Origin of the sequence: Micromonospora sp. NPDC047134 (assembly GCF_040643455.1) — a bacterium.
Lineage (GTDB): Bacteria > Actinomycetota > Actinomycetes > Mycobacteriales > Micromonosporaceae > Micromonospora.
In genome coordinates, this window is record NZ_JBEYUI010000006.1 from 169,552 (window position 1) to 250,326 (window position 80,775).

Here is an 80,775-nt window from a genome sequence, read left to right on the forward strand (position 1 = left end):
CGGGCCGCACCGACCAGCTCCGGGCCGACCTCTGTCATCGGGTGGCCGTGTCGGCCCGCATCGCCCGGGACTTCGACCTGGCTCGGGAGTCGCTGGTCGAGGCCCGGGACCGGTACGCCGCCCTGGGCCGCCGGGTCGGGGCGGCAAACGCCGAACGCGAGCTGGGCGCGGTACTGGACCAGGTGGGTGACACCACGGGCGCCCGCCAGGCGTACGAGCGGGCGTTCGTCCAGTACCTGCGGGCCGGCCGGCCCCTGGGCGCGGCGCACGCCGCTCGTCGGCTGGGGCAGATGCGGCTGCTCGACGTGCCGGAGGACCCCGACGCGGCCGGCTACGCCCGCCGCCGGTTCGAGCAGGCGCTCCGGCTCGGCGACGGGGAGCCGGGCAACCGCCTGGGCTGCGAGTTCTTCCTGGCCCGGCTGGACCGGTTGACCGGCGACCTCGACGCGGCCGAGGCCCGGCTGGCGGCGCTGCCCTACGACGACTTCCCTAATCCCCGGGACCTGTCTCAGGTCGCCCTGGAGTGGGCCATGGTGTCCCTCGACCGTGGTGACCGGGCATCGGCCATCGACCTGCTCAACCAGGCGGTGCTGCCGCTGGATGCCGACCGGGACCCGAGTGCGGCCTCGATCGCGCACTACCACCTCGCGTACCAGCTCATCCTCGACGACCAGGTGGAGGCTGCCCGGGACCACTCGGTCATCGCGTTCACCCTCGCCGAGAAGGCCGGCCGTCGGCTGGCCGCCCCGGACGACCGGGAGAGCTTCTACCAGGATCAGCGGCAGACCTACATCCTGGCCATGCACTGCGCCGCCCGTGCCGGCGACGGCCCGACGGCCTTCGCGGTGGCGACTGCGGCCCGCGCCGAGGCGGTGTCCGCCTTCGTGCAGACCGGCGCCCGTTTCAGCGAGGACCTGCGGGAACTCGTCGACGCCATCGTGCTGGCCGGGGACTCCCCCGAGCTGCCCGAGCTGTACCGGCGGCTGGATCGGGCAGCCACCGCGGAGCTTCGGCGGGCGGTCACCCCACAACCGGCCGGCCTGGCGGAGACCGTGGCCGCGCTGCCGCCCGGCGGACACGCCCTCATCCTCGACGTGCTGGAGGACGAGACCACCATCTGCAGCCGGATCTGGCTGCCACCCGACGGCACCCCCCAGGTGGACGAGGTACGCCTCAGCGACGAGCTGCGGGCCTGGCTGGACCGCTACCACGCGGCCGAGCCCGGCACGGCCGCCGTCGCCCAGGAGGCCGAGCTGGCCGCGCTGGGAGAGGCGATCGTCCCGCCCGGACTGGCGCAGGTGCTGGCCGCGGGCGGGCAACCACCGCTGGTCGTGTCGACCGGTGGGCTCCTGGGCCCGGTGCCGGTGGCCGCGGTCCGGGTGGGCTCGCGCTACCTGGCGGAACTGGCCCGCATCGTCGTGGTTCCGGCCATCACCCTGTGGACCTCCCTGCGGGCCCGGCCCAACCGGACCGGCGTGGGTTTCCGCGCCTACCTGGACCCGGATCTGCCCGGCACCCAGCGGGAGGAGAAGCTGCTGAAGGAGGCCTTCCCGCAGGCGAAACTCCTGTGCCGCAGAGACGTACGTCCGACCCTGGCCGAGGCGGACGGCCTGGGCGGCCTGCTGCTCAGTGTGCACGGAACCGCCACCAGCGGCCTCGGTCAGGCGCTGATGCTGGCACCGGATGACCAACTGACGGCGGCGGAGTTGCTCACCTGTCGACTGCCGGAGGCGGTGCTGATGCCGGCCTGCTGGGCCGCCCGGCTCGATCTGCGTGGGGCCCAGGAACCCTTCGGCCTGCCCATCGCGGCGCTGCTGGCCGGTGCCCGCTGGGTGCTGGCCGGCACGGTGGAGGTCTCCGGAACGAGGACGGCCACCCTGCTGGGCGCGGTCTACCGGCGGCTGGCGGCCGGACTGGCCCCGGTGGACGCCCTGCGTGGGGCGCAACTGGACTACCTTCGCCGCTACCCCAACGCACCGGTGGCGCTGTGGGCGGGCCTGACCATCGTCGGTGACGGCTTCACCCCGGCGACCTTAGAGGCGGCGGAGCCGCTCGATGCGGGGCCCGGATGCTCGGGCTCCTAGGATGCGCGTGCTCGCTCACCGTGCTCAGTCCTCGACTCCCAATGGGGCGGCTGTGCCCGGGGGTCAAAAGTCCTGGAACCGCTCCGGGTTCAGCCAATCCGTGCCCTCGGTCTGGACGGCGTAGCCGAGACGTCGCAGCAGTTGGGCCACCTGGTGATGGCCCCGGCTGCTGGTGCCGTCCAGGTGAACGGAGTACCGGCCGTGGAGTTCCGCCGGTAGGTCCGCCTGGCCGAGCCGCACCAGGATCGTGCGGTCGGGCTGCAACGCGAGGGCCATGCCGGCGAGCACGTCCGGCGACCCGCCCGGACCGGGGGTGAACAGCACCAGGGCGGCGGTGTCGTCAGCGAAGGCCTGCCGGAGCACGGTGCTGCGTTCGGGGGCTAGGCTGCCGGTCCGCTCGACCAGATCGCCCCACTCCAGCGGACGCAAGCCGAGAGCGCCGAGAAACTCGAAGACCTTGCCGGCGGTTTCGGTGTCGCCGTGGATGACCAGCAGGTCCCGTTTCGGCTCCTCCCCCGGTGTCTGCGGTAGTTCCGGGGGAGTCCGCCGCGCCGGGGGTGGCACCGAGCCGCCGAGCCACAACCAGGCCGGTTTGTCGTACGACTTGACCCGTACCCGTTGTGGGATGAAGTGAGCGGCGTTCAGGCCGGGATGACCCTCACCGACGACATCGGCGTGCAGACGGTCCGAGATCAGGGCCAACAGGTCCGCGTCGGGATGGTCCGTGACGGCCTGACGCAGGACCTCGCTGTCGAGCAGCCGACCGGTCTCGATGATGGTGGCGCCGATGAACCCGACGGCCCCGGTCGAGAAGGGCCCGACGGCCGCCGACAGCCGCAGCCGGATCCGATCCTCCGGATGCGCGGCGTTGTCGGCCGCCACCCGCCCGTGCCAGCCGTAGAGCAGCTTCGGCAAGGCCAGATGGGGCTGGACGTACGCGGGAAGCACGACCATCATCCCGTCACCGGCGTCCTGATGATCCGTGTCGTGCAGGTCCAGATCGAGGTCCTTCAGGACCCGCTCCACGATCCCGGCCAACCGCCGCTGCACCTCGTCCTGTCGTGGCCAGCTGCGGCCGGAGTACGAGACCACGTCGACCCCGAAACTCATCCGCTGTTGCACCGTGGCCGGCGGCGTGGGCCGTGCGGTCGCGGGCGGTGCTGTCGCGGGTGGTTCGGGTGCGGGTGGTTCGACGACGGCCGAGCGGACGGGTGCCGACCTGGTCACGGGTGGCAGCAGTTGCCGGGTCCGCTGCGCCCGTACCCGGATCTGCTCCAGGAAGTAGATGTCGTCGGCCAGCCACTGCGCCAACGCCGGCGCCAGGGCCCGATCAGTGGGCAGTGGCTCCGGCAGGGCCGTGGTCATGTTCGCGCGGGCGATGTCGACACTGCGCTGCATGCTGTTCAGGGCCTGCAGGGCGCCGATCACCGCGGCCTCGTCGGCGGCCAGTCCGTCCGCCTCGTCGCCGAGGGAGCCGCCGCCGGCCAGCAGTTCGGTGATCCGGTCCAGCCGGGCGGCGGTGCGGTCCCGGAGCCGGGTCAGTTGGCTGCCGTCCCCCCGGACCCGGGCCGCGTACCGCAGCTTGGCGGCATGCATCAGATAGCGGCCCAGCGGCGGCAGGAGCACGTCCCCGGAGCTCCAGGTGAACCGGCTGAGCCGGTCGTCCTCGTCGGGCCGGCCGAGCACGACCAGCCGTCGCAGCGGGTGGCCGCCGCCCGGGGTCACCTCCCAGAGGGTGAAGTGGTCGAGGGTCGTCTCCCTGGTCCACCACCGCTCACCGTCGTCGTCCTGCTCCGGCACCGCCGCCCGGACCTCGGCCTGCGCCGGGTCGGCCGACTTGGCCTGGTAGATGGTGGCGCCGCCGAGCAGGGCGCTGAGACCGCCTGCGGTCAGCGCGGACCACCACCGGCTGTACTCGATCCACCCGGGCGCGACGGCGGCGCCGAGCCGATTCCGCCGCACCGGTGGGGCCAACGGGGTGGTTATCACCAGCGAGATGTTCAGCACGTCGTGCTCCCGGCGCGCGATCACCTGGAAGTCGACGGCCGGGTCCTGAAGCCCGGCCAGGGCCCCCTCCGGCAGGTCCGCGTCGGCCGGCAGGTGCGCGGGCAGCGAGGTGCCCTCGATCGTACGAGTCATGCCCAGTTCGGTGCGGCACGCTTGCCACAGCAACGCCACCTGGTGCCGCGCCAGCTCGGCGTCCGGCCCGGTGAGTGGCGCGAACAGGTGCGCGACGAACTCCTGCTCAACGATCGGGTCGGTCACCACGGCCGGCTTCCGTTCGCGACCCGTCCTGCTGCTTGCCGCTCTGGCGGTCCTGTTCCGCCGTCAGCCTGTGCACGAGGGTGTTGCGGCGTTCGAGCAGCGGCTCCGGGATGCCTTTCGTCTCGGTCTGTCCGATCCGATTCGCCCGTACCGGCCCGCTCAGCTCCAGCTCGATCAGGGCCTCCCGGGCCTGGTCGACCTCACCGGTGTCCAGGGTCGCGCTCAGCCGACTGAGCAGGGATCCGATGTGTTCCCACCGCTCAGGTATCAGCTCCCACAGGACGATGTCCTGCAACACGTGCAGCGCGTCGTCGACGGTTTCGGCGTCCCAACGCTCGCGGGGTCCCATGGCCATTCACCATAGCCACTTCGCGTGCTGCGCGAGTGACCCGATCCGCTGACATCTTCGCGTCTCATGATCGGAATCTGGCAGCACCCGGCATGGGATACATGCCGGGTTGCGAGGGATGCCTTATCGCTGCTTTCCACCACGCGGCTTCCTACCACGGGTACCGCGCCAGGTCGCGAACAGCGAGGTTCCAACAGCAGTGACCGCGGCGAGCGCGGCCGGCCCGGCAGCGAGATAGATGGCGCCGCAGGCGAGCAGGATGACGACAAGTGCGAACAGTTCAATCAGCTTGGTGTTCATACGAGTACTACAGCCGGTTTCCCAGCCGTTTCCTGCATCCGGCGAACGGTCCCGGCGGGACTCGAAATCGGCTCACGTACTCATCGTTCGGCGTCTTTCGCCTACCTTCGACCTCGTACAATGGGGACGCTGTCGAAGAATCTCGGAGGGCTGCCGATGGCACGGGACGAGCCCGCCGAAGAGTCGAGCGGTCAGACATACGAAGGGGAGCTTGCCCGCTTCGCCGCCGACCTCACGGCGCTGCGCATCGAGCAGGGCAAGCCGTCGCTGCGGGAGATTGCCCGCCACGCCCCCGCCGGTCGGGCCCTGTCGGAATCGGGCGTGAGCGAGGCGCTGAGCGGTCGGCGGTTGCCCAGCATCGATTTTCTGATAGCGCTGGTCAAGACGCTGCTGACGCTGGGCAATCCCCAACGCCGGCCCCCGGCCGACGACGATCCGCGTCTCGAGCACTGGCGGCAGCGCTGGACCGCGCTCCAGCGGCTCCAGGTGAACGAGCGGCGCCACCGTCTGACGACCAGCGCGACGGCGGTCGAGGAGCGCCCTCCCGTACGACGGGGCACCACGGCGGGGGCACCCGGGAAGCCCTTGCGCTGCTTCGTGGCGATGCCTGGTGAGACCATGGGTGCTTCGACGGCGTGGAGCGATGTCACCGAGATCCGCGAACAACTGCTGGAGCCGGTTGCCCGGCTCATCGGTGAACAGACCGGCCGCGAGGTCACCCTCGTCATCGAGAAGGAGAAGACGACCTCCGGGGTCATCCATCGGTCGATGTTCGGCGAGGCACGCGATGCGGAGATCTACATCGCCGACCTGACCGGCGCGAATCCCAATGTGTATCTGGAGCTGGGGGTCCGCTGGGCGACCCGCGACAACGTGACGATCGTCATCTGCCAGGATCTTGCCGAGGTCCGGTTCAATCCCCTCATCGTGCGGATCATCGAGTACGGCAGGAATCGCATCGCCGAATCCGTACGCCGGATCACTCAGGCCGCCCTCGACGGCCTTGAGCACACGGAGTTCGTCGACAGTCCCGTGCGCGACATGGCGCCTGCGGTCGTGATGTCACTCGAGGACCTGAACGCGATGCGGCAGGAGCATGCCGACATGGCCGCCGCGCTGGAACATCTGCGCCGGCAGTTGGGGGAAGATCTCGTTCTCGCGGCCCGCAACGCCTCCGATTCCCGGCGTAGGGTGCTGCTGCTGGAGAAGGCTGTCGAACAGAATCCGGCGAGCTGGCAGGCCCATTTCGAGCTGGGCTTGATCTTCCGCCGGGAAGGGAAGAACGCGGAGGCGGTCCAGACCCTGCGGATCGCCACCGAACTGCGTCCGGACCATGCCCCGGCCTGGCGCGAGCTGGGCACCGCTCTCGGCAAGATGTCCGGCTCGATGATCGAGGCGACAGCGGCGTTCGAGCGGGCGCTGGCCCTCGACGACAGCGATGCCGAGACCTGGGCCACCCAGGGCGGCCTGCTCCGCCGTCTGGCGCGGACCACCACACCGGGCGCCCTGGACGAATCCCTGCTCGACCGGGCTCTCACCTGTTACCGGCGCGCCGCTGAGCTGGCACCGAATCAGCTGTACCCCCTCATGAATGCGGCTCGTATCGAGCTGCTGCTGGCCGGATGCCGACGGACGAACACCGCGCCCGTGCGTGCCAAGATCGAAAATATCGAGTACCTGGCTCGCTTCGCTGTGAACAGCAGTGGCCAGGAGCCATGGGCAGCGTTCGACCTCGCAGACATCCTGCTGCTGACCGGCCGTACGGAGGAAGGGCTGAAGATGCTGCGCGTCGCGGCCGACCTCTGTCCCCCGGAGCAGCGCACCGCCATCCTCATAACGGCAGCCGAGCCGATGAACGACCTGTTGACGGTCGCTGCCGCCCTTGAGCCCGGGGTCTCGGCCGCCCTCCGAGAGGCGATCGAACTCTGCAAGACCCTTGCGTTCCGGCACTGAGTCACCCCGCTGCCAGCGCGGTGGCGACAACCCGGCCGCCACCGGCACGGGTGCGACGGACCGACCCGGCCGCCGGCCTCGATTTCGAAAGAAGACCTGATGACTGACGTGTTCGACCTCGCCGCCCTGGTGACCGCCCGGCTGGACGCCGTCAACGGCCGCAGCCGCGAGGAGATCGGCCTGCGCATTCTCAAGGTCACGGAAGAGGCCGGCGAGGTCGCCTCGGCGTGGATCGGCACCATCGGCCAGAACCCCCGCAAAGGCATCACCCACACCACCGACGAGGTGGCCGCCGAACTGGCCGACGTGGTGCTCACCGCCCTGGTCGCCATCACCAGCCTCGGCCACGACCCACGCCAGATCGTCACCACCTGCATCGACAAGGCCACCGCTCGCCTCGACACCTACCGGACGCAGCCGCCCGAGTGAGTACCCGCCGCGCTACCGCCGGGCGACGCGTACCGGGCGACCCGGAAGCGTCCGTGCAGCTTTCGGGCGGACCGGCACTGTTCTTCGCGGCGGTCCCGGAGCCAGAGCCGAAGGTGGGCAGGAATCGGCTGCACATCTGCCTTGAGCCCTCGGTGCGAGGATGAGGTCGGACGCATCCTCGCGCTCGGCGCGACCGGGGTGCACGACCGCCGCAAGCCCGACGGCCGCGGCTGGGCCGTGCTGGCCGACCCGGACGGCAACGAGTTCCGTGTGCTGCGCAGGCGCCGCGGAGCGTGCCGCCGGCCAGAACGACCAGCAGGCAGCTCCAGATCCTGCCTGAGCTCGCCACCCAGGATTCACGGCATCAGCGGGATAGCGGGCGGGGTCCCGCGCGTCTGTGGTGGGGAATGAGGCGTACCGGACGGAGCACAGCTGTTGGACGACGAGGCGAGAGCCAGGTTCGGCGAGTTCGCGCAGAACCGGACCACCGCCCTGATCAGGGCGGCCTACCTGCTGACCGGCGACCAGCATGCCGCCGAGGATCTGGTGCAGTCGGCGTTGGCCAAGACGTACGCAAAATGGCCGACGATCCGGCACGAGGATCCCGAGGGGTACGTGCGCGCGGTGATGTACCGCGAGCGGGTCAGCTGGTGGCGACGCCGGGGACGGCTACGGGAGACGCTGGTCGGCTCGCCGGTCGAGCGGGAACAACCGGACGACAGCGGTCATGCCGACCTGCGGTTGACCATGCGGGCAGCCCTGCTGCGTCTTCCCGTGGCGCAGCGCGCGGTGCTGGTCCTGCGGTACTACGAGGACCTGCCCGAGCAACAGGTGGCCGAGGTGCTCGGCTGCTCGGTCGGGACGGTCCGCAGCCGGACCCACCGGGCGGTCGGTCGGCTGCGTGAGGTACTGCCCGGTACCGAACTCATGCTGGAGCTGAAGCGATGAACACCCCGTTCGACGACCTCATCCGATCCACCCTTACCGATCTTGCCGAGGAGGCAGTCCCGATGAATCTGACAGACTCCGCCGTCGCTCGGGCGCGTAGGCGTCGTACCCTCACCGTCTCGGTGGGGGTGGCGGGCGCCGTCGCCGCCCTCATGGTCGGCACGCCGCTGGCCTTGGCGGTGACCCGGGACGGCCCGCCGCCGTCCGCGCCCGCCGACCGGTCGCCGGCGGACCTCCCCAGCCCAGTCCCGATCAGCCCGGACCCGTCCCCACCGGTCGACCTCCCCAGCCCTGTCCCGTCCCCGCCGCCGGACCTGGCCAGCCCGGTCCCGATCAGCCCTTTCCCCTTCCCGCCAACGAATCCGCCGGGTCCCGGCATGGGATCCTGACTCCGTCTGGCAGCTACGCGGATGGGGTCCAGGTCTGATAGGGCCAGGAGCCATTGGTGACGGCCCGGTGCACCATGCCCGGTGCCTGGGCGGTGACCTCGCGGACGAGCCTTGCGGCAAGCCCGAGCATCTCTTCCGGGCGCTGCGGCATGGCCATCAGCAGCGGCCCCACGATGGCCAGGTGTTCGACGGCGATCTGCCAGTTCTGCCGCTCGACTGCCAGACGGGCGGTGAGCAGCAGCGTGTTCGCGTACTCCCAGACCGCGTGCTGGTCGCCTGACCTGGCCAGTTCACGGCGGATGGCGCAGGCGCGTTCGGCCAAGGGTGTCGCGCTCGCGGGCTCTCGGCGTTCGAGGAGCGCGGCGGCGAGGTTGTGCAGGGCCACGCCGAGCAGGCGGCGCAGCCGTGGGTTGTCCGCGTCCGCGCAGCGGTCGACGGCCTCGGACCACAGCATGACGGCGTCCTGAGGGCGCCCGGCGGCATCCGCGACCGTGGCGGCGTCGATCATGTGGGTGATCGCGTCGATCAGGGTGTCCTGCGCCGGCAGGCTCTCGTGTCGTCGGACGGCGACGACTACGGACAGCCAGGCGAGGTCCCAGGCGTCGTCGCTGTGACCGATCTGGTGTCGGAGCATCGCGCGCTGGTAGAGGGCTGCGGCCCAGAGACGTCGGGCGTCACTGCGGGTCGGCTCCGATGTCGTCCCGTCGTACAGGCTCAACTCGTCGGCGAGTTCGGCCAGGACGTGGTCGGCTTCGGCTGGTCGTTCCTCATAGGACAGCGAGATTCCGTGGTCGAGTCTGGCGGCGTAGTCGGTGATCGCCGACGGGTCGGCGGGCGGATGGTTGCCGGTTGCGGGGTGGGTCACCCGCGACTCCGCTGCCAGCCGGGCCGCGAATCCGCCGGCGATGATGTCGGTAGGTGGGGGTTGGGCCAGCAGATCCAGGTAGGAGCCGCGCAGCCGCCATGCGCCGGGGCCGGGGATCACCAGCATTTCCGGTACGGCTTGGGGCAGCTGCGCCAGCGACGCCTCAATCTGCGTGAGTCGCTTCTGCGCTCCCGAGCCCTGAAACATCTGCACCAGGGAGTACTGCTCGGTCAGTGCCACCCGCATCAGGTCCGGCCGCCCCAGGGTGTCGGCTACCCGCGCGAAGATTTCGAGGGCGTCCATCAGGTCGATCAGGGCGGCCGCGTCCCCGGTGTCGCGGGCCAGGCCACGCTGGAGGTCGACCAGCTCGGCAGCCAACGGTCCCAGGACGCCGGGGTCCGCCTCACCTCGCATGGTGACCAGCCCGGTCAGTGCCGCAGTCCGGGCACGGCGCGCGTCGAGGCTGTCGGTGGGCCGGGGGTCGACCAGCCGCCATACTCCTTCGATGATGTCGCGCCCGCGATCGGCCAGCCCGGTGGCGGCCAGGATCTGACCCGCCTGCACGGTACGGATCACGGAGTCGGCATGGTGCTCCGGATCGGCGAGCAGATCACCGGCGAGGGCTAGGAGTTCCTCGGCCTGCTCCCGAAGTTCGGCGACGTCACCGCCGTCGGCGAGCCGTTCCAGCGAGAGGTTGAGAGTCGCGCGGCCGAGGGCGTGCAGCAGACGCCCCGGATCGCCGAGACGACGGGCTGCGGCAACAGCCCGCTCGACGGCCGTCCGGGTGTCCGGGCCGAGACCGACTCGCGCGGTCATCTCGTCGGCGGCGGTGAGCAGACGATCGACCTCGGCGGGGGTACTCATCACGGTCGGAATCTGCACTCGTGCGCCAGTGAGGTAGCACCTAGTGGGGGCATGTCGCACTTCTACCAGGAGCATGCGACAAGATGAACAAGACCGATGCGGTCTCGCGGATGCCATGAAGTTCCGCGAATACGTCGCCATAGCCATATTCGGCGCGAAGGCAGACTGATCCGGTCCTTGCAGGGCACCGGGAGTGGAGCGCGGCGGTGGCATGATGCCCGTCATGGACTGGGGACCTGCCAAGCGGCGACGACTCAGAGGCCTCACCCTGGTTTCGCTGTCCATAGCGATCATGCTCTATGCGGTCGGGCTACTGCTGAAGGCGTTTGCCAGCGGCGATGATGACGAGGTGGCACGCCTGGCCGGGTACGCCAACATAGTCGCGCTCGTACTGGCTCCGCCTGATGGGAGAGGGCCGGGAGTTCGTGTGGTGGAAACTCCACTCGGCGGTGTCGGTGCTTGAACCAGGGTGCCTGTTGGCCATTTCAGGAGGACTGTTCGGAGGCTGGATCGGCTCGATGGTGACGCTGCCGCCTGATGCGGGGTGGCGCAGGATCATCGTGGTGGCTGCGTTCGCCTTCGTCGGTCTGGCCGGAGCCGGTGGTGTCAGCGCCGTGCTGTTGGCGGCTCTGTACCGCTGGCTCAGCGCTCCGGCGCCCGTCGAACGGTTCATGGCGCTCACCTCGAATCGGGCGAACCCGACCGGCCAGTCGTAGCGTAGCGAGTCCGGGGAGACGTGCGCGCCGCAGCAGGTCACCGAGACCTTCGTGCCGGCGAGCCCTGCACCGTGCTCCTCGATCAGGTCGTGGAACCATTCCACGTCGAGGTCGCCGTCGCAGTTCGAGCAGGAGATCCGGGTGGTGTTCCCACCGGCGTCGATCAGGGTCACCTGGTCGTAGAACTCGTGCTCGACTGCCTCGACGTCGTCCTCGGGGCCGGAGAAGAGCCGAGCCACGTACGCTGTCGCTGCCGCGGCGCACTCGGGCGTGGGCTGCCACTGCCGGTCGGTCGGGATCAAACGGATGTACCCGTCGCTCACGGTCCCCAGCATCCCCGACCCGCGTCACGCTTGATCAATCATTGCTCCGGCGGTCCGCTGGGCTGCTGAGCCGACGCGGCATGCGTCAAAGGCGAAGTGTTGCGTACAGTTCCTGGTCGGACTTGGGGTGGGCCGGGGTGGATCCGGCGCAGGAACGGATGAGACAGCGGCAGCATGACAGCAGACATCACTACCGAAAACGGTCACAGCGGCATCGACCGCAGTCAGCTGGAGACCTGTCTCAGCGTCTTTGCGGCCTTGGAGGAGCTGCCTCCGGATCATCCCGATGTGGTGCGGGTGCAACGTGCCACCGCGAAGCTCTACAAAATGATCAAGCAGCGGCGCCGTACGGAACGGCGGGACGCCATCCTTGCGGCCGACCAGGCGGTGACGGCCGCCACTGCCACCGGCGCTCCGGGGCGGATCGACGACGAGACGCAGGGCATCCCGCTGGCCTCCCCCACCACCGGCACCACGGCCGGTGTCCTGCACAACCCGCGTGGTTGCTACATCTGCAAGCAGCGCTACCGCGAGGTGGATGCCTTCTACCACCAGCTCTGCCCGTCCTGCGCCGCGTTCAACCGGGAGCGCCGTAACGCGCGTACCGACCTGACCGGCCGGCGGGCGCTGCTCACCGGCGGCCGGGCGAAGATCGGCATGTACATCGCGCTGCGGCTGTTGCGTGACGGCGCGCACACCACGGTGACCACCCGGTTTCCGCACGACGCGGTCCGCCGATTCGCCGCGATGCCCGACAGCGCGGACTGGCTGCACCGCCTCCGGGTCGTCGGGATCGACCTGCGCGACCCGGCGCAGGTGATCGCCCTCGCCGACTCGGTCAGTGACCAGGGGCCACTCGACATTCTGATCAACAACGCGGCGCAGACCGTCCGCCGCTCTCCCGAGGCGTACGCGCAACTGGTCGCCGCGGAGGCCGCCGCCCTGCCGGAGGGCCCGCTGCCGGAGATGATCTCGTTCGCCAAGCCGGTCGGTCAGCGCGGGTCGGCGGGCGGTCTGACCGCCGGACCGCAGGCGATGCTCACCCCGCACGCGCTGACCGCCCTCGCACTGACCAGCGGCTCCGCGTCACCGGAGCGGATCGCGGCGGCCACCGCCATCGACGCCGGCGGCCTGGTGCCGGACCTCGCCCCGGTCAACAGTTGGGTGCAGCGGGTGCACGAGGTGGACCCGGTGGAACTGCTCGAAGTGCAGCTGTGCAACGTGACCGCGCCATTCGTGCTGGTCAGCCGGCTGCGACCGGCGATGGCCGCCGCGACGGCCCGCCGCAAGTACGTGGTGAACGTGTCGGCGATGGAGGGTCAGTTCGCCCGCGGCTACAAGGGGCCGGGACACCCGCACACCAACATGGCCAAGGCCGCGCTGAACATGCTGACCCGCACCAGCGCCCAGGAGATGCTGACCGACGGCATCCTGATGACCAGTGTCGACACCGGCTGGATCACCGACGAGCGGCCCCATCCGACGAAGATGCGGCTCGCGGATGCCGGCTTCCACGCCCCGCTGGATCTGGTCGACGGCGCGGCCCGGGTCTACGACCCGATCGTCCGGGGCGAACAGGGCGAAGACCTGTACGGCTGCTTCCTCAAGGACTACGCACCCAGCCCCTGGTGATCAGCCCACCCACCCGCCGTGTCTTCCAGGTGGCCGCAGCCGGCGCTCCGGACTCTTTAACGCGCAACAATTTTGAATAGCTGCTTGTTACATTTTTACATCAGTGGCCGTTGATGGATGGTCCGAACTCATCGGCTAGCATATGCCCGTGATGGTCGCCCCTTTTCCCATTTCGGACGCGTGTCGCCGTCATGTTCCCAGTTGAGCTGCCCAGCGTCTGGGCCGGCCGGGAGAAGGAACTGGCGGCACTGCACACGGCCGTCGAGGCCACCCGTCAGGGCCGGGGGTCGGTGCTCTGGGTGGAGGGTGAGGCCGGCATCGGCAAGTCCACCCTGGTGGCCACCGGGCTCACCAGCGGCGGGCTGCGGCCCAACGAACTGCTGTGGGGCACCGCAGACCAGTTGTCCCACCGCTTTCCGCTGCGGGTGATGCTGGACTGCCTCCAGGTGCGACCGCGCTCGCCGGACCCCCGCCGGGCGCGGATCGCCGAATTCCTCCAGGACCACCGACCGGGGCTGTTCGCCGCGGACGACATCGCCTACACCGCCACAGAGATGCTCGTGTCACTGGTCGACGAGCTCTCCACCGACACTCCCACCGTGCTGGTCCTCGACGATCTGCAATGGGCGGACGAGGCGTCGCTGATGCTGTGGCACCGGCTCGCCCTGGCCGCCGAGGAACTTCCACTCCTACTGGTCAGCGCTACCCGTCCGGTGCCGGCCCGTCAGGACGTGCAGACCTTGCGGGCGGCGACGCTACGCCGGGGCGGCACCCTGCTTCCGGTCGGCGCGCTCGACGCGGACGACGTCCGTACGCTGGTCACCGGAATGCTCGGGGTGCCGCCGGGACCCGCGCTCGACCGCCTGCTCGGGCGGGCCATGGGTAATCCGCTGTACCTGCGTGAACTGCTCGACGCCCTGGCCCGGGAGCAGCCGGTCGGCGCCGCGCTGGCCGACGGCGAACTCTCCGACGACGCCTTCAAACGGGTTCCGGCCTCCTTCACGGCCGCGCTGAGCGACCGGCTCAGTGTGGTCTCGGTGCCGACCGCCCAGATGCTGCGCACGGCGTCACTGCTCGGCGGTGAGTTCGCGGTCACCGACCTTGCGGCGCTGCTGCGCCGTACGGCCAGCGACCTGGCAGAGGGCTTGCAGGACGCGGTCGCCGCCGGCATCGTCGTCGGGGTCGGCGACCAGCTCGCCTTCCGGCATCCGTTGATCCGTCAGGCCCTGTACGACAGTGTGCCGGCCGCGCTGCGGGCGGCGCTGCACTGCGAGGCGGCGAAGGCCCTGGTGTCCGCAGGCGCCGAACCGCTGCGGGTGGCCCAACAACTACTGGCGGCCGGCCGGCCGGGAGACGAGTGGACCCGTACCTGGCTGGTCGAGGCGGCGCCGGCACTGGCCGCGAGGGCTCCAGACATCGCGCTGGAACTCCTGCAGCGGGAACTGGAGGCGAGCCAACTCGACCGGACCGACCGGGTCGCGCTGACTGTCGAACTCGCCCGGGTACTGCTCGGCGTCGGGCGCTATCCGGAGGCCGCCGACCGGGCCCGGCAGGCGCTCGCCCTGGCGACCCAGCCGGAACACCAGGTCGAGATGTCCTCGATACTGGCCCGCACACTGTTCCACCAGGGCCGCAACGAGGAGGCCGTGGACGTGCTCCGAAGCGCGCTCGGCCGCCCGGACGTGCCGGCGGTGTGGCGGGCCCGCCTGCTGGCCTCACTGTCGATGTTCGAGCGGGCCAGCACCGGCGAGTTGGACACCGCCGACGGCACCGCGCGTCAGGCGCTGCGGGTGGGAGAGGAGGCCGGGGACGCGTTCGCCATCGCCTACGCGTTGACCGACCTGTGGCTGACGCACTCGATCCGGCGTGACCACGACGCCGCCCTCGGCTACGTCGACCGGGCGCTGATGGTGCTGGGCGACGCACCGGAACACACCGACCTGCGCACCTTCGCCTTCGACGGTCGGATCTTCAGCCTGCAGAACCTCGACCGGTGGCCGGAGGCCGAGGTGACGCTGCGCCGCGCCCGCGACCTCGGTCAGCGGGCCGCCGGATCCGGTCAGGGCGTCTCGCCGCTCACTGCGGCCGTGTTGCTGTACTGGCTCGGTCGGTGGGACGACGCCCTGGCCGAACTCGACACCGTCGACGGCGACACCACCGGCCTCACCTACTCCGGGCTCCGTGAGCGAGGACCGGCGTTGCTCTGGCACGGTGTCGCCGCGTTCATCGCCGGGCGCCGTGGCGACAACGGCACCGCGGCCGAGCACCTCCGGGCGGGTCTCGCGCTGCCCGTCCGGACCGTCGCCGACCGGGAGAACCGTGACTTCCTGCTCGCTGCCCGCGCGCTCGCGGCCGAGCAGGAGGGGGAGCCGGCGCGGGCGCTGTCGCTGCTGTCGGCACTCCTGGAACGCGCACCCGGCGAAATGACCCTGCTCCACCAGTGGATGCCCGAGCTGGTGCGACTCGGGATGGCGGTGGACGACCGGGCGGCGGCGCGGGCGGCGTTGCAGGCCTGCCAGGCGGAGGCGGCGGCGGAGTCCCCGTCGGGTCGGGCCGCCGCGGCGGTGCGCCGGTGTCAGGGCCTGCTCGACGAGGATCCGGCGCCGCTGCGTGAGGCGGTCGCGTACTACCGATCGGTCGGGTCACCGGTGGAGTTGACCGGGACGCTGGAGGACCTGGCCGCGGTGCTCGCCGGGGGCGGCCAGCAGGCGGAGGCGAGGACGCTGCTGGGTGAGGCGGTCGATCGGTACGACGCCCTCGGTGCGCTCTGGGACATCCGTCGGGCCGAGGGACGACTACGGCGGGCCGGCGTCCGTCGGGGTGTCCGTGGCCCCCGACCGGCCCGCGCCCAGCGCGGCTGGGAGGCGCTCACCCCGACCGAGACCCGGGTGGCCGTCCTGGTCGCCGAAGGAAGGTCCACGCCAGACATCGCCCGAAAGCTGTATCTCTCCCGGCGTACCGTGCAGACCCACATCTCGCATGTGCTGAGCAAGCTCGGCGTACGGAGTCGGGTGGAGATCGCCCGTGAGGCGTTGCACCGGAGGCCGCCTCCGGTCCTGGAGCCGGACGACCGGACACCACCGGCCGCTCGGGGGCCACGACGCACGGCTCCGCCGGGGACATCCGTCATCTGACGTGGAGTCGGTGCGCCGGACCTGCGGTCCCGGCCGGTCTCCTCAGGCCAGGGCGCACTGCCGGGGGTCGGGATCCGGCTACCGCCGGGGCCGTAGCGGCTCACGTCAACTAGCCGATGTCCGTGGCGGTCCGCTGAGACAGGCTGGGTCTACGCGAGAGCGACCGACGCCAGGACGGAGGATTCCGAGGATGGGGTATTCAATCCACCAGACGATCCGGAGCCGGGCGGCCGAACGGCCGGAGGTCGGGCCGCTGTCCGGGTACCCCGGTCCGTCGCTAGTGGTGCGCTGTTTCGGCGGGTTCCAGTTGACGATCCCCGGGCGGCAGTTGGACTGGACGAGGGTACGGCCGAAGGCCCGGGCCCTGCTGCGCTTTCTGGCCGCCCACGGGGGGAGGCCGGTGCACCGCGAGGTCATCCTGTCCGCGCTCTGGCCGGAGCTACCGGTGCGGTCCGGCATCCGCAGTCTGCACGTCGGGGTCTCCACGCTTCGGGCCTTCCTCGAACCCGGCGTGCGGCGCGGTGAGTCCACCTTCCTCCGGCGTGACGGCGAGTCCTACTGGCTGGCGCTGCCACCCGCGGCGCTCTGCGACGTACGTTCCTTCGAGGAGGCGGTCGCGGCCTGGCGCCGGAGGGTCGGTACGGGGCAGCGGTCCGCCGAGGCGGCTGCCCTGCGGGCGGCCCTCGCCCAGTACGCGGGCGACCTGCTGCCGGAGGACGGACCGGCCGAGTGGGTGGTGGCCGAACGCGACCGTTACCGCACGTCGGCGGCGGAGGCGGCGGCGACCCTCGCCGCGCTCGAACTGGAGGCGGGGCACCTAGCGACGGCGGTCGCGGCGGCACGGCGCGGACTGGAGATCGACGGATTCCGTGACGACGCCTGGCGGGTGCTGGCCGAGGCGCACCAGCGTGCCGGCGATGCGGCGGCGGCCGCGCGGACCCGCAGCGCGTACGGCCAGGTGTTGCGGACGCTCGGGGTGTCCGGACCGGCCTGGGCGGCGTGAGAACCGCCCTCATCGTCAGGAGGACCGGCGGAATATCTCCACCTCGGCGATCGCGGTACGACGGTCGGCGGCAGCGCCGTAGCTGTGGCGGACGGTCAACCGGATCCGCATCACGTCCGGGAAGACCCGGCGGAAGGTCTGCGGACCTGCCTGGTCGGCAAGCCGCAACGTGGTGGTCTCCGACCCGCCCTGACCGTTCCAGACGGTCAGTTCCAGCTCCGCCGGTCGGGCCTGTCGAAGGAACACGTCGCGCTGGGCCGACACACCGGAATGGATGATCAGGTCGAGCAGCCGGAACGGCGTGTTGAAGGTCAGTTCCACGTACTCGCCGCTGCCCGGGCCGTTTGCCGCCGGTGCCCAGTAACTGTTGCTGAGTCCGTCCACGACCAACTCCGCGGGGTGGCTCCGCGCCTGGCTCGAACCCCGCACCGACACCGGACTCACCGGTTCCGGATCGGCGATCCGGTCACGTACCGCGTCGCTGGCCCGGGTGCCGAGCTGGACCACGCCGTAGCCGAGACCGGCCAGCAGGGCGGAGATGAGCAGCAGGGTGCCGATCCGGTGGACCACCCCCCAGCCGCCCGAGCGGGGCCGGACCAACCACCGCACCCCACGGATCAGGGCCCGCCAGAGCCGACGCCACCACGAGACCGAGGCCGCCGGTCCGGGCCGGACGGAGTCGAGGGCCGCACCGCACCGCCGGCAGAACCTCCGGCCCCGTGGGTTACCGGTCGCGCAGACCGGGCAGACGACATCGCCGGAACCCTCGTCCGGTTCGGGCGGACGTTGTCGCACCACGGGTCGGCGGGCCTGCGGCCGAGCCGGCTGGACCGCCTCCACGACCGAGCCGGCCAGCCGGTCCGGCGCGCTCCCGGTCTCCGGTGCGGTTCCCGGGTCCGCCGTGATTCCCGGGTCCGTCGTGGTTCCCGTGTCCGCCGTGGTTCTCGCGTCCGTCGCCGGAGGCGGCGTGCCCCCCGCCTGAGGTGGCGCATTCCCGGCCTGTTCCCATTCCAGGAATGATCCGCAGACCGCGCAGAACGCGCCGCCGGGTTCGGCCGGCGCGCACCGGTCACAGCGTTCCATCGTCATCACCCCCGGCCACCGGGCCGTCCTCGATGACCACCCGGACGTCGCACGGTACGTGCGCGGGCCGGTTGGCCTCCACCAGAGCCCGCAGCCGGGCCAGCGGAACCAGGTCGGGGTCGGCCACCCGCACGGTCACCGTCAGGGCGCACACCGGCGAACCCGGCAACGGCCCGCCCGGAGTCGAGGACCAGACCGTACCGCCGTTCTCGGTCACCTCCGGCAGCACCCCGAAGACCGTCCGTACCTGCTCGGCCAGGCCCCGAGCCGTGCCGCGTACCCGGTGCAGCGCCACCGCGCTGTCGACCGCCTCGCGACGCTGCCGCAGCGTCCACCCCGGCGCCGTCTCGGCCGCCACCCAGCCGGCGAGCCAGTCGACGAAGTCGGCCGGAGCCAGTTGGGGATCCAGATAGGCGGCGAGGTTGTCCAGCGTCGAGTGCACCGGGGCCAGCACCTCGTCGAAGGCGGCGAGCAGTCGTCCGGCCAGCTCGTCGCTGCCGTAGATCGCCGGCAGTCGGCTGCCGAACGGATGTGGTGTGCCGAGGCCCGGCACCGCGCCACGCATCGCCACGCTCCTCTCTCCGGCCGGGGCCGGTCTCAGCGTTCCTCCACCCGGACCTGGTGCTCGTAGGAGAAGACCAACGCGTGCCGGTCGAGGGCCACCCGGGAGGTCGCCGTACCACGCCGGCCGGTGACCGGGTCGGCGGTGAAGAGCAGCACCTCCTCCACCAACGCGACGCCGGGCAGATGCTGGAGCACTCCGAAGAGTTCGCCGGACTGCACCGGCCGGCCGAACGGCCAGCCCGACCCGTCCGGCCCGCCACGCAGCGGGTTGAGATAGCCGTAGAGCGCGTCGAGCGCGGCGGTCCGGAGCCGCTCGCCGGCCGTCCCGGGCCGGGCGGTCAACCGGGCCGCCACGGTGACGCCCTGGTAGAACGGTGGCTCCACGGCCAGGCGTACCCCGATGGGTCGGCGGGCGTCCAGATGCTCGGCGACGGTCGCCAGCATGTCGTCGGGCGGGATCAACTGCTCGAAGCGCAGTCGGTCACCCGCGTCCGCGACCGCCTCGGGCACGACGAGGACGCGTACCCCGCCGGCTTCGGCGCCGTCCCCGGCGGCCAGGCAGCGGATCCGGGCCGCAGCCGGCATCGCCTGTCCGGCGATCAGCTCGTAGTCGCGCGCGGTGACCGCCCGGTCCTGGGCCCGCAGCTGCACCGGACCCCGCTGTCGGGCGCTCTGCACCGACTCGCCGTCCACCCCACCGGCGGCGGCCTCCCGGTTCTCCACCCGGCTCACGTACGGCACCGAGCTGCGCAGCATCGAGATCGCGCCCCGGGCCACGTTGCCGCGTCGCCCGCCGCCGGTGCGGTACCGGCGGACCCGCAACCGGGCGCCGTTGCGTGGCACCGCGCCGTACCGGCGGAGGGTTCCGTCGGGTTCGCGGACGGCCGGGCCGAAGGCCACCTCGCCGGTGGTCCGGTCCACCGTCACGCACCGTTCGTCCGGACCGGTGCCGCCGAAGGCGTCCACCTCGACCCACTCCTGCCAGCCGGTGCCGTCGGAGACCTCGACCACGAACGGCTTGTCGTCCGGAATCACCGGCGGACGGAGCACCCGGAAGCGTTGCCCCGGCACCCCCTCGGACTCGCCTAGGGACTCGCCGACCACGGTCTCGGCGTGCACCCCGGCGACCGTGCCGCCGATGGTGAAGGCCGAGGCGGCCCGGATCGTCGGCGACGCCGAGTAGAACGGCTGGCCGGGCTCGGCCGCTACCAGCCGGCACCGCAGCCAGCCGGCCCGCTGGCCGCCGACCGTGGAGGTGGTGTGTCCGGCCGGCACGTGCAGCACCACATCGCCGGGCCGGTTGAGCCCGCCCGTGGAGTCGCTGTCCACCTCGCACTCCACCCAGCCGGCACCGTCCCACGCCTCCCAGCGCAGCGGCGGCTGCCGGGGGTCTACACCGATGCCCTGGACCCGGCTCTCCAGGCGCAGTACCACCGCGCAGGACGGGACCGCCGAGTCCAGGCCGAGCAGCAGGGCGTCGCCGACTGCGGGCGGGTCGGCGAAACAGGAGACGTCCCGGCCGTCCCACACCTGGTCGGTACGGTCGGCCGCCGGCCCGTCCGCGGGGTGTACCCGCAGGTGGACCAGCTCGCACGGCACGATCGCCAGGTCGGCGGCGGTAGTGAAGACGATGGCCTCCTCCGTCTCGGTACGGACCGTGCTGGCCTCGGTACCGGCCCGCAGCAGCACCGCCTCGGCCTGCGGGGCGGCGAGCCAGAAGGTCAGGTCGGCCCGGGCGGCGGTCGGCGGGAAGAGCCGGACGCCGATCAGATCCAGGAAGGCCAGGTAGTTCTTCTCCGGCACCCGGTTCAACCGGTACAGCAGCTCGTCCGTCATCTGGGCGAACGCCTCGATCAGGGTGACGCCCGGGTCGGAGACGTTGTGGTCCGTCCACTCCGGACAGCGCTGCTGGATGAATCGCTTGGCGTCGTCGACCAGGTGCTGGAAGCGACGGTCGTCGAGGTTCGGCGCGGGCAGGGCCATCAGTTCCTCGCCTCCGTCTCGGGCCCGTCGTGCGACGGGATCACGTAGAACGGGAAAACCAGGTTGCGGGGATCGTTGGTGCCCCGCACCAGGTACCGGATGTCGATGTAGAGGGTGCCCGCCTGCACCTCGTCGAAGCCCACGAGCACGTCGGTGACCTCGATCCGGGGCTCCCAACGGTCCAGCGCGGCCCGCACCTCGAAGGCGATCTGCCCGGCGGTGTTCTCGTCCGCCGGAGCGAAGACGTAGTCGTGCACCCCGCAGCCGAACTCGGGACGCATCGGCCGCTCGCCGGGGGCGGTACCGAGGATCAGCCGGATCGCCTCGATGATCTCCCGCTCCCGGTTGACCAGGGCGATGCCGCCGCCGGCGTCCAACCGGAGCGGGAACGCCCAACCTGCGCCGATGAACTGCTCCGCCACCTCGCTCAGCCCCCGATGAGAACGCTGGCGGCGCCGGTCAGGATCGTCGCCGAGCAGGTGGTCCGGTCCCCCATCCGGGCGGCGGGGAAGCCACCGATCAGCACCTGTCCGCGTACCGACGGCGGGCCGGGCAGCACGACGTTGCCCGGCCCGAGGGCCAGGTGCGGCGGCGGCACCGGACAGGTGCACAGCGTGCCGACCACCGCGGCCGGCAGGCCGCCGATCAGCACGCTGGAGACGCCGAGCGTGGGTCCGGCGGTCGGCACCGGCGCGCCGGCGCCGGGCGGACCGACGGTACCGGTGGGCGCGCCGTGGCCGATCCGGTCCCCGATCCGGGCTGCTGGTGGCATCGCGTCTCTCCTTGCTCTGGCGCTGGGGCGGTGGTCTCAGTTGATCCGTACGATCCGGCCGCTGACGGCGACGCTGGCCCCGGTGAGTTTCAGTTCGCCGGCTCCGGCGTCCACCGACACGCCCCGGCCCTTGACCGAGACCGGTCCGCCCGACTCGACCGACACCCCCCGGCTCCCCTCGACGGTGACCTCCGTCTTGGCCTCGATCACCACGCTGCCGTCGCTGCGGACCACCACCGAGGTACCGGCCCGGTCCAGGTGCAGCAGCAGGTTGTCGGTGCCGCTGTGGGTGCGTATCCGCACCCCCTGCGGGGTGTTGGCGGTGGGCCCGTCGAGCAGTTCCACCCAGTTGCCGGTGCTCCGGCGGCCGGCGGCCCGGCCCTGGCGGGAGGCGAACGAGAGCCGGTTCACCGCCCCGCTCGTCGGGTCGACCAGCGGTACGTCGTGCGGCGAGGGCTGGTCGACGCCGTTGTAAAGCCCACCGACCACGTACGGCCGGTCGAGCAGTCCCTGTTCGAACCCGACCAGCACCTCATCGCCGACCTCGGGGCAGTAGACCCCGCCACCGCCGACCCCGCCGAGTTGCACCGTGCGGACCCAGTCGGTCTCGTACTTGTCGTTCAGCCACGGGAACCGCAGCTTGACCCAGCCCCGGTCCCGGCGTTCCGGGTGGTTGCGGTCCATCGCGGCGTTGACGTCGGTGACCACACCGATGGCCAGTCCCGGCATCCGGGCCGACCGGGCCGGGGACCGGTCGCCGCCGGCCAGCCCGGACAGCGACCGGTCCCGGCCGCCGCTTACCGTCAGCCAGGTCTGGTAGAACCGCGCCGGGCCGAAGACGTGCCGGCTGGTGGTCACGGTGTACTTTCCGGCGAACGGCTGCCCCACCCCGGTCAGCGCGAACGGCACCCCGGCCCGCAGCCGCGGGTTGCCCCGGACGGTCACCTCGAGTTCGGCGAGGCCGGCCGCCACCCGGGCGGCCAGGGCGCGGGACACCGTACCGACCTCGGCCAGGGTTTCGTACGGCACGTCGGCGACCAGCATCTCCGCCGTACCGAACCGGGCCGCCACCTCCCCGGCGGTCACCGGGAGGCTCAGCTCGTCGCTGTCGCGTACCGGGCTGCGCCCGATCACCGGCTGGCGGGTCCGGCGATCCCAGCCCCGCACCTCCACGTCGGTGAACTGGCCGACCGAGGTGACGGTGGCGCGCATGGTGAGTACGTTCCCGTCCACCTCCGCGACGAAGTCACTGCGCTCGGCGGTCGTCTGCGGGCCCGGGGCGGAGGCGGCGCGGACGGGTCGACGGAACTCGAACTCGCCGTCGACCACCGCCACCTCGGCGTCGTTGTCGGCCGCCAGCATGGTGAGGAACTCCCAGTCGCTGACGTTCGGTTGCGACACCACCTCGTAGACCACGGTGGTGGGATCGATCCGGCCGATCGGCAGACCGGCGGACCGGGCCAGGTCCCGGGCGATGTCGGAGGCCTTCTGGTTGCGGTAGCTGGCGACCCGTCGACCGCGCATCAGCCGGTGCGACAGATCCATGGCCCGGATGGTGGTGTAGGTGCCGGTGCCGTCGAACTCCGTCTCGACGGTCACCACCTCCCCGGTGAACAGCGCCGTCTCGCCGGTGCCATCCCCGGTGCGCACCGCCACGGTCAGCTTGCGGCCGATCTCGATCCCGGTCTTCTCCAGCAGCAGGGATCCCGGGTCGCGGTAGCGCAGGGTCGCCGCCGCCGGTACCCCGGAGCCGTCGTCGACGGATCCGTACACCAAGTCGTCCGCCCACGGATCGGGAAGCTCGTCCACCGGCAGGCCGACCTTGAGCAGATTGGTGAGGTTCCCCTCGGACACGCGATCTACCTACCTTCGCCAGCGAGGGCGACCGTCCCGGCCGGCGTGCCCAGGTCGCGGGACGGCACGGGCCGGAACTCGTCGGCGGCGGGCAGCAGCAGCTCGGTGCCGGGGCGGAGCCGGGTCGGGTCGTCGAGGTCGTTCGCCTCCGCGATGACCCGCCACACCGTCGGGTCGCCGTACTCCCGGTGGGCGAGCAGCGGCAGCGAGTCGCCGTCGACCACCCGGTGCATTCGTCGGGCGGAGCGACCGCCGGAGGTGGGGTTCTGGCCGGGCTTGCTGCCGCTGATCTCGGTCAGGGTCAGGTCGCAGGTCGCCCGCAGCGGGGTACCGGAGCTGTTGAACAGGGTGTACGTCGCGGTGACCTGGCTGACGTACGAGTAGAACGAGACGGTCTGGAACTGGCCCCAGGTGAACTTCACCCACGGTGGCGACGGCGCCTTGGCCGCGATGCTGGCCATGGTCGGCGTGCAGCAGGACAGCAGGGTCTCGACCCGTTGCTGCACGGTACGGCCGTGTGTGTCGGTCACGTCGAGGAACACCGTCAGGGAGAGGGTGCGCGGCTCCGAGCCGCTGAACTCCGCAATCCCGACCTGCTCCGCGCCGCGGACCACGTGCGGGATCCAGGCCGCCGACTTGGTCAGGGTCAACTGGTTCGGGTTGAACATGAAGACGATCGGGCCGTCGAGCCGGCCGCCGGGCCGGTTGCCGCCGCCCTGTGGCGGCTGGTAACGCTGGAGGAACGCGGAGACCTTGCCGGTCGGTCTGGTCATGACGCCACCGCCGTACCGGTCCGGCACCCTGGGCGTGGCACCTAGCCCACCTCCAGGAAACCGTTGTACGCGAGTTCGATGCTCTCCGTCGCCGCCTCGGAGCGACTGGGCCCGAAGGACGGGCCGGTCCAGCGCACGAGTACGACGTCGGCCAGGCCCCACTGCACCAGCAGGGCCCGGTCGGGCCGCAGTGCCGCGATCTGGGCGGTGCCCCGGGTGATTCCCTGAGGCAGGGTGGAGAGCAGGCGGGCCACCTTGGCCGTGTCCGGAATCAGCGGCCGGGTGAGGGTGACGTTGGTGTAGCGCACCCGGGACGGCAGTTGCCAGACGAAGCCGTTGTTTCCGCCCTCCTGGTGCTGCTCCACCTCGACCTCGCAGCCGAGCCCGTCGCACGAGTTCCAGTCGCCGAGGTCGATCCCGTCGATGCGGAGTCGGAAGTGGACACTGGTGCCCGGATCGGTACCGGTCATCGGGCACCGTCCAACCATCGGCCGGTACGCTCCCGGCCCAGCCGGAGTTCGGCCCGCAGCAGCCGGGAGATCGGTTCGACGAGGCGGTGGGCCAGTTCGTCCAGCGCCCGGCGGTCCAGATGGTGGAACCGTTCGGCGCTCTCCCGCTCCTCACGTCCCGGGCCCGAGGAGCCGCGCGGGCGACCGCCCGTGGGGTCCGAACCCGCCGTCGTACCGGTGCTGCCGGTGCTCCTCACCCGGCCGGCGGTCGGTGGGTCGGCCGTAGCCGACCGCTTCTGAACAGCCGGTCCGGACCGGGGCGGCGTCGGCGTCGGAGTGCTGCCGGCGGTGCAGGCGTGCGAGGCCCGCTGCACCGGCAACGCGGCGTCAGCCGTTCGGAAGGAGGCCGCACTCCGAGGAGCTGTTCCGACTCCGGCCCCGGCGGCACCGCCCGCCGCCGGCCGGACTCCGGCAGCCGGAACCGGACCGGGCGTCGACGGCGACGGCACGGCGACGGCGGACGCCGGTCGCGGACCGGCGACCTGCCGGCGGAGTGGTCGCGTGGGCGTCGGCCGAGGGAGCAGGGCCGGGGTGGTCCGGGTCTGGACGCCGGAGGAAACTGCTGCGGGACCCGTCATGGCGGGGACCTCCCTGCTGGTTGGCGGAGTCCGGCCGGTCGTCGTGGCGGTGCCGGCCGACGGGTCCGACCCGACGCCGGAGGGGCGGCTCCAGCGGATCGGCACCGCCCGTCCGGCCGGGCCGGCGGGCAGCGTCGTCACGGAGGCCGCGCGGTGTCCCGGCGGGGTCGCGGTGGTGCGACGCAGGATCGGCAGCCCGGGCCGTCCGCCGAGCAACGGAACCAGGTCCGGCCGCCCGCCGGCCGGTCCGCTCCCGGCGGCACCCCGGGCCGGGGCCGCTCGACCTGCCCGCCTCGCGGTCGGCCCGGCATCCGCCGCCGGCGCGGTGGTGACCGAGGCCGGTGAGGTGCTGTGCGGAGGCGGTAGGGCAAGGTCCGGACGCGGCGGGGCGGTGACCGACGCCGGCAGGGTGAGGTCCGGACGCGGCGGGTCGGTGATCGGAGCCGAGGACTGCGGTCGGAGGGCCGGCACCCGGGTGCGGGATTGCCCGGCGGACCCCTCGGGGTGCGGCCGTTCGACCGGCAGCCGGGAATGCGGTTCGCCGGACCGTTGCACCGACCGGGCCGCTCGGCCCGCAGCGTCGGCCCCGGCCGGGACCGCGCCGCCACTCGGGGCAGCACCCCCACTCCGGGCCGCGCCGCCACTCCGGGCCGGGCCGTCTCTCCTGGTCGGGCGCGGCTCCGGCGGCGTGCGCGGCGTCGACGGACCGGACGAGCCGGGTGCGGCGGCGGAAGGGGCGGCCGGGTTGGCGGAAGGTCGGGGCAGGTCGGTCGGGGCGGAGCCGGCCGGCGGTCGGGACCTGGTCACGAGTCGGGGCCGGACCTCCGGGTCGAGCGGGGCCCCGAGGCCGACTGGCGGTCCAGACGGCGGGCCTGGCCGGTGGACCGGTGGACCGCTCGGACCCGCTGGAACGCCCCGAGACGGTCCGTCGCCGGAGCCGGAGAGGCCTGCCCCGGCGGTCGGGCCAGGAGCGGTCGGGCTGGGGCGTGGCGTCGCAGCGTCGGGGCCGGACGGGCCGAGTCGGACCAGCGGGATCGGGCTGTTAGCGGGGACGGTGGGAGCAGCGGGCACCGCAGAGGTGCCGGGACGGTCGTGCGGCGCGGTCCCGCTCCGCCCAGATGCGCCGGACGGACCGGCAGGTCGACCTCGGTCCGGCTCAGCTGCTCCGGCCGTACGCCGTGCCGATGGGGTGCGGTGGCCGTCCACACTCGACCGTTGCAGCGGAGTCCCGGTGCTGGCGTCCGCACCGGACCTTCCGGCACCGGACTCCGGAGGCGTCGACCGGGGCAGGGGCGAAGCCGGCCGGAGCACCGTGGCCGGAGCGGACGGGTCGGGCGCCGGCAACACGATGGGTTCACCGAGACCGAGGCGGGGCCCCGAGGCACCGGTGCGGCGGACCCCTGACATCGGCGCGTCCGGTGCCTCGGACGCCGGGCCACGCCCGGTCGGCGCCGCGACGACCGGAGGCGGGGTGGCCGCGCCGGGCCCGAGCGGGGAGGGATCCGTGGCGGCGGAGACCGGGGCGACCGGCGCCGGGGTGCTCCGCGACGGCCTGGGGGAAGGCGCCGAGGCGGCGGCGCCGGAACTGGCGGCGTTGCCGGGGGAACCGCCGGGATCCGCACCGGTCCGGGCGGCGGGGGCCGGTGGCCGGGCGGACTGACCGGTGCGGTCGGGCAGGGTGCTGGGAAGTCGTCGAGGCGCGGCGGCGACCCGGGCGACCGTCAAGGGCGTACCGGTCCGGCGAGCCGGGGACGGGCGTACCGGCGTCGCTTTCGCGGGGGGCGGGGTCGTGGCGGAACGGGTCGGCGGCGCACCTGCGGCCTCGGTCGCCGGAGAGGTGTCGGGTCCAGGCGGTTCAGCGAGGGTCGGGGAGGGTGGGCCACTGTCGGGTCGACGCAGTACCGGTAGGACCCACCGGGGCGGTGCCGCCGACGCCGGTGCCGGTGGGAGCGGACGGAGCAGGTCGTGCGCCAACCCGCTGGGGGCGTCGGGGCTGACCAGGTGCGCCGGTGGGCTCCGGAAGGCGGGGTTCTGCCAGGTGGCCAGCCGGTTGCGGAACCCGACCGGGTCGCTGAGCGACACCTCGGCGCCGCCGACCAGACCGGTCATCGGCGGCACGTCCCGCCAGCCCGGATCGGCGATGCCCCGGGTCGGTCCGGGGGCCGGAACCGGGGCCGGGGCCGCGGTGGTTCGGGCTCGCTCCCCCCGCCGCCGGAACAGGTCTCGTAGGCCCATGGTCGGTCACCGCCCCTCGTTGACGCGGTTGTTGATGGCGGCGATCTCCTTGACGTAGCGCCGTCGCTCGTCGTGACGCAGGTCGAGGATCTCGTCCCGGGACCAGTGGAAGTGGTAGGCGACGTACGCGACCTCCTCGTAGAGCCGGTCGGCCGCGTACGTCACGATTCCCCCGGGCGACCACCGGCGAGGTCCACCTCGAAGCCCGAGGCGCAGTGCGGGCAGGTGACCGCCGCGCGACTGTGTCCCTCCGCGTTGATCCGCCGGTAGAAGTCCTGCAGGAAGGCCAGGTCCGAGGCGAACAACTGCTCCACCTGCTCGGCCCGTACATCGGTGATCGTGCCCAGCCGGGTGATGACCATGCTGAGCAGCACCACCGACAGGTACGCGGGATTGTCCTTGACCCTCAGGTCGACCAGCGGGGAGAGTTCGTCCCGGGCGGTGGCCAGCCGCATGCTGCCGTCCCGGTGCACGGTTCCCGTCTCGTCGACGTACCCCCGGGGCAGTTCGAAGGAGAACTCGGTCTGCAGCCGGGGCGGGGCGGACGGGGTGGTGGGAACGGCCGCCGGGGCCAGGTCCTCGCCGTCCGGCGGCTCGTCCAGGGCGGTGCGCGAAACGGTACGTCGCCTCATCGACCTCGCGGCGTGCCACCCCGGCCGTCCGGGCCGGATGGCAACGCCGCTGCCTCCCTTCACAGGATCGGTGCAGATGCACGGGGGAAGGTCACGGATCGCCGTGGACCTCAGGAACTGGTGATCCCCTCGAAGACGATCGTGATCTTCTCGGTGGCCGGGGAGGTGTCGCCGGCCCGCAGGCTGGGCCCCTCCCACCGGCTGACCCAGGCGTTGGTCAGGTCCCACCGGCGCTGCTCCGCGTTCTCCGCGTCCACGATGATCACGCTGATGTTCTGCCGGGCCGTGTTGATCGCGCCCTTCTCATAGGTGTCCTTGATCCATTCGGTGAAGGCGCTGCTCTTGTCCAGGCCGCGGGTGATGGTCACCTCGCCGCCCTTCCGGGCCCCCGGGATCTTGCGGATGATGTACTCCCCGGTCGGGGTGACCTGGGTGACCTCGATCGCGTCGAGTTCCACGGTGAGGCCGCTGACCTCCTGGACCGATTCGACCCGTGCCTTGCCCAGTTCCACCTGGAACCGGTGGGTAACGAAGGTGTCGCCCGTCTCCGCCATCGCTGGCTACCGTCCTTTCCTAGCCGTCACATCGAGGTCTGTGGTGCGTACGCGTCGGGTCATTCGGAGACGAGGCTGGTGCTGTCGGAGTACTGCGACATCCGGAAGACGACGAACTCGGCGGGCCGCACCGGGGAGACGCCGACCTCGCAGACCACCCGGCCGAGATTCACCGACTCCGGCGGGTTGGTCTCCCGGTCGCACTTGACGTAGAACGCCTCGCTGGCCGTGCTGCCGAACAGCGCCCCGGCACGCCACTCCTCGGTGAGGAAGGCGGCGATGTTGCGCCGGATCGTCCCCCAGAGCCGCTCGTCGTTCGGCTCGAAGACCGCCCACTGGGTGCCGAGCAGGATCGACTCCTCGATGTAGTTGAACAGCCGGCGCACGTTGATGTAGCGCCAGGCGGGGTCCGAGGAGAGGGTCCGGGCACCCCACACCCGGATGCCGCGACCGGCGAAGGTGCGGATGCAGTTCACCCCGACCGGGTTGAGCAGATCCTGCTCGCCCTTCGTCACCGTGTTCTGCACCTCGATCACGCCGCGCAGCACGTCGTTCGCCGGGGCCTTGTGGACCCCGCGTTCCGCGTCGGTCCGCGACCACAGGCCGGCGACGTGTCCGCTCGGCGGCAGGAACCGGTGCTGCCCGCTGGCCGGGTCGAACACCTTGATCCAGGGGTAGTAGAGGGCGGCGAACCGGGAGTCGTACCCCGCCTCGTCCTGTCGCCAGGTCAGCACCTGCCGGGCGGTCAGCTCCGGCGGCGGGTCGAGGACCGCCATCCGGTCGCCCATCTGCTCGCAGTGCGAGATGACCCCCAGTTGCACCGCCTTGACGTCGTCGAGGCTGATCCGGCCCTGCTGGTACGCGCACATCAGGTCGGGCACCGCGACCATGGTGATCTCGTCGACCGCCTCCAGCCCGCCGAAGCCGGTCCGGGCGTCCGCGTCACCCACGTAGTCGTCGGCGGAGATCCGGGCGGGCAGGCCGGCCTCCTCGGTCGGCACCGGCGGTACGCTCACCGACTGCTTCGAGGGCCGGGCCAGCGAACTCGCCGGTGCCGCCTCCTCGACCGCGATCAGCTTGGACCGTTCCCGTACCTGGTTGACCACGTACGCCTTGGTGTTGCGCTTAGCGGAGACGTCGAACGCCTCCCGTTCCGTGCCGCCCTGCCGGACGACCAGCCGGAACCGGTCCTCCGGCACGGACTCCCCCTCGACGTCGGCCACCTCCACGGTGAGCTCACCGGCGTCACCGGAGCCGGGCAGGGCGGTGACGGTGAAGGTGCCGAGCGCCACCGGCGGCCCGACGGCCGGACGGCCCGTCCCGGTCGTCGCCTCCGCGGCACCGACCCGCACCACGTAGCAGAGGCCGCCACCGTTGGCGAAGTAGCCGTACACCGCGTGCGCGAGATAGGCGTCGTCGACCGCCCCGCCGAAGGTCTGGACGAACTGGCTCCAGTTGGTCACCAGGGTCGGGGTGTGGAACGGTCCCCTGGCGGCGAAGCCCACGAAGGCGGCGACGGCGGTGCCCACACCCTCGATCGGGCGCGAGCCGCTCGGCACCTCCTCCACGTACACCCCGGGTGACAGGTACGACGGCATGACACGCTCCCTCGGGCACGACGGCTATCCGTGAGGAGAAGTCTGGTCACGCTCGGCACCGGCGACCATGACTCGACGGGCGGGCGGCGGGGAAGCGGCCACTACCCGAAGGGGCAGTCCGTCCGGAGTGCCGTCAGATGGCGGATGTCTCTCCGGACGGGGGCCGGAGAGGCTCCGCGTACCCGGGGTACACCTCGGAATGTCTCCGCCGCGTGCGCGGCCCGGATTTCCGGAGTGCTCGGATGCCCATCCCCAGGCGAGACGATCCCGCCGGGATCGTGCTGGAACCCGCCGCCCGCCAGTTCGCCGAGGCGACCGCGCGACCGCCGTACCTGCACGAGCTCGGGCCGGATCGGGGCCGGCAGATCCTGGAGGACCTCCAGTCCGGGAATCTGCCCAGGCCGGAGGCCGACCTGGACGAGCGGGTGGTGCCCTGTGGACCCGGCGGTGGGATCGTGGTGCGGGTGGTCCGGCCCTCCGGTGCCATCGGCCGGCTGCCGGTGATCCTCTATCTGCACGGCACCGGCTGGGTGCTCGGCAGTCGCCGCACCCACGACCGGCTGGTCCGGGAACTGGCCGCCGGAACCGGGGCCGCGGTCGTCTTCCCGTACTACAGCCTGGCGCCGGAGGCGTGCTACCCGGTGGCGGTCGAGGAGTGTCACGCCGTGCTGCGCTGGCTCGCCGACCCGGGCGCGACCGACCTGGACGGTGAGCGGATCGCCGTGGCCGGCGACTCGGTGGGCGGCACCCTGGCGACGGCGGTGACGTTGCTGGCGAAGCGACGCGGTACGCCGAGACCGGCCGGGCAGGTGCTGTTCTACCCGGTCACCGACGCCCGCTTCGACACCGGGTCGTACCGGATGTTCGCCGAGGGCTTCCACCTGCGCCGGGACACGATGCGCTGGTTCTGGGACCAGTACGCGCCGGACGAGGCGTCCCGGGCCGAGATGGCCGCCTCGCCGCTGCGGGCGACTCCGGAACATCTCGCCGGGCTGCCGCCGGCGCTGGTCATCACGGCCGAGGCCGACGTGCTGCGGGACGAGGGCGAGGCGTACGCCCACCGGCTGCGGTCGGCCGGCGTCCAGGTCTCGGCGACCCGCTACCAGGGCATCATCCACGACTTCGTGATGCTCGACGCGTTGCGCAGCACCGAGGCGGCCGAGGCGGCCATCAACCAGGCGGTCACCTTTCTCAAGCGGGCGCTGCGGCTGGCCTGACGGCCTGCTGCCCAGAGTTGTGCGGGTCCGGCCGGTGCCCACCCGCACCGCCGACGGTTCCCGATGCGTCCCGGGCGCCCTACCCGGGAAGGTGCCCTCGCGGCCCCCGCGAACTGCCCGGCGGACCGCGCAGACTGGCGAACAGCAGGCGATCCGGCGGCCTCGAAAGGAGCGCGATGCGGTCAGGACAGTGGCGTCAGCAGGACCAGGGCGAGCGCGGCACGGTGGGCCCGGGCCCTCGTGGCGGCGCCACACCCGGCGCCCGACCCGAACACCCGATCATGGCGCTTCAGCAGACCGCCGGTAACGCGGCCGTCGCCGCGGCCCTCTCCGGTGACCGCAGCACCGGCCCGGCCCTCCCGGTGCAGCGGTCACCCGGCGGCGCCCAGTCGACCGCGACCGAGCAGGCGGCACCGGACTACACCTCGCGCCTGTCCCGGGGACCGCTGCTCAGCGCCGCCGAGCAGGCGGAGATCGAGCGGGCCGGTCCGGGCAGCGCGGTGCAGGCCGAGACCGGGTCGTTCGAGGAGGCACAGGCGTACCTGGACGCCAGCAAGTACTACGACTGGCTGCAACTGCCGCCGGGGAAGCGACTGTACGTCGCCACTCTGGCCTGGGGCAGGCGGGCGGATGCCGGAGGCATCCGCGACACCCCCGCGTACGTGCTGGCCCGGGGCATCATGATGCGGTCCGCGCCGGAGGGCGACCCGCTGCGCGAGGAACTGGAAGCGGAACTGACCACCGACGTGCGCGACACGTTCGCGGCCACCCTCGCCGCCCAGGACCTCCAGGCCGGCCAGGAGGGCACCGAGGCACTCAGTGCGCACCAGATCGAGGAGTTCAACCGGAAGAACCAGCAGGCCAACACGCTGCTCCGGCGGCTCTTCGTGATCATCCAACAGGGTCTGGAGGTGGCCGGGGCCGAGGGGAAGAAATCGGCGGACCGGCAGTGGCGACGCCACACCGGAGCCGTGGCGCGGGCCCTCGCGCACGGCGGGCGGGTCAACGTCCGGGTGGAGATCCCCCGGGAGGAGACCGCGGAACCGATCGGTGGCAGGTCACTGCCGGAGTGGTTGGGGATGCGGAACCTGCCGAAGCGGGCGTTCAGCACGCACGACATGACCGGCGGCAGCGAGGAGACGCTACGCGAGGTCGGCGGTGTGAAGGCGACGGCCGGCAAACTCGTGAAGTATCCCCAGCGCGACGAGCGTGGCGCGGACATCGCGGCCGGTGGGATCGGCAGCCGTGACTTCAACGGTGACGTGGTGCTACCCAACGGCCTGCACGGTCACATCCTGCTCGTCTACAAACCGCCCACCACCAGCGACATCGGCTGGCTCCAGATCGGCCTGGAGACCACCGCCCCCGAATCGGTGCGAGACACCCTGCTGCACGCGATCGGGCTGTCCAAACCTGATCCGAACGCCCCGAGGAATCCGGTCGGATACCGCCACACCGCCAAGTCCACCGAGGCGACCGCCAACCCGGCGTCCAGCGTCGGTGGGCTCAAGCAGGACAAGATCGGGGTAGGCAAGCTGGACACCATGCGGGTCACTCTCGGCGGCGACTGGTTGCGCAAGCTCAAGGCGGAGGACGCCAAACTGACCGAGCAGATCAACCGGGCGGACAGGGACGAACGCAGACTGCGGGAGATCTTCCACGCGCTGGTCGGCACCAACGACGACTACGCGCAGCTCATGGCCGATGAGCTGCCGGCCGCCGCCGGGCCCGAGTCCGACGACCCGGACCGGATCGAGGCCGGCCCCCGGTGAGGCCGGCCTCGACCGTGGTCGGACTGACACCCGACCCGTGCTCTCTCGACTCACCGCGGCTCCGGCGGGACGGGGCGCAGGATCTTGCCGTCGTCGGAGTCGTCTTCGAGCCGTACGGCGGGGACGTCGAGCAACTCGTTGATGCCGGGAAACCGGTCGGGCAGGGCCACGTCGCCCGCGATCGCCGGGGTCGATTGGGCATTTACGTGGGTACGGGCGTGCGACTCGCCGGCCTGCATCAGGTACTTGCCCGGTTGGCCGCCCGAGGCGACGGTCTGCGCCCGGTCCCGCCGGACCACCTGTTCACCATAGGTGTTCAGCAGAACGGCGCGGCTGTGGATGTTCGTGCCGACGCGGCGCGCGGGCCGACCGCCGGTGCCCTTTACCCGCATACCCGTGCTTCGCGCCTTGGCCAAGAACCCGGCGAGGTCGACGGCGAACCTCGCCCGGTAGCTGTCGCAGAAGTTGCTCAGCTCCCGGCTCATCTCGCCGCCGGCGAGGTACGCGTCGACCAGGCGCTGGTGCACGTCCTCCCGGAGCGACTCCAGATACATCGTCTGCACCCCGTTGTTGTGCAGCCGCTCCATGTGTTCGACCGCCCAGGCGAAGAACGGTTCCTCATGATGCGCTCCGCCGATGACCAGACCGTCGTTGACGGTCAGGAGCATGTCCGTCGCGTCGGCCGCCGGCATCGGGACCCCCCGCAGCATGGCGGCCGTGACGTCCCGCCGGGCCTGCGCGTTCTCGTCGCCGGACTCGTTCGCGTACTGCGTGGCCCGGTCCACCGCATCGGTGGCGAGCTGCTGGTCCCGCGCGTCCTGGGCCTGCCAGTACGGCAGGGACGCCGGGTCCCGGCGACCCAGTTGCTCCATCATCTCGGCGTTGCTGCGGGCACCGGTGGCACCGCCGGTCATCGAGACACCCGCCTGTAGGGCCACGTTGGTCAACGCGGTGCCGAGGTCATATCCCGTTCCCAGTGGACTCATCTCACTCTGCGAGGTCAGGTCCGTGTCGAGGGTGATGCGCTGCTTGTGCGGGGTCCGCCCGGTAGCCGCATGGTAGGCGGCCTCCAGCTCGGTCCAGGTGGTCGGGTCTTCCACCTGGGTGGCGGGGCGCCGTCTCGAGTGCGACCGGCGTGGCCCCCGGACCTGGACCGACGGGCCGGCCGGTTCCCGGTGCAGTTCGTCGGCGGTGACCCGCTGGACGGACGGTGTGCCCGTCGCCGACTCCGTGGGTGCGGACCCGGCCGCCTGCGACACCGGATGGACCTCATGTACGGGCGGCGGTGTGCTCAGGGCACGATGGGCGTTGGCCTCCGCCGCCCGCTCGAAGGCGTCGCCCGGGTCGGAGACCCGTCGGCCGTGACCGTCGTCGGTGCCGGCTACCGGACCGGAGCGTTGCTGGATGACGTGCGTGAGTTCGTGGGCGAGGGTGTGCCGGTCCTTGCCACCCGGGCCGAGCACCACGTGCGATCCCGACGTGAAGGCGCGGGCGTCCACCTCCGCCGCCGAGCGTTCGGCGAGCGGCCCGGTGTGCACCCGTACGTCGGAGAAGTCCGCCCCCAGCCGGGCCTCCATGTCCCGCCGTACCGGCTCGGCCAGCGGGCTGCCCGACGAGCGCAGCACCTGGTTCACCGCCGACCGCTGCACCGGCTCCGACTCGTGGCCTTGGTCCTGGTCGGCGCAGCGCAGCCGTTGGACCGCCCGGGTGGCCGCGGCGTTACCCGCCCGGTGTTGCAGGTCCAGGATCCTGGCCGCCGCACCGCCCGGCCCGACGCCGGCAGGCCCGACGGGCACCGCACCCGTCTCCGGCCGGGCCTGCTCGGCGCCGGTGGTCTCCGACCGGGCCGGGGTGACGGGGCGGGCCGAGACGTCACGGCCAGCCGGATCGTGTGCTCGCATCGCTGCCCTCTCGTCAGTGGATCCGCGCGGGTTCCCCGCGTGGTTGATGCGCGCCGAACTCGCTCTCCAGCAGCAGTCGGCCGAGCTTGCGGTACTCCCGCTGCACCGCGCCGACCAGGTCCGCCATCCGCACCGGTCGGCCGGCCTGCGCCGCCAGGTACGCGGCGGTCACCACGCAGGCCCGGATGCTGCCGCCGGCCAACTCGAAGCGGCGGGCGCAGAAGTCCAGATCCAGGTCGGGGTCGCGGGGCAGTTCGGTGCCGAGACAGCGGTCCCAGAGCGCCCGCCGCTGCGCCACGTCCGGCATGGCGAAGTCGACGATCAGGTCGAGTCGTCGGGTGAACGCCTCGTCCAGGTTGGCGCGCAGGTTCGTGGTGAGCACCGCGACGCCGTCGAAGGACTCCATCCGTTGCAGCAGGTAGGCGCTCTCCAGGTTGGCGTACCGGTCGCGAGCGTCCTTGACCTCCGACCGTTTGCCGAAGATGGCGTCCGCCTCGTCGAAGAGCAGCAGGCCGTTGACCTCGGCCGCCTCGGTGAAGATCCGTTCCAGGTTCTTCTCCGTCTGGCCGACGTACTTGTCCACCACGGTGGACAGGTCCACGACGTACAGGTCCAGGCCGAGGTCGGCGGCGACCACCTCCGCCGACATGGTCTTGCCGGTGCCGGAGTCACCGGCGAACAACGCCAGCACCCCCCGCCCTCGCCCGCCGCCGGGGCGCATCCGCCACCGGCCCAGCACCCGGTCTCGGTACCGCACCCGCAGCGCCAGCTCGCGCAACTGGTCCTCGACCGGACCGGGAAGCACCAGGTCGGTCCAGTCGACGCCGGGTTCGATCCGCCGGGCCAGCCGGGCCAGGCCGCCGGCGTTCTGCCCGCGTACCCCGGCGCGCAGGTGGTCGGCGTCGACCCGGTCGGCGCCGGCGAAGAGGGCCAACTGGTCGGCGGCCTGCGCGGCCCGCCGCACCTGGTCCGGGCCCAGCAGGTACGGCGCCAACTCGCGCGCCGGGTCCACGCCGTCGAGCCAACCGGCGGGCCGGTCCGCGTCGTGTGCCCCACCGGCGGTCCGCCACAGCCGGGCCCGCCCCCGCTCGTCCAGCGGCGGGGCGGTGACCAGCAGCGGTGCTCGGCGAGTCCAGTGTGGATCCCACTCGGTCGACCCGGTGAGCAGCACCGGCACCGGCTGGTCGGTGACCCGGCGTAGCAGCCGGGCGTGCTCCGGCCGCCCGACCGGGTCGAGGGCCTGCACCGGGCCGACCACCAGGCCGGCGCCACGCAGTCGGGCCTCCCGCACCGTCGCGGCCAGCGCCTCGGCGGGGGCGGGATCGGCGGCCAACGCGTCCAGATCGAGCCGGATCACCGATCGACCGGCCCGGACCAGCGCCGCGACGGCCATGTCGTCGGCGGCGCAGCCGGGACGCTCCTGCAGGTAGCCCAGGTCCACCCCGCAGCGCAGCGCCGCGCCGAGCCGCGCGACGGTTCCGGTCCACTCCGACCCGTTCGAGGCCTCGGTGTACGCGGCGGTGGCCTGGTCGGCCGTCGGCCAGGCCACCTCGGCCAGCCGGGCGTCCGGCATGTCGTCGCCGAGCAGGTGCGCGGCCACCCGGTCGGGCACCCGCAGCGCACGGGACAGGTACGGCTGGTCCGGTTGCTCGACCAGCAGCAGCCCGCCGGCGATCAGCGGCGCCCAGCCGGCGAACCGGGCCCGGTCGGCGGCCTCCCCCGGCGACCTTCCGCACAGTTCCAGGGCCAGCCCCACGGTCGCCCGGCGTCGGCTGACGTCGTCGTTCAGATAGCCGTAGAGCCGCTCATACCGGGCGTCGACGTCGGGTAGCAGCGCCACGAGCAGCACCTCGACGTCCAGTCCGGTGAGACCGAAGGCGGCTGCCAGCCGCCGGAGGCGGGATTCGGCCCCGTCCGCCCACTCCCCCGCCGGATCCACCGGCTCGGGTGCGCAGGACCGGGCCATCAGCCGGTCGATGTCGTCAGGCGCCAGGTACAGGCCCCGGAAGGGGTCGTCCGGTTGGGGGTCGTCCCGGCGGCGATCGGCGACCAGTCGGGCCACCCGCGCCGCGACCAGTCCGAGCCGCTCCCACAGGTACGCCGTGTCGTCCGCGCCGCTCACCGCCGGTCGTCCCGTTGGCTCGGTCGCCGATCGTCGGGACCGGTCGCGGCCCGCTCCGCACCGCCGTCTGTCCGTTGTCGGGCCGGGCCGGTGCGGGTACGCAGGCCCGCCGGCCGCCCGGAGGTGTCGCCGACCAGCACCGTGCGCTCCTGTACCGGTGGCGCGGCCGGGATCCGGCGGGTGGACACCGGCGCGATGATCACCAGGTCCAGCGAGGGTTTCAGTTCTCCACCGAGCGCGCTCCACACGTCGGCCAGCGCCCGCCCCTCACCGGGGGGTGCGGCGACCGACATCGGCACCGACAGGCTCAGCGTCGCCAGTGAACCGGTCAGCCGGGCGGCCGGCAGTTCGTCGTACCGGACCAGACCGGCCAGCAGGGTGGCGAGCAGCCGGTGCTCGTCGGTGGGCCGGTTGGTCCACGCGGTCAGCAGGTAGGACAGCGCGTAGAAGTGCGGCGAGTCGTGCCAGGCCACCGTCCGGCCGGTGGCGTCCCGCTCGGCGACCCGACCCTGGAAGTGCCGTGACCGGTCCTCCCGGATGTCGTAGAGGAACAGATTCACCGTCGGCGCGTTGCGTCGGGCCGCCCACTCCCGGGTCGGCGGGTCGAACGACACCTCCGCACCGGTACCCGCCATCATCTCCTCCAGGACCAGCCCGCGCAGTCCCTCGTCGACCTCGTGTATCACGCGTCCACTCCCATCGTCGTCACCAGCGCCGGTGCAGCAGTCCGGGTGGCTGCTGGGCCGGCAGCACCACCAGGAACGGGGTACGCACGGGGCTGAACCCGGTGCCGGTGGCCACCGCCTGTCGGCCACCCAGCCGGTCCTTCGGCAGCACCAGCAACTGGGCGGTGAAGCTGCCGTCGGCGGCCGGGCGCACCGGCGGGGCGGCGGCGGTGATCCCCAGGTCCCAGGAGAGCCGCAGCGGCCGCCCGGGTGGGAAGTCCTCGCCCCGGATCGAGGCGACGAACCCGGGCGGTCCGATCGACGGCACCGCCACGATCCGCGGGGCGAGCACCCGCAACGGCCTACTGGCGGTGTCGTTGTCCGGGTCGGCGTTGCCGCCGGTGGTGCGCACGGTGCCCCGGACGGTCGTCTGCAGCGCAGCCTCCGGGGAGAGGGTCCCGGTGACGGTGGCGGCGGTGCCCGGGGCCAGGTCCGGCACCGGGCAGCCCTCGGCCGGGCAGTTGGCCAGTGCCCCGCCGACCGGTACCCCGCCGGGCAGGGCCGGTTGGACCCGCAGACCGGTCGCGGTCGTCCCACCGGCGTTGCGCACCGTGTACCGGACGGTGACGGTGCCGCCGACGTACCCCGGCTGCGGGTCTACCGAGACGGTCAACGCCGGATCGGCCGGGCTGCCCGGCGGTGCGGGAACGACGCGTACCGTGGTCGTCGCACGGTTGTCCGACGGGTCGGTGTCGATCGGGTCGGCCTCGACCGACCAGGTCAGCTCGAAGTCGCCCGGGGCGGTGCCCACCAACTCGACCCCGATCTCGACGGTACGGCCCACGCCGAGACGGCCCAAATCGCAGCTCAGGGTGGCGAGTGCACACTCGCCGACCGGGGTGTCGAGGCCGGTCACGGAGAGCCCCGGTGGAACCTCGAGACTGCCCCGGATGTCGTCGGCGGCGGCCGGTCCCTGGTCGGTGACAGCGAGCCGCAGGGTGGTCCGGCCCCCGACGGTGGTGCCGGGTGCGGGTGCGGACACGGCGGTGGCGACGTCGAAGCGGCGTTGCCAGGTCGGCTCCTTCTGCCGTCCGGGCAGGTGCCCGGTCAGCGGCCGGACGCTGCCGTCACCGAGGTCATAGCTCCACAGCGCCTCGGGCGAGTTGTTGTCCTCGGCCCGACGTGCCGAGAAGGCGAGCCGCTCCCCGTCCGGCGACCAGGCGACGTCCCGCGGCTGGTGCGGACCCTCCTCGCGGTCCGGCACCGCAAGGGCGCAGGATCCGCCGGCGGGCAGCAGCAGCCGGCACCGGTTGTCGGCCAGGTCGACCAGGATCAGGCCGTCGGCTTCCCGGTTGAAGACCAGCCGGGTACCGTCCGGCGAGAAGGCGGCGCTGTCGTCGGCGACCGGGCAGTCGCTGCCGCAGATCTCCGCGGTCACGTCCGTCTGGTCAAGTCCGTCCGCGGCGTTGGCGGTCCAGATGTGCGTCAGCCTGTCACCCCGGTAGGTGCCGCGGGTGAAGGCGAGCCGACTGCCGTCCGGCGACCAGGCCGGCTGGGCGTCCTCGAGTACGGCCAGGTCGTCCCGGACCGGCAGCTCCAGCAGGCGCCGCCCGGTGTCGGCGTCGACCACCTCGATCCGGGACGGGGTGCGCGGCGCCTCGGGGCCGTTCCCGGGCGAGTTGCGGACCAGGGCTAGCCGGGTGCCGTCCGGCGACCAGGCCGGGTCCGTCTCCCGGTCACCGCGCCCCCGCCCGACGATCGGCAGCAACCGGGGCCGGCCGCCGTCGGCGTCCACGATCCAGATCCGTTGGGTCCGGACGCCGTCGACCGTCTCGAACCGGCTGACCGCGATCCGCTGCCCGTCCGGCGAGTACGCCTGCCGCTCCAGCCACGGATCGCCGTCGACCGGATACCAGAGCAGTCGGGAATCGATGATCGCCCCGGGATCCTCGCGCAGCACCGGCACGCGCAGGTCGCGGGGATCCACCCCGTCCGGACGGATGTCCTGCAGGGTGGCGGTGGTCCGTTCCAGGGCGCTGGTCCGGGCGACCAGCAGCGATTCGGTGTCGGCGCCCGGGGCGGCGTACCAGGTGGGGTGGCTGACGTCGCGGTCCTCGGCGAGCCGTGGCACCACCACGCACAGGCACGGATCGTCGCGGACCAGCACCGAGTAGATCCGATCGACGGTCCCGGTCGTTCCACCGTCCGGCAGGGTACGGCTCACGAACGCCACGGTCGACCCGTCGGCCGTCCACGCGGGCTGCCGGGCCTGCCAGGCGGGCAGCAGCATCCGCGTCCGGTCGGTGCCGTCCGGCGCGATCAGCCACACCTCGGGGTGCGGGCCGGCCGGACCGACGGTGTAGGCGATGCGGTCGTGCGTCGGGTTCGGGTCCCAGGACGGCTCGGTGGCCCCGGTGGATTCGGCGGTGATCCGGGTGACCGGGCCGCCGTCGACGGCGACCCGGTAGATCTGCGGGAGGGTGTCCGTACCGCGTAGCCCCGCGAAGGCCAGCGCACGGCCATCCGGCGACCAGGTCGGCCAGATGTTGTCGCCGGTTCCGTCGGTCACCCGCCGGGTGTTGCCGCCTTCGACGTCGACCACGTAGATGTCCTGCCCGCCGCCGTCCCGGCCGGCCGGCGAGCTGTAGGCGATCCGGGTGCCGTCCGGGGAGAGCACCGGCCGGTGCTCGTCGGTGGAGTTCCGGGTGACCCGGCGGACCGGGCCCTCGCCTCGGCGCAGGTACACCTCGGTGGTGCGCTCGTCGCGTCGACTCACCCAGGTCGTCGCCGACCCGCGGGCCGAGATCTCGTCGTCGAAATGGTCGGGTCCGGACTCGTTGAGCGGGGCCGCGGTCGCTGCCGGTCCCTCGCCCCGGACGATCCCCAGGCTGCGGTGCCCGGTGCCGGCGTACGCGATCCGCTGGCTCACCTCAGGGTTCGGCGGCGGGCCGGGCGCCGCCGTCGGAGCCGGCGCGGGCGCGGCCCGGCCCTGGCTGACGAACCCGGCGGTGGGCGGCAGCGCACCGACGAGCAACACGGCCAGTACGGCGGAGATTCCGATTGAACGTCGCAAGTGGACCTCGACGGGCGTGCGATGGATGAAGGTGACCGGCGGCCGGCCACCATCGTCCGGCGGTTCCCGGTCGGCCGGTGCGGACCGGGAGGCACCGTCGGGGGCAACGGTGCTGGCCCGTTCAGGCAACCCGTCGCCCCGGTGCTCAGATCAACCCGTTGCGCAGGGCGTACGCCACGGCGTGCGCCCGGTTGCGAAGCTGCAACCGGCTGGTGACCCCGTGCAGGATGTTCTTCACGGTCCGCTCGGAATAGGAGAGCTTGCTGGCGATCTCCCCGGTGTCGAACCCGTCCGCGACCAGCCGCAACACGTCCACCTCGCGGCTGCTCAACCCGAGCAGGGTCAGGCCGCGCGGTTCGAGTACCTGCCGCTGAAGTCGGCCCACCTGGGCCATGAGCCGACCGAGCAGGTCGGCGGGGAGGGCACCCTCGCCACGGGCGACGGCCAGGACGATGTGGCTGAGCCGCTCAGCGCTCGCCTCGGATCGCCGGACCACTCCCACCACGCCGTGCTCCACCGCGAGAGACAACCCGGCATCGTCGATCCGGGCCGGCACCAGCACCAGTTTGGCCCGGCCGGCCCGGTGCAGTCGGCGTAGCAGCCGGGCAGCCGACTCGTCGAGGGCGTCGATGACGACCAGCGCGACACTCTCGGGTGTCTCCTGGCCCGGCTCGACCACCCACAGGTCCGGCCGGGAACGGAGCTGACTCTCCACTCCCAGCCGCGAGATCGGGTCCTCCGCGTGAACGCTTACCGTGACACGGTGCACAACAACTCCCAGCACAGCTCGATGCCCCTGTCCAGGGCTTCCCTTCCGGACGGTGCCGCCGCGCCGGTGTCGCACGGCGATACGGCAGAGGGTGCCGGACGAGACTTCGCGGGCACCTAACGCGGACCTAACGGGCAGCGGTTCTGCCCGCATCGGTACCCCGGCGGCCGGTTCCGGCCGCTCCCGCCACGCCTACGGTCGGGGCCATGAGCATCTCGTTGGGCCTGGTGGACACTCCGGTGGTGGTCGTGCCGGGCGAGAGCGTCGACATCCCGGTGACGGTCCGGAACTCGGGTGACGTCGTCGAGGGGTACGACCTCGACGTGGTCGGCATGCCGAGCACCTGGGCGACGTTCGACCCACCGAGAGTCTCCCTCTATCCCGGCGCGAGCCAGACCGTCACCCTCACCGTCCGACCGCCCCGGTCCTCCGAGGTCCGCGCCGGAGAGCTGCCGTACGGCGTCCGGGTGGTGCCGTCCGAGGCACCGCAAACGGCCACGGTCGAGGAAGCCGTGCTGACCATCGCGCCCTTCTCCGAGGTGACCGGAGAGCTACGGCCGCAGGTACGCCGGGCGCGACTCGGCGCCCGCTACCGCCTCGCCGGCGTCAACGGCGGCAATCTCGAGGAGACGCTGACCGTCACCGCCGTCGACAGTGCTGAACAGCTGAACTTCGCGCCCCGACCGAGACCGACGACCCTGGCGGCGGGCGAACAGTACACGACCGTCCTCGGCGTACGGGCCCGGCGACTGCTCTGGCGAGGCACCCCGAGACACCTGCCGTTCCGGGCCGTGCTGAGCGACACGACGGGCCGGGCCGTCACCCTGGACGGCACCCTGGTGCAGCAGCCCGTTCTCTCCGCCTGGCTGCTCAAACTGCTCGCCCTGCTGCTGGCTTTGCTGCTGCTCCTGCTCGCCCTCTGGTTCGGGCTGCTGCGTCCGGCGGTGACCTCCGCAGCTCGGGAGGCCGTCGACGAGGGCATGGCGCAGGTCGCGACCGAGGCGGAGGTGGCGGCGAGCGAGGCTGCCGGCGTGGCGGCGCGAGACGCCATCGAACAGGAACGCGCAGCGGCTCCCCCCGCACCTCCGGCGCCGCCGCCGGCGACCCCCGAGGGTAATGACCGCGCCAGCGGGGACGGACAGTTCGCCACCGCGCTGGTGCTGCGGACCAACCCCGGGGGGTCGGCGTCGAGCAGCTACACCGTGCCCCGCAACCGGGTACTGCTGATCACGGATTTCCTGGTGGACAACCCGCAGGGAGACACCGGGACCCTGACCGTGACCGCCGACGACGTCCGGGTGGTCACCTACGCGCTGGAGAACTTCCGTAACCAGGACTACCACTCGGTCACCCCGATCAGGGTGCCGGCCGGGTCCCGGGTGACCCTCACCGTCGTCTGCCGGCAACCGGGCACCCCGGTCGGTGCTCCCACGTCGAGGACCTGCCAGGAAGGGCTCTACCTCAACGGCATCCTCGCCCGGTCCACCCGCACGGGCTCCTGAACCTCCGGAAGGTCGCCGCGATCCTCGCCAACCCTCGTACACCGGCGCATCGATTACTCTCACAGACCGCTTGGCAGATCGCGCTCAACGCCCGCGCCGGTACGAACGGGTGACCTGCCCGTCGGATAGCTTGCCCTATGCCCGTCATCGATCTGAGTGCGCCGGCCCGCCCTCCGTCGCCTCGCAGGACGACAAAGCCGCGGCTCGTGGCAGCGCTGGCAGTCATCGGGCTCGGGTCCCTCAGCGGCGAGCCGGTGAATCCGCCACAGCTTGCCCCTGAGGTACGGTGCGAGTCATGGCAGGCATCCATCGCGCGTGAGGTACGTCCGGCCACCGCTTCGACAGGGAGTGCCCCATCCGGCGCAACTACGGAAGCGCGCGTGGTGGCCATCATGGATGGTCGAAGCGGCTGCGTCGTGGCGATGCACCGATGGGGTGAATCGCCGTTGGTGTTCCAGTCCGGGGATCGCGATCTGGTCGCCATCGTCAAGATGGACGGCGACCGACAGCGCTGGACGGTGCTGGTGTCGGGCAAGCCGCTGGGCGAGGAACTCGTGCGGTGGGAGGGCGACGACCTGGACGCCGGACTGTCGCGGGTGAGGGCCACGCTTCGGGAGCGGGTTCCGGGACTGCTCGACTGACGGTTGTCTCGGCAATGGCGTTTCCGGCGATCGTGGTGAGCCGGTTTCCGCGGCGACCGTGGCCCTGACGTCGGCGGAGAAGTGAGATCGGTGCGGTACCGGGATGCTCCGATGATGACGTGGAGGTCCGTGCCGGGGCAGAAGGTGCGGCGCACGGCCGCGATGAAGCAGGCGACGGACCACGGCACGCCGACAGCCTTGGCCAAATCACCTTAGTCATTAAGATAATGGCATGAAAACATCAACCGGCTTCTCCGTGGCGATCTCCGGTGCCGGCCTCTCCGGCCTCTGCCTGGCCCAGCACCTGGTGCGCAACGGCATCGACGTGCACGTCTACGAACGCGACCCGGGCCCCTTCGTCCGGCAGCAGGGCTACCGGATCATCCTCGACCGGTACGGGCTGGAGGCGCTGCGCACCAGCCTGCCCCGCCCGCTGTACCGCCTGGCGTTGGCCACCGGCGACGAGCCCGGCGGGCAGCTGCGCTTCACCGACCGGCGGCTGCGGGACGCCTTCACCATCACCTTCAAGGACAAGACCCACGCCACCCGCCAGGTCGACCGGCAGACCCTGCGGTCGATCCTGCAGTCCGGGCTGGACGGCCGCATCCACTACGGCAAGGCCGCCGCCGCAGTGGACAACACCGACCCGGCGAGGCTGCGGCTACTGTTCTCCGACGGCGCAGCCGCCCCGGCCACCGTCGTCGTGGGCGCCGATGGCGTCGGCTCCCCGCTACGCACGCAACTCATTCCGGACGCCGACCCGGTGCCCACTGCGATGGCGGGCATCTACGGCCGGACACCGCTGCGACTGAACGGTGCCAGCATCATCCCGGAGGCGCTGCGTACCAGCGGGGTTCTGGCCATCGCCGACCGACCGGGCCGCGCCTTCTTCTTCACCTCGATGCGCTTCGGCGAGAGCCCACGAAAGGCCTTCGCGCGCCTGGCCCCGGGCAGCTACGCACCCACCGGTGAGGACTACGTCATGTGGGGACTGCTGCTGCGGCAGGAGGAGGTGCCCGAGGGCACCCGCCGGGACCTGCTGACACTGTGGAACCTGGCCACCCGGATGGGTACGGACTTCCATCCGCTGATCCGCCGACTGATCGAAGCGGCCGAACTGGACACCATGGTGCTCAACTCCTTCGCCACCGGCCGACGGCCGACCCGGTGGGCGGTGCCCCGGGCCACCATGATGGGCGACGCCGTACACGTCATGCCGCCGTTCGGTGCCCACGGCGGCAACACCGCGCTCCGGGACGCCGCCCTGCTGGGCCGCAGGCTGGTCGAGGCCCGCGCGGGCGGCATGCCGGTGGAGAAGGCGATCGCCCGCTACCAGGAGGAAATGGTGCCGTACGCCTTCCGCGCCGTCGACACCGCCGCCGGGCTGATGCGCCGTCTCACCGGGGGCGCGGCCGCACCACACTGGGTGCTGACCCGTGTGTTACCTCGGCTGCACCGGGTCACCGTACCGGAGGCATGATTGCCGGCATGTCCGACGAGTTGGCCCGTAAGTCCGCGATCGCCGACCTGATGCGTGCGGGACGGGAGATGTCCCGGCTGTCCATGGTGTTCCGCAACGCCATCGCGGAGCAGTTGGGTCTCACCGTCAGCGACCTGGAGTGCCTGGACCACCTGGCCGAGGTCGGTTCCGCCACCGCGGGACAGATCGCCGAGCGGACCAACCTCACCACCGGGGCGGTGACCAGCATGCTCCGCCGGCTCCAGCAGGCCGGCTACGTGACCACCGAACGCGACCCGGCGGACCGGCGGCGGGTGATCGTCACCCTGCGGCCGGAGCGGGTAGCCGACCTGGAGCGACCGTACGAGCGGTTCGCCGAACAGACGGGACGCCTGATCGCGGGTTACAGCGTCGAGGAGATCATGCTGCTGGTCCGACACTACGGCCGCATGCAGGAGATGTACCTGGCCGAGTTGGACCGCCTGCGCAGCGGTACGCCGGAGACAAGCGGCTCGCGCCACCGATCTCCTGCGCTCGACAGACCGAGGGGTGAGCCGCCCGTGCGGCAACTCGCCCCTCACGACCAGCAAACTACGGATGGAGCATGACCGCCGGCTAGTCCTGCCAGACGTTCAAAGCCCAGGCGAGGACGTACCAGACGCAGACGTACTCCCGCCCGGAGGCGATTCCGGCGATGTGGCAGGTGACCGGGTCGGGGAAGATGCCTTGGAGCCCCCAGCCACCCGCTGCCAGCGTGACCGGTGCCGCGCTCACCGCCGAGTTGACGGCGGAGACCGGGGCGGCCTGGGCTGCCCCGGCTGTCGTACCCAGGCCACCGGCCACCAGGGTGGCGACCATGACTGTCCCGGCCAGCCGCTGCCGCAACGATCTTTTACCCATCGTGCCTCCTCTTACGAGCCCAGACCGGGCTGTCCGGCCGGCGATTGACGATGCGGAAATGCTAAGCCCGGAAAGGGAGCTGACCGGCGGTCCACAATCCGACTACCACACCGGCGAGAAAGGCAGTTTCGATCATCGGTTTCGGATCGCGGAGCGGCGAGTGAGCCGCTGAACCGGCGTTTGCTGCCGCCATGATCAAAGGACCCCGGATACGTCGACTTACGGTGCTAGTCATCATTCCGATAAACGGATCAGGCCCAGGTATCGTCCGGTCAGACCAGAGTACAGATCTTGGGCCGGGCGCGATCACGGGAAGTCATCGGGTGTGATGCCGGGCAACGTGGCCAGTAGTTGACCGGCCAGTCGCCGTACGGTGTCGTCGTCGTGCTGGCGACCGAGCCGGATGAGCAACTCCCGGGTCCGGGTGTCGCGGTAGTGGTGTCGGGTCAGCGCGAGCAACGCGGTACGTCGGACCTCCCAGTCGTCGTCGGTGGCCAGCCGGAGCAGCAGTTCGGGTACTCCGGCGCGGTCCGCCAGGGTTGCGCCGATTTGTTCCACCGCCCGGCGCCGGACCTCGAGGGCCGGGTCATCGCGGACCAGTCCGACGAGCAGCACCTGAACTTCGGGGTCGGCGCCGAAGTGCTCGCCGAGCGCGGCGGCGATGCGGGCACGAATCGCCGGGTCCTGGTCGGAGAGGCGGCGCATCAGTCGCAGTGTCACCGCCATGGAGGCGCTTCCCTGCTCGGTCAGGCAGCAGACCGCGGCGTCGAACACGGTCGAGTCGGTGTCCGACTCGACGCATTCCAGCAGCACGTCGGTCACCACGTCGGGGCTGCCGTACCGGCAGAGCGTCCGCACGGCGGCCAACCGGATGCCGACGTAGCTGTCACGGCGGGCCCGCCGGCACAGTGTCTCCACCAGGCCCTCGACCTCGCCATGCTCGGCGAGGGCGTCGGCGGCCGCGCGCAGTACGTTCGGGTCGGGATCTCGGCTGACCTGTTCGGCCAGGCACTCCCGCACGGCGGGGTCGGGCGGTTCGGCGAGACGGGCCAGGCTGCGGGTGACCCGCAGCCGCACGAGGGCGTCCCGTTCTTCGAAGGCTCGGTTGATGAGCAGGTCGCGGGTGGTGTGCCCGAACAGTTGTCGGCCGGTGAGCAGATCAACGGCGGTGAGCCGGACGCTCGCGGTAGGGTCGCGTCGGGCGCTGTCCAGCAGTAGTTCTCCGGTGCGGGGGTCCGAGTGGGCCTCGGCCAGGGCGCGTACCGCGGCCAGGCGGACCGTGGCGTCCTCGTCGGTGCGAGCCGCGTGCGCCACCACCGTCCAGCAGGTGTCGTCGGTGCAGTCCCGGTCGATCAGCGCGGTCACGGCGGCAGCCCGCACGGAGGCGTCCTTGTCCTGTTCGATCCGGTCGATCAGCCGGGTTCGACAGCGTCCGTCCGGGTCCGGCACGAGCGTCAGCCGCTGTACTGCGGTGGCGCGGAGCCGAGCGGACTCGTCCGAGTTGGCCAGCTTGAGCAGCAGATCGGTTTCCTCCGGGCCAGCCCGCCCGGACAGCAGTCTGATCACCAGGCAGCGCCGTACCTCGTCCGGGGACTTGCCGGTGATGCGCTGAAGCGCGCGGCTTCGCGCGGTGTCGGCGTGCTCGGGCAGGCCCAGCAGGGCTGTCAGCGCTTCCTGTACGACTGCGGGATCGGGGTCGGTGGCAAGTAGTCGCTGGAGGGTGCCGGGTGCGTCCGGCAGGTCGGTGCAGCGCGCGGTGAGCACGGCCACGGCGGCTCGTCGTACCGTGGTGGCGCTGTCCTCGGTGGCGTGGAACAGGACGTGGCGGAGGTCGTCGCTGAGTTCCGGGCGACCGTCGAGGGACTGTACGGCCAGTGCGCGGACCGCGGGATCGGGCGAGTCGGCGAGGTCGCACAGCTCGCCGGTGAGGTCGGGATCGGCGCCGAAGTGAGTGATCAGGGCCCGTACGGCGGCCTGCCGGACGGCGGTGGAGACCTTCGCTCGGGCCTGGGTGATCAGGATGTCCCGGTAGCGACGACGGTCCCCGGCGGTGACGTCCAGCCGGCCGGCGGCTTCGGCTAGCCCGGCGACCAGGGTGAGGTGGGCTAGCCGCTCGCGGCCCTGCTGGAGTTCCCGGACCAGCAGTTCCTCCAGGTGTTCCTCCGTGCGGGACAGCGCTGCGGCGATCCGGGTGGCGAAGGTGGAGCCGGAGCGCCAGCTGGTGCGTACTCCGCGGCGGCGGTACCAGTTCAGAAAGGTGTGCCGGCCGGGCCAGCTCGGCCCGAGGGCCCGGATCGAGGAGAGCAGTTCCTGTTCGGTGAGTTCCACCAGGTTGGGGTCGTCGGCGGAGATGCCGTGTTCGACCAGCAGCACCATCTGACGCAGCACGGCGTCGCCCGCAGCGGTCAGTTCGGCGGGCTGTGGAGTTTCGGCCACGCACTGCGCGGCCAGCACGAGGTTCCAGGGCGGGGCGGTCAGGTTCAGCGGCGGCCAGGGTTGGGTGGTCTCGGTGGCGAGTCGGGTGATCAGGTCGTTGGCGATCCGGGCGGGTAGGGCACCGGCGACGAGGCGGAGCACCTCTCGCCAGGACGGGTCGGCCCAGCGTTCGCGAAAGAGCGCACGGAGCCGGTCGAGGTCCCAGGCATCGGGGTCGTTGTCGATCCTGTCCACGATCTCCTCGGCGCAGAAGAATTCCAGGAACGCGCGGTGCACGAACCCGAACAGCCGCAGTCCGTATCGTTCCAGGATGAAGCTTCGGTGGCGCAGTTTGTCGATCATCGAGTAGGCCATACCGAGCGCCCGCTCGTTCTCGAAACCGTAGAACGCAACGAGATGGTCGCGGAAGATGCGTGCCAGCTCGTCGGAGTCGATGTAGTTGCCGGCCGGCCCCGATTCCCGGAATTGCATGCGGAACGCCAGGTGGCGCAGTAGTCGGCGCTTCGCATCCAGGTCCAGCGAGGGCACGTCGCCGTGGCTCTCCCGCAGTTGTTTGGTCACGTCCCACTCGGAGATGAGGACGTCGGTGACGTGCGCGTACAGTCGGCGTCGGTTGCGGGGCAGGGGGTGGCTGCGACCGACGATGGTCATGAGCATCAGCAGCAGTGGGTTTCCGGCGATCTCGTGCATCGCTCGGGAGTCGCCCAGCATGTCGAGGAGCTGTCGTCGTTGCCGTTGTGCCTCGACAGCCGGAGTGGGCATCACGTAGCGGTACCAGTTGTCGATGAACTGGGTGATCTGTTCGTCGTCGAGGTCTTCGAGGGTGAAGTGGTCGAAGCCGGCGTTGGCGAAGGTCTGCCGCTGGTAGCCGGCCGTCCGTGAGGTGACCACGGACAGCACTCCGGGGTACTCGTTGGCGAAGGTGGCGATCTGCGCGGCCACCTCTTCGCGTTGGACCGGGTCGAACACCTCGTCGAGGCCGTCGAAGAGAAAGAGGGCCTGGCCGCCCTGGCGTAGATATGACCCCAGCACCTCCTGGTTGATTCCGGTCAGTCCCTGTTGGTGGCGATGGCCGATGTAGTCGAGCAAGCCGTCGCAGCGCCCGTCTCCGCGGTGCACGGCGTAGGACCGCAGTTCGATCAGCACGGGCAGGTGCTGGTTCAGCGCCGCGAGTCGGGGTTCGTCGCAGGCTCCGGCCAGTGCCAGTGCCAGGTACCGTGCGGCCGCGGACTTGCCGGAGCCGGGGTCTCCGAGCAGGACGATCGTCCGGCGGCTGGAATCGCAGACCACGTCGAACAGCGAGAGCGCATCCTTGGCCGCGTACTCCTCCCAGAGTCGTTCGAGTTCCTCCGGGTTCACCGCGCCGGGCAGTCCACTGGTGTCACCGTCCGATGTGGCGCCTGCCCACCGCCACCAGGCCAGTGGCATTTCCGGACGAGCCTCCTCGTGTACCCGAGGCTCGACGAACAGTTTCGGCAGCCCGACGGTGAGGTATCCGATGGTGGGACGTGGCGAGACAGCGTCGACCGAGACAACGCGGTATCTGTGCGCCAGTTGCTCGTGGTAGCGGTTGCGTACGGCTTCGGGTAAGTGGGTGTCCGGATCGGCGGGTCCGCGTGCCGGAAACCGTCCACTGCGTACGTCGGCCAGCGCTGCGGTGACCTTGGCGGTGAGGTCGTCGACGCTGGTGAAGAAGGCGCACAGGTGTCGTTCCTTGAGTTCCCGGCGAAGTTCGATGATCCGATCTCCGTCGTCGCCTCGGGCGACCCGGTCGACCGGCCAGGGAGCCTCATCGGCGAGGAGGAAGATCAGGCAGGGTTTTCCGGCCGCGAGTGCCTCGCGATACTCCAGCTCGGTGATGGAGGAATCCTGACCGGGCGGGCGAAATCCGTATCGCCAGGCGAACAGTCCGATGTAGAGGTCGCAACGGCGCACGTCAGCCAGGCAGCGGTCGAGCGGTGGTCGGACGTCGGCGTTGTACGCTTCCATGGCGACGTCCTCGATCTCCAGACGACGTGCCACTGCGTGTACGGCAGCGCGATATTCCCACAGGTCTTCTTGAGTGGCCGAAATGTAGACCTTCATAAACGGCAACTCCAGGGGTAGCTGGCGTCCGCACTATCGAAAATATCATTCGTTGTCACCTTCGTGCGGCCGGCGGCGCTTCACCGCCATGGGATTCCCGCCGATGTCGGGCCTATGATGCCCCCAGGGCAGATGCCGCCCCAGTGGGTCGATTCCCGTTGTCTCGGGGATCCGTGGCCTCACCAGGGTCGGTATCGGCGCGGGTGATTCAGCGGGGGTCGCATTCCGCAGGATGATTGCGGGCGGGCGGCGATGCGGAGGAAGCAATGATCACGTTCGGCGAGGTGCACACCAACCTGCTGCAACACAGCACGGCGCTGGCACAGGAGCAGAGTTCGGAGGTGCTCAGCCTGGTCGAAGGCGAGGCGGTGCTGACCTCCCGCCGTCCGTCGCTCTATGCGGTCTCGCCCGATGTGCGCACCGGCGTGGACTGCTGGCTGCCCAGCGCCAAACGGAAGAGGTTACGGGCAGTGGGCGCGGTGGTCAGCCGGGCCATCATCACCGGTGGCCGAATCGTGCAGGCGTCGTCGGTCATCCAGGTCGTCAGCGGTGACCGTCGTCAACCCTGGTCGCACTACCTGGCCCAGCCGGGCATCCTGGAGACGGTCGGCAAGCTGAACAGCGCCGACCTGACCGCCGGTTTTCTGCACAGCAACGATGCGGACGTACTGAACCTGGAGGCGATCACCGGACGGGTGCTCGACGGGGTACAGATGTCCGACCTGCTGGACCGGCGTCCGCCGCTGCGGGCGGCGCGTACCCGGCTGCGTTGGGCAGCGCAGGTGGGTCCGCAGTCGGACCGGGAGGTCTCGGCCGTCGTCACCGTGGACTCCCCCACCCTGCGTACGGTCGAACTGGTTCTTCCCCCGCAGGACGTGCCGGCCGCCGTGGCCGGTCTCTGCGAGGATCTCGCGTTGCACGACTGGCTGCTGACCATGCTCTCCTCACTGATGGAGGCCGTCGTCACCCGGTCCGGCACCGGGCAGGAACATGTCGAGCGCTTGCGTCCCGTCTTGGAGCACCTGCTGCACCTCTGGTTGCCGGGCGCGCGTGTCGACCCACGGCTGCGGCCGATCTGGGACCGGTTGGAGCAGGTGCCCGGATTCAGCCGGCAGTGGAACTCGTCGGTGACCTGGATCCGGGATCAGGTCAGTGTGGGCAACCTGGCGCTGCTGCGTGACCTGGCGGGGCGGATGTCGATCGACCAACCGTGCGGGCGCAAGCACACTCATCCGCCGATGAACACGTAACTCAGCCGGTCGATGAGCTCGCTGGGCAGATGTAGGCCTTCACCACCCGCGCGCCGGGCGACCTGCTGCGCGACCGCCGTCGGTACCGCCACCTGACCGAGAATGGTCCGTACCGCCAGCTCGACCGGCAGGTACTGGGTGTCCATGAGGGTCAGGGTGCGGTACGCGCAGAACGGCGCGGCGGTCGGGTTGAGCTGGACTACCGCCGGCAGCTCGTCCCAGTCGGCCGGTAGCTCACCGGTTATGCGGGTCGGTTGCATCAGGGTCTGCCCGCGGTGTCGCAACACTCCCAGCCGGGCCATCTGCCAGACCGACGCGAGCAGTGCGCACGCCCACACCCGGGTCTTCGGTTCGTCGGACCACAGCTCTATATCGACGAAAATGGAGTGCCGGGGATCGCCGGACTGCACCGGCGGAGACCAGGGGCGAGGCAGAGTCATCGCCGGCGCGTCCACGTACCCGGGCGAGCGCATGCCGTTGGACAGCCACCCGGATGCATTGAGCGGGGGCCGACTTCCGGTGGTGTTCCGGGGTGGTTCCATCACGAGGGTGTCGACCACCATCTGGGCGAGTTCGACGCCACCGTGACGGGCGAAGCTGGATTCCCGAGCCACGTAGTCCAGCACCAGGCCCAGCTCTGCTGCGGCACTCTGCACCTGCGGGATCACCTCGCGGGGTGAGCCGAATCGGTGGAAGTAGTCGTCCACCATGAAGCAGGTGCTGATCCGCGGCTGACGGAGGGCCGGCAGCCCGTGGCGGGCCAGGGCCGGAATCGCCGTCGACCAGTCGGCGATCCGCGCGAACTTGCGGCGCAGATCCTGGCAGCCGACGCCGAAGTCCTCCGCGTAGAAGTGCCCCAACTCGACCGACAGATGGGAGTACGCCACGCTCTCTGTCCGACGCACCGCAGCTGCCTCCTGGAACCTGACATCCACGTCGATCACACGGTTTCCCATGCGGTCTCGTCGAAGAGCTTTTCGGTAAGCGTCACGATGGCATCCACCGTCTTCACATTCGCGATTTTGGCTTGTACGTCATGATCGGAGATGAGCTGTTCCCGCCACTGCAACAGCGGGTCCAGCGGCACCACGCCGAGGCGCGTCGTACGCCCGACTCCTCGGCGGCGGGCCAGTTCCGACAGTTCTGTGTCGCACTTGCGCAGGAATGCCTGCTGCGCGAGGTCGAGGTGGCCGACCTCGGGGCCGCGGGAGTCGATCACCGCCGTGCGGATGAAGCGCAGCGACTCCCGCAGCCGCTCCGGCTCGTGACCGTACTCCTTGCCTATGGCGAGGATGCCGCCCGCCTCGAAGGCGAGATCCGCCGCCGCGGTGACGTGCTGGGGAGTCCAGCGATGAAAGACCAACCAGCGCGCGACCACCTTGCGTAGCGCGGGGGTGGCCGTGGCGGCCAGCGCGATATGACTGGCGTACGACCGACCGGCGCTGAGGTCCACGAGAATCAGGTCGAACTCCTCCTCCAGCCGGAGAAAGAGCTCGGCGCAGCGTTTGGCGATGTCGTTGGTGAAAGGGAACTCGCTGCCGTTGCGCTGGCCGGGTAACAGCACCAGCGGACCTGAGCCGATGGGTCGCTGGCGCAGGCTGGCCCGTTCCGAGGTGCCCCACACATCCAACTGCTTGGGAAATGGGATCTCTCCGCGTAGGTAGCGGTGCAGACCACCCTCGTTTGGCCCTTCGCCCTCCACCCCGTTGACGGCGTCCGGAATCTGGAACGTGATGCCAGCGGTCGGCGAGCCGAAGTCGTAGTCCAGGTAGCAGGTGGAGCGGCCGGCCAGGGCGCTGCGGTAGGCGATGTTCGCGGCGGTCACCGAACGACCGGTGCCACCCTTGTGCGACGTGACGAAGACCAGCATCAGATCCCCTCGCTGGCCTTCTGTTGCCCGGTGGTGATGTCGTTGAGCAGGAGCAGCAGCGTGTCCGCCAAGGCTGCCGCCGTGCCCGGCCGTTCGTCCACCAGCAGTTGCGCCCGGCGCAGGCTTACCCGGATGCTGCGCATGCTGCGTTGCATCGCCTCTCCGGCGAACGTGCCGCGCATCAGCTCACGGTCGAACAGGTATTCCGCTTCGTCGATGAGGTCCTGCGCATAGGCGACGAGCCGGCCGGCGCGTGGGAAGGGCCGATCCCAGAGCAGCTGACCGGCGTTGACCAGCGCATGCACCACACGCTCGGTGAGGTACCAGCTGGGCGCGTCCGGTTTGGGGGCAAGCCCGGGGAAGGCACCGCCGGCATGGTCCCACAATCCTCGGTGCCGGCCGTCGGAAATCCGGCGCAGCAGCAGGTGATCCCACACCTCGTCGGCCAACTCGAGCAGTTCGCTGCGCCGCCGGGCGTTGCTCAGCAGACCGGCGACGTGAATCGCCCGCTGCAGCAGCACCGTGGAGAACTCGTTCACGACCCAGGTCATCATCGGCGTGGAATCGGCGTCGTTGAGAGTGACCCGCTTGCCGGGGGTGTGCACGAGCAGCGCCGACTCCCCGGGCGTTGCGCGTCGGGTGACGCGGCCCCGCTGTGCCAGTTCCACCAGCACCGCGGCGATGCGGCCGAGTTCCTCGTCGCCGCCGCGTCCGACCGCGAGCAGTCCCTTGACTGCCAGCGACGTCGCTTGGAGGGTGTAGTAGTCGGTGCGGTCGCCATCGGTCGTGCGCCACGGGATGTCCTCGATGGGCCATCGCCGCCGGTTACCGAAGGTCGCCACCGTGGCCCAGTAGGTCCGGGTCAGCTCCCAGCGCAGCTGCAGAGCCCGGGACAGCCGCTGTTGTTCCTCGTTGAGCAGGCCGAGCAGGCGGGTACGTTCCGAGTTCAGGTCTTCGATGGCGTCCATCGCGATGACCGTGAAGTAGAGGTAGGGGGCGTTCTCGGCCGAGCCTTCGCGTTGCCGGCCGATCGGCTCGCTGGTGGAGACTTCCTCGGCGCCGGCGATGATGCCCCACGACCAGCCGCATTCGAAAAGCATGTCGCTGTTGTCGAGGTCTTCGGTGACCCGGCCGGACCCGAGGACCACGCTGCGCAGACTGGCCATGGTTTCCCGCAACTGCTCGCGCAGCGCCGCGACGAGTTCCCGGCGCGGTAGCTCGTCCTGGTTGACCATCTCACACAGCCGTTGACCGTTGGAGCTGGTGGAGGTGAAAACAAAGGTGCTGAAGCTGCGCAGCAGGCCCACCATGGCGGCGGTGAGTCGAATGCCGGCCATCGCCTCCAGTTCGTCCAGTTGCACGAGCAGTTCTCGTCGCTGGGTGGCACTGCGGTAGACCTTGACGAAACCGATCGTCGCCAACGTGAGGGTGATGGAGACGGCGAACGAGTCGACGATGTCGAAGGACCGTTGCTCCTCGGTCAGCTCCGGGCCGCCATCGACCGGGGTGAGGTAGCCGCCGCCGCCGAAGATGGGTGTGCCGTCCTCGGCGGTGTACCGCCTGAAGTAGTCGATCATGACGCTGACCAACCGTCGGGGAATCTCGATCGCACCGCCGAGCGAACTGAGGGCCTCGACCACCTCGTCGTCGGCGCGGTCAGGGTCGTCGAGCGACAGCACGGGGATCTTCGCCGCAGGAAGAAGCAGGATCAGCAGCTGCTCGGCATCACTGACGGAATTGCTGCCGCTTCGGCCGCCCCAGCTCCATTCACCTTTTTCCCAACAGCTCCGCACCGTGGCACGCCAGATGTCGAGGATCTCCTGGCGCGGCTGTATCCGCATGATCCACCGCCGTCTGCATGTAGTCGCCGACTCGGAACCGCTGGTGTTGCCGTGCGCACGATGATCCACGATGACCGGCACCGATGTGCAGTGTCATCGTAACGGGCTGGTCGAGTGCCATCGGAACCGCTCTGCTCGCGCGAGTCGGCGAGCCGCAGAACGTGAAGCAGGGTGCCCGCCCACCAGGCGGCGTGCCCATTCGGTGGCACCCCTGATCCGCCTCGGCACTATCCGCGAGCACGGCCGGTGACCAGCAGCATGCTCAGATATCCGTCACGCAACCGTGGCCGGGGACGCTCCTCGTAGACGGTCACTTCATACGCGCCGGCGGCGATGCCAGCCACCACCTCGGCACGGTGCAGCGCCACGGCCGGGAAGAAGCGCGGGCCGACGCGGTAGCCGGCGGACCCGAGCATGACGGCCACCGCGAAGGGTGCGCCAGGGCGCAGTGCCCCCAGAAACCGGGCGACGGCGTGATCGGCTTCCGCCCGGTCGGCCGAGATGGAGCAGGCGACGAAGAACATCGTGCCCGCGTCCCAGGTGTGCTGCGGCAGATCGAAGACGCTGGTCCGGCTGACTCTGCCGACCTGCGCCAGGCGCTGTCGTGGATCCGACAGCGCCGCATACGCCGGATGCTCGAGGCAGACCTGCCAGTACGGATCCCAGAGCTTGTCGTAACCGTCGACCTGGGTACGCAGCCAGCGCAGATTCGAGGTGGACCACTCGCACAGCTCGATGGCGCGCGCGAACGGCAGGAGCGTCAGCGCCGGATAGAGGTTGGCACCCGATCCGACGTCGACGCAGCGCGCCTCGGCCAGCCTCGCTCCGGCGAAGAAGTCTCGGGTTCGGCGGAGCAGCTCTCGGTCGTCGGAGCGCAGGTCCGCGTAGTTGTGCGAGACATAGGCGTGCGGGTCGAACCCGTCCCACTCGACCTCGGTGTTCACCGGCCTCGCAGACTCGATCGGCACGGATGACGCGGGTAAATCACCACAACCGCCGGCCTCCGGGGTCAACGCCATGGACGTTCCTCCATCGGTCTCAGCGGATCACACTCAGTTGTCGCTCCGGGGCGCTCAGTGCGCCGACCATTGTGTATCGAACTGGTAGCTTGCCCGCAAGTGACAGCACGTCACTCCAGACAAGGAAGTGCCAACCCGACGGCGACCCTGTTCTCCCTATTGGATGGTCCAGACCAGCGATAGTGGCCCTCTGCTTTGTGCGCGAATCACATGTGCTTCGAGCTGATCTACTTGAGTACGGGCTGCGGACCTACCGCAGTGATCAGTGCCGGCTCTCCTGGCTCAGAAAACCCGACAACAGGTGCCTGAACTCGTGCGGGTGTTCGATCGCCGGCACGTGCCCGCATCGGCTGAACACCTGCAGCCGGACATCGGCGAGGTGTTCGAGCAGGGGCTGAGTTGCCGCCGTTAGCGGGACGACTCGGTCCTCGGCGCCGTGCACGAGCAGCACCGGCGCGCGGATCGCTGCCAGGGTCTGCGGCGAGAGGGTGAGGTCCTCGACCCATCGGGCCCTGGGTGGCGGGAACAGCGAGGCGTACGCGGCCGCCCCCGCTCGCATCGCAGCCGCCCGGGCCGCGACGGCCGCATCGGTCACGAGCCTCTGGTCGTAAACCAGGCGGCTCAGCATGTCTCGGGCTCCGGGCGGACCGGCGGGGGCGGCCCAGATCGCCTCGAGATCGGCGGACAGCGGGGCCCCGGGGGCGCCCATGGTCGAGACCGCCACGACCCGGGTGACCTGCTGGGGACGCGCGGCCGCCAACGCCAGCGCCACGGCACCGCCCATGGAGTGACCCACCACGGCGTAGTGCTCGATGCCGAGAGCATCCATCAGGCCGGCGGCCTGCTCCGTCCACAGTCGGAGCCCGCCTCTGGCGCCCGCCGGGACAGGGGTACGGCCGAACCCCGCGTGGTCGGGAGCGATCAGGTGCCAGGAGGTGCCCAGCGCCTGCGCCGTCGCTGCCCAGGCTCCGGACCCGGTCGTGCCGGGTCCGGAACCGTGCAGCATCAGCACCGCGGGGCCGGTGCCGCTCTCCATCAGGTGTACGGGAGAGCCCTCGACGGTGATGGTCCGAAGTTCTGTCACCGGGGCAGGCCAGGTGCGTTCACGCCGATGCGGGGTCAACGGACTTCGAGAAGACCTCCATCATCGCCCTGCCGAACTGCGGCATGTCGGGCCAGCCCCGGCAGGAGACGAGGTTGCCGTCCACGACGTCCGGAGCGTCGATGACGGTCGCGCCCGCGTTCTCCATGTCACCGGTGATGGGTGGGAAGCAGGCCGTCTTTCGGCCCTTCAGCAGCCCGTACACCGCCGGCACCTGGGCGCCGTGGCAGACCAGGGCTATGGGGAGGTTGCGGGCGAAGAAGTGCTCGGTGATGCGCCGGACGTCGGCGTCGACCCGGATCCACTCGGGGGCTCGTCCCCCGGGGATGATGAGGGCGTCGTAGCGCTCGACGTCGACCTCGGCCCAGGGCACGTCGACCGGCAGTTTCCGGCCGTTCTTCTCCACGTAGGCGTCGGAGTTGGGGTCGAACTCGTGGATGACCAGTTGCACGTCACGCATCGTCCGGGACGAGACGTCGACGTCCCAACCGCCTTCCTGTACGCGGTAGTAGGGGTACATGGTGTCGAGTTCCTCGGCGGCGTCGCCGGTCAGGAGCAGCGCTCTGGGCACCTGCTTCTCCTCGCATCTGGGGACGGGCGAGATAGATCCAATACGATCTGATCGGTTCAGCATTCCCCGGCCCTGTCCGCCCGTCAAGCCTCTGCCGCGACCGGCTCCGTTTCCTTGAGTTCGTCGAAGAATCGGCGGAATCGCTCGCCGGAGCGCAGGATGTGCCGACGCATCGCGTAGGCGGCGGCGTCGGGGTCCCGCGCGGCGATCGCGGCCACGACGTCCTCGTGCTCGGCCATGGCCAGGTGGGTGACCTGGGCGTCGCGGTGCAGCCGGAACAGGTGTACGTGGCTGTGCAGGCGGGCAAGCGTTTCCCGGATGACCTGGTTCTCCGCGCTGGAGGCGACGAGATCGTGGAAGGCGGCGTCGCGCAGGCCGAAGGCCCCGTAGGCCGCCGGCCCGTGGCCCCCCTCCAGCTCGGCCATCTCCCCCAGCATCCGGCGCAGGCCGGCGACCTGCTCCGGAGACGCACGTTCGGCGGATCTGCGCGCAGCGGCCGGTTCCAGGAGCAGGCGGATCTCTAGCATGTCCTCGAATCGGCTGCGGGTGATCTGGGGCGGGATGCGGTAGCCGGCGTGGGGCACCCGTACGACCAGGCCCTCGGCCTCCATCCGGTTCAGTGCGTCCCGGATCGGTGTCTGCGAGACCCCCAGCTCTCGGGCCAGAACGTCGATCGTGACGCGGGAGCCCGGCTCTATCCGTAACGACATCAGCTGTCCCAGCAGGGTGTCGTACACCTCGTCGGCGAGCCGGCCGCCGGCTCGTCCCGACGGCCCTGCGCCCGTCACGACCCTGCGGGCCGGAGCGATCGTCGCTTCATCGTCCATCGTGACCTGAGGCCCTTCCTCGCGCCCTTCGGGAACCCATTGACATCAGTCACAACGCTGCGGCATGCTGACGCCCCACCGGATCGTATAGGAAATGTGGCGGATGATCGTCATCCTGCGCCACAGCATCGAACCACCCACCACCGTTCCACTCGATCACCTGAAGCTCCCACGAGCATGCGCGAGGTGCTGCTCGGTTCGGCCACCGGGCTGTGGTTGGACCGAAGGACTTCTCGACGGCGTGCCGGCCCTGGCATCGCGGCGCAGTCGTGACGCCCGGGCCGCGCCCTGCGCGGCGGCCCGGCACCCCCGCATGAACCATCCGGCAACTGCTCGACGAAGCACCTGGCGAGGTTCTAGAAGTCCGAACCCAGAAAGCAGGCAGGCATATGCGGCATTCACCACGAACGACACGATTGTCCGCTCCCCGGCGGAAGGTGCAGCTGGCGACGGTGGCCATGCTGCTGGTGGCCACGACCGTGGCGGCCTGTGGCGATGGCGGGGACGACGACGCGACGGCGAGCGCCCCCAAGGCGCCGGCGACCATCCCGGAACTCACCACGGACCCGCTGACCCTCAGCTTCATCTGGTTCGACTGGCCACCCGCCCAGGCACTGGAGGCCTTCGCGAACGCGGAGTACAAGAAGGAGCGGCCGAACGCCACCATCAAGGTGAACACCGTGCCGAACGCCAACTGGCACGACGCGATGTTCACCCAGTTCGCCGCCCGCAAGACCGACTTCGACATCGCGATCCTGGACTCGCAACACATCGGCGAGGCCGTGACGAACGGCAACATCCTGGACCTCACCGACTTCGTCAAGAACAACATCGACGTCGAGGCGTACAACCCGTACCTCCTGGCGGCGTACGGCCAGTTCCCGCAGGCGGAGACCGGCCAGCGGGACGAGAACGCCAGCCTGTACGGGCTGCCGCTGCTCGGCGACACCTGGACGATGATCTACCGCAAGGACCTGATCGGCGACCAGCCGCCGCAGACCTGGGACGAGATGATCTCGGTCGCCGAGAAGTGTCAGGCGGACAACCCTGGCGTCAGCGGGCTGGCTTTCCACCAGGCCAACGGCTCCGACGCCGCGGCCGTCACCTACAACACGGTCAACGGCGTGTACGGCGGCAACCTCTGGGACCCCAAGACCCGCAAGATCGACGGCATTCTCAACGATGCCGCAGGCCATGAGGCGATGGATGTCCTGGTCAACAAGATGAAGCCGCTGACCGCCAGGGGCTCCGGCAACTGGTTCATCGACGAGGTGAACGCGGCGGTCGCCCAGGGCAAGGCCTGCATCGCGTTCAACTGGATCGCCGCGAGCGGCGGCCTGCTCGATCCCAAGGAGTCGACCCTGGGCTCCACCCGGGAGCAGATCCTCGACAAGCTGGGATTCGCCACCCTGCCCAGCCAGAAGACCAACCTGGTCCCCCTCGGCGGGATGGGGATGCACGTGTCGGCCTACTCCGCCGAGGCGAACCAGGTCGAGGCCCTGAACTTCATGAAGTGGTTCCAGCGGGCCGACATCCAGAAGAAGTGGGCGGCCGCCGGTGGGGTGCCATCGCGTACGGACGCCCTGGTCTCGCCGGAGTTCCTCAATGCCGGGCCGTTCAACCAGGTGTACGCCGACTCGGTGCCCCGGATGCGGGACATGTGGAACGTGCCGGAGTACGCACGCCTGGTCGACATCGAGAACACCAACGTCAACGCGGCCCTCAACGGCGCCAAGAGCCCGAAGGCTGCGCTCGACGACATCGCCAAGGAGCAGCAGAGCGTGCTCGACTCCAGCAGCCGCAGGGGCGGCGGCGGACTGTGAGTGACCCCGTACTGACGACCGATGCCGGGCAGGTGGCGGCTGGGCCGCCACCTGCACCGGGTCGGTTCCGCCGGCTGAGCGACCGGGGACTGGCCGTGGCCTTCATCTCCCCCGCGCTGCTGCTGTTGCTAGCGATGTCGGTGTTCCCGTTGCTGTGGGCGCTGTACCTGTCCTTCACGGACTACTCGGCCACCCGTGGGGGGCGCGCCTACTTCGTCGGGTTAGGCAACTACACCGCCATTCTGACCTCGGCGCAGGTCCACCAGCGGGCCCTGACGACGTTGATCTACGTGGTCGGTGCGGTCACCCTGCAGACAGTGCTCGGTTTCACCATCGCGTACCTGATCTCCCGGCGTACCCATGGGCGGGGGTTGCTGACCACGTTGTTCCTGGTCCCGATGATGCTGTCGCCGGTCGTGGTCGGGCTGTTCTGGCGGTTCATGCTCGACGCCCAGTTCGGCGTGATCAACAGCATGCTCGGCTCGCTCGGCCTGGGGCAGGTGGAGTGGCTGACCCGGCAACGGACGGCGTTGATCTCCCTGATCGTGGTCGACACCTGGCAGTGGACCCCGTTCATCATGCTCATCGCCCTGGCGGGGCTCACCGCGGTGCCCAAGTACCTGTACGAGGCCGCCTCGATCGACCGGGCGTCGGAGTGGTTCCGGTTCCGCACCATCACTCTTCCGCTGGTGTGGCCGCTGCTGCTGATCGCGGTGTTGTTCCGGGCCATCGAGGCCTTCCGGCTGTTCGACCTCGTCTACATCCTGACCAACGGAGGTCCGGGTGTCTCCACCGAGACCCTGTCGTTCCATGTCTACAAGGTCGCCTTCCTGGGCTTCAACACCGGAACCGCCTCGGCGTACGGGATCCTCATGGTCCTCGTCGTCATCGTCCTCTCGCAGATCTATCTGCGTTACCTGAACAGACTCAAGGAGGGCTGATGGCCGTCTCCGTCGACGAGGCCGTGGCCACAGGTCCTACCCCGGATCGCGCGCCCCCCGCGCGTCGCCGAGGCGGCCGGGGCCGCTCCGTGCTGGAGGTCGCGGCGCTGACCGTACTGGCCGTGGTGATGCTCTTCCCGGTGCTGTGGATGATCGAGACCTCCATCAAGGAGAACCGGGACGTCTACGCCGTACCGGCCGAGTTCTTCGGCTTCACGGTCACGATGGACCATTTCAAGGACGTGTTCATCGGCCCCGACGGCGGTCGCTCCGACCTCTCCGTGGCCTTCCTCAACTCCGTGCTGGTCGCCGGGGCCTCCACCGCCCTGGCCACCCTGCTGGGGGTGCCGGCGGCCTGGGCCTACTCCCGCTTCGCGGTGAAGGCCAAGAAGGACCAGTTGTTCTTCATCCTGTCCACCCGCTTCATGCCGCCCGTGGTGGTCGTGATCCCGATCTTCCTCATGTACCGGCAGGTCGGACTCATCGACACCAAGCTCGGTCTGATCCTCATCTACGCCGCGTACAACCTGCCGTTCACCATCTGGATGATGAAGGGGTTCGTCGACGAGGTGCCCTCGGAGTACGAGGATGCCGCCATGCTCGACGGGTACACCCGGCTGCAGGCGTTCCGGCGGTACACCCTTCCCCTGCTCGTGCCCGGCATCGCCGCGACGGCGGTCTTCGCCCTCATCTTCTCGTGGAACGAGTTCGTGTTCGCCATCTTTTTGACCTCCAGCGACAGCGTGCGTACCGCGCCACCCGCCATCGCGGGCCTGATCGGGGGTACGACCGTGGACTGGGGTCTGGTGGCCGCCGCCTCCGTGGTGTTCGCCCTGCCGGTGCTTCTCTTCGCCTACCTGGTCCGCAAGCACCTCATCGCCGGGGTGACCCTCGGGGCGGTGCGACGCTGATGGCCGGCATCGAGGTGACCGCCCTGCACAAGCGCTACCCGGACGGCACGGTAGCGGTCGAGCAGGTGGACCTGTCCATCGGCCACGGCGAGCTGTTCGTGATGCTCGGCCCGTCGGGTTGCGGCAAGACGACCACGCTGCGGGCCATCGCCGGCCTGGAGCGGCAGACGACCGGCGACATCCGCATCGGCGACACCCTGGTCAACGACCTGCCACCGGCCGAGCGGGACATCGCCATGGTGTTCCAGTTCTACGCCCTCTACCCGCATCTGAAGACCCGCGACAACCTGGCCTTCCCGCTGCGGGCCGAGGGGCTGCCCAAGTCGGAGGTGCATCAGCGGGTCGACGAGGCCGCCCGGCTGATGCGGCTGGGTCCACTCATGGACCGGCGACCCCGCCAGCTGTCCGGCGGGGAGCAGCAGCGCGTGGCGCTCGCCCGCGCCCTGGTGCGCCGACCGCGCGCATTCCTGATGGACGAGCCCCTCACCAACCTGGACGCGGAGCTGAGGGCGGACATGCGTACGGAGATCAAGCACCTGCAGGGAGAGTTGGGGGCGACGATGGTCTACGTCACCCACGACCAGGTCGAGGCGATGTCGCTAGGTCACCGGATCGCCATCCTCAACAAGGGCCGCGTCGAGCAGATCGGCACCCCGCTCGAGGTGTACGACCGTCCGGCGAGTCTCTTCTGCGCCGCCTTCATCGGCTCCCCGCCGATGAACCTGATCGAGGTGGAGGTGGCCGACGGGAAGCTGCGCAGTCGGGGTGGGCTGGCCCTCAACCCACCGCCCGGCCTGCCCCGTGACCGTCGCCTGATCGCGGGTGTCCGGCCGGAGGCCCTGGAGGTCACCGCACCGGGGGCGGAGCGTTCGGTCCCGGCCCGGGTGGTCTCGGTGGAGTGGCTGGGCGACGAGATCATCTACGTCGTCGACCACAACAGCCAGCACGAGGTACGGGTGCGGATGCCACCGACTGTCCGCTTCGCCGCTGATGCACCGGTAGGGCTCCGGCACACCGGCGCCACCCCGGCGATCTACGACCCGCGTACGGAAGAGCTGGTGGCCTGATGGGAACCGTGGCAGCACAGGGGCTGTGCAAGTCCTTCGGGAAGGTCCAGGCCCTGGACGGGGTGACCCTGGACGTGCCGGACGGCTCCTTCTTCGTCGTACTCGGCCCCTCCGGGGCGGGCAAGACGACCACCCTGCGAGCGATCGCCGGCCTGGAGAAGCTTGACGCCGGGTCGGTGCACCTGGACGGCAGGGACGCGACCGGTGACACCCCGGCCGCACGCGACCTGGCCATGGTCTTCCAGAGCTACGCCCTCTACCCACGACACACCGTGTACGAGAACATCGCCTCGCCGCTGCGGGCACGGCGCTGTTCTGCCGGCGAGATCGCCGCCGCCGTCGAGCGGATGTCGCGTCTGCTGCACATCGAACGGCTGCTGCAACGTCGTCCCGCGCAGTTGTCCGGCGGTGAGATGCAGCGGGTCGCCCTGGCCCGGGCGCTGGTCCGTAGCCCGCGCGCCTTTCTCATGGACGAGCCGCTGACGAACCTCGACCTCAAACTCCGGGTCGAGATGCGTACCGAGCTCACCCGCATCCACCGCAGCCTAGGGGCGACCTTCGTCTACGTGACCAACGACCAGGTGGAGGCCCTGTCCATGGCCGACCAGGTGGCGGTGCTCAAGGAGGGCACGGTGCAACAGGTCGGCACACCGACCGAGGTGTACGAGCGTCCCGCCAACCAGTGGGTCGCCGGGTTCGTCGGGAGCCCGCCGATCAGCCTGCTCCCCTGCCACGCCGAGGGAGACCGTCTGGTCGGTGCGGAAGGGTGGACGCTGCCGAGACCCCGCTGGAGTACGGCGGAGGAGGGTCGTCCGCTGCTGCTGGGCCTGCGCGCGGAGGACCTGTCCGTCGAGCAACGGGGGGACGCGTCGTTGCCGGGAGAGCTCTACGGGCTTGAGCCGCTCGGTGACCGTACGGTCGTCGACGTCCAGGTGGGGACGACGATCCTCAAGGTCAAGGCACGACCAACCGTCACCGGTACGCCGGGCGAACGACTGTTGGTCACCGTCGACCTGGACCGCGCGCACCTGTTCGACGCGGACACTGGCCTGTCGCTGTCCGAGGCCGGGCGGTAAGCCCGCCGGGCGCGACGGCAACCCTGCGCCCACCTCGTCTTTTTTGCTGCGCCCAGGTGCGGCCCAAGCGTTGATGATCACAGGAGCGACGCGATGAGTGACCCGATGAAGGTTCTGGCCCCCGAGTACCGGCGGCTGCGGATCGGCGACGTCTGGCGCGATGCCGGAAGCGGAGCCACCTTCGCCGTCGAGGACCCGGCCACGGGCAAGACCATCGCCGAGGTGGCGGACGCCGACGTCGCCGACGGGCTAGCCGCTCTGGAGGCGGCTAGCAAGGCGGCGGCGCAGTGGGCGGCGACCCCGCCCCGGAAACGGTCGGAGTTGTTGACCGCTACCTACCGGGCCCTGACCGAGCGATCCGAGGAGGTCGCCCGGCTGATAACCCTGGAGATGGGCAAGCCCCTCGCCGAGGCCAGGGCGGAGGTGGCGTACGGCGCCGAGTTCTTCCGATGGTTCGCCGAGGAGGCGGTACGAGTCGAGGGCCGCTACAGCACCGCTCCGGCCGGTGGATATCGGATCCTCACCGTGCCCAAGCCGGTCGGCCCCTGCGTCTTCGTGACGCCCTGGAACTTCCCGCTGGCCATGGGAGCCCGCAAGATCGCTCCCGCACTGGCCGCTGGCTGCACGACGATCACCAAGCCGGCAGCCCAGACCCCACTGACCATGCTGTTGCTGGCTCGCATCATGCAGGAGGTAGGCGTTCCGCCGGGGGTCGTCAACGTGGTCACCACCAGGCGTTCCGGCGAGGTGGTCTCCGCACTGCTGGCCGACGGTCGGACCCGCAAGCTGTCGTTCACCGGGTCGACCGAGGTCGGGCGGGTGCTGCTGCGACAGGCGGCGGACAACGTGCTGCGTACCTCCATGGAGTTGGGCGGCAACGCCGCCCTGATCGTGTGCGCCGACGCTGACCTGGAGGTCGCGCTCGACGGGGCCATGGTGGCCAAGATGCGCAACATCGGGCAGTCCTGCGTCGCCGCCAACCGGATCTACGTCGAGGAACCGGTGCGCGAGGAGTTCACGGCGCGTTTCGCCGAGCGGATGGGCGCGCTGTCGATGGGCCATGGTCTCGACGACGGGGTGGAGGTCGGCGCGTTGATCGACGCCGCCTCGGTCACCACGATCGACGAGCTTGTGGCCGACGCGGTCGATCGCGGCGCCCGGGTCCTGGTGGGCGGCGAGCGTCCGGACGGGCCGGGCCATTTCTACCCGCCCACCGTCCTCACCGACGTGCCCGAAGATGCGCGGATGCTGGCGGCCGAGATCTTCGGTCCGGTGGCGCCGATCATCTCGTTCACCTCCGACGAGGAGGTGCTGGCGAAGGCCAACGACACCGAGTACGGCCTGGTCGGCTACGTCTTCACCCGCGACCTGCAACGGGCGCTCCGGTTCACCGAAGGGCTGGACACGGGGATGCTCGGCATCAACCGTGGGCTGATATCGGACACCTCAGCTCCGTTCGGCGGCGTCAAGCAGTCCGGGATCGGCCGGGAGGGGTCGCACGAGGGCATCCTCGAGTACCTCGACCTCACCTACGCAGCGATCGACCTCCCGTGACCGGCCTGCCCCGGACGCCCAGCGTGCGCCTGCCCCACCCGGACGCGGTTGCGCAGGTGACCTGGGCGTCCGCCCCGCCATTCGCCGCCGAGGTTCCGAAAGAGGCACCGACATGCTTGAAACCGTCCGCGGACCACGCCAGCTGATCGTGGGCGAGGGGGTCGCGCAGAACATCCCCCGGGTGGTGGCCGAGAGTGGTTCGCGAGTCCTCATCGTGACCGACCGGGTGCTGCTGGGGCAGCCGGGGGTGGCGGAGATCGTGGCCGCCGTACGGGAGAAGGTCGAGGTCGTGGAGGTGTTCTCCGACGCGACCGCGGAGGTGCCACTCGCCGATGTCGCCCTGGCCGTCTCGGTCGCCGCCGAGGTGGACGCCGAGGTGATCCTCGCCATCGGGGGCGGCACGGTGATCGACCTGGCCAAGATTGTCGGCGTCATCCGCCGCCACGGCGGAACACCGCGCGACTTCTACGGCGAGTCGAGAGTGCCGGGGCCGACCCTTCCCCTCGTCGCGGTCCCGACGACCTCCGGCACCGGCTCCGAAATCACACCCGTCTCGGTGCTGACCGACCCGGACCGCGCGCTGAAGGTGGGGGTCTCCAGCGTCCACATCGTGCCCGACTTCGCCATCGTCGACCCCGAACTCACCTACACCTGCCCGGCGACCGTCACCGCCCACTCCGGCATCGACGCGTTCTGTCACGCGGTGGAGAGCTACACCGCCCGACCCCGGGCTCACGGCCCGCTCGACCCCGTGGAACAGGTGTTCCTCGGCCGTAACCCGATCACCGACCACTACGCGCTCCTGGCTGCGGAGCGGATCGCCCGTAGCCTGCGTCGGGCTGTTGGCAACGGAGGCGACACGGAGGCGCGCGCGGACATGTCCTACGGGTCCGTGCTCGCCGGGCTCGCCTTCTCCCACGCGGGCAACGCCGCCCCGCACGCCCTCCAATACCCCATCGGCGCCGCCACGCACACGCCGCACGGCCTGGGCGTCGGGCTGCTGCTGCCCTACGCGCTGGATGCGGCAAGGGAAGCCATCGGCGACCGGCTGGCCGTCCTCGCCGGGGTGTGCGGGCTCGACGTGACCGACGCCTCGGATGCCGAGGCCACAGACACGTTCCTCACCTGGCTCGACGGGCTCCTCGCCGACATCGGCATCCCGCCCACCCTGGCGGACATCGGCGTGGACCGCGCCGACCTCCCCCGCTTCGCGGAGCTGGCCGGCGGGGTCACCCGCCTGATCCAGAACCATCCCGGCCCCACCGACACCGCCAGCCTGACCGCGATCCTCGAAGCAGCCTGGACCGGGGATCGAACCAGACGGTCCTGAATTCCAAGCTAAATAGTGACCGGCGCCCGGTCAGGCGCGGCCCGCGCCCACTGGCGTCCACTGAGAGCATCTCAGTGCTCTTTGTCAGTCGACTCGACATTGACCTCCACACCGGCGTTACGCAAACTATCGGCCAGCAACTCCATCTCCACCTTTGTCCCGCGCAGCTTCCCGCTCTGCAGCCCATTAACACGTTCCCGTGCTTCTGCAAGCGTCAGGCGCTCCGGCCCTTGCCGCAAAACCTTCATGATTAATGCTGCTTTGGTAGGCCGCAGGAGCACGACTCGAGACCAACCATTTGCTTTGACCAAAGCCTGACGGATAGCTTCTGGCGATCGATCCCATCCCAGTTCTTCAGTAACATTTCCACATGCTGGACACTGAACCGATGCCGTCCATTGAAGCCTGCCCCGTACCAGCCTCTCTGCGACTAGATGCGGCACCGGACTACTACATTCCCCGCAGGGAAAAACAACCTCAGCTTGCTGACTTATCACTGCCACCCACGCATCCCCATGTATCGTGACACGACACTATAGAACCTATCCGACTGCGGGCCGCCAGCTCGCGGGTGATGGTCAGTGATCCCCCGCGCAAACCACCTGTGATGCAACTCCTCGTGCACGATCGTATCGCGCAACTGGCTCCGACTTACGAAGGATTTTGCACCAATTTGCGTGCCGGCACCCCGTCGCATCACACCGTAGCCCACAAACGGGCTGTACTCTGGGCGAGCAGTCAATCGAAGGTCCTGGAAGTCCTCCTTGATGATTGCGTCGAGGGCTCGGTTACGAGATGCCGCCGTCTTTCCCGTGACATGTGACAGGTCTGTCGTATAGGCGCCGAACCCATCCCGTTTACCAGCGAAGGCGACGCCGCCTCCGGTGCCGGTACCTGCTGCAGTAAGTGATGAGCGCGCGCTGCCTAATGCCATCTGCCCGGCGGCTCTGAGACCCATACCAGACGTGACAGCAACGCCGGCACCAAAGGCTGCTGCGCCGACGAGTACGCTCGCTGCGCCTAGCACACCGCCAATCGCTCCGGCGACTAAAGCTTCGCCAGCGAGTTGCCAGCCGCTTTCGTCATCGGCATCGAGGCCATTGCTGACCAACGATCCGACGGCACCGCCGACGAACCCACCGATCGCCGCGCAGCCGACAGCACCCACACCGAAGCTCGCCGCGGTGCAGGCTCCGCCGACGATGACACCTGCGGCGACGCCGGCGACCGCACCTACCGCCCCGGCGTTGCGGCACCAGAAGCTGGCGCGACATTCGCGTTGTTTGCGTTCTGCTTCGGCGCGTTCGTTGCTGGCTTTTCGGTACGCCTCACGTTGTTGCTGGCAGCTTGACCCACAGGCCGGTGGGACGTGCTTCTTGACGATCCTGGTGACCGTCTCGCCGGAGGGGGTGGTGTCGACGTAGGCGCGGTCACCGGTGTCGTCGTTGTTCTCAGTGAAGTACATTCCGGTGGGGTCGGCGTTGTCGATCGGGTTGTTTCCGCCGTACTGGTACGCGTTGTACTGAGCAGGGCTGTCGGCGACGAGGACCGGGTCGACGGAGATGAACCGGCCCAGCGTCGGGTCGTACTGCCGGGCGCCGATGTTGGTCAGCCCGGTGGGGTCGATGTCCCCGCCGACGAAGCCCTTGTTGTTCACCCAGACCGGGTTCGTACCGCGCGGCGCCCCGTACGGGGTCTGACGGCGAATCGAAACAGCCTGGGTGCCGGCGTTGACCCCGATCTGTTGAGTGCCCTGGTGGTCGTCGAACAGCCAGGTCAGATTCGTGGTCGCCGAGCCTGCCGTGCGGGATGCGCAGACGGTGCCGGCGAAGCTGTAGTAGCGGGTGCCGGTGTTGACGCCACCTTCGCGGCGGATCTCCTGCCCGGGGAGATAGAGGGTGGTGCCGCTGCTGTCGCGACGGATGATCCTGACGCCGTCGGCGTCGTAGATGTTGGTTTCGATGGTCTGGCCGCCCGCCGCGACGGTGGCGAGCTTGCCTTCGGCGTTCCAACCCAGGGTCTGGCTGTTGGTGCCGGTGCCGCAGTTGTTGGCGGTGGTGCCGGTCGGCCGGCAGATCGTGTTCCCGGCGCCGTCGTAGGCGTAGTTGCTGACCACGGCGCTTTGGCCTGGCGCTTGGGTGGTCATGGCGGTGACGGCGTGCGGTCGCACGACGTTCGGGCCGCCGGTCGGCACCGTGTAGCTGCGGGTGGTGTCGCCGCCGGCGGTGTGGCTGGTTTCGGTCAGTCGGGAACCGGTGGTGTCGAACGCCCAGTCGTGCCAGTACGGTGCCGGACCGCCCAGATTCGCCACCGCCGGGTCGGCCTGGCAGTTCACTCCGGCCTTTGGGGTCCAGGCGCTGGTGAGCCGGCCCAGCAGGTCCTGCCGGAAGCACTGGGTGTCGGCCTGACCGATCTGCGGCTTCTCTTCGATGGAGGTGATGTTGCCGCTGTGGTCGTAGGTGTAGTTGCGGTCGGAGACGGTGCCGACGGTGGTTTCCCGCTGCACGGTGGTGCGGTCGATGCGGCGGGTGGCCTCGTCACGGTAGACGGTGTCCTGGGTCCAGACGCCGCCGGGCATTTTGTAGATGGAGCCGCTGCGTTCGCCGTAGGCCGTGTAGGTGGCGGTGGCCATCGTGCCGGCCGCGCCGGTGAGGCTGGTGTCCAACCGGACCGGCATGCCGGTGGCGGCGTCGTAGTCGGTCGTGACTTCCTCGGTGACCAGGCCCCCAGCGGCCGGGTAGGAGACCGATGTCGGTGCGCCGGTCGCCGCCGAGTAGTTGTAGGCGTAGATGTAGGTGCCGTTCAGGCCGGTTTCGCTGGTGGGGATGACGTAGTTGACGCCCTTGGGCTGGTAACGGTCGTCGAAGCTGCGCACCTGCCACCGGTAGGCGTTGCTGCTGCCGGCGGGTTCATAGCGGACCGCCTGGGTGAGTTGGCCCCTGAAGCCGCTCTGACCGGTGTAGAGGGTGTCGTATTTCCATTCCGCGCGCAGCGCTCCGGTGGCGGAATCGTCGCGCAGTTCCTTCCTCCGACCCAACGCGTCATAGACGTACCAGAGCACCTCACCGCGGGCGTCGGTCGTTTTTTCCAACTCGTTGTTGTCGGTGAAGAAGCTGGTCGTCTCGCCCTTGTCGGGGTCGGTCGTGCGCCACAGACGGCCCTTGGCGTCGTACTCGTTGACCCAGCGGTTTCCTGCCGGGTCGACGGTCCTGATCAGCTGGCCCTTGCGGTTGTAGACGTACTGGGTCTCCTGGTAGGCCCCACCGACGCCGGATGCGGTGGTGTGCTGGCGCAGTTTGACGACGCGGCCTTCGATGTCGGTCACGGTGGTGGTCGCGGTACCGCCCTGGGGTGGTGTCACCTTGGTGAGGTCGCCCTCGTGGGCGGTGATGGTGCGCCACTTCTCGACCAGGTTGGTGACCCCGTCACCGGCCAGGAAGACCGTGTTCGTGGGGCGGGATGCCCGGTCGAACATGGTCTTGGAGACGGCGGGGAGAGACCACTCCGGTTCCCACCACAACGTGCCGGAGGGGGCCCCGGGTTCGGCATGCGCACCGTAGGAGATGGCCGGCCGGCCGAGGCTGTCGTAGAGCGTGTCGGTGACCACCCGGTTTCCGGTGCCGTCCGCCGCCAGGCTCTGGGTCTGCCGGCTACGCAGCAACCCGTCGAGGATCTCGTACGAGGTGGTGTAGTTGCCGTCCGCGTTCAGTACCTGTGCTCTGACGTACGGATAGGCGTTGCGGCCTGCGGCGAAGGTGTACGTGTACTGCGCGGACGGGGTGCTCGGATTGGCCGCCTTGGTCCAGCCGAGCCCCCACACCTTGCTGACGCGGCCGAGCGCGTCGTGCTCGACCTCCGAGAGCACCCTGTTGTTGGGGTCGGTGGCCTTGACGGTGGCACCCCAGTAGGGGTTCGTTTCCACCGACGAGGTCCAGTTGAACGGCGCCGGACCGGTCGTGGTCACCTTCGTGACCGGGCCTCCGACGGCCGGCGTGTACGCGGTCGTCGTGACGTTGCCCTTGATGTCGGTAGCACTCACCGGCCGACCCGTCGGGTCGTAGCTGCCCTGCGACACGACCTGCCAGACCGTGCCGGTGCCGGCCGTCCAGTCCTTGAGCTGCTCGGTCTTCGTGACCAACCCGAAGGTCGGTGCGGTGTCGACGCTGGTGGCCCCGTCGTAGTAGCTCCGCGCGTCGGAGATCACGTCGTCGATGGTGGTGGGGTTCGTGCCGCAGGCCAGCGCGGTGGTGGTGGTCTGCTTCACCGTCGTGGTGAGGTTCTTGCCGGTGTTGCGGTTGTAGTGGTAGGTGATGCACTTCTCGTCGCCGGTGACGGCGATGTCGCCGTCATCCTGTGACCAGTTGACCGTGCCGTAGGTGTGGTCCAGGTTCTTGGTGCCGCGTGAGGTGCGCCAGCCCCGGCTGCCGTCGACGCCGAGGGCAGTCGCGGTGTAGGTGGTCTGTGTGTCGACGAAACGGGCCTCGACGATGTCACCATTGATCGTCCGGCTCGCGGTCGGGTTGGACCGCCACGGCACGTTCACCGTCTTGGACACCGGCTTGGATTCCACCCCGTTGTAGACGACCTGCTCCCGCACCTGGCCAGCGAACTGGTCATGGTCGTAGACCGTCTCCGAACCCAGCGAGGCGGGGACTGTCACGCTGCGGGTGCCTCCGCTGGGGCTGGCCTTGTCGCCGTGCATGCCCCGCATGAAGGTCGTCACGGCGAGGGTCTGGGTCGCCGAGTCGTCACCGACGCGGGTCTTGACCTGGGCGTAGCCGCGCCACTGCGACCACGTCTTGCGTTCCGGTCTGCTCAGACCGTCGTCGTCGGCGTAGTGCCACGCCGGCGATCCCACATACTCGTACCAGGTGTGCTTCGTCGGCGCCTGGTGGCCGTTGGCAAGCTGCACGTCGTCCTCGGCCACATGCTCGACCCGGTGCTTGTGCCACCATTCGGTGATCAGTTGCTGACCGGTCGGGTCGGCCGGATCCGGCACCCGTACCGGGTAGCACCGCTTGGTGTTGGTATGCGGCTGCAGCCCCTCCACCATCGCCTCGGTGCACTCCGGCTGCGCGTAGTCGACCTTGATTCGGGATCCGGTCTCCGTGACGATGCTGGATATCCGCAGCCAGTTGTCGGTCGTGCCGTGTTCGGTCAGCACCCGGTTCGGCAACGACTCCGCCTCGAAGGTCACCGGCGGTAGGCTGACGGTGCCGCCGACATGCCCCGCGTGGTCGATCCGGTTCAGCCACAGCCCGGTGTGAGTGGAGTCCGCCGTCGCCGCGAAGGTGTGCGACAGGGTCCACGACTCGACGTCCTGCCATGCCGGGGTGGTCTTCGTGGTGTCCCACACCCAGGTGGTGACCTTCTTCAACCGCTTGGTCGTCCAGAAGGTCGGCGAGTACTGCTGCGCACATGACGTCGCCGATGCCTTGCACTCCTGGTCCCAGGGGGTGTCCTTCCACGACGCCTTCACCGGGTTGGACTCGGTGCCGCAGTTCGAGAAGCACCGCATGTCGGTATCGAAGACGATCTTCGCGTACGGAGTGACTTTCCGTTCGGTCACTCCGTGGATGGCCGACGTGCGGTCATAGGTGCCGTAGTCGATCCGCTCCAGATACCCTGCCCGGTCGTAGGACACGTCGTCGGAGTCGGTGTCGTTACGGGCGTACTTGTTGGTCTCCTTGCCGTACCAGAGCGACATCGTGTTGCCGCGCACGTCGACGACGTAGTCCAGATTCCACCGCCATGCCTGCTGGCAGTCGGAGTTGGCGAAAGCCGTCTGGTGGCACGGTTCTCCGGAGTGGTTGCCGAACACCGGTACGGCCAGGGTCGAGTTGGTCTTCGACGTATGGCCCGGCAGTGAGTGCAGACCGAAGAAGTACTGCGTGCCGTCGGTGGTGGTGACCTTCCAGTGCTCACCGTTGTTGTCACCGTTGCCTGACGCACCGGTCAGCTTCTCGATCTTCGAGCCGTCCTCGGTACGCGCGTGCCAGCCTTTGCCGGTTTCGAAGACCAGCTCGGTGCTGCGGCCGTTCAGGTTCATCGTCGCGTTGTCCGACCGCCAGCACAGGTCGCCGGTGTCCGTCGTGTTGTTCGCGCCGCTCTTCTTCCGGTCCTCCGCGCAGGACACGTACCGCCGCTCGATGAACCCCGGCGAATAGTCGAAACCCTCACCGATCCACGACGGCTGGTTGTTGGTCACCTCCGACCGACCATCGACGGAGGCGGACGAGTAGGCCAACCCGACCGACGGTTCCGGTCCAGTCGCCGGAGGCGTACGCAGGGGGTAGTTCCATGAGAAGTCCCCGGAGGACGACCCGGCCGACCACGTCGACGAGGGGGCGAGGCTGGTGGCGGTGAAGTCGCCGTCGGCGCCCGCGCCTGCCGCCGCAAGGGCGAGGAAGGAGCCACTCGCCTGGGTCGTCATCTCCCCCGACAACCGCGCCATTTCCCTAGATGCCGCCGCGGTGGAAACGGCGGTCACCTCCGCGGTCGCCACGCCCTCACCGAGATCGTTCTTGGTGGGAAGCGGTACCGATCGGCAACCCGGTGCATCGGGTGTCGACAGGGCACAGGCCGGTACCTGCCACAGCCGCAGCCGTGACGCCCATGATCCACCCACCGCGTACCGGAAGGAGCTGTAGTCCACCGAAACCTTGGCCGTGCCGGCAGCAGCCCCGATCGGTGCCGTCACCTTGAGCACCAGGCCGTCACGCCAGTTGGCCGACAGTAACTCCCGGTCCACGATCTGCACGTCCACGCTGGTGACGCGCGCGCCGGCTGGGCCGCCACTGCGAGCGACCCATACTGGCAGCGTGCCTGCCCGAACGCCCCGGCCAGGCGTGCTCGGTGCGGCGAGCGTCGCCCGAGCGGTACTTGCTGCCGGCCATACCGGCTTCGGGACGAGAGTCTCCTGCATCAGCTTCTGCGTCCATGCCCGTCCCGACACCGGACCGCCGTGTGGATCGAGTTCCTCAACCGGCGGTCGCACGGGCTCTGCCCTCGCAACGGCGGCCTCGGCCGGCAAAGCGACCAGCAGCGACGCTGTTACGGGGATGACGGTGAGGCCGGCGATCCAACGACGCAGTCGGTGCGCTCGATGAATGCTCCGTGGTGGCCGCGGCGAATCGTAGACGGATCGTGCAGACAACATGCATTTCTCCCCGGTAAGAACAGCCGCACGGAGCAAGGGTGCAGATGGGTCATATCGGCACGAGCAATGAAAGAATGGGCCCGACGTGTCCGGTCCGGCCACGCCAAAGCTGGAGGGTGAGCGACTGCTGGGCTGGGTCAGCAGCGTCGAGCACCGGCCGCGGTGCCGACCCAGCCCGGCCGAGGCTATGAGTCGTACAGCAGGTACACCGCCGTGTCCGTCAGCGCACCCTGGAACACCGCGACGTCGTCGATGCCGCCGGTCCACTGGTCCATGAGTTCGCCTCTCCACAGGGTGCGACCCACCAGCAGCGGGCCGGTCGACGCCATCGGGGTGAACCCGATGCTCGTAACCCCTTCGAGCTCACCATTGACGTAGAGGCGAAGCTGCTTACGCCCGGCGTCGTACACCCCGGTCAGGTGGGTCCACACGCCCTCCTCGGCAACCGATGTCGAGGTGACGCTGGCCGTGGACGTGGTGTTGGCATCGGCGGCGCTGACGAGGAACTGCCACTTGCCCAGGGTGGAGTTGAACTTGAGCCAGGTAGCGCTCTCGTGCACTCCTCGCTGGGATACCGCCGTCCGCATGCCGTCGAGCCGATCGAGCATCACCCAGGCCGATATCGTGAACGACTGGTCAGTGCGCAGGACCGGCTCGTCCTGCCACTGGGTGAACTCCAGACCGTCGGCATCCGGTGGCGTGGTGCCCGTCTTCACCGCGCTCCGCGCGTACTCTCCGGTGCTCTCGACGTATCCCTCCTCCGGGAAGTATTCGTAATCGAGCCACAAGCCGGAGCCGTTGGTGGAATAGCCGGTGCCTACGGCCGACCCACGCGTCAATGCGAGCCATCGACCCCAGGCGGTCACCGTGTCGGGGGCCTCGCAGGTATCCCTCAAGTCGGCCAGATAGCAGGGGGTCGCGGCCTCGAAGTCCCAGTTGCCCACCTGCACCGGCGTCAGCAGCCCTGGTTCGTGGAACCCCCCGGAGGTTGGGTCCTGGGCCAATTTGCCGGTGAAGTCGTCTGGCACGAGTACGCGGTTGTAGGCCTGCACATCGGCGACGTTGCCGTGGAACCAGTTACTCGCCACACCGGCGCTCCACCCTCGGCCCACCGCGAACGGGCCGGTGGCGTTCCACGGTGTCCCGCTCCGGTCTGCCTCGGCGGCCAAGACCCCGTCGACATAGAGCCGGACCTTGCCCGCGGGTTTGTCATACACGCCGGCGATATGGGTCCACCGCTCGACATCGGCTGCAGTCAAGGCAGTGCCGCTGAACGCCGCGCGGGTGGCACTCGACTGACTGTCCGTATCCTTCATCAAGAATGACCAGCGTGGCGTCGACGGGGAGCCGACCAACCGGGTGCCCAGATGGAATCCGGCGGCATCGACCCCCGCCTGCGACGCGATGACAACGTCCTGAGTCGTCGGCAGCGAGTTGAGTCGTACCCACGTGGCGACGCTGAAGGAATCGGTCGTGTCGACGACACTGCTCGGTGTGGTCAGCACCGACGAGGTGCCGTTGAGCCCAACGGTCTTGCCGCCGTTCATCCGGATGTCGTCGGCCCAGTTGACGTTCGACGCGCCCAGGTCGGTCTGACCGCTCGCGGGTTGCTGATCAGCCAACGCGGCGGCCAGGTCGACCCCCGGGTACTGCTCCAGCCCCCATCTGGCGACGGGCGGTGCAGGCCGGGCCGCGGTCAAGGTGGCCGAGCCGATATTGCCGAGGTTGCCGGTAGCGTCGATCGCGCGAGCCCAGAAGGTGTTCTGACCGAAGCTGGGCACGGTGACGGTGACAAAGGCGTTTTTCGTACCGAAGACGGTGCTGGGGACGACCTCGATCGTGGGCGGGTTGGACCAACCGTACCGGAACTTGGTGACGTCCGCGGTGGCGGTGGCGATCGTGATCGCCACAGGCTCACCAGGGCGGCGGGGTACCGCCGTCCAGAGGATGTTGGGTGCCGGTGGCACAGTCGTGTCCGCGGCGAACCGGCACCACGACGACCATGGGCCGGTGATCGAATACGGGGCCTTGTCGGTGCCCTTGGCGCGGAACGCGTACGTGGGTCCCTTCGCGATCGTTACTGTGTTGCTCGTCGCCCTGGTGTTGGGGGTGACTCCCGTCTTCGCCGGTGGCGGGCTCTTGCGGGTCGGGTAGGTGTCCGTCACCGCACCCATGCCCCCGGCTGGGACCTCGATCCATTCGAACCTACCGGTCAAGGAATCGCTAGGGTCAGCGTCGGGAAAGACCGCAGAGAACGTCGGGGTCAGCGTGCCGACCGTCAACACCCCGGAGCCGCAGGTCACCCCGGCGACCTGCAGGTCGTACGGAGCACCCGGCTTGCTGTCGTAGTCGACGATCAATTTGGCGTCGTTGGGGTAGAACTTCTTCCACCGACTCTGCGTCGATTCACCCGACCCGTCTGACGCTCGTCCGGTGAACCCCACCGTGATCGAGTTCCACTTCCCGTTTGCGGCCGCCTTTACGTGGTCGGTGGTGTTGTTTCCTTGGAAGTTCATGATCATGTCGGGTTGGATCGAGGAACACCCACCCGCCTCGTTCGCATTCCCGGTGGCCGTGTTCAGGAACGACTTCAGCTTCATCGTCGTCCAACCCGCCTTCGGCGTCGCGTTGATCGACGGGGTCGCGTACATCGACGTGACCGTCTCGTCGCAGGACCAGGAATGGTCCAGCTTCATCTGCACGTAGGCCGACTCGATGTGCTTACCCTTGAGGGAAATTCCGTTGGCTGTCGTCGAGAACTCGAAGTACGACCGATACAGGGCGCCTGTGTCCGGATTCAGTCCCACTCGCGCTCGGCTCGTGTCCGAGTTCGACGACCCGTTGTTCGTCCCGTACGCCCACTTGCTCTTGAAGACCGACCAGGCAGGGTCGACGAAGAGCGGGAACACCGCGTCCGGATCATCAAGGAGCGCCACATCCGGACGCAGCACCAGATCGCCGTCGGAAACCTCGACGCCGACCGCGCCGACCCGCGCCGCGTCTCCGGCCGCCGTCGGCGTCGACGGGTCGCTTTGCTGCGACGCACCTCGCGACGCGACTCCCTCGGGGGCTTGCGGCCGAGAATCCCACATGACCGCCGGTTCCGCCGAGGCGACGACAGCAGTACCTGCCATGGCTCGCAAGCTGCCGCCCGGACCTGGGACGATCTCGGAGTTCCCACCGACCCGGAACCGCGGCGCGCGTACTCCTGGGAGGGCTGCCGCCGCCGGCGTCTTGACCACCAGAACGTGCGTGAAGCCGGTCCGCGTCGCCCGCACCACCAGGTCCACATCGGAAAGCACGTTCGGGTAGATCAACGAGTCACCCGAAGCCGTCGGGGCCGGCAGGGCCTCCGGCCACGAGAGCGTGACCGCGCGCCCGGCTCGCGTCAACGTCACCAGAGCGGCTTGCCCGCCGTCCGAGAACGCCACATCCGCGACGGACGCCCGGGGTCGCCACAAGCCATCCCCGCCTCGGGCCAGGTTGAGGTCGATCTCCTCCCACCGGCCGTCCTTGCGGGTGCGCTGCGGCACCACCGACGACGCGAATTGCAGCCGTCCGTCCGGCAGCGCGGTGACCTCGGCGAATTCCGTTCGCGACCCGTCCACCACGACGGGCTGCCCGCATGACGTAGCCAGCGCGCTCGCCTCGGCCTCGGAAGCGGCTGTATCCACGCACTGCCGTTCTCCCGCAGCAACCCGCTCCGGCGCTGGAACACCGATCACTCCAACAGCCAACACGGCTGTGACTCCAGCCGACAGCCCACGCCGCCACCGAACGCCCAACACACACCCCCGTAAGAGCAAGTAGTGGCAGCGACAGTAGAGGTGCAACCTCCCCGAGGTTGCCCCGTCCCAGGGTGGCGGATCCATCACTCACCGCCACTGATCGCCGCATGTCGATCAATTGATGGGATGGACCACTCTTGATCACTCAGAGCGATCTCAATCTATTCGACAGTCTTCGATGTTGTGATACAGATCACTCTCACGCACCGCTCCCGCGTCCGTGGATGCGGTCCGTAATCGCGGATCGTGCGTTCAGCGTGGTCGTCGGGCGAGGACTAGCCGGCACCGTGGGTTGCCGTCACGGCGCTGTCCCAGGGCGGTCAGGGCGACGGTGGTGACGGTGAAACCGGCCGCAGTCAGGTCGTCGCGCACTGCGGGCAGCGGGTTGGTCCGGTAGTACATGACGAAGGGGGGTCGCCACACGGTGTTGCGTACCCGCATGGCCAGGTCGAAGCCGAGCGCGGCCCAGTGCGCGGTCGAGGTCAGCGGCGGCGGTGCACCGATCGGGAGGGCGAAGATCCCGCCGGGCCGCAGCGCGCGGTGGACACCCGCGAAGAGGGCCGGTCGCTCGGTGGGCAGGAAGTGCCCGAGCGCTCCGAAGCTGACGGCCAGGCTGAAGCCTCCGGTGAACGGCAGGGCACGCGCATCGGCCTGAACCCAGGTGGCGTCCGGGTGGGCGCTGCGTGCCTGGGCGAGCATGCCGGCGCTGAAGTCCACGCCGGTGATGCCTGCTCGGCACACGGACCTGAGCACCGCCATGCCCGCCCCGGTGCCGCAGCACACGTCCAGGCCCTGGTCGAAGGGGCCGAGTTCGGACAACGCGTCGGCGGTCGCGCGCAGATAGCTGTCCGGCGTACGGAAAGGCGTGTGGTCGAACTTCGGGGCCAGCAGGTCATAGCCGCGCTCGACCGAAGAGAACGCCTGGACGCAGAGTTCCCGCAGAGACGGACCGTGGGGCGAGAACACCGGCCAAGGGTACCTGCCGGAGCCCCTGCACGATGTCGGCTCGCGGTGGCGCAGAACGCGGAGGTCCTCGTTCTGCGCCACGATCCAGCGGCTGCTGCGGCTGCGCCATACCGCCTGCCGGTGGCTGGTCAGGCGCGGGTGCGCTGCCGCAGCCGAGTCGAGACGACCGCGACGACCACCATGCAAACCGCGAGGGCCAGGGACGGCAGGGCGTCGGGCCGGCGCAGCAGTTCCCCCGTTCCGGTGTTACCCAGTTGGTGCAGCGTGCCCAGCAGGAGGGTCGGGGCGACGGCGATCAGCAGTCGCTGGTCGGCTGTCGCCACCCACAGGAAGGCGGCTACGGCGACGATCACCATGGCGGCGGAAATGATCTGCGAGCTCATCGCGGCGGGGCGGAAGGCTTCCACCGGGATCAGATGCAGGGCGAGTATGCCGGCGATGACCAGCAGCGCGTTGGCCCGGGGCGCAGGCGGCACGTCCGCCGGTCGCCACAGGCCCGCGATGACCAGTGGCGCGGCGACAACCGGCGCCCAAACCTGCGGCAGGCCGTTGAGGAACAGGTACGGAGAGATCACGATCGGCACCACCGCCGCGGTCACCACCAGGACGGCGGCGGTACGGTCGTGGCCCGCGACGACCGCCACCAGCGCCGTGCTAGTGCCATGACCACAAACGTTCACGGTGTTGGTGGACACGCCGTGCGGCCTGTCGGCCGGGCGGCGTTGTGCCGGTCAGGCTGTGGCGGTGGC

General features: G+C 70.2%; 60 protein-coding genes and 1 pseudogene (1 of these 61 only partly in view). 24 read left to right on the forward strand and 37 right to left on the reverse strand.

Going from position 1 to position 80,775, the window contains the following annotated elements:
- On the forward strand, positions 1–2,084 hold the 3' portion of the coding sequence (locus tag ABZ795_RS10960; protein WP_357530171.1) for a CHAT domain-containing protein. 508 nt of this gene lie to the left of the window's left edge; only the last 2,084 of its 2,592 coding nucleotides appear in the window; its start codon lies beyond the left edge, outside the window; it ends in the stop codon at positions 2,082–2,084.
- A gap of 63 nt (positions 2,085–2,147) precedes the next feature.
- On the opposite strand, the gene ABZ795_RS10965 is transcribed toward ABZ795_RS10960, so the two are convergent.
- The 3 genes from ABZ795_RS10965 to ABZ795_RS10975 all read right to left on the reverse strand — a co-directional run bounded on the left by ABZ795_RS10965 (position 2,148) and on the right by ABZ795_RS10975 (position 4,998).
- A complete protein-coding gene (locus ABZ795_RS10965) occupies positions 2,148–4,349 on the reverse strand; it encodes a CATRA conflict system CASPASE/TPR repeat-associated protein (protein WP_357530172.1) in 2,202 nt (733 codons plus the stop codon).
- On the reverse strand, positions 4,330–4,698 hold the full coding sequence (locus ABZ795_RS10970; RefSeq protein ID WP_357530173.1) for a CATRA system-associated protein: 369 nt from the start codon (positions 4,696–4,698) through the stop codon (positions 4,330–4,332). Before ABZ795_RS10970 ends, ABZ795_RS10965 begins: the two co-directional genes overlap by 20 nt.
- Positions 4,699–4,821: 123 nt before the next feature.
- A complete protein-coding gene (locus ABZ795_RS10975) occupies positions 4,822–4,998 on the reverse strand; it encodes a hypothetical protein (RefSeq protein WP_327026466.1) in 177 nt (58 codons plus the stop codon).
- Positions 4,999–5,154: 156 nt separating this feature from the next.
- On the opposite strand from ABZ795_RS10975, the gene ABZ795_RS10980 reads away from it, so the two are divergent.
- From ABZ795_RS10980 to ABZ795_RS11000, 5 genes and pseudogenes are all read left to right on the forward strand, one after another.
- Positions 5,155–6,951: a tetratricopeptide repeat-containing protein gene (locus ABZ795_RS10980; RefSeq protein WP_357530174.1), complete on the forward strand. Its 1,797-nt coding sequence runs from the start codon at positions 5,155–5,157 to the stop codon at positions 6,949–6,951.
- 99 nt (positions 6,952–7,050) lie between these two features.
- A complete protein-coding gene (locus ABZ795_RS10985) occupies positions 7,051–7,380 on the forward strand; it encodes a MazG-like family protein (RefSeq protein ID WP_327026468.1) in 330 nt (109 codons plus the stop codon).
- A 65-nt stretch (positions 7,381–7,445) separates the two neighbouring features.
- A pseudogene (locus tag ABZ795_RS10990) lies at positions 7,446–7,659 on the forward strand (VOC family protein); the annotation flags it as partial.
- 156 nt (positions 7,660–7,815) lie between these two features.
- The gene (locus ABZ795_RS10995; protein ID WP_357530175.1) at positions 7,816–8,328 is read left to right on the forward strand and encodes a SigE family RNA polymerase sigma factor; all 513 of its coding nucleotides are present in this window, start codon (positions 7,816–7,818) and stop codon (positions 8,326–8,328) included.
- Between the two features lie 62 nt (positions 8,329–8,390).
- Positions 8,391–8,717 carry a hypothetical protein gene (locus ABZ795_RS11000; protein WP_357530176.1) on the forward strand — a complete coding sequence of 109 codons (327 nt, stop codon included), beginning with the start codon at positions 8,391–8,393 and terminating at the stop codon, positions 8,715–8,717.
- Between the two features lie 13 nt (positions 8,718–8,730).
- Here the strand turns inward: ABZ795_RS11000 and ABZ795_RS11005 are convergent, their stop codons facing one another.
- Positions 8,731–10,449, reverse strand: a complete 1,719-nt coding sequence (locus tag ABZ795_RS11005; RefSeq protein ID WP_357530177.1) for a hypothetical protein — start codon at positions 10,447–10,449, stop codon at positions 8,731–8,733.
- A gap of 307 nt (positions 10,450–10,756) precedes the next feature.
- The gene (locus ABZ795_RS11010) at positions 10,757–11,485 is read right to left on the reverse strand and encodes a hypothetical protein (RefSeq protein WP_357530178.1); all 729 of its coding nucleotides are present in this window, start codon (positions 11,483–11,485) and stop codon (positions 10,757–10,759) included.
- Between the two features lie 174 nt (positions 11,486–11,659).
- On the opposite strand from ABZ795_RS11010, the gene ABZ795_RS11015 reads away from it, so the two are divergent.
- From ABZ795_RS11015 to ABZ795_RS11025, 3 genes are all read left to right on the forward strand, one after another.
- Positions 11,660–13,117, forward strand: a complete 1,458-nt coding sequence (locus ABZ795_RS11015; RefSeq protein ID WP_357530179.1) for an SDR family NAD(P)-dependent oxidoreductase — start codon at positions 11,660–11,662, stop codon at positions 13,115–13,117.
- A gap of 191 nt (positions 13,118–13,308) precedes the next feature.
- Positions 13,309–16,251: an AAA family ATPase gene (locus ABZ795_RS11020; protein WP_357530180.1), complete on the forward strand. Its 2,943-nt coding sequence runs from the start codon at positions 13,309–13,311 to the stop codon at positions 16,249–16,251.
- Positions 16,252–16,441: 190 nt separating this feature from the next.
- Positions 16,442–17,254, forward strand: coding sequence for a BTAD domain-containing putative transcriptional regulator (locus ABZ795_RS11025; RefSeq protein ID WP_357530181.1), 813 nt, complete (start codon positions 16,442–16,444; stop codon positions 17,252–17,254).
- A 15-nt stretch (positions 17,255–17,269) separates the two neighbouring features.
- Here ABZ795_RS11025 and ABZ795_RS11030 read toward each other — a convergent pair whose 3' ends face one another.
- Genes ABZ795_RS11030 through ABZ795_RS11070 form a run of 9 tightly spaced genes read right to left on the reverse strand, consistent with a single transcriptional unit; the run spans position 17,270 to position 24,989 of the window.
- A complete protein-coding gene (locus tag ABZ795_RS11030) occupies positions 17,270–18,337 on the reverse strand; it encodes a hypothetical protein (RefSeq protein ID WP_357530182.1) in 1,068 nt (355 codons plus the stop codon).
- Positions 18,324–18,902: a phage tail protein gene (locus ABZ795_RS11035; protein WP_357530183.1), complete on the reverse strand. Its 579-nt coding sequence runs from the start codon at positions 18,900–18,902 to the stop codon at positions 18,324–18,326. The genes ABZ795_RS11030 and ABZ795_RS11035 overlap by 14 nt, the downstream gene beginning before the upstream one ends.
- 32 nt (positions 18,903–18,934) lie before the next feature.
- On the reverse strand, positions 18,935–20,884 hold the full coding sequence (locus ABZ795_RS11040) for a putative baseplate assembly protein (protein ID WP_357530184.1): 1,950 nt from the start codon (positions 20,882–20,884) through the stop codon (positions 18,935–18,937).
- Positions 20,884–21,306: a GPW/gp25 family protein gene (locus ABZ795_RS11045; RefSeq protein ID WP_327026482.1), complete on the reverse strand. Its 423-nt coding sequence runs from the start codon at positions 21,304–21,306 to the stop codon at positions 20,884–20,886. The genes ABZ795_RS11040 and ABZ795_RS11045 overlap by 1 nt, the downstream gene beginning before the upstream one ends.
- A gap of 5 nt (positions 21,307–21,311) precedes the next feature.
- Positions 21,312–21,656, reverse strand: coding sequence for a PAAR domain-containing protein (locus ABZ795_RS11050; protein WP_357530185.1), 345 nt, complete (start codon positions 21,654–21,656; stop codon positions 21,312–21,314).
- Positions 21,657–21,692: 36 nt separating this feature from the next.
- Positions 21,693–23,510 (reverse strand): VgrG-related protein, encoded by a 1,818-nt coding sequence (locus ABZ795_RS11055; RefSeq protein ID WP_357530186.1) that lies wholly within the window; start codon positions 23,508–23,510, stop codon positions 21,693–21,695.
- Positions 23,511–23,515: 5 nt separating this feature from the next.
- Positions 23,516–24,283, reverse strand: coding sequence for a peptidase M23 (locus ABZ795_RS11060; protein WP_357530187.1), 768 nt, complete (start codon positions 24,281–24,283; stop codon positions 23,516–23,518).
- Between the two features lie 41 nt (positions 24,284–24,324).
- Entirely contained in the window at positions 24,325–24,753 is a 429-nt protein-coding gene (locus ABZ795_RS11065) for a phage tail protein (RefSeq protein WP_327026486.1), read from the reverse strand.
- Positions 24,750–24,989, reverse strand: coding sequence for a hypothetical protein (locus tag ABZ795_RS11070; protein ID WP_327026487.1), 240 nt, complete (start codon positions 24,987–24,989; stop codon positions 24,750–24,752). Before ABZ795_RS11070 ends, ABZ795_RS11065 begins: the two co-directional genes overlap by 4 nt.
- A gap of 1,885 nt (positions 24,990–26,874) precedes the next feature.
- Here ABZ795_RS11070 and ABZ795_RS11075 point away from each other — a divergent pair.
- Positions 26,875–27,030 (forward strand): hypothetical protein, encoded by a 156-nt coding sequence (locus tag ABZ795_RS11075; RefSeq protein WP_327026488.1) that lies wholly within the window; start codon positions 26,875–26,877, stop codon positions 27,028–27,030.
- A gap of 581 nt (positions 27,031–27,611) precedes the next feature.
- Here the strand turns inward: ABZ795_RS11075 and ABZ795_RS11080 are convergent.
- From ABZ795_RS11080 to ABZ795_RS11095, 4 genes are all read right to left on the reverse strand, one after another.
- Positions 27,612–27,770, reverse strand: coding sequence for a DUF6760 family protein (locus ABZ795_RS11080; protein ID WP_327026489.1), 159 nt, complete (start codon positions 27,768–27,770; stop codon positions 27,612–27,614).
- The gene (locus tag ABZ795_RS11085) at positions 27,767–28,237 is read right to left on the reverse strand and encodes a hypothetical protein (protein WP_327026490.1); all 471 of its coding nucleotides are present in this window, start codon (positions 28,235–28,237) and stop codon (positions 27,767–27,769) included. The genes ABZ795_RS11080 and ABZ795_RS11085 overlap by 4 nt, the downstream gene beginning before the upstream one ends.
- A gap of 110 nt (positions 28,238–28,347) precedes the next feature.
- Positions 28,348–28,791, reverse strand: a complete 444-nt coding sequence (locus ABZ795_RS11090) for a phage tail protein (protein ID WP_203869023.1) — start codon at positions 28,789–28,791, stop codon at positions 28,348–28,350.
- A 59-nt stretch (positions 28,792–28,850) separates the two neighbouring features.
- A complete protein-coding gene (locus ABZ795_RS11095; protein WP_357530188.1) occupies positions 28,851–30,389 on the reverse strand; it encodes a phage tail sheath subtilisin-like domain-containing protein in 1,539 nt (512 codons plus the stop codon).
- A 242-nt stretch (positions 30,390–30,631) separates the two neighbouring features.
- Here ABZ795_RS11095 and ABZ795_RS11100 point away from each other — a divergent pair, with 242 nt between their 5' ends.
- Together ABZ795_RS11100 and ABZ795_RS11105 are read left to right on the forward strand one after the other, a co-directional pair.
- On the forward strand, positions 30,632–31,606 hold the full coding sequence (locus tag ABZ795_RS11100; protein WP_357530189.1) for an alpha/beta hydrolase: 975 nt from the start codon (positions 30,632–30,634) through the stop codon (positions 31,604–31,606).
- Between the two features lie 176 nt (positions 31,607–31,782).
- The gene (locus ABZ795_RS11105) at positions 31,783–33,378 is read left to right on the forward strand and encodes a hypothetical protein (RefSeq protein ID WP_357530190.1); all 1,596 of its coding nucleotides are present in this window, start codon (positions 31,783–31,785) and stop codon (positions 33,376–33,378) included.
- A gap of 50 nt (positions 33,379–33,428) precedes the next feature.
- Here the strand turns inward: ABZ795_RS11105 and ABZ795_RS11110 are convergent, their stop codons facing one another.
- The 5 genes from ABZ795_RS11110 to ABZ795_RS11130 form a co-directional block, all read right to left on the reverse strand.
- On the reverse strand, positions 33,429–35,279 hold the full coding sequence (locus tag ABZ795_RS11110) for a DUF4157 domain-containing protein (protein WP_357530191.1): 1,851 nt from the start codon (positions 35,277–35,279) through the stop codon (positions 33,429–33,431).
- Between the two features lie 13 nt (positions 35,280–35,292).
- On the reverse strand, positions 35,293–37,401 hold the full coding sequence (locus ABZ795_RS11115) for an ATP-binding protein (protein ID WP_357530192.1): 2,109 nt from the start codon (positions 37,399–37,401) through the stop codon (positions 35,293–35,295).
- Positions 37,398–38,087, reverse strand: a complete 690-nt coding sequence (locus ABZ795_RS11120; protein ID WP_327026496.1) for a DUF4255 domain-containing protein — start codon at positions 38,085–38,087, stop codon at positions 37,398–37,400. Before ABZ795_RS11120 ends, ABZ795_RS11115 begins: the two co-directional genes overlap by 4 nt.
- A 19-nt stretch (positions 38,088–38,106) precedes the next feature.
- The gene (locus ABZ795_RS11125) at positions 38,107–41,139 is read right to left on the reverse strand and encodes a hypothetical protein (protein ID WP_357530193.1); all 3,033 of its coding nucleotides are present in this window, start codon (positions 41,137–41,139) and stop codon (positions 38,107–38,109) included.
- A gap of 145 nt (positions 41,140–41,284) precedes the next feature.
- On the reverse strand, positions 41,285–41,908 hold the full coding sequence (locus ABZ795_RS11130; protein ID WP_327026498.1) for a response regulator transcription factor: 624 nt from the start codon (positions 41,906–41,908) through the stop codon (positions 41,285–41,287).
- A gap of 206 nt (positions 41,909–42,114) precedes the next feature.
- Between ABZ795_RS11130 and ABZ795_RS11135 the strand changes: the two genes are divergently transcribed.
- The 4 genes from ABZ795_RS11135 (at position 42,115) to ABZ795_RS11150 (ending at position 46,118) form a co-directional block, all read left to right on the forward strand.
- Complete coding sequence (locus ABZ795_RS11135; protein WP_357530194.1) at positions 42,115–43,410, forward strand: hypothetical protein; 1,296 nt, start codon at positions 42,115–42,117, stop codon at positions 43,408–43,410.
- A gap of 380 nt (positions 43,411–43,790) precedes the next feature.
- Positions 43,791–44,051: a hypothetical protein gene (locus tag ABZ795_RS11140; RefSeq protein ID WP_357530195.1), complete on the forward strand. Its 261-nt coding sequence runs from the start codon at positions 43,791–43,793 to the stop codon at positions 44,049–44,051.
- Positions 44,052–44,283: 232 nt separating this feature from the next.
- A complete protein-coding gene (locus ABZ795_RS11145) occupies positions 44,284–45,531 on the forward strand; it encodes an NAD(P)/FAD-dependent oxidoreductase (RefSeq protein ID WP_357530196.1) in 1,248 nt (415 codons plus the stop codon).
- Between the two features lie 8 nt (positions 45,532–45,539).
- Positions 45,540–46,118 carry a MarR family transcriptional regulator gene (locus tag ABZ795_RS11150; RefSeq protein WP_357530197.1) on the forward strand — a complete coding sequence of 193 codons (579 nt, stop codon included), beginning with the start codon at positions 45,540–45,542 and terminating at the stop codon, positions 46,116–46,118.
- 7 nt (positions 46,119–46,125) lie between these two features.
- Here ABZ795_RS11150 and ABZ795_RS11155 read toward each other — a convergent pair whose 3' ends face one another.
- Positions 46,126–46,410 carry a hypothetical protein gene (locus ABZ795_RS11155; protein ID WP_357530198.1) on the reverse strand — a complete coding sequence of 95 codons (285 nt, stop codon included), beginning with the start codon at positions 46,408–46,410 and terminating at the stop codon, positions 46,126–46,128.
- 306 nt (positions 46,411–46,716) lie between these two features.
- Positions 46,717–50,931 carry a HEAT repeat domain-containing protein gene (locus ABZ795_RS11160; protein WP_357530199.1) on the reverse strand — a complete coding sequence of 1,405 codons (4,215 nt, stop codon included), beginning with the start codon at positions 50,929–50,931 and terminating at the stop codon, positions 46,717–46,719.
- Between the two features lie 266 nt (positions 50,932–51,197).
- Between ABZ795_RS11160 and ABZ795_RS11165 the strand changes: the two genes are divergently transcribed.
- A complete protein-coding gene (locus ABZ795_RS11165; RefSeq protein WP_327026505.1) occupies positions 51,198–52,181 on the forward strand; it encodes an SCO2521 family protein in 984 nt (327 codons plus the stop codon).
- Here ABZ795_RS11165 and ABZ795_RS11170 read toward each other — a convergent pair.
- The 7 genes from ABZ795_RS11170 to ABZ795_RS11200 all read right to left on the reverse strand — a co-directional run bounded on the left by ABZ795_RS11170 (position 52,160) and on the right by ABZ795_RS11200 (position 59,372).
- The gene (locus ABZ795_RS11170; protein ID WP_357530200.1) at positions 52,160–53,086 is read right to left on the reverse strand and encodes an SCO2522 family protein; all 927 of its coding nucleotides are present in this window, start codon (positions 53,084–53,086) and stop codon (positions 52,160–52,162) included. The genes ABZ795_RS11165 and ABZ795_RS11170 overlap by 22 nt on opposite strands.
- Positions 53,087–53,121: 35 nt before the next feature.
- Positions 53,122–54,051, reverse strand: coding sequence for an SCO2523 family variant P-loop protein (locus ABZ795_RS11175; RefSeq protein ID WP_357530201.1), 930 nt, complete (start codon positions 54,049–54,051; stop codon positions 53,122–53,124).
- Positions 54,051–55,973, reverse strand: coding sequence for an SCO2524 family protein (locus tag ABZ795_RS11180; protein ID WP_357530202.1), 1,923 nt, complete (start codon positions 55,971–55,973; stop codon positions 54,051–54,053). Before ABZ795_RS11180 ends, ABZ795_RS11175 begins: the two co-directional genes overlap by 1 nt.
- Before the next feature lie 146 nt (positions 55,974–56,119).
- Positions 56,120–56,905 (reverse strand): SCO2525 family SAM-dependent methyltransferase, encoded by a 786-nt coding sequence (locus ABZ795_RS11185; protein ID WP_357530203.1) that lies wholly within the window; start codon positions 56,903–56,905, stop codon positions 56,120–56,122.
- A 268-nt stretch (positions 56,906–57,173) separates the two neighbouring features.
- Positions 57,174–57,995 carry an alpha/beta hydrolase gene (locus ABZ795_RS11190; protein ID WP_357530204.1) on the reverse strand — a complete coding sequence of 274 codons (822 nt, stop codon included), beginning with the start codon at positions 57,993–57,995 and terminating at the stop codon, positions 57,174–57,176.
- A gap of 19 nt (positions 57,996–58,014) precedes the next feature.
- On the reverse strand, positions 58,015–58,584 hold the full coding sequence (locus ABZ795_RS11195) for a DJ-1/PfpI family protein (RefSeq protein ID WP_327026511.1): 570 nt from the start codon (positions 58,582–58,584) through the stop codon (positions 58,015–58,017).
- 83 nt (positions 58,585–58,667) lie between these two features.
- Complete coding sequence (locus ABZ795_RS11200; RefSeq protein WP_357530205.1) at positions 58,668–59,372, reverse strand: GntR family transcriptional regulator; 705 nt, start codon at positions 59,370–59,372, stop codon at positions 58,668–58,670.
- A 476-nt stretch (positions 59,373–59,848) separates the two neighbouring features.
- Here ABZ795_RS11200 and ABZ795_RS11205 point away from each other — a divergent pair, with 476 nt between their 5' ends.
- The 7 genes from ABZ795_RS11205 to ABZ795_RS11235 all read left to right on the forward strand — a co-directional run bounded on the left by ABZ795_RS11205 (position 59,849) and on the right by ABZ795_RS11235 (position 68,113).
- Positions 59,849–61,234 (forward strand): extracellular solute-binding protein, encoded by a 1,386-nt coding sequence (locus ABZ795_RS11205; RefSeq protein WP_357530206.1) that lies wholly within the window; start codon positions 59,849–59,851, stop codon positions 61,232–61,234.
- On the forward strand, positions 61,231–62,175 hold the full coding sequence (locus ABZ795_RS11210; RefSeq protein ID WP_357530207.1) for a sugar ABC transporter permease: 945 nt from the start codon (positions 61,231–61,233) through the stop codon (positions 62,173–62,175). The genes ABZ795_RS11205 and ABZ795_RS11210 overlap by 4 nt, the downstream gene beginning before the upstream one ends.
- Positions 62,175–63,086 carry a carbohydrate ABC transporter permease gene (locus ABZ795_RS11215; RefSeq protein WP_357530208.1) on the forward strand — a complete coding sequence of 304 codons (912 nt, stop codon included), beginning with the start codon at positions 62,175–62,177 and terminating at the stop codon, positions 63,084–63,086. The genes ABZ795_RS11210 and ABZ795_RS11215 overlap by 1 nt, the downstream gene beginning before the upstream one ends.
- Entirely contained in the window at positions 63,086–64,153 is a 1,068-nt protein-coding gene (locus ABZ795_RS11220; protein ID WP_357530209.1) for an ATP-binding cassette domain-containing protein, read from the forward strand. Before ABZ795_RS11215 ends, ABZ795_RS11220 begins: the two co-directional genes overlap by 1 nt.
- Positions 64,153–65,229 carry an ABC transporter ATP-binding protein gene (locus tag ABZ795_RS11225; RefSeq protein ID WP_357530210.1) on the forward strand — a complete coding sequence of 359 codons (1,077 nt, stop codon included), beginning with the start codon at positions 64,153–64,155 and terminating at the stop codon, positions 65,227–65,229. Before ABZ795_RS11220 ends, ABZ795_RS11225 begins: the two co-directional genes overlap by 1 nt.
- A gap of 93 nt (positions 65,230–65,322) precedes the next feature.
- Positions 65,323–66,783, forward strand: a complete 1,461-nt coding sequence (locus tag ABZ795_RS11230; protein WP_357530211.1) for an NAD-dependent succinate-semialdehyde dehydrogenase — start codon at positions 65,323–65,325, stop codon at positions 66,781–66,783.
- A 112-nt stretch (positions 66,784–66,895) separates the two neighbouring features.
- Positions 66,896–68,113: an iron-containing alcohol dehydrogenase gene (locus ABZ795_RS11235; protein ID WP_357530212.1), complete on the forward strand. Its 1,218-nt coding sequence runs from the start codon at positions 66,896–66,898 to the stop codon at positions 68,111–68,113.
- 71 nt (positions 68,114–68,184) lie between these two features.
- Here ABZ795_RS11235 and ABZ795_RS11240 read toward each other — a convergent pair whose 3' ends face one another.
- The 5 genes from ABZ795_RS11240 to ABZ795_RS11260 all read right to left on the reverse strand — a co-directional run bounded on the left by ABZ795_RS11240 (position 68,185) and on the right by ABZ795_RS11260 (position 80,670).
- Positions 68,185–68,361 (reverse strand): hypothetical protein, encoded by a 177-nt coding sequence (locus ABZ795_RS11240; RefSeq protein WP_357530213.1) that lies wholly within the window; start codon positions 68,359–68,361, stop codon positions 68,185–68,187.
- Positions 68,362–68,606: 245 nt separating this feature from the next.
- The gene (locus tag ABZ795_RS11245) at positions 68,607–75,206 is read right to left on the reverse strand and encodes an RHS repeat-associated core domain-containing protein (protein ID WP_357530220.1); all 6,600 of its coding nucleotides are present in this window, start codon (positions 75,204–75,206) and stop codon (positions 68,607–68,609) included.
- Positions 75,207–75,457: 251 nt separating this feature from the next.
- Positions 75,458–78,946 (reverse strand): LamG domain-containing protein, encoded by a 3,489-nt coding sequence (locus ABZ795_RS11250; RefSeq protein ID WP_357530214.1) that lies wholly within the window; start codon positions 78,944–78,946, stop codon positions 75,458–75,460.
- Between the two features lie 366 nt (positions 78,947–79,312).
- Complete coding sequence (locus tag ABZ795_RS11255) at positions 79,313–80,026, reverse strand: methyltransferase domain-containing protein (RefSeq protein ID WP_327026523.1); 714 nt, start codon at positions 80,024–80,026, stop codon at positions 79,313–79,315.
- A 128-nt stretch (positions 80,027–80,154) separates the two neighbouring features.
- A complete protein-coding gene (locus ABZ795_RS11260) occupies positions 80,155–80,670 on the reverse strand; it encodes a hypothetical protein (protein WP_357530215.1) in 516 nt (171 codons plus the stop codon).
- Positions 80,671–80,775: the final 105 nt, after the last annotated feature.

Coding starts and splice junctions, on each gene's coding strand:
- ABZ795_RS10970 (WP_357530173.1), bottom strand. CDS start 4,698: ATGGGACCCCGCGAGCGTTGGGACGCCGAAACCGTCGACGACGCGCTG.
- ABZ795_RS10975 (WP_327026466.1), bottom strand. CDS start 4,998: ATGAACACCAAGCTGATTGAACTGTTCGCACTTGTCGTCATCCTGCTC.
- ABZ795_RS10980 (WP_357530174.1), top strand. CDS start 5,155: ATGGCACGGGACGAGCCCGCCGAAGAGTCGAGCGGTCAGACATACGAA.
- ABZ795_RS10985 (WP_327026468.1), top strand. CDS start 7,051: ATGACTGACGTGTTCGACCTCGCCGCCCTGGTGACCGCCCGGCTGGAC.
- ABZ795_RS11000 (WP_357530176.1), top strand. CDS start 8,391: ATGAATCTGACAGACTCCGCCGTCGCTCGGGCGCGTAGGCGTCGTACC.
- ABZ795_RS11015 (WP_357530179.1), top strand. CDS start 11,660: ATGACAGCAGACATCACTACCGAAAACGGTCACAGCGGCATCGACCGC.
- ABZ795_RS11020 (WP_357530180.1), top strand. CDS start 13,309: ATGTTCCCAGTTGAGCTGCCCAGCGTCTGGGCCGGCCGGGAGAAGGAA.
- ABZ795_RS11025 (WP_357530181.1), top strand. CDS start 16,442: ATGGGGTATTCAATCCACCAGACGATCCGGAGCCGGGCGGCCGAACGG.
- ABZ795_RS11030 (WP_357530182.1), bottom strand. CDS start 18,337: ATGGAACGCTGTGACCGGTGCGCGCCGGCCGAACCCGGCGGCGCGTTC.
- ABZ795_RS11035 (WP_357530183.1), bottom strand. CDS start 18,902: ATGCGTGGCGCGGTGCCGGGCCTCGGCACACCACATCCGTTCGGCAGC.
- ABZ795_RS11040 (WP_357530184.1), bottom strand. CDS start 20,884: ATGGCCCTGCCCGCGCCGAACCTCGACGACCGTCGCTTCCAGCACCTG.
- ABZ795_RS11050 (WP_357530185.1), bottom strand. CDS start 21,656: ATGCCACCAGCAGCCCGGATCGGGGACCGGATCGGCCACGGCGCGCCC.
- ABZ795_RS11060 (WP_357530187.1), bottom strand. CDS start 24,283: ATGACCAGACCGACCGGCAAGGTCTCCGCGTTCCTCCAGCGTTACCAG.
- ABZ795_RS11065 (WP_327026486.1), bottom strand. CDS start 24,753: ATGACCGGTACCGATCCGGGCACCAGTGTCCACTTCCGACTCCGCATC.
- ABZ795_RS11085 (WP_327026490.1), bottom strand. CDS start 28,237: ATGAGGCGACGTACCGTTTCGCGCACCGCCCTGGACGAGCCGCCGGAC.
- ABZ795_RS11090 (WP_203869023.1), bottom strand. CDS start 28,791: ATGGCGGAGACGGGCGACACCTTCGTTACCCACCGGTTCCAGGTGGAA.
- ABZ795_RS11095 (WP_357530188.1), bottom strand. CDS start 30,389: ATGCCGTCGTACCTGTCACCCGGGGTGTACGTGGAGGAGGTGCCGAGC.
- ABZ795_RS11100 (WP_357530189.1), top strand. CDS start 30,632: ATGCCCATCCCCAGGCGAGACGATCCCGCCGGGATCGTGCTGGAACCC.
- ABZ795_RS11105 (WP_357530190.1), top strand. CDS start 31,783: ATGCGGTCAGGACAGTGGCGTCAGCAGGACCAGGGCGAGCGCGGCACG.
- ABZ795_RS11110 (WP_357530191.1), bottom strand. CDS start 35,279: ATGCGAGCACACGATCCGGCTGGCCGTGACGTCTCGGCCCGCCCCGTC.
- ABZ795_RS11135 (WP_357530194.1), top strand. CDS start 42,115: ATGAGCATCTCGTTGGGCCTGGTGGACACTCCGGTGGTGGTCGTGCCG.
- ABZ795_RS11145 (WP_357530196.1), top strand. CDS start 44,284: ATGAAAACATCAACCGGCTTCTCCGTGGCGATCTCCGGTGCCGGCCTC.
- ABZ795_RS11150 (WP_357530197.1), top strand. CDS start 45,540: ATGTCCGACGAGTTGGCCCGTAAGTCCGCGATCGCCGACCTGATGCGT.
- ABZ795_RS11155 (WP_357530198.1), bottom strand. CDS start 46,410: ATGGGTAAAAGATCGTTGCGGCAGCGGCTGGCCGGGACAGTCATGGTC.
- ABZ795_RS11160 (WP_357530199.1), bottom strand. CDS start 50,931: ATGAAGGTCTACATTTCGGCCACTCAAGAAGACCTGTGGGAATATCGC.
- ABZ795_RS11165 (WP_327026505.1), top strand. CDS start 51,198: ATGATCACGTTCGGCGAGGTGCACACCAACCTGCTGCAACACAGCACG.
- ABZ795_RS11175 (WP_357530201.1), bottom strand. CDS start 54,051: ATGCTGGTCTTCGTCACGTCGCACAAGGGTGGCACCGGTCGTTCGGTG.
- ABZ795_RS11215 (WP_357530208.1), top strand. CDS start 62,175: ATGGCCGTCTCCGTCGACGAGGCCGTGGCCACAGGTCCTACCCCGGAT.
- ABZ795_RS11220 (WP_357530209.1), top strand. CDS start 63,086: ATGGCCGGCATCGAGGTGACCGCCCTGCACAAGCGCTACCCGGACGGC.
- ABZ795_RS11225 (WP_357530210.1), top strand. CDS start 64,153: ATGGGAACCGTGGCAGCACAGGGGCTGTGCAAGTCCTTCGGGAAGGTC.
- ABZ795_RS11230 (WP_357530211.1), top strand. CDS start 65,323: ATGAGTGACCCGATGAAGGTTCTGGCCCCCGAGTACCGGCGGCTGCGG.
- ABZ795_RS11235 (WP_357530212.1), top strand. CDS start 66,896: ATGCTTGAAACCGTCCGCGGACCACGCCAGCTGATCGTGGGCGAGGGG.
- ABZ795_RS11240 (WP_357530213.1), bottom strand. CDS start 68,361: ATGAAGGTTTTGCGGCAAGGGCCGGAGCGCCTGACGCTTGCAGAAGCA.